This is a genomic window from Caballeronia sp. LZ024 (assembly GCF_031451455.1).
Classification (GTDB): domain Bacteria; phylum Pseudomonadota; class Gammaproteobacteria; order Burkholderiales; family Burkholderiaceae; genus Caballeronia; species Caballeronia telluris.
In genome coordinates, this window is the sequence record NZ_JARUXL010000001.1 from 1,217,923 (window position 1) to 1,308,726 (window position 90,804).

The 90,804-nt window shown below is 65.2% G+C and carries 98 protein-coding genes and 2 tRNA genes; 59 read left to right on the forward strand and 41 right to left on the reverse strand.

The genetic code is table 11. The features are described 5' to 3' along the window. The 4 genes from QCE48_RS05450 to QCE48_RS05465 all read left to right on the forward strand — a co-directional run. Nucleotides 1-204, forward strand: a 204-nt coding sequence (locus tag QCE48_RS05450; protein WP_309794091.1) for a hypothetical protein, incomplete at its 5' end; no start/stop codon positions are given. Between the two features lie 145 nt (nucleotides 205-349). Beyond that, nucleotides 350-1,246, forward strand: a complete 897-nt coding sequence (gene imuA / locus QCE48_RS05455; RefSeq protein ID WP_309788123.1) for a translesion DNA synthesis-associated protein ImuA — start codon at nucleotides 350-352, stop codon at nucleotides 1,244-1,246. Next, complete coding sequence (locus QCE48_RS05460) at nucleotides 1,243-2,697, forward strand: DNA polymerase Y family protein (RefSeq protein ID WP_309788124.1); 1,455 nt, start codon at nucleotides 1,243-1,245, stop codon at nucleotides 2,695-2,697. Before imuA ends, QCE48_RS05460 begins: the two co-directional genes overlap by 4 nt. 8 nt (nucleotides 2,698-2,705) lie before the next feature. After that, nucleotides 2,706-6,137: an error-prone DNA polymerase gene (locus tag QCE48_RS05465; RefSeq protein WP_309788125.1), complete on the forward strand. Its 3,432-nt coding sequence runs from the start codon at nucleotides 2,706-2,708 to the stop codon at nucleotides 6,135-6,137. Here the strand turns inward: QCE48_RS05465 and QCE48_RS05470 are convergent. Continuing rightward, nucleotides 6,131-7,066 carry an SDR family oxidoreductase gene (locus QCE48_RS05470; protein ID WP_309788126.1) on the reverse strand — a complete coding sequence of 312 codons (936 nt, stop codon included), beginning with the start codon at nucleotides 7,064-7,066 and terminating at the stop codon, nucleotides 6,131-6,133. The genes QCE48_RS05465 and QCE48_RS05470 overlap by 7 nt on opposite strands. Beyond that, entirely contained in the window at nucleotides 7,066-7,272 is a 207-nt protein-coding gene (locus QCE48_RS05475; RefSeq protein WP_309788127.1) for a cation transporter, read from the reverse strand. Before QCE48_RS05475 ends, QCE48_RS05470 begins: the two co-directional genes overlap by 1 nt. A 92-nt stretch (nucleotides 7,273-7,364) precedes the next feature. On the opposite strand from QCE48_RS05475, the gene cueR reads away from it, so the two are divergent. Then, nucleotides 7,365-7,751 (forward strand): Cu(I)-responsive transcriptional regulator, encoded by a 387-nt coding sequence (gene cueR, locus QCE48_RS05480; protein WP_309788128.1) that lies wholly within the window; start codon nucleotides 7,365-7,367, stop codon nucleotides 7,749-7,751. A 254-nt stretch (nucleotides 7,752-8,005) separates the two neighbouring features. Then, entirely contained in the window at nucleotides 8,006-8,152 is a 147-nt protein-coding gene (locus QCE48_RS05485) for a DUF3563 family protein (RefSeq protein WP_309788129.1), read from the forward strand. A gap of 119 nt (nucleotides 8,153-8,271) precedes the next feature. Here QCE48_RS05485 and QCE48_RS05490 read toward each other — a convergent pair whose 3' ends face one another. Beyond that, nucleotides 8,272-8,661 carry a DUF305 domain-containing protein gene (locus QCE48_RS05490; RefSeq protein ID WP_404983355.1) on the reverse strand — a complete coding sequence of 130 codons (390 nt, stop codon included), beginning with the start codon at nucleotides 8,659-8,661 and terminating at the stop codon, nucleotides 8,272-8,274. A gap of 91 nt (nucleotides 8,662-8,752) precedes the next feature. On the opposite strand from QCE48_RS05490, the gene QCE48_RS05495 reads away from it, so the two are divergent. After that, the gene (locus tag QCE48_RS05495; RefSeq protein WP_309788130.1) at nucleotides 8,753-9,103 is read left to right on the forward strand and encodes a hypothetical protein; all 351 of its coding nucleotides are present in this window, start codon (nucleotides 8,753-8,755) and stop codon (nucleotides 9,101-9,103) included. A gap of 15 nt (nucleotides 9,104-9,118) precedes the next feature. Here the strand turns inward: QCE48_RS05495 and QCE48_RS05500 are convergent, their stop codons facing one another. Next, nucleotides 9,119-9,964 (reverse strand): 23S rRNA (adenine(2030)-N(6))-methyltransferase RlmJ, encoded by an 846-nt coding sequence (locus QCE48_RS05500; RefSeq protein WP_309788131.1) that lies wholly within the window; start codon nucleotides 9,962-9,964, stop codon nucleotides 9,119-9,121. Between the two features lie 285 nt (nucleotides 9,965-10,249). Here QCE48_RS05500 and QCE48_RS05505 point away from each other — a divergent pair, with 285 nt between their 5' ends. Both QCE48_RS05505 and QCE48_RS05510 read left to right on the forward strand, forming a co-directional pair. Then, nucleotides 10,250-11,044 carry a 3-hydroxybutyrate dehydrogenase gene (locus QCE48_RS05505; RefSeq protein ID WP_309788132.1) on the forward strand — a complete coding sequence of 265 codons (795 nt, stop codon included), beginning with the start codon at nucleotides 10,250-10,252 and terminating at the stop codon, nucleotides 11,042-11,044. 14 nt (nucleotides 11,045-11,058) lie between these two features. Then, nucleotides 11,059-12,288, forward strand: coding sequence for a patatin-like phospholipase family protein (locus QCE48_RS05510; RefSeq protein WP_309788134.1), 1,230 nt, complete (start codon nucleotides 11,059-11,061; stop codon nucleotides 12,286-12,288). Nucleotides 12,289-12,365: 77 nt separating this feature from the next. On the opposite strand, the gene QCE48_RS05515 is transcribed toward QCE48_RS05510, so the two are convergent. Beyond that, nucleotides 12,366-13,565, reverse strand: a complete 1,200-nt coding sequence (locus QCE48_RS05515; protein ID WP_309788135.1) for an amino acid aminotransferase — start codon at nucleotides 13,563-13,565, stop codon at nucleotides 12,366-12,368. A gap of 432 nt (nucleotides 13,566-13,997) precedes the next feature. On the opposite strand from QCE48_RS05515, the gene uvrB reads away from it, so the two are divergent. The 6 genes from uvrB (at nucleotide 13,998) to QCE48_RS05545 (ending at nucleotide 20,074) form a co-directional block, all read left to right on the forward strand. Continuing rightward, nucleotides 13,998-16,088 (forward strand): excinuclease ABC subunit UvrB, encoded by a 2,091-nt coding sequence (gene uvrB / locus QCE48_RS05520; protein ID WP_309788137.1) that lies wholly within the window; start codon nucleotides 13,998-14,000, stop codon nucleotides 16,086-16,088. A 285-nt stretch (nucleotides 16,089-16,373) separates the two neighbouring features. Beyond that, nucleotides 16,374-16,922 carry an iron transporter gene (locus tag QCE48_RS05525; RefSeq protein WP_309788139.1) on the forward strand — a complete coding sequence of 183 codons (549 nt, stop codon included), beginning with the start codon at nucleotides 16,374-16,376 and terminating at the stop codon, nucleotides 16,920-16,922. Nucleotides 16,923-16,982: 60 nt separating this feature from the next. Next, on the forward strand, nucleotides 16,983-17,315 hold the full coding sequence (locus tag QCE48_RS05530; protein WP_309788140.1) for a cupredoxin domain-containing protein: 333 nt from the start codon (nucleotides 16,983-16,985) through the stop codon (nucleotides 17,313-17,315). Between the two features lie 68 nt (nucleotides 17,316-17,383). After that, nucleotides 17,384-18,229 carry an FTR1 family protein gene (locus QCE48_RS05535; RefSeq protein ID WP_309788141.1) on the forward strand — a complete coding sequence of 282 codons (846 nt, stop codon included), beginning with the start codon at nucleotides 17,384-17,386 and terminating at the stop codon, nucleotides 18,227-18,229. Beyond that, nucleotides 18,226-19,632, forward strand: coding sequence for a 4Fe-4S binding protein (locus QCE48_RS05540; RefSeq protein ID WP_309788142.1), 1,407 nt, complete (start codon nucleotides 18,226-18,228; stop codon nucleotides 19,630-19,632). The genes QCE48_RS05535 and QCE48_RS05540 overlap by 4 nt, the downstream gene beginning before the upstream one ends. Nucleotides 19,633-19,660: 28 nt before the next feature. Continuing rightward, a complete protein-coding gene (locus tag QCE48_RS05545) occupies nucleotides 19,661-20,074 on the forward strand; it encodes a heme-binding protein (protein ID WP_116567293.1) in 414 nt (137 codons plus the stop codon). 274 nt (nucleotides 20,075-20,348) lie between these two features. Here the strand turns inward: QCE48_RS05545 and hemP are convergent, their stop codons facing one another. From hemP to QCE48_RS05565, 4 genes are all read right to left on the reverse strand, one after another. After that, nucleotides 20,349-20,597 (reverse strand): hemin uptake protein HemP, encoded by a 249-nt coding sequence (hemP, locus tag QCE48_RS05550; protein WP_309788143.1) that lies wholly within the window; start codon nucleotides 20,595-20,597, stop codon nucleotides 20,349-20,351. A 133-nt stretch (nucleotides 20,598-20,730) separates the two neighbouring features. Further along, a complete protein-coding gene (locus tag QCE48_RS05555) occupies nucleotides 20,731-21,225 on the reverse strand; it encodes an SRPBCC family protein (protein WP_309788144.1) in 495 nt (164 codons plus the stop codon). A gap of 42 nt (nucleotides 21,226-21,267) precedes the next feature. Next, nucleotides 21,268-21,666, reverse strand: a complete 399-nt coding sequence (locus QCE48_RS05560) for an OsmC family protein (RefSeq protein WP_309788146.1) — start codon at nucleotides 21,664-21,666, stop codon at nucleotides 21,268-21,270. A gap of 143 nt (nucleotides 21,667-21,809) precedes the next feature. Next, a complete protein-coding gene (locus tag QCE48_RS05565; RefSeq protein ID WP_309788148.1) occupies nucleotides 21,810-22,682 on the reverse strand; it encodes a pirin family protein in 873 nt (290 codons plus the stop codon). A gap of 120 nt (nucleotides 22,683-22,802) precedes the next feature. On the opposite strand from QCE48_RS05565, the gene QCE48_RS05570 reads away from it, so the two are divergent. Beyond that, nucleotides 22,803-23,765, forward strand: coding sequence for a LysR family transcriptional regulator (locus QCE48_RS05570; protein ID WP_309788149.1), 963 nt, complete (start codon nucleotides 22,803-22,805; stop codon nucleotides 23,763-23,765). A gap of 347 nt (nucleotides 23,766-24,112) precedes the next feature. On the opposite strand, the gene QCE48_RS05575 is transcribed toward QCE48_RS05570, so the two are convergent. The 9 genes from QCE48_RS05575 to QCE48_RS05615 all read right to left on the reverse strand — a co-directional run bounded on the left by QCE48_RS05575 (nucleotide 24,113) and on the right by QCE48_RS05615 (nucleotide 31,493). Next, a complete protein-coding gene (locus QCE48_RS05575; RefSeq protein ID WP_309788151.1) occupies nucleotides 24,113-24,535 on the reverse strand; it encodes a biopolymer transporter ExbD in 423 nt (140 codons plus the stop codon). A 13-nt stretch (nucleotides 24,536-24,548) separates the two neighbouring features. Next, nucleotides 24,549-25,298 carry a MotA/TolQ/ExbB proton channel family protein gene (locus QCE48_RS05580; protein WP_309788152.1) on the reverse strand — a complete coding sequence of 250 codons (750 nt, stop codon included), beginning with the start codon at nucleotides 25,296-25,298 and terminating at the stop codon, nucleotides 24,549-24,551. 30 nt (nucleotides 25,299-25,328) lie between these two features. Next, nucleotides 25,329-26,072 (reverse strand): energy transducer TonB, encoded by a 744-nt coding sequence (locus QCE48_RS05585; RefSeq protein WP_409014615.1) that lies wholly within the window; start codon nucleotides 26,070-26,072, stop codon nucleotides 25,329-25,331. 249 nt (nucleotides 26,073-26,321) lie between these two features. Then, entirely contained in the window at nucleotides 26,322-26,558 is a 237-nt protein-coding gene (locus QCE48_RS05590) for a bacterioferritin-associated ferredoxin (protein WP_087632948.1), read from the reverse strand. Between the two features lie 164 nt (nucleotides 26,559-26,722). Further along, the gene (murI, locus tag QCE48_RS05595; protein WP_404983293.1) at nucleotides 26,723-27,607 is read right to left on the reverse strand and encodes a glutamate racemase; all 885 of its coding nucleotides are present in this window, start codon (nucleotides 27,605-27,607) and stop codon (nucleotides 26,723-26,725) included. Between the two features lie 12 nt (nucleotides 27,608-27,619). Then, on the reverse strand, nucleotides 27,620-28,096 hold the full coding sequence (gene bfr, locus QCE48_RS05600; protein WP_309788156.1) for a bacterioferritin: 477 nt from the start codon (nucleotides 28,094-28,096) through the stop codon (nucleotides 27,620-27,622). Nucleotides 28,097-28,298: 202 nt separating this feature from the next. Continuing rightward, nucleotides 28,299-29,834 carry a fumarate hydratase gene (locus QCE48_RS05605; RefSeq protein ID WP_309788157.1) on the reverse strand — a complete coding sequence of 512 codons (1,536 nt, stop codon included), beginning with the start codon at nucleotides 29,832-29,834 and terminating at the stop codon, nucleotides 28,299-28,301. Between the two features lie 59 nt (nucleotides 29,835-29,893). Continuing rightward, nucleotides 29,894-30,472, reverse strand: a complete 579-nt coding sequence (locus QCE48_RS05610; protein WP_309788158.1) for a TIGR00645 family protein — start codon at nucleotides 30,470-30,472, stop codon at nucleotides 29,894-29,896. Nucleotides 30,473-30,587: 115 nt separating this feature from the next. Then, on the reverse strand, nucleotides 30,588-31,493 hold the full coding sequence (locus QCE48_RS05615; protein WP_309788159.1) for a DMT family transporter: 906 nt from the start codon (nucleotides 31,491-31,493) through the stop codon (nucleotides 30,588-30,590). A gap of 359 nt (nucleotides 31,494-31,852) precedes the next feature. Here QCE48_RS05615 and acs point away from each other — a divergent pair, with 359 nt between their 5' ends. The 5 genes from acs to QCE48_RS05640 all read left to right on the forward strand — a co-directional run bounded on the left by acs (nucleotide 31,853) and on the right by QCE48_RS05640 (nucleotide 36,768). Continuing rightward, nucleotides 31,853-33,835, forward strand: a complete 1,983-nt coding sequence (gene acs, locus QCE48_RS05620; RefSeq protein ID WP_309788161.1) for an acetate--CoA ligase — start codon at nucleotides 31,853-31,855, stop codon at nucleotides 33,833-33,835. A 108-nt stretch (nucleotides 33,836-33,943) separates the two neighbouring features. Next, nucleotides 33,944-34,270, forward strand: a complete 327-nt coding sequence (locus tag QCE48_RS05625; RefSeq protein ID WP_309788162.1) for a DUF4212 domain-containing protein — start codon at nucleotides 33,944-33,946, stop codon at nucleotides 34,268-34,270. After that, entirely contained in the window at nucleotides 34,267-36,303 is a 2,037-nt protein-coding gene (locus tag QCE48_RS05630) for a sodium:solute symporter family protein (protein ID WP_309788163.1), read from the forward strand. The genes QCE48_RS05625 and QCE48_RS05630 overlap by 4 nt, the downstream gene beginning before the upstream one ends. Before the next feature lie 48 nt (nucleotides 36,304-36,351). Continuing rightward, nucleotides 36,352-36,441, forward strand: a tRNA-Ser gene (locus tag QCE48_RS05635). 186 nt (nucleotides 36,442-36,627) lie between these two features. After that, the gene (locus QCE48_RS05640; RefSeq protein ID WP_309788164.1) at nucleotides 36,628-36,768 is read left to right on the forward strand and encodes a hypothetical protein; all 141 of its coding nucleotides are present in this window, start codon (nucleotides 36,628-36,630) and stop codon (nucleotides 36,766-36,768) included. 169 nt (nucleotides 36,769-36,937) lie between these two features. Here QCE48_RS05640 and QCE48_RS05645 read toward each other — a convergent pair whose 3' ends face one another. Then, a complete protein-coding gene (locus tag QCE48_RS05645; RefSeq protein WP_309788165.1) occupies nucleotides 36,938-37,126 on the reverse strand; it encodes a hypothetical protein in 189 nt (62 codons plus the stop codon). 182 nt (nucleotides 37,127-37,308) lie between these two features. Here QCE48_RS05645 and QCE48_RS05650 point away from each other — a divergent pair, with 182 nt between their 5' ends. After that, nucleotides 37,309-37,554 carry a hypothetical protein gene (locus QCE48_RS05650; RefSeq protein ID WP_309788166.1) on the forward strand — a complete coding sequence of 82 codons (246 nt, stop codon included), beginning with the start codon at nucleotides 37,309-37,311 and terminating at the stop codon, nucleotides 37,552-37,554. Nucleotides 37,555-37,623: 69 nt separating this feature from the next. Here QCE48_RS05650 and QCE48_RS05655 read toward each other — a convergent pair whose 3' ends face one another. Beyond that, nucleotides 37,624-38,118 (reverse strand): PRC-barrel domain-containing protein, encoded by a 495-nt coding sequence (locus tag QCE48_RS05655; RefSeq protein ID WP_309788167.1) that lies wholly within the window; start codon nucleotides 38,116-38,118, stop codon nucleotides 37,624-37,626. Between the two features lie 350 nt (nucleotides 38,119-38,468). Here QCE48_RS05655 and napE point away from each other — a divergent pair, with 350 nt between their 5' ends. From napE to QCE48_RS05730, 15 genes are all read left to right on the forward strand, one after another. After that, nucleotides 38,469-38,627 (forward strand): periplasmic nitrate reductase, NapE protein, encoded by a 159-nt coding sequence (gene napE / locus QCE48_RS05660; protein ID WP_309788367.1) that lies wholly within the window; start codon nucleotides 38,469-38,471, stop codon nucleotides 38,625-38,627. Nucleotides 38,628-38,651: 24 nt separating this feature from the next. Then, entirely contained in the window at nucleotides 38,652-39,092 is a 441-nt protein-coding gene (locus tag QCE48_RS05665) for a chaperone NapD (protein WP_309794093.1), read from the forward strand. Continuing rightward, a complete protein-coding gene (gene napA / locus QCE48_RS05670) occupies nucleotides 39,064-41,565 on the forward strand; it encodes a periplasmic nitrate reductase subunit alpha (protein ID WP_309788169.1) in 2,502 nt (833 codons plus the stop codon). The genes QCE48_RS05665 and napA overlap by 29 nt, the downstream gene beginning before the upstream one ends. Nucleotides 41,566-41,574: 9 nt before the next feature. Further along, nucleotides 41,575-42,069: a nitrate reductase cytochrome c-type subunit gene (locus QCE48_RS05675; RefSeq protein WP_309788170.1), complete on the forward strand. Its 495-nt coding sequence runs from the start codon at nucleotides 41,575-41,577 to the stop codon at nucleotides 42,067-42,069. A gap of 9 nt (nucleotides 42,070-42,078) precedes the next feature. After that, nucleotides 42,079-42,693, forward strand: a complete 615-nt coding sequence (locus QCE48_RS05680; protein WP_309788171.1) for a NapC/NirT family cytochrome c — start codon at nucleotides 42,079-42,081, stop codon at nucleotides 42,691-42,693. A 3-nt stretch (nucleotides 42,694-42,696) separates the two neighbouring features. Beyond that, entirely contained in the window at nucleotides 42,697-43,392 is a 696-nt protein-coding gene (ccmA, locus tag QCE48_RS05685) for a cytochrome c biogenesis heme-transporting ATPase CcmA (RefSeq protein WP_309788172.1), read from the forward strand. Then, nucleotides 43,380-44,048 (forward strand): heme exporter protein CcmB, encoded by a 669-nt coding sequence (ccmB, locus tag QCE48_RS05690; RefSeq protein WP_309788173.1) that lies wholly within the window; start codon nucleotides 43,380-43,382, stop codon nucleotides 44,046-44,048. The genes ccmA and ccmB overlap by 13 nt, the downstream gene beginning before the upstream one ends. Nucleotides 44,049-44,072: 24 nt before the next feature. Next, nucleotides 44,073-44,834: a heme ABC transporter permease CcmC gene (gene ccmC / locus QCE48_RS05695; protein WP_309788174.1), complete on the forward strand. Its 762-nt coding sequence runs from the start codon at nucleotides 44,073-44,075 to the stop codon at nucleotides 44,832-44,834. Further along, nucleotides 44,831-45,016: a heme exporter protein CcmD gene (locus QCE48_RS05700; protein WP_309788175.1), complete on the forward strand. Its 186-nt coding sequence runs from the start codon at nucleotides 44,831-44,833 to the stop codon at nucleotides 45,014-45,016. The genes ccmC and QCE48_RS05700 overlap by 4 nt, the downstream gene beginning before the upstream one ends. Then, nucleotides 45,013-45,498 carry a cytochrome c maturation protein CcmE gene (ccmE, locus tag QCE48_RS05705; RefSeq protein WP_309788176.1) on the forward strand — a complete coding sequence of 162 codons (486 nt, stop codon included), beginning with the start codon at nucleotides 45,013-45,015 and terminating at the stop codon, nucleotides 45,496-45,498. Before QCE48_RS05700 ends, ccmE begins: the two co-directional genes overlap by 4 nt. After that, the gene (locus QCE48_RS05710) at nucleotides 45,495-47,534 is read left to right on the forward strand and encodes a heme lyase CcmF/NrfE family subunit (RefSeq protein WP_309788177.1); all 2,040 of its coding nucleotides are present in this window, start codon (nucleotides 45,495-45,497) and stop codon (nucleotides 47,532-47,534) included. The genes ccmE and QCE48_RS05710 overlap by 4 nt, the downstream gene beginning before the upstream one ends. After that, complete coding sequence (locus tag QCE48_RS05715) at nucleotides 47,531-48,070, forward strand: DsbE family thiol:disulfide interchange protein (protein ID WP_309788178.1); 540 nt, start codon at nucleotides 47,531-47,533, stop codon at nucleotides 48,068-48,070. Before QCE48_RS05710 ends, QCE48_RS05715 begins: the two co-directional genes overlap by 4 nt. Next, complete coding sequence (locus QCE48_RS05720; RefSeq protein ID WP_309788179.1) at nucleotides 48,063-48,527, forward strand: cytochrome c-type biogenesis protein; 465 nt, start codon at nucleotides 48,063-48,065, stop codon at nucleotides 48,525-48,527. Before QCE48_RS05715 ends, QCE48_RS05720 begins: the two co-directional genes overlap by 8 nt. Further along, nucleotides 48,524-49,399, forward strand: a complete 876-nt coding sequence (gene ccmI, locus QCE48_RS05725; RefSeq protein WP_309788180.1) for a c-type cytochrome biogenesis protein CcmI — start codon at nucleotides 48,524-48,526, stop codon at nucleotides 49,397-49,399. The genes QCE48_RS05720 and ccmI overlap by 4 nt, the downstream gene beginning before the upstream one ends. A gap of 68 nt (nucleotides 49,400-49,467) precedes the next feature. After that, complete coding sequence (locus QCE48_RS05730) at nucleotides 49,468-50,130, forward strand: ribonuclease HI family protein (protein ID WP_309788181.1); 663 nt, start codon at nucleotides 49,468-49,470, stop codon at nucleotides 50,128-50,130. Between the two features lie 8 nt (nucleotides 50,131-50,138). On the opposite strand, the gene QCE48_RS05735 is transcribed toward QCE48_RS05730, so the two are convergent. Both QCE48_RS05735 and QCE48_RS05740 read right to left on the reverse strand, forming a co-directional pair. Beyond that, nucleotides 50,139-50,885, reverse strand: coding sequence for an SDR family oxidoreductase (locus QCE48_RS05735; RefSeq protein WP_309788182.1), 747 nt, complete (start codon nucleotides 50,883-50,885; stop codon nucleotides 50,139-50,141). A gap of 55 nt (nucleotides 50,886-50,940) precedes the next feature. Continuing rightward, nucleotides 50,941-52,173: an aminotransferase class V-fold PLP-dependent enzyme gene (locus QCE48_RS05740; RefSeq protein ID WP_309788183.1), complete on the reverse strand. Its 1,233-nt coding sequence runs from the start codon at nucleotides 52,171-52,173 to the stop codon at nucleotides 50,941-50,943. A gap of 316 nt (nucleotides 52,174-52,489) precedes the next feature. On the opposite strand from QCE48_RS05740, the gene QCE48_RS05745 reads away from it, so the two are divergent. From QCE48_RS05745 to QCE48_RS05755, 3 genes are all read left to right on the forward strand, one after another. Beyond that, the gene (locus QCE48_RS05745; protein WP_309788184.1) at nucleotides 52,490-53,599 is read left to right on the forward strand and encodes a porin; all 1,110 of its coding nucleotides are present in this window, start codon (nucleotides 52,490-52,492) and stop codon (nucleotides 53,597-53,599) included. An 85-nt stretch (nucleotides 53,600-53,684) separates the two neighbouring features. After that, nucleotides 53,685-54,320, forward strand: coding sequence for a LysE family translocator (locus tag QCE48_RS05750; protein ID WP_309788185.1), 636 nt, complete (start codon nucleotides 53,685-53,687; stop codon nucleotides 54,318-54,320). 115 nt (nucleotides 54,321-54,435) lie between these two features. Further along, nucleotides 54,436-54,512 (forward strand) — tRNA-Met (locus QCE48_RS05755). Between the two features lie 360 nt (nucleotides 54,513-54,872). On the opposite strand, the gene rpsU is transcribed toward QCE48_RS05755, so the two are convergent. The 4 genes from rpsU to QCE48_RS05775 all read right to left on the reverse strand — a co-directional run bounded on the left by rpsU (nucleotide 54,873) and on the right by QCE48_RS05775 (nucleotide 56,890). Continuing rightward, nucleotides 54,873-55,085: a 30S ribosomal protein S21 gene (gene rpsU / locus QCE48_RS05760; RefSeq protein WP_006999077.1), complete on the reverse strand. Its 213-nt coding sequence runs from the start codon at nucleotides 55,083-55,085 to the stop codon at nucleotides 54,873-54,875. Between the two features lie 174 nt (nucleotides 55,086-55,259). After that, nucleotides 55,260-55,577, reverse strand: a complete 318-nt coding sequence (locus QCE48_RS05765) for a 2Fe-2S iron-sulfur cluster-binding protein (protein WP_309788186.1) — start codon at nucleotides 55,575-55,577, stop codon at nucleotides 55,260-55,262. Between the two features lie 25 nt (nucleotides 55,578-55,602). Then, entirely contained in the window at nucleotides 55,603-56,199 is a 597-nt protein-coding gene (locus tag QCE48_RS05770; RefSeq protein WP_309788187.1) for a YigZ family protein, read from the reverse strand. 109 nt (nucleotides 56,200-56,308) lie between these two features. Further along, nucleotides 56,309-56,890: an N-acetyltransferase family protein gene (locus QCE48_RS05775; RefSeq protein WP_309788188.1), complete on the reverse strand. Its 582-nt coding sequence runs from the start codon at nucleotides 56,888-56,890 to the stop codon at nucleotides 56,309-56,311. Between the two features lie 365 nt (nucleotides 56,891-57,255). Between QCE48_RS05775 and QCE48_RS05780 the strand changes: the two genes are divergently transcribed. From QCE48_RS05780 to QCE48_RS05840, 13 genes are all read left to right on the forward strand, one after another. Next, nucleotides 57,256-58,857, forward strand: coding sequence for an EAL domain-containing protein (locus QCE48_RS05780; protein WP_309788189.1), 1,602 nt, complete (start codon nucleotides 57,256-57,258; stop codon nucleotides 58,855-58,857). Nucleotides 58,858-58,938: 81 nt separating this feature from the next. Next, a complete protein-coding gene (locus tag QCE48_RS05785; protein ID WP_309788190.1) occupies nucleotides 58,939-59,355 on the forward strand; it encodes a hypothetical protein in 417 nt (138 codons plus the stop codon). A gap of 270 nt (nucleotides 59,356-59,625) precedes the next feature. Next, complete coding sequence (locus QCE48_RS05790) at nucleotides 59,626-60,315, forward strand: histidine ABC transporter permease HisQ (protein WP_309788191.1); 690 nt, start codon at nucleotides 59,626-59,628, stop codon at nucleotides 60,313-60,315. Nucleotides 60,316-60,330: 15 nt separating this feature from the next. Further along, nucleotides 60,331-61,044, forward strand: a complete 714-nt coding sequence (locus tag QCE48_RS05795) for an ABC transporter permease (RefSeq protein ID WP_309788192.1) — start codon at nucleotides 60,331-60,333, stop codon at nucleotides 61,042-61,044. A 62-nt stretch (nucleotides 61,045-61,106) separates the two neighbouring features. Continuing rightward, nucleotides 61,107-61,898: an ABC transporter ATP-binding protein gene (locus tag QCE48_RS05800; protein ID WP_309788193.1), complete on the forward strand. Its 792-nt coding sequence runs from the start codon at nucleotides 61,107-61,109 to the stop codon at nucleotides 61,896-61,898. Nucleotides 61,899-61,970: 72 nt separating this feature from the next. Continuing rightward, a complete protein-coding gene (locus QCE48_RS05805; RefSeq protein ID WP_309788368.1) occupies nucleotides 61,971-62,933 on the forward strand; it encodes a GlxA family transcriptional regulator in 963 nt (320 codons plus the stop codon). Nucleotides 62,934-63,119: 186 nt separating this feature from the next. Then, nucleotides 63,120-64,349: an aspartate aminotransferase family protein gene (locus tag QCE48_RS05810; protein WP_309788194.1), complete on the forward strand. Its 1,230-nt coding sequence runs from the start codon at nucleotides 63,120-63,122 to the stop codon at nucleotides 64,347-64,349. A 28-nt stretch (nucleotides 64,350-64,377) separates the two neighbouring features. Beyond that, nucleotides 64,378-65,427, forward strand: coding sequence for an arginine/ornithine succinyltransferase subunit alpha (aruF, locus tag QCE48_RS05815; protein ID WP_309788195.1), 1,050 nt, complete (start codon nucleotides 64,378-64,380; stop codon nucleotides 65,425-65,427). After that, entirely contained in the window at nucleotides 65,424-66,461 is a 1,038-nt protein-coding gene (gene astA, locus QCE48_RS05820) for an arginine N-succinyltransferase (RefSeq protein WP_309788196.1), read from the forward strand. Before aruF ends, astA begins: the two co-directional genes overlap by 4 nt. Before the next feature lie 18 nt (nucleotides 66,462-66,479). After that, nucleotides 66,480-67,955, forward strand: coding sequence for a succinylglutamate-semialdehyde dehydrogenase (astD, locus tag QCE48_RS05825; RefSeq protein WP_309788197.1), 1,476 nt, complete (start codon nucleotides 66,480-66,482; stop codon nucleotides 67,953-67,955). Nucleotides 67,956-67,973: 18 nt separating this feature from the next. Then, on the forward strand, nucleotides 67,974-69,314 hold the full coding sequence (astB, locus tag QCE48_RS05830) for an N-succinylarginine dihydrolase (protein WP_309788369.1): 1,341 nt from the start codon (nucleotides 67,974-67,976) through the stop codon (nucleotides 69,312-69,314). Continuing rightward, the gene (gene astE, locus QCE48_RS05835) at nucleotides 69,298-70,326 is read left to right on the forward strand and encodes a succinylglutamate desuccinylase (protein WP_309788198.1); all 1,029 of its coding nucleotides are present in this window, start codon (nucleotides 69,298-69,300) and stop codon (nucleotides 70,324-70,326) included. Before astB ends, astE begins: the two co-directional genes overlap by 17 nt. Nucleotides 70,327-70,620: 294 nt before the next feature. After that, nucleotides 70,621-71,415, forward strand: coding sequence for an ABC transporter substrate-binding protein (locus QCE48_RS05840; protein WP_404983358.1), 795 nt, complete (start codon nucleotides 70,621-70,623; stop codon nucleotides 71,413-71,415). 61 nt (nucleotides 71,416-71,476) lie between these two features. Here the strand turns inward: QCE48_RS05840 and QCE48_RS05845 are convergent, their stop codons facing one another. The 6 genes from QCE48_RS05845 to QCE48_RS05870 form a co-directional block, all read right to left on the reverse strand. Next, nucleotides 71,477-71,869, reverse strand: coding sequence for a type II toxin-antitoxin system death-on-curing family toxin (locus QCE48_RS05845; RefSeq protein WP_309788200.1), 393 nt, complete (start codon nucleotides 71,867-71,869; stop codon nucleotides 71,477-71,479). After that, complete coding sequence (locus QCE48_RS05850) at nucleotides 71,869-72,051, reverse strand: hypothetical protein (protein WP_309788201.1); 183 nt, start codon at nucleotides 72,049-72,051, stop codon at nucleotides 71,869-71,871. The genes QCE48_RS05845 and QCE48_RS05850 overlap by 1 nt, the downstream gene beginning before the upstream one ends. A gap of 70 nt (nucleotides 72,052-72,121) precedes the next feature. Next, nucleotides 72,122-72,985: an HlyD family secretion protein gene (locus tag QCE48_RS05855; RefSeq protein ID WP_309788202.1), complete on the reverse strand. Its 864-nt coding sequence runs from the start codon at nucleotides 72,983-72,985 to the stop codon at nucleotides 72,122-72,124. A 36-nt stretch (nucleotides 72,986-73,021) separates the two neighbouring features. Further along, nucleotides 73,022-73,222, reverse strand: a complete 201-nt coding sequence (locus tag QCE48_RS05860) for a DUF1656 domain-containing protein (protein ID WP_062639663.1) — start codon at nucleotides 73,220-73,222, stop codon at nucleotides 73,022-73,024. Beyond that, a complete protein-coding gene (locus tag QCE48_RS05865; RefSeq protein ID WP_309788203.1) occupies nucleotides 73,212-75,413 on the reverse strand; it encodes an FUSC family protein in 2,202 nt (733 codons plus the stop codon). The genes QCE48_RS05860 and QCE48_RS05865 overlap by 11 nt, the downstream gene beginning before the upstream one ends. Before the next feature lie 9 nt (nucleotides 75,414-75,422). Next, nucleotides 75,423-76,955 carry an efflux transporter outer membrane subunit gene (locus QCE48_RS05870; protein ID WP_309788204.1) on the reverse strand — a complete coding sequence of 511 codons (1,533 nt, stop codon included), beginning with the start codon at nucleotides 76,953-76,955 and terminating at the stop codon, nucleotides 75,423-75,425. A gap of 163 nt (nucleotides 76,956-77,118) precedes the next feature. Here QCE48_RS05870 and QCE48_RS05875 point away from each other — a divergent pair, with 163 nt between their 5' ends. After that, nucleotides 77,119-78,057 (forward strand): LysR family transcriptional regulator, encoded by a 939-nt coding sequence (locus QCE48_RS05875; protein ID WP_309788205.1) that lies wholly within the window; start codon nucleotides 77,119-77,121, stop codon nucleotides 78,055-78,057. Between the two features lie 136 nt (nucleotides 78,058-78,193). Continuing rightward, nucleotides 78,194-78,358, forward strand: coding sequence for a hypothetical protein (locus tag QCE48_RS05880; protein ID WP_309788206.1), 165 nt, complete (start codon nucleotides 78,194-78,196; stop codon nucleotides 78,356-78,358). 12 nt (nucleotides 78,359-78,370) lie between these two features. Here the strand turns inward: QCE48_RS05880 and QCE48_RS05885 are convergent, their stop codons facing one another. The 5 genes from QCE48_RS05885 to wrbA all read right to left on the reverse strand — a co-directional run bounded on the left by QCE48_RS05885 (nucleotide 78,371) and on the right by wrbA (nucleotide 82,613). Next, nucleotides 78,371-79,105, reverse strand: coding sequence for an SOS response-associated peptidase (locus tag QCE48_RS05885; RefSeq protein ID WP_309788207.1), 735 nt, complete (start codon nucleotides 79,103-79,105; stop codon nucleotides 78,371-78,373). A gap of 70 nt (nucleotides 79,106-79,175) precedes the next feature. After that, nucleotides 79,176-79,979 carry a metallophosphoesterase gene (locus tag QCE48_RS05890; RefSeq protein WP_309788208.1) on the reverse strand — a complete coding sequence of 268 codons (804 nt, stop codon included), beginning with the start codon at nucleotides 79,977-79,979 and terminating at the stop codon, nucleotides 79,176-79,178. A 23-nt stretch (nucleotides 79,980-80,002) separates the two neighbouring features. Further along, a complete protein-coding gene (locus QCE48_RS05895; protein ID WP_309788209.1) occupies nucleotides 80,003-81,463 on the reverse strand; it encodes an FAD-binding oxidoreductase in 1,461 nt (486 codons plus the stop codon). Between the two features lie 102 nt (nucleotides 81,464-81,565). After that, complete coding sequence (locus tag QCE48_RS05900) at nucleotides 81,566-81,970, reverse strand: DUF2069 domain-containing protein (protein ID WP_309788210.1); 405 nt, start codon at nucleotides 81,968-81,970, stop codon at nucleotides 81,566-81,568. A 22-nt stretch (nucleotides 81,971-81,992) separates the two neighbouring features. Further along, entirely contained in the window at nucleotides 81,993-82,613 is a 621-nt protein-coding gene (gene wrbA / locus QCE48_RS05905) for an NAD(P)H:quinone oxidoreductase (RefSeq protein ID WP_309788211.1), read from the reverse strand. A 133-nt stretch (nucleotides 82,614-82,746) separates the two neighbouring features. Here wrbA and QCE48_RS05910 point away from each other — a divergent pair, with 133 nt between their 5' ends. Continuing rightward, complete coding sequence (locus tag QCE48_RS05910; RefSeq protein ID WP_404983305.1) at nucleotides 82,747-84,087, forward strand: YihY family inner membrane protein; 1,341 nt, start codon at nucleotides 82,747-82,749, stop codon at nucleotides 84,085-84,087. A gap of 29 nt (nucleotides 84,088-84,116) precedes the next feature. Here QCE48_RS05910 and QCE48_RS05915 read toward each other — a convergent pair whose 3' ends face one another. The 3 genes from QCE48_RS05915 to QCE48_RS05925 form a co-directional block, all read right to left on the reverse strand. Then, nucleotides 84,117-84,437: an Mpo1-like protein gene (locus tag QCE48_RS05915; protein ID WP_116567414.1), complete on the reverse strand. Its 321-nt coding sequence runs from the start codon at nucleotides 84,435-84,437 to the stop codon at nucleotides 84,117-84,119. A gap of 120 nt (nucleotides 84,438-84,557) precedes the next feature. Then, complete coding sequence (locus QCE48_RS05920) at nucleotides 84,558-85,391, reverse strand: alpha/beta hydrolase (RefSeq protein WP_309788213.1); 834 nt, start codon at nucleotides 85,389-85,391, stop codon at nucleotides 84,558-84,560. Continuing rightward, on the reverse strand, nucleotides 85,388-86,707 hold the full coding sequence (locus tag QCE48_RS05925) for an O-acetylhomoserine aminocarboxypropyltransferase (protein ID WP_309788370.1): 1,320 nt from the start codon (nucleotides 86,705-86,707) through the stop codon (nucleotides 85,388-85,390). The genes QCE48_RS05920 and QCE48_RS05925 overlap by 4 nt, the downstream gene beginning before the upstream one ends. 210 nt (nucleotides 86,708-86,917) lie before the next feature. Between QCE48_RS05925 and QCE48_RS05930 the strand changes: the two genes are divergently transcribed. From QCE48_RS05930 to aroC, 3 genes are all read left to right on the forward strand, one after another. Further along, nucleotides 86,918-87,370 (forward strand): CBS domain-containing protein, encoded by a 453-nt coding sequence (locus tag QCE48_RS05930; RefSeq protein WP_087633002.1) that lies wholly within the window; start codon nucleotides 86,918-86,920, stop codon nucleotides 87,368-87,370. Nucleotides 87,371-87,497: 127 nt separating this feature from the next. Continuing rightward, on the forward strand, nucleotides 87,498-89,438 hold the full coding sequence (locus tag QCE48_RS05935; protein ID WP_309788214.1) for an MFS transporter: 1,941 nt from the start codon (nucleotides 87,498-87,500) through the stop codon (nucleotides 89,436-89,438). Nucleotides 89,439-89,511: 73 nt separating this feature from the next. After that, nucleotides 89,512-90,612: a chorismate synthase gene (gene aroC, locus QCE48_RS05940; protein WP_309788215.1), complete on the forward strand. Its 1,101-nt coding sequence runs from the start codon at nucleotides 89,512-89,514 to the stop codon at nucleotides 90,610-90,612. A gap of 71 nt (nucleotides 90,613-90,683) precedes the next feature. Here the strand turns inward: aroC and QCE48_RS31830 are convergent. Next, a partial coding sequence (locus QCE48_RS31830) for a 4Fe-4S dicluster domain-containing protein (RefSeq protein ID WP_293046220.1) occupies nucleotides 90,684-90,804 on the reverse strand: 121 nt, incomplete at its 5' end.

Here is a 90,804-nt window from a genome sequence, read left to right on the forward strand (position 1 = left end):
GTGCGGATCTCCCGTGTGAAAGTAGGTAATCGTCAGGCTCCTCATGCAGCAACAAAAAACCCCACCCCAAAAAGGTGGGGTTTTTTGCTTCCGGGTACGATACTCGATACTCAAAAAACTAATCAAAAAGAGCATATTTCCGAGTGTTTCCAAAATTATTTAAATAATCAATCGTCATCGATTTCCATTAACTGGCAACCATAACTGCCCAGTCAGCTTACTCCCGTCCCGCCTCACCTTCCACCCTTACCTTCGCCTTCAAAGTACTGTATAAATATACAGTAAACGAGAGGTCACACGCAGCTCGCACTCTGAGCAGGCCCCTTCATTCGTATCGCAGCGGGGACTCATGGGCGCAGCAATTTCACTTTTCGAACTCGGGGTGTCGTCGAGGTTGCAGCGTCAGCTATGGCGCGGCAATCAGTTCAGCGACGCAGATTTCGGCGTCGTCTCGAGCGGCCATCGGAAGCTTGATCGCATATTGCCCGGTGCAGGCTGGATGGCCGGCGTGCTCACCGAAGTGCTCGTCGAGGACAGCGGTGTCGGCGAGATGCGTCTGCTCGCGCGCACGCTTCGCGAGTTGACGACGATCAAAAGCCGGTCCGTGGTTTTCGTGGCGCCGCCGTGGAAGCCTTTTCTGACCGCTTTTCGCGCGTGGGGCATTGCGACGGAAAAACTCTTCTGGGTCAAGGCGCCCGACGACCAGGCGCTCTGGGCGGCAGAGCAATCGTTGAAGCAGAAGGGCATCGGCGCGGTGTTGATCTGGCTGCCGAAAGTGCGTCCGGAAGCCGTGCGGCGTCTGCAAGTGGCGGCGCAGGAATCGCAGGCGCTGGCGTTCCTGTTTCGCCCGATCGAAGCAGCGTCGCAATCTTCGGCCGCACCGCTGCGCATGATCTGCCGGCCCGTGCTCCCCGACGATGCTCAGACGATGAATCGCCGGGAGTGGATGCAGCAGGTCATGTTGGAGATCGACATCATCAAGCGGCGTGGTCCGTTGCTGGAAAAGCCGCTTCGTCTGCCATTGCCGCTGCAGATGCCGGCGCTGCCCGAGCACGTCCGCCGCTCGCGCCTAGGCAAACCAGGCAAGTCGGGCCAGAAAGCACGAGAGGTCAATCATGTTGTGGATAGCGGTGACTTTGCCGCTTTTATCGCTCGAAGCAGTCAAGCCGCCATCGATGGCGACACCGGAACCGATCTCGAATTCGTTTGGGACGACGACCTCGTCGGCCCCGTCGATCGAAGATGAAGGCGCGCCGTGCTTCGCGCTCTCGGATCACGCGCTCGCATGCGTTCGCGCTCGCGCCGCGGCTGACCTTGCTCGCCGTTGACGTTCGGCTCGAAACGCAGGCGTTGGAAGCTGTTGCGCTGGCGTTGCTGGCTTTTACGCCCAAGGTCGTGTTGGCGCAGGCGAACACGGTGTTGCTGGAAGTCGGCGCGAGCGTGCGTCTTTTCGGCGGCATGAAAGCGCTGCTGTCGAAGGTGACGTCGACCGTGAAGGGCTGCGGTTTTACGTCGCGGATGGGCTGCGCGCCCACCGCGTGGGGCGCGTGGTTGCTTGCGCATGCACGCACGCGCCGGGTGCTGCGGCGCACGCGCATCGTCAAAGAGACGACCCTCGTGCGCATTCTCGATGTCCTGCCGGTGTCGCTGCTGCCGGCGGCGATGACGCACGGCAATCTGTTCGAGCAGATCGGCTGCAATACGCTCGGGGATTTGCGTCGGCTGCCGCGCGCGGGGGTGGCGCGACGCTTCGGCGGCGACGTTCTGCAACTGGTCGCGCAGGCTTACGGTGAGGCGCCCGATCCGCGCGAGGCGTTTTGCGCGCCGGCGTCGTTCGAGGCGCGGCTCGAATTACAGGCGCGCGTCGAGAGTGCGGAGGCGTTGCTGTTCGCCGCGCGCCGGCTGGTGCTGCAGCTTGCGGGCTGGCTGAGCGCGCATCACGCGGCTGTCAGCGAGTTCACGCTGTATCTCGCGCACGAGCTGGCCGCGCGCCATGCACCGAAAACGTCGACGCTGAAAGTCGCGTGGGCCGTGCCAACGCGCGACGCCGACCACGTTCTCTGGCTCCTGCGCGAGAAACTGAACCAGACGGCGCTCGCGGCACCGGTCATCGAAATGAAGCTGCTTGCGGATAAAGTCAGCGAGCACGCGCCGCCGTCGGAGACGCTTTTTCCGATGCCGAATGCCGATAGCGAATCGATGGCGCAATTGCTCGAACGGCTGAGCGCGCGGCTCGGCGCGGAGAACGTGCTGCAACTCGTCGCGCGCGACGATCATCGGCCGGAGGCGGCGATGGCCGTAGAGATCTACCAGCCGGCGCGGGGGGCGAAGACCAAACGCAGGAAGAAGACAGCCGCGCAACCGGCCGCCCAGGACAAAGCCGCCGATACCGATTCCCCGGCCGAAACATCCGAAGAGGAACAGCCGCTCAGCCTGCCGGATCGTGCGATGTCGTCGCAACCGAGGCCCTCGTGGATTCTCGAAGCGCCGCTCAAGCTGATGTTGCGCAACGAGCGGCCGTTTTACCGGCGGCCGCTGAAGGTGATCAGCCGGACCGAGCGGATCGAAGCCGGCTGGTGGGACGGCAACGGCGTCCAGCGCGATTACTACATCGCCTCCGACGATCGCGGCCGCATGTTCTGGCTGTATCGCGAGCGCTTGTCGGGCGACTGGTTTTTGCACGGTTTCTTTGGGTGACGGGAAAAATGAACTTCGGAAAATCCGCGTTCTCGCGTGCCATGAAGACGTCTGCGTTCTTGCCCGACTATGCCGAGTTGCATTGCCTCAGCAACTTTTCGTTTCTGCGCGGCGCCTCGCATCCGCAGGAACTGGCCGAGGCGGCGCTGGAGAACGGTTACACCGCGCTCGCGATCACCGACGAATGCTCGCTCGCCGGCGCCGTGCGCGCGCACGGCGCGATCAAGGAGTTGGAAGCGCAGGCGAAAGCGGCCGCCGATGCCGCCTCGAAAGCCGGCCAGCCGATGCCGGAAATACGGATGCTGAAGCTCGTCATCGGCAGCGAGCTGAATCTCACCGATGCCGACGGCGTGCCGTTCTGCACGCTGATCGCGCTTGCGACCAATCGCGCGGGTTACGGCAATCTGTCGGAGCTGATTTCGCTCGGACGTTCGCGTGAACGCAAAGGGAGCTATCGGCTGACGCCCGAAGATTTCACGAATCCGGCGGCATCGTCGGAAGATGCGACGGATCTGCGCGGCGACGTCGCGCATCTGAAGCATTTGCCCGATTGCCTGCTGCTCCTCGTTCCGCAACGCTCGGCGACGCTTTCGCAGACGCTCGACTGCGCGCACTGGCTTGCGGGTTTCGCCGCCGGCCGTGCGTGGCTCGCGCTGGAGCTTTGGCAGGACGGCAGCGACGATGAACGCCTCGCTTCGTCGCGGCTGATTTCGCAGGAGAGCGGTCTGCCGCTCGTCGCAGCGGGGGGCGCCCTGATGCACGCGCGCTCGCGCAAGCCCTTGCAGGACACGCTGACCGCGATTCGTCTGAACCGTCCGCTTGCGGAATGCGGCTACGCGCTCGAAGCGAACGCGGAGCGGCATTTGCGCACGCGTTTGCGGATCGGCGCGCTGTATCCGCCGGAAGCGATCGCGGAAACATTGAAGATCGCGGCGCGCTGCACTTTCGAGCTCGACGAACTGCAATACGAATATCCGGAAGAACTCGTGCCGGCGGGCGAAACGCCGGCGAGCTATCTCCGCAAGCGGGTCATGGCGGGCGCGCTCGAACGCTGGCCGGACGGACTCGACGCGCGCACGATCGCGCAAATTGACAAGGAACTGACGCTCGTCGCGGAACTGAAGTACGAGAAATACTTCCTGACGGTCTACGACATCGTCGCGTTCGCGCGCAGCCAGAAAATTCTCTGTCAGGGACGCGGCTCGGCGGCCAATTCGATCATCTGCTATTGCCTGCACATCACCGAAATCGATCCGGTGCGCATGGACATGCTGGTCGAGCGCTTCATCTCGCGCGCGCGCAACGAGCCGCCGGACATCGACGTCGATTTCGAGCATCAGCGTCGCGAAGAAGTCATTCAGTACATTTATCGCAAGTACGGGCGGCATCGCGCGTCGCTCGCGGCGTCGCTCATCACGTATCACACGCGAAGCGCGCTGAAGGATGTCGGCCGTGCGCTCGGATTGGATGCGTCGCTGATCGAGCGGATCGGCAAGTCGCAGCAGTGGTGGGATGGGCCGGCGGCCGTCGCCGGCTATCTGGCGGAGGCCGGCTTCAGCGAGGACTCGCACATCACGCAGCATCTGATTCGCCTGACGCGCGAGTTGCGCGGCTTTCCGCGGCATTTGTCGCAGCATGTCGGCGGCTTCGTGATCGCGCGCGACAAATTGTCGCGGCTCGTGCCGATCGAGAACGCGGCGATGAAGGACCGCTGCGTGATCCAGTGGGACAAGGACGACATCGACGCGCTCAAGCTCCTGAAAGTCGACGTGCTCGCGCTCGGCATGCTGTCGGCGGTGCGGCGCGCGCTCGAATTCGTCGCGTTGAGGCGCGGTTTGCCGGATTTTCCGGTACAGCGCATTCCTCACGAGGACAAGGCGGTCTACGAAATGTGCTGTCACGCCGACACGATCGGCGTGTTCCAGATCGAATCGCGCGCGCAGCAGGGGATGCTGCCGCGTCTCAAGCCGCAGAAGTATTACGACCTCGTGATCGAGGTCGCGATCGTGCGGCCCGGGCCCATTCAAGGCGGGATGGTGCATCCTTATCTGCGCAGAAAGCAGGGACTGGAGGCGGCGGATTATCCGAAGGAGGAATTGCGGCCGGTGCTCGAACGTACGCTCGGCGTGCCGATCTTTCAGGAACAGGTGATGAAGCTCGCGATGGTCGCGGCGGGTTACACGGCCGAGGAAGCGGATAAATTGCGGCGCGCGATGGCGGCCTGGCGTCGCGGCGGTCATCTCGAAAAATATCAGGCCGATCTGATGACGAAGATGCTGGCGCGCGGTTACGAGCGGGAATTCGCGGAGCGCGTCTGCAAGCAGATCGAGGGTTTCGGCGAGTACGGGTTTCCCGAGAGCCACTCGGCGAGCTTTGCGCTCCTCGTGTATGTCAGCGCGTGGATCAAACGCTACGAGCCGGCGGCTTTTCTGGCGGGCCTTCTGAACAGTCAGCCGCTCGGGTTCTACTCGCCGTCGCAACTCGTGCAGGACGCGAAGCGGCACGGCGTGCGCGTGTTCGCGCCCGATGTTTCGCTGAGCGACTGGGAATCGGTGCTCGAAAAGCCGGAAGGGCGCGGCGAGCGGGTCGTGTTCGACGTCGACATGGCGGTGCGCCGTCAGCAGTTCTATAGCACGCCGATGCCGAAGCAAGTCCTCAGGAAGACCGTGCGGCGCGCGGCGCGACGGCTGGCGGCGAGGATCGGCGAGCCGTCGAAGGCGTATGGGGCCCGCGGGCCGGGCGTGCGGATCGGCCTGCAGCTTCTCAAGGGTTTTCCGCAGGCCGCGGCCGGGCGCATCATGGCCGCGCGCCGCGTCGCGCCGTTTACCGATGTCGACGATCTCGCGCGCCGCGCCGCGCTTTCGCGCCGCGAACTCGACGCGCTCGCGGCAGGCAACGCGCTCGCGAGCATCGCGGGGCATCGGCGGCAGGCGTGGTGGGCGGTCACGGCGCAGCAACAGGTGCCGGAACTGCTGCGCGACGCGCCGATGGCCGAAGCGCCGCTCGCGTTGCCCCAGGCGCCGGAGGGCCGCGAGATCGTCGACGATTACGCGAGTCTCGGCCTCACGCTGAATCGCCATCCGCTCGCGCTCTTGCGGCCGCGCCTCGCGCAGATGCGCTTTAAGACCGCCGCCGAACTCGCGCACTATCGCAACGGGCGCGCGGCGCGGGCCTGCGGCATCGTCACGGTGCGGCAGAGACCGGGCACGGCGAACGGCACGATTTTCGTGTCGATCGAGGACGAGACCGGCGCGATCAACGTGATCGTGTGGCCCGGACTCGTCGAGAAAGCGCGCAAGGTGTTGCTCGGCGCGTCACTGCTGGCGGTGTACGGCGTCTGGCAATGTGAGGGCGAAGTGCGGCATCTGGTGGCGCAGCGACTCGAAGACCACAGCCCGTTGCTCGGGCGCCTCGCCACTTCGAGCCGCGATTTTCACTGAGTTTCAGTGAACCGCGCACGCGGATAGTTCGCGAGCACCTGCGCGATCGCCGTATCGAACGGCGTGCGGCGGCCGATGCCGAGCGCCTCGAGCACGCCGGAATCCAGATGGCAGTCGCGCGGACGCGGCGTCGAGTCGGTGGGCGTGCGCTGCGCGACGAGCCTCGCGTCGACCTTCAACACGCGCGCGATGCGCTCGGCGATGTCGAACTTCGTCATCGGCTCGTCGCCGGACCATTGCGTGATGCCGCCAATTGTCTCGCCGCGTGCGTGGCGCTCGATCATCTGGCGGACCACGACGGCCACGTCCGGCGTGAAGGTCGGATAGCGCGTCGCCCACGCGTCCATCGTGGCGGGCGCGGCGCCGCTCGCCGCCGATTCGACGATGGCCGGCGTCAGGCTCGTGACCGCCGATTCGTTCCAGTCGAGCACCGGACCGTAAAGCAGCGGCAGCCGCAGCACGCAGGCTTTCGCGCCGGACTCGATGAGCGCGCGTTCGCCTTCGAGCTTGCTGCGACCGTAGGCGTTGAGCGGCGATGGCGGATCGTCGGGGAAATAGGGCGGCTGCGTGCCGTCGAAGACGTAGTCGGTCGAAATCGACAGCACCCACGCGCCGCGTTCGTGCGCGGCGCGGGCGATCGAGCGCAGCGCATCCACGTTGAGCGCGCGGGCGCGCGCGGGGTCGTTCTCGCACACGTCGGGCCGCCGCTCGGCCGCCGCCACGACGATCGCGTCGGGCGCTTCGCGGGCGATGAAACCGGCGATCGCGGCGTCGTCGCGAATATCGAGTTTCACGATCTGCGGCCCGACGCGGCTCCTCGCCGTGCGCACGACCTGCCAGCCGGCGACATCCGCGAGTTCGTTCGCGACCGCCCGTCCGAGCAGGCCCGAGGCGCCGATCAGCGCGACTTTGAGACGCGGCCCCGTCATCACGCGCCGGCGGACGAAACCACGGTGTAACCCGCTTCGTCGATGGCTTCCTTGAGCGTGTCGGCCGATCGGCTCGACTCGACGGCCACCTTGCCGCGCTCGAGATCGACGCGCACCTGCGCGGACGGATCGATTTCCTGGATGGCGCGCGTGACGGCGCCGACGCAATGCTGGCAGCTCATGCCCTGAACTTCGAACTCAGTCATCTTCGGTCCTTTCAAAATCAACGATTGTTCTCATCGTATACCTTCCTATGGTTGGAAGGTGTAGAGTCGAAGCTGATTTTTGGGAGTAGACGATGAACATTGGCGAAGCAGCGCGCGCATCCGGCGTGACGGCGAAGATGATCAGGTACTACGAGAGCGTGGGTTTACTGGCGCCGGTCGGCCGCACGGCGTCGGGTTATCGCGTCTACAGCGCGCAGGAGGTGCATGCGTTGCGTTTCGTTCGGCAGGCGCGGCGGCTCGGGTTTCTCGTCGAAGACATCCGCAAGCTGCTCGCGCTCTGGCAGGATCGCTCGCGCGCCAGCGCCGAAGTGAAAGCGATCGCGCTGGAACACGTCGCCGAACTTGACCGGCGAATCGCCGAACTAACGGAGATGCGCGACACGCTGTCACATCTTGCGCGCCATTGCCACGGCGACGACCGTCCTGATTGTCCAATCCTCGAGCGCCTTTCGCAGTAAGTGAGCGCGCGTGCACCAAAAAAGAGCATTTTTCGCCTGAGGCTGACTTTTAGGTCGCTCGAATCAGGAAAATTCGAGGAAAAACAGCTACTTGTCTTACGTCGGTGCATGCACCATTCCGAAACGGAATGCACGTTATTCATGCATTTCACTAACGCATGCGGTGCAGATTCGCTATAATTCGGGTTAACCCTTTACAGGGAAATCCCTGACCCGAACTGCCGGGGATTCAACCGCAATCCTTGGAGAACATCATGTTTGCTTATTTGCTCGAAAAAATCAGCGTCTGGTTTGAAACCGCAGAACGCCGCCGTCGCGAAGAATACCTGGCTCAATCGTCGGATATCGTGCAACTGGAAAAGCGCATTCGCTCGCTCGAAACCAACGGCTACACGCTGTAAGTTCTCTGCGCCGAACCCCGGCTGAGTATTGAAAAGCCCCGCATCGCGGGGCTTTTGTCATTTCTGGGCGGCACGCTCGCGCATCGGCGCCGACTGCAAAGCGTCGGTTCCAGCCGATGTCACTTCGCTTGTGGATGCGCGGCGAGCCACTGCTTCATAAACGCGATTTCCTTTTCCTGCGCCGCGATAACTTCCTTCGCCAACTGGCGAAGCTTCGCGTCCTTTCCGTATTTCAGTTCGACCTTCGCCATCTCGACCGCGCCCTCGTGATGCGGAATCATGTGAGCGACGAAATCGCGATCGGCGTCGCCGGTGTACTGGATGTTCGACATGCCGGACATCATCGACTGATCCGCAGTCCGGAATGCTGCCGTGGAAGGCGCGTCATTGCCCGAACCGGACATCCCGGACATCGCGTCGTGCGAAGGGGCGGCCGTTTGCGCGGACGCGGTGGACATCGTCGCGCATGCAATCGTCAAGGCTGTAAGCAGCTTTAGTTGTGATTTCATCGCATCTCCTTGGGTGTAGGAGCCGCTAGCGTAAAGCTTGCCACCACGGTAAGGTAAAGCGTTTTCGTCCAACGAATCGGTGGCCCGCGACATGAACCTCATACTTGCCAGCAAACGGTACGCGCGGCGCTTCGCTGTGAGCGGGGCTGCATTGGCGTGGGTCGCCGGCATCGTGCAGCCGGCGCTCGCCAAGCCGGGCGGCGAGCCACTCGTTCTCGATACACAAACGGGCATCCACAGCGGCGTGCCGGGCACCGTGCTTCAGACCGGCCCGCTCAACGCGCCGGGCATGGTCCAGGCGCGGCCCATGGCGAACCTTCCGGAACTGGCGCCGCAGGAGCAGGCGCCGATCATCGTATCGCCGTATGTCACCTATCCCGGATCGCAGACCACGGACCAGTCCGCTCAGCCGCCGCGTTTTTATCGGCCGACGCCGCACTGAACGCACGGCCGCGGTTCAGTCGCCGCGATGTTCCAGCTTGAACGCGGCTTTCCCGTCCTGCCCAAGCGTCTTCACGAGATACGGCAGTGCGTCCTTCAGCGCGCCCGCGAGCGTGTAGGGTGGATTGAAAATGAACATGCCGCTGCCAAAGAGACCGAAGCCGTCCGCGGGATGCGTGCTCACCGTCAGCGAGACGTGCAACCAGTTCTTCGGCTGCAGGCGTTTCAACTGATCGGGGAAGCGCTGTGATTCGAGGCGCGTGACCTGCGGATACCACACTGCATACGTGCCCGTTGCGAATCGCTTCAGGCTTTCCTCGATGCAGTTGAGCGTGCGCGCGTAGTCGCGCTTGTCTTCGTAAGACGGGTCGACCAGGACGAGTCCACGGCGCGGCGGCGGAGGAAGCAGCGCCTTGATGCCGTCGAAGCCGTCGCCTTCGTAGATCATCGCGCGCCGGCCGGCGTCGCGGAAATTGTGGCGCAAGACATCGATTTCGGTGGTGTGCAGCTCGAAAAGGCGCATGCGGTCCTGCTCGCGCAACATGCGCCACGCGAGATACGGCGAGCCCGGATAGAACTGCAGTGTGCCGTCCGGATTCAGGGCCCGGATTTCGTCGACGTAATCCGCGAGCATCGGCGGCAAGTCCGTCCGGCTCCAGAGCCTCGCGATGCCCGTTTCGAACTCGGCGGTTTTCGTCGCGTAACCCTCGGTCAGCGAATAGACGCCGGCGCCGGCGTGCGTGTCGATGTACCAGTACGACTTGTCCTTCTGGCCCAGATGACGCAGCAACTGAACGACGACCGAGTGTTTCAGCACGTCGGCGTGATTGCCTGCATGAAAGGCGTGGCGATAGCTGAGCATGGCGAGTGAACCGAAAGACAGAGATGGAGCGGGCGCGGCGCGCGGCAGGGCGGTCATTGTAGCGGAAGGCTTCCATTCGTCCTGCGTCGGGAAGCCGGCGTTCCAAGGCCGGTGCTACAGCGCGTAACGGGCTTCATGCACAATAGCCTCATCGAACGGCGCGCGGTAGTCGGCCGAATGGCCTAGGAGGTTTTGAGCAAAACCGGGGCCTTCGCCTACGCCATTCGGCCAGCTTGTCGCACCGCGTGTCGCGTGTTGTCATTCGTCATCCACGAGGAGGTTCGCATGTCACTGAACACGAAGCTGGACGGAAAGGTCGCGGTCGTCACGGGCGCGGCGAGCGGCATCGGCAAGCAGATTGCGCTGACGCTGGCCGATGCGGGCGCGGCGCTCGCCATCGCGGACCTGAATCAGGGCGGTGCGGACGCCGTCGCCGAGGAAATCCGCGCCAAGGGCGGCCGCGCGATCGGCGTCGCGATGGATGTCACGAGCGAAGAAGCCGTGAACGAAGGCATCGACCGCGTTGCGGCAGAGCTGGGTTCTGTCGACATCCTCGTTTCGAACGCGGGCATCCAGATCGTCAATCCGATCGAGAACTACGCGTTCTCGGACTGGAAGAAGATGCAGGCGATCCACGTCGACGGTGCGTTTCTCACGACCAAGGCGGCGCTCAAGTACATGTACAAGGACGATCGCGGCGGCGTGGTGATCTACATGGGTTCGGTGCATTCGCACGAGGCGTCGCCGCTCAAGTCGGCCTACGTGACGGCCAAGCACGGTCTGCTCGGGCTCGCGCGTGTGCTTGCGAAAGAAGGCGCGAAGCACAACGTGCGCTCGCATGTGGTGTGTCCGGGCTTCGTGCGCACGCCGCTCGTCGACAAGCAGATTCCCGAGCAGGCGAAGGAACTCGGCATCAGCGAGGAAGAGGTCGTCAAGCGCGTGATGCTCGGCGGAACGGTCGACGGCGTGTTCACCACCGTCGAGGACGTCGCGCAAACCGTGCTTTTCCTGTCGGCTTTCCCGACCGCGGCGCTCACCGGTCAGTCGTTCGTCGTGAGCCACGGCTGGTTCATGCAGTGACCGGAGCGCATGGGATGGCAGTGAATGAACCGGTTCTGAGTCCACGTGACGCGGGGCGAAGCAGTATCGAAGAAGCGTCGGCCTCGCATCGCAACCGCATCGACCTTCCGCCCTACGAAACCATCGCGTTGATGTTGCAGGGCGGAGGCGCGCTCGGCGCCTACCAGGCGGGCGTGTATCAGGGTCTCGACGAAGCGGGCATCCGCCCGAACTGGCTGGCGGGCATTTCGATCGGCGCGCTCAACACGGCGATCATCGCCGGCAATGCGCCGCAGGACCGCGTGCCGCGCCTGCTCGAATTCTGGGAGACGATCTGCCAGCCCGCGTTCGGACTGCCGCTGCCGGGCTTCGTCGAGCACTGGTTCTTCAATGCCAACGACGAAATCCGCAAGGCGTTCACGGCGATGCAGGCGGTCGGCGCGCTCGTGGAAGGGCAGAAGGGTTTTTTCGTGCCGCGCATGCCGCCGCCGTCGCCGCTCGCGGCAGGCGTGCCGCAGACGGCCAGCTATTACGACACGGCCCCGCTCAAGGCGACGCTCGAACGGTTGTGCGACTTCGAGCGCATCAATTCGGGCGAGATGCGGGTGTCGGTCGGCGCGGTGAATGTCGCGACCGGCAACTTCGCCTATTTCGACAACACCCGCATCAGGCTGCGCGCCGAGCATTTCATGGCGTCGGGCGCGTTGCCGCCGGGCTTCGCCGCCGTGGAAATCGACGGCGAATACTTCTGGGACGGCGGACTCATGTCGAACACGCCGCTCTATGAGATCGCGATGGCGACGCCGCGCCGCGACACGCTCGCGTTCCAGGTCGACTTGTGGAGTGCGCGCGGGCCGGTGCCGGACAGCATCGTCGACGTGATGGGGCGCGTAAAGGACGTCCAGTTTTCGAGCCGAACGCGCATGGTCACCGACATGATGCAGCGCTCGCAGCGCTACCGGAACGTGCTGCGCCACGTGCTGGATCAGGTCCCGGAGCAGCAACGCCAGAGCGACGAGTGGTGCAAGCTTGCCGAAGAACTCGCGTGCTCGAAGCGCTACAACGTGATCCACCTCATCTACCGCCACAAGGAATACGAGGGGCACTACAAGGACTATCAGTTCGGACTTTCGACGATGCGCGAGCACTGGGCAAGCGGCCTCGACGACATTCGCGGATCGCTTGCACATCGAGACTGGCTCGACATGCCGAATGGCGAATCGCGTTTCGTGACGCACGATATCCATCGCGACGGCGGGCGCTGACCGCCGAATCGCGCCGCGCCGGACAAAAAAATGGCGCCCGCGGGCGCCATTTTCACGAAGCGACGACGAACGTCGCTTTACTTCAGCACGTGCGCGATGGCGCCGGCCACGACATCGAGGTTGCGCGTATTGAGCGCGGCCACGCAGATGCGGCCGGTGCCGACGGCGTAGATGCCGAACTCTTCACGCAGACGGTCGACTTGCGGCGCGGTCAGGCCCGAATAGGAGAACATGCCGCGCTGACGGCTCACGAAGCTGAAATCGCGATCGACGCCGCTCGCCTTCAGGCGTTCGACGAGGCCGTTGCGCATCGCGCGGATGCGATCGCGCATTTCGCCGAGTTCTTGTTCCCACGTCGCGCGCAGTTCCGGCGACGCGAGCACGGCCGCGACGACGGCGCCGCCGTGCGTCGGCGGGTTCGAGTAATTCGTGCGGATCACGCGCTTCAGTTGCGACAGCACGCGCACCGATTCTTCCTTGGCCGTCGTGATGATCGAGAGCGCGCCGACGCGTTCGCCATAGAGCGAGAACGACTTCGAGAACGACGACGACACGAACACGTTCAGGCCCGCGCCCGCGAAAAGGCGAACCGCTTCTGCATCCGCTTCGATGCCGTCGCCGAAGCCCTGATAGGCGATGTCGAGGAACGGCACGAGGCCGCGCGCCTTGACCACGTCGACGATCTGGCGCCACTGCTCCGGGCTCAGATCGACGCCGGTCGGGTTGTGGCAGCACGCGTGCAGCACGACGATCGTGCCCGCCGGATAGCCGTTGAGCGCCGAGAGCATGCCTTCGAAGTTCACGCCGTGGCTCGCGGCGTCGTAGTACGGGTAGTTCACGACTTCGAACCCGGCGCCTTCGAAGAGCGCGCGGTGGTTTTCCCAGCTCGGATCGCTGATCGCGACCATCGCGCCCGGATTCACACGCTTCAGGAAGTCCGCGCCGATCTTCAGCGCGCCCGTGCCGCCCAGCGCCTGCGCCGTGACGACCTGGCCGGCCGCGATCAGCGGCGAATCGTTGCCGAGCAGGAGTTTCTGCACGGCGGCGTCATAGGCGGCGATTCCGTCGATCGGCAGATAGCCGCGCGGCAGCGCAGCGTCGACACGGGCTTTTTCCGCGTCGCGCACCGCGCGCAGGAGCGGAATCTTGCCTTCTTCGTTTGTGTACACGCCGACGCCCAGGTTGACCTTGGTCGTGCGCGTGTCGGCGTTGAAAGCTTCGTTGAGGCCCAGAATCGGGTCGCGGGGAGCGAGTTCGACGGCAGAGAAAAGAGACATGATTTATCGGCAGTAGTGAGAAGGCGTGCTGCAAAGGACCTGCGGGGAGGGCGAAGGCGGCCGGCGGCGGAATTCAACGGCGCCGCGCGAGTCACAGCCCGAGAAAGCGAAAGCGTGCCGTGGCAGGCTCAATTCGACATTGTAGCGAATCGCTAACGCGATTTCGGCGGCGGCAACGCGCTGAATGGGACGATTTCTGCCTTTTTGCGTCGTGATTTGCGTGGAAATCGGGCCCTGATCGGTGGCGCGAATGTTTTGCGCGAGTCTTCTTCGAGGGCTTGGCATTCGGCAGATCGACCTCATCTCAAAAACTTGTTTCCCGAAAGATTCGGGTGCACGGGCACGCGCCGCGCACGCCGAACCGCCGTCCACGACCGCCCGCGCGAACCGCTAGAATAGGTGTTTGCTCTCGGCGAAGGCTACGTTTTCCTCATGTCCGATACCCTCATCGAAGCTTCCGAAGCCCTCGACGAATCGAAATTCGTCACGTTCGACGGCTCCCCGTTTCAGCTCTACCAGCCCTATGCGCCCGCCGGCGACCAGCCCGAGGCGATCAAGACGCTCGTCGAAGGCATCGAGGATGGGCTCTCGTTCCAGACGCTGCTCGGCGTGACCGGCTCCGGCAAGACCTTCACGATGGCGAACGTCATCGCGCGCATGGGCCGGCCGGCCATCGTTTTCGCGCCGAACAAGACGCTCGCCGCGCAGTTGTACGCGGAGTTCCGCGAGTTCTTCCCGCGCAATGCCGTCGAGTATTTCGTCTCGTACTACGACTATTACCAGCCCGAAGCGTATGTGCCGCAGCGCGACCTGTTCATCGAAAAGGACTCGTCGATCAACGAGCACATCGAGCAGATGCGGCTTTCCGCCACCAAGAGCCTGCTCGAACGGCGCGACGTGGTGATCGTCGCGACTGTGTCGGCGATCTACGGTATTGGGAATCCGTCGGAATATCACAAGATGATTCTGACGCTGCGCACCGGCGACAAGCTCGGTCAGCGCGACATCATCGCGCGGCTGATCGCGATGCAATACAACCGCAACGAAGCCGATTTCCAGCGCGGCTCGTTTCGCGTGCGCGGCGACACGATCGACATCTTTCCGGCGGAGCACGCGGAAATGGCGGTGCGCGTCGAGCTTTTCGACGACGAAATCGAGTCGATGCAGCTCTTCGATCCGCTCACCGGCCGCGTGCGCCAAAAAATTCCGCGTTTCACCGTCTATCCGTCGTCGCATTACGTGACGCCGCGCGACACCGTGATGCGGGCAATCGAAACGATCAAGTCCGAACTGCGCGAGCGGCTCGAGTTTTTCCATAAGGACGGCAAGCTCGTCGAGGCACAGCGGCTCGAACAGCGCACGCGCTTCGATCTGGAAATGCTGCAGGAACTCGGCTTCTGCAAGGGCATCGAGAATTACTCGCGGCATTTCTCGGGCGCGGCGCCCGGCGAGCCGCCGCCGACGCTCGTCGACTATCTGCCGCCCGACGCGCTCATGCTGCTCGACGAGTCGCACGTGCTGATCGGCCAGCTGAACGGCATGTACAACGGCGATCGCGCGCGCAAGGAAAATCTCGTCGATTACGGCTTCCGGATGCCGTCCGCGCTCGACAACCGGCCGCTCAAGTTCAACGAGTTCGAGCGCAAGATGCGTCAGGCCATCTTCGTGTCGGCGACGCCCGCTGACTACGAACAGCGCACGTCCGGCCAGGTCGCCGAGCAACTGGTGCGGCCGACCGGTCTCGTCGATCCGGAAATCGAAGTGCGTCCGGCGCGCTCGCAGGTCGACGACGTGCTCTCCGAGATCAACGCGCGCGTGAACGCGGGCGAGCGCGTGCTCGTCACGGTGCTGACCAAGCGCATGGCCGAGCAACTGACCGAGTTTCTCGCCGATCACGGCGTGAAGGTGCGCTATCTGCACAGCGACATCGATACGGTGGAGCGCGTCGAGATCATCCGCGACCTGCGGCTCGGCAGCTTCGATGTATTGGTCGGCATCAACTTGCTGCGCGAAGGGCTGGATATTCCGGAGGTGTCGCTGGTCGCGATTCTCGACGCCGACAAGGAAGGATTTTTGCGCGCCGAGCGCTCGCTGATCCAGACCATTGGCCGGGCGGCGCGCAACGTGAACGGCAAGGCGATTCTCTACGCCGACAACATGACCGATTCGATGAAGCGCGCGATCGGCGAAACCGAGCGGCGGCGCGTGAAACAGATCGCGCACAACGAGAAGATGGGCATCGTGCCGCGCGGGGTGACGAAGCGCATCAAGGACATCATCGACGGCGTCTACAACGTCGACGACGCACGCGCCGAACTGAAGGAAGCGCAGACGCGCGCGAAGTTCGAAGACATGTCCGAGAAACAGCTCGCGAAGGAAATCAAGCGCCTCGAAAAGCAGATGATGGATCACGCCAAGAATCTGGAATTCGAGAAGGCAGCGCAGACGCGCGACCAATTGTCGCTTTTGCGGCAGCGCGTGTTTGGCGCAAACGTCGGCGATCACGTACCCGGCATCAACTGACGACGCTGTGGTATGAAAAAAAAGCGGCGAATCCCAAGGACTCGCCGCTTTTTTCACACTTGTCAAAATCCCGCCGCCGGAAACCCCCGCCGCAACAGGGCTGTAAGCCGGATCAAATTGTTGCGTCGATCGAACGGTGCTAAACTTCGCAAATATTGAGAATGGTTCCTATTAACCTTCCGTGCTCATTCTCATTGTCATTCTGGCGGCCGAGTTCCGAGTCGGTTGACGATCAACCAAGGCGCGCGGCGCGTGTCATTCATCGATAAGAAAAGGGAGTAACTCATGGTGGGTTCAACTTTGATGCGCGGCACGTTCGCCGCCTTGGCCCTTGCCGCTGCGACGTCCGCGATGGCTGCCGAGTATCCGATCGGCAAGCAGCACATCGAAGGCGGCATGGAGACGGGCGCGGTTTATCTGCAACCGATCACGATGGCGCCGGAAGGCATGATGCGCAAGGCATCGGATTCGGATATCCACCTCGAAGCCGACATCCACGCGGTCAAGAACAATCCGACCGGTTTCGCTGAGGGCGACTGGATGCCGTATCTGCAAGTCTCGTATGAACTCACGAAGGTCGGTTCGACGGAATCGGTCAAGGGCGACATGATGGCGATGGTCGCGAGCGACGGCCCGCACTACGGCGACAACGTGAAGCTCTTCGGACCGGGCAAGTACCACCTGAAGCTGCATATCTCGCCGCCGACGCAGACGGGCCACATGGCATTCGGCCGTCACGTCGACAAGGAAACGGGCGTGGGCCCGTGGTTCAAGCCGTTCACGATCGAATACGATTTCCCGTTCGCCGGCATCGGCAAGAAGGGCGGGTACTGAGCGCGGTTTGAGGTGCGCCTTGCTCGATGCGAGGCGCGTCCATTTCAAGAAGAAGGCTGCATGAAAGTGAAAATCCAGATGGCCGCGCTCGCGCTGTCGGCGCTCGTTGCCGGCATCGCCCACGCGGAAGATCTGCCGACGTTCAAGCTCGAGATGAACGACGGCACGCTGATCCCGGCACGCATCGAAGTGCCGGCGGGCAAGCGCATCAAGATTGAAGTGCACAACATCGGCAAGGGGGCCGCGGAGTTCGAGAGCATCCAGTTGCGCAAGGAAAAAGTGCTGGCGCCGGGCGCCGACTCTTTTGTCGTGATCGCGCCGCTCACCCCGGGCGAGTACAAGTTTTTCGACGATTTTCATCAGTCCGCACAGGGCGTGATCGTCGCGAAGTAGTGGTCGGCGCACGGCGGCGCGTAGTGCTTCGCGCCGCGTGCGAAGCAGAATTGGCTGGGAGGTTTTGAATGGGTCAGGTTCTTTTCATCGTCTGGCGCGAGAGCGTCGAGGCTCTGCTCGTCGTCGGCATCCTGTATGCCTGGCTCAAGAACGGCGATCATCATGCGCGGCGCGGCATGCCGTATCTGTGGGCCGGCGTCGCGATCGGCCTCGTTGCCGCGGTCGCGCTCGGCGCGGCGCTCGTCGGCTTCACGGAAGTGCTGTCGGGCAACGCGCAGGACTATTTCCAGACCGCGATGGTGCTCATCGCTTGCGTGCTGATCGTGCAAATGGTGCTGTGGATGAAGCGTCACGGCCGCACGCTCAAGCGCGACATGGAAGCGTCGCTGCAAAAGTCCACGCAGGACGGTCACTGGTGGGGCATCGCGGTGCTGGTCGCGCTCGCGATCGCGCGCGAAGGCAGCGAGACGGCCGTGTTCCTCTACGGCGTGGGCTTTGGGCAGTCGGGACACGTCGCGCCGTCGCAATATCTGGCGGTCGTGATCGGCCTTGGCCTCGCGTTTCTCACGTTCTATGTCTTGCAACTCGGCGGCAAGTATTTCTCGTGGCGGATCTTCTTTCGCGTCACCGAAATCATGTTGTTGTTCCTCGCCGCGGGGCTGTTCGAAACCGGCGTCGACAAGCTGATCGACATGGAAGTCCTCCCGGTCGTGATCAACCAGGTGTGGGACACGTCGCGCATTCTCGACGATTCCAGCACGTTCGGCTCGCTCGTCGCGACGCTGACCGGCTACCGCGCCCATCCGGCCGGGATGAACCTGATCGCCTATGCGGTGTACTGGCTCGTGATCTACCTCCTGCTGCGTCGCTCGAATACGCGCATGGCGCAAAAGGCTGCGGGCCGTCCAGCATGAACAGTGTCCTTGAACGGCCGGGCCGGCTGCGCCAAGCCGGACAATGGATGCAACGGCACGGCAGCGCGATCCGCGGGATTCAGTGGGTCGTGGTTGCCGTGTACGCTTTCCTGATCCTCGTGCCGGCCGTGATGCCGCTGCCCGACGGCGCCGCGCATCTCTGGAGCAACCTGACGCTCGCCGCGCAGTTCGTGTTCTGGGGCATCTGGTGGCCGTTCGTGCTGCTGTCGATGGTGATGCTCGGGCGCGTGTGGTGCGGCGTCCTGTGTCCGGAAGGCGCGCTCTCGGAATATGCGAGCCGCTTCGGACGCGGCTGGGCGATCCCGCGCTGGATGCGCTGGGGCGGCTGGCCGTTCGTGGCGTTCGGCCTCACGACGATTTACGGCCAGATGGTGAGCGTCTATCAGTACCCGAAGGCCGTGCTGCTGGTGCTCGGCGGGTCGACCGTCGGGGCGATGATCGTCGGCGTGCTGTATGGGCGCGAGAAACGCGTCTGGTGCAAGTACCTGTGCCCCGTGAACGGGGTCTTTTCGCTGCTGGCGCGCCTCGCGCCGTTCCACTACAAGGTCGACGAAGACGCCTGGCGCCGCTCGTACAAAGAGGGCGAGCACGGTCATCGCGTGATTCCGATCAACTGCGCGCCGCTCGTGCCCTTGCGCAACATGAAAGGCGCCTCCGACTGTCACATGTGCGGCCGATGCAGCGGCCACCGCGACGCCATCGCGCTGACGTGGCGTTCGCCGTCGGAGGAAGTGGTCCATCTCGGCGACAAGCAGGCGAACGCCTGGGACACGGCGCTGATTCTCTACGGCCTGCTCGGCATCGCGATCGGCGCTTTCCACTGGACGGTCAGCACGTGGTTCGTCGATGTGAAGCAAATATTCGCGACCTGGCTGATCGATCACGACATTCTCTGGCCGCTCGACACCAACGCGCCGTGGTATCTCTTCACGCATTATCCGGAACAGAACGACGTCTTTTCGTGGCTCGACGGCGGCATGGTGATCGGCTATATCGTCGCGACGGGGCTCGTGTACGGCACGGTGCTGCTCGCGCTCGTCGCGCTCGCGACGCGCATGCTCGGCCGCTTCGACTGGACGCGCCTGCATCACCTGACGCAGGCGCTGATTCCGGTCGCGGGATGCGGCGTGTTCCTCGGTTTGTCGGCGACGACGGTGGCGCTCCTGCGCGCCGAACACGTGCCGCTCTGGTGGGTGACCGATCTGCGGCTCGGCCTGCTCGGCGTGGCGAACCTGTGGAGCGCGTGGCTTGCGTGGCGCGTGACTAGCCGGTATGCGGCATCCCGTATTGTTTCGCGCGTGGGGGCGATGGTATGGTTCGTGGCTACGCTGGCCGTCGCGGACAGCGCGTGGTACCTGATGTTCTGGGGCTTTACCCGCTAGCCATTCTTGACCAACCTGTGAGCCGATTGTGAGAACCAAACCCGTACTGACCGACGACGACATCAAGGCCATCGCCGCCGCAGCCGAAGCCCATGCGCACGAGCACCACTGGAACGTGACGGTCGCGATCGTCGATGACGGCGGACATCTGCTGTATCTGCACCGCCTCGAAGGCGCGGGCGCGAGCACGTCGGAAATGGCGGCGGGCAAGGCGCGCACGGCGGTGCTGGGCCGCCGCGAAACGAAGGTCTACGAAGACATGATCAAGCAGGGCCGCACCGCGTTCCTGAGCGCACCGATGACCGCGATGCTCGAAGGCGGCGTGCCGATCATGGTCGGCACGGACATCGTCGGCGCGGTCGGCGTGTCGGGCGTGAAGTCGGACCAGGATGCGGCGATTGCGCGCGCGGGCATCGCGGCGCTGAAGATCGAAAACGTCTGAGCGCGGCGAACCCATCGCGTCAAAACAAACGGCGCGCTTTCCGCGAAGGAAAGCGCGCCGTTTTCATTCATCTGGCCGCTGTGCTTCGGTAGAGCACGGCGCACCCGCGGGAACCAAAAAAAGCGGCTTCGCTGGCTATCGACGACTGGCTGGTGTTTGCACGAAGGGGTCTAATTTCTCGCGTGCAAGTCGTCCTCGCTGGCTAATGCCAAACACCTCTTGGAGAGGTGGTCCCCACAATACCCGGTACTGCAATTCTGTCGTTCGTGCGGCGTTACTTCGTCAGGATGAGCTTGCCGAGACGCGTCGCGCGCAACTGGTAAGTCTCGCCGTTGTGCACGATGCTGATGTGGCTATGGCCCTGCAACAGCGCATCGCTTCGCAACGAGCGCTCGCCGCCCTGATCCGGCGATGCCGATACATGCACCGTCGTCACAGCCGCCTGTTTCGGTCGCGTGATGGCGGCATCGCGCACCACCGGGCGACGCAGCCGAAGCGTGGAAGAGCGCAGGGTGTCGGTCATGTCGGTGTGCTCGTTCGTTGATTCGATGGAGTCATCGTAAATGATAACCATTCCTATTTACAACAACGATTTTTTCATCGAATCCGATTTCCGATAGTCGAAGCCGCGGCGCAATGCGCGGCGGCCCGGAAACTCAGTGGAGCGGGCCTTCTTCGCTGCGGCCGTGCGCGTACTGGCGGATGAGCCGAACCGTGTCGATGTCGGCTTCGCGATACGCGGATTTCACGATCTCCTGCGTCTGGTGGGCGTCGGCGCTGGCGGTGGCGTCGTCGGCGACGGGCAGCGTCGTGCTGTAGGTGAAACGCAGGAAGAGCTGGAGGTCGTCGGGCTGCTCGATCGCCATCGTCAGCGAGCCGCCGACGTAGTCCGCCGTCGGCAGAATGTCGTAGCGCACGCTCGCGCCCGCGTTCAGCGTCACGCGGTCGCGCACGATGGCCTGCCCGTAGTGCAGTTCGCGCTCCATCACGTCGCCCTCGCGCGACAGGATCGTGCAGCTGTCGAGGCCGATCACGAAGAGTTGCGGCTGTTCCGCGCGCAGCACGAGGCCTTCCCACAACTGTTCGGGCGTCAGCGAGTCGACGAACGGATTGAGCGGGTCGTTGATCTGGATCAGGTGTTCGAAATTCAAGACGACGGGTTCCTTCTCGGATTCATGGCGGGCAAAAGCGGTTCAGGCCGGAACGATGCCGGTATCGATGCGGATCGCGCCGCTCAGGATCTTGTGCACGGGACACGCATTCGCGATTTGCAAAAGGCGTTCGCGCTGTTCGTCGCTGAGCGCGCCGGTCAGCACGATCTTGCGGTCGATCACGCTGCCTTCGGCCGTGCTCGCGAGCGAGAGCGTGACGCGCACGGCGTCGAGCGGCCAGTCCTTGCGCTTGGCGTACATCTTGAGCGTGATCGAGGTGCAGGCGCCGAGGCTCGAAAGCAGGAGCGACGCGGGCGCCGGGCCGGTGTCGCGGCCGCCGAGCGTCTCGGGTTCGTCGGCGATCCACTTGTGCATGCCGTCGTCGAGTTGGACCTGATAGTCGGTCGGGCCGATGGTGGCGATCACGGACGGTTCAGCCATGCAGTGCTCCTCTCGTAGGTGTTCAGGCGACGCATCGTCCACGAAAAAGCGGCGCGGCGCGAACGGTTATTGTGACGCAATGTCGCCGTTCGTGCCGCGCCGCGTGACTCGTGCATTGCGATTGTTACAGCGCGTGGACGCAATCAGTGCGTGATCGCGCCAATGCGTCCCGCCTGATAGTCGATCACTGCCTGACGGATTTCGTCCTCCGTGTTCATCACGAACGGACCGTAGCGCACCACGGGCTCCTTCAGCGGCACGCCGCCGATCAGCAGCACGTCGAGCGGCTCGTCGCCAGCGGCGAGCGTCACGCTCTCGCCGTCGCCGTTGAAGAGCACCATCTGCTGCGCGCGCACCGGCGTCCGGTCGGCGCCGTAGAAGCCCGCGCCGGCGAGCGGATAGGTGAACACGCGGAAATCGCGCGGCACCGCCGTCTCGACCGATGCACCCGGCTGCAGCGAAAAGTGCTGGTACAGGATCGGCGTGCGCGTTTCGATCGCGGCCTTCACGCCGAGCGCCTCGCCTGCGATCACCTTCACGCGTACTCGGCCGTCCTCGCTCACGGCGACCGGGATTTTCCCCGACGCGATCTCCTGATAATGCGGCGCGATCATCTTGTCGCGGCGCGGCAGGTTCACCCAGAGTTGCAGACCGTGCACGCGGCCGCCGGTACGCGTGAACTCGGGATCCGGCATTTCGCTGTGCACGACGCCCGCGCCCGCCGTCATCCACTGGACGTCGCCTTCGCGCAGCGTGCCGGAGTGGCCCGCCGAATCCTTGTGGCCGAACTGGCCTTCGAGCACGTAAGTGACCGTCTCGAAGCCGCGGTGCGGGTGATCCGGCGCGCCTTTCGCCTCGCCGGGCGCGTAGTCGACCGGTCCCATTTCGTCCAGCAGCAGGAACGGATCGAAATCCATCAGAAGGCGCGTCGGAAACGGGCGATGCACGACAAAACCGCCGCCTTCGACGGTTCGAAGGGCGGGAACGGTGCGTTCGATAGTACGGGTAGTGCTCATGGGACCTCGCGTCGCTATCAGGGGAATAGCGCTAAATTTGGAACACAGAGCTATTATATGAGCCCGATTCGCGCGAAAAAGCCGTCTAAACGCAATGGATTGTCCCGCCAGTGAAACGATATGAAAGCCGACACGCACGACCTGAATGATTTGATGTACTTCTCGCACGTCGTCGAGAACGGCGGCTTTTCCGCGGCCGAGCGCGTGCTCGGCATTTCGAAGTCGCGGCTGTCGCGGCGGGTGTCGGAACTAGAGGCGTCGCTCGGCGTGCGGCTTTTGCAGCGCTCGACGCGCAAGCTCGCGCTCACCGAAGCCGGCCAGCTCTTCTACCAGCACTGTCAGGCGATGCTCGCCGAGGCGCAGGCGGCCGTGAACGTCGTGCAGAGCCTGCGCGATTCGCCGCGCGGCACGGTGCGCGTGAGTGTGCCGGTGACGATCGCGCAGACGTTCCTGTCGGCCGTGATGCCGGAGTTCCTGCATCGCTATCCCGAAGTGCGCGTCGTGCTGCGCGTGACGAACCGCGTCGTCGATCTGTTCGAGGATGCCGTCGATGTCGCCCTGCGCGTGCGTTCCGAGCCGCCCGCGAATTCGAACGTGGTCGCGCGGCCGCTGTGGCGCACGGAACAGATGCTGGTGGCGGCGCCGTCGCTGCTCAAGCCCAATGCGCCGCCGCTCACGCCGTCCGAGCTCGCCCAGTTCGACACCCTCGACACGCCGTCGAGCGATGGCCGTCACGTCTATCGCCTGATCGCGCCCGACGGCACGCGCCACGAGTTCGAGCACGAGCCGCGCCTCGTGACCGCCGATCTGTCGATGATTCGCGAAGCCGTGCTGCGCGGCGTCGGCATCGCGGCGCTGCCGGAGATGATGTACGGCGCGCCGCTGCGCTCGGGCCAGCTTTCGCCGGTGATGCCGGGCTGGACGTTTCCGTCGCCGCAACTGTATGCGGTGTTTTTGTCGCGGCAGGGCATGGTGCCGGCGATCCGGGCCTTCGTTGATTTTCTGGTCGAGTCGATCGACGACGGACGGCGCTTCCCTGGAGAATGTCCTGTCGAGTCAGCGCCCGCGCGCGAAACAGTGTGACTATTCTTCGCGCGACGCATCGTTTCTCGCATTGAAGCGCGTGCTTGCGATGGACAGATTCAATCGACCGAGGGTTGTACGCGAAAATGCGCGGCGTTATATTGAAATCCCTTCGCTAAGGAGCTTCTTATGCGAAAACTGACGGCTACTCTTATAGTTAGCCTGATAGGGTTGATCGCGCTGTCCGTGTCGACCACGGCTGCCGCATGTGGCGATTCTTCGAACTCAAGTTATTCGAGCCCGAAGTGACTGCCCGCCCGAATGCGCTGAGTGCGCACAAAAAAAGGCCTTCATCCGACGATGAAGGCCTTTTACTTTGCGGCGTCTGAATCGATCAGTGCGCCTGCTTATTTCCCCGCTTTAGGCTCCGTCACGAAGCCGATCTTCGACAAACCGCCCGCCTGAGCGGCCGACATCACATCGGCGACGCGCTCATACGGCACCTTGCGGTCCGCGCGCAGATGCAGTTCCGGCTGCGGCGATTGCTTCGACGCCTGCGCGATGCGCGCGGCGAGCGCGGTGTCGTCGACCTTCTGGTCGTCCCAGAGGATCGTGCCGTCGGCTTCGACCGCGAGATTCACGTGCGCGGGCTTCGTGTCCTGCGGCTGGCTGCTCGCGTGCGGCAGGTCGATCTTCACGGCGTGATTCATCGCCGGAATGGTCACGAGAAAAATGATCAGGAGAACCAGCATCACGTCGACGAGCGGCGTCATGTTGATCTCGCTCATCATGCCGTCGTCTTCGTCGCCGGCGAAAGGGCTCATTGCCATCGGAAACCTCGCTTTAGCTGGCGCGCGTGGCGAGACGCAGGCTGTCGGCGGCGCCCGCGCCAGCGGGGCGCTTGGTCGACGAGAGCTTGGTGCCCGTCACGAAGAACGCATGCAGGCCGTGCGCGAAGCGGTTGAGCTTGGTCACGATCGACTTGTTCGCACGCGTGAGCGCGTTATAGCCGAGTACCGCCGGAATCGCGACGAAGAGGCCGAACGCCGTCATGATGAGCGATTCGCCGACCGGGCCCGCCACCTGGTCGATCGACGTCTGGCCGGTCGCGCCGATCGTGAGCAGCGCGTGATAGATGCCCCAGACCGTGCCGAACAGGCCGACGAACGGCGCCGTGCTGCCGATCGAAGCGAGGACGGCGAGGCCCGACTGCATGCGGCCGACGCCTTCGTCCATCGTGTCCTTCAGACAGCGCGTGACCCAGTCGGAGACGTCCATGCGGTCGTGCAGATGCGGCTGCGTCTGGTGATGATGGTCGGCGGCTTCCTGGCCGGAGAGGGCGAGGGCGAGAAAGGGATTGTCGGCGGGACTCGATGAATGGCTGCCGAGCTTCTTGATGCCGTCGGCGAAATCGTCAGAGTGCCAGAACGCGCGCTCGGCGTTCTTGGTCAGGCGCTTCAGGCGCAGAACGTTCCACGCCTTCACGACGATCACCGTCCACGAAAGCACCGACATGATCACGAGCGCGAGCGCGATGCCGCGTGTCACGAAATCGCCTTGCGCCCACACGTGCGCAATTCCGTAGTTTTCCATTGCAGTTCCTGTTGTATCTGAGAAATTTGATCAGTCGGTCAGACTGAAGACGAAAGGCACGGAAGTGACGGCGCGGATCGCCTCGCCGTTTTCTTTGTAGGGTTTGCAGGCGCTCGCTCGCACGGCGTCGAGGGCGGCTTCGTCGAGACGCGACGAACCGCTCGTCTTCTTCAGCGCGATGTTTTCGAGCTTACCAGACACGCCGAGGACGAATCCGACCACCGCAGTGCCGGTCTCGCCGCGGCGCTTTGCCATCGTCGGATACTCCGGCTGGACGATGTTGCACGACAGGTGCGAAATGTCCTTCGGGGCGGAAAGCGCCATCGTCGGGCGCCCGACGGCGGGTGCGGCCGCCTCGGGCTGGGCGGGAGCCGGCGGGGCGGGCGGCGCCGGGGGCGTCGGGTCGGGCGTGGGAGCGGCGATCGGCGATGGCGCGTCGCTTTGCGGCATCGGCTTCGGTGCCGGCTGCGGACGCGGCTGGACCTTGGGCTTGACGATCGGCTTCGGCGGAACGGGTTTGGGCGGTGGAGGCGTCGGCGTGGATTCGACCGCGACGGGCGCGGCGACGGGCGCCGGCTCGGCGCTGATCAGTTCCGCGGTGATCGCACGGACTTCGACCGGACGGGGCTTCGGCTCGTTGCGCATCGTCGTGACGACCGCGACGAGCGCCACATGAAGTGCAACGACGGCGGCGGCCGCCACCATCACGCGGCGATCGATGCCGCTGGTCGGCTCCGGCGTCGGGCCGGCGGGTGTCATTGTCGGGGACTGCATGGGATCAGATGGGGGCCGCGAAGAGTGAATCCACCGGGCCTGTGCAGCACTTCAGGCTAAACAACGTCATGTTCGGAAAATCAGCAGAGAGATAAAGAGAGTGGTCACGAAGCCGATCAGCAATTCCATCATTTCTCCCGGAGAAGACGTGGCGCGGCTGGCTGGTGCGACTGGCTTGCGGCGGTGAGATCGATGCAGCATCCGGCAAAGCGCGCAATGGCTTTTCCGGCGCCACACGGGTGTGAAGCGTCAGGCGGCCTTGCGTTCGTAAAACGTCAGCGGAACGGCATGGTGCTCGTGCCCCACGCCGCAGCGCGACGCGCAGACGCCGCTTTGCAGCATCACGTCCCGCACCGATTCCTCGCACTTCCCGCAGCATAGCGCGACGCCGAGCTCGAATTGCAGTTCGTCGAACGAATCGACGCCACCGGCGATGGCCGTGCGGATCTTGCGGTCGGATACGGACTTGCACACACAGACGATCATGATCAGTCGCGATAGCTAGGGTTAATGCGAACTATTATCATTCAGTATCAGCGTGTTTGCAAGCGCGTGTCTGTGTTTAATGTAACAAAACAAGGAAGTAGGAAGGGTTTTCCAGAGCGACCGGTGCGACCGGGCTGACGAGGCGTCCGGTATTCAGGGACGCATCACGCCGCGTCGGACCGGAGCGGCTGGGTGCGGCGCGACGGGATGACGACGTGCTGAACGCGCGTGTCGATGCCAAGGAGTGTCGCTGCGAGCTGGCGCTGCGATTCGCCATCGGCGGTGGAATAAAAGAGCGGGAGCGGGGCCGATGCCGACGGGGCGGCGCGCAGGCCGTGGAGGTCGAGCTGCCGTTCGAGCTGGCGCGCAATGGCGACGCTCGTATCGACGATGTGCAGGCGATCGCCCGCGATCGAGCGGATCGCTTCGTGGAGGAAAGGGTAGTGCGTGCAGCCCAGCACGAGCGTGTCGGCGCCGGCGTCGAGCATCGGCTGGAGATAGCCTGCGAGCAGCGCCATCAGTTCGGGCGAGCGGGTGTCGCAGCGCTCGACGGACTGCACGAGACCATGTCCCGGCTGGCAGATGAAGCGGCAATCGGCCGCGTAACGGTCGAGCAGCGCCTGAAAACGCAGGCTGCGCAAGGTGACGGCGGTCGCGAGCACCCCGACGACGCGCGTCTTCGACAATGACGCTGCCGGTTTGACACCGGGTTCCACGCCGATCAGCGGAATGGATAGCCGCTCGCGCACGAAAGCGATCGACTGCGCGGTCGCCGTATTGCACGCGACGACCAGCGCCTTGGCCCCGCGGGCGGCGAGCCATTGGCCGATCGCCATCGTGCGGTCGACGATGAAATCGTCGTCGCGCTCGCCATACGGCGCATGGAGCGAGTCGGCGACGTAGACGAGCGGCTCGTGCGGGAGCGCCGTGCGCACCGCGCGCAGCACGGACAGCCCGCCGAGCCCGGAATCGAAAACGCCGACGGGCGCGCTCGTCACGGGGACGGCGCGCTCGAAGGGTGAGTTGGTTTGCAAAACGGACAACGACACGATGCGCGAGACTTATTCGCCTTCGCCCATCATAGTTTGCTGGTAATTCTGAATACCGACCTTGTCGATCAGATCGAGTTGCGTTTCGAGCCAGTCGATGTGCTCTTCGGTATCGTCGAGAATCCTCACGAAAATTTCACGCGAGACGAAATCGCGCACCGACTCGCAATAAACGATTGCTTCCTTGCACGTGCTTTGCGAAATCTGTTCGAGCTTCAGGTCGCATTCGAGAATCTCTTTGGTCTCTTCGCCGATCAAAAGCTTGTGCAGATCCTGCAGATTCGGCAGGCCGTCGAGCATGAATACACGCTGGATCAGCCAGTCGGCGTGCTTCATTTCGCCGATCGATTCGTCGTATTCGTGCTTGTTCAGGCGCTCCAGGCCCCAATGCTTGTACATCCGGGCGTGCAGGAAATATTGATTGATCGCAGTCAGTTCGTTCTTCAACTGCGAGTTCAGGTATTCGATGACTTTCGGGTCGCCTTGCATGATTGTTCCTTGTTCGGGGCGTACTGCTTCTCGGAATCTTTGAACGATAAACCTTGCAGAGAAAATTGCCAAGGTTAGATAAAAATCTTTTGTTTCAGATGAAAATGAGAACGAATCTCTTTATGGCAATGACACTGCTGAATAAAAAACCGGGCGGCCACGCCCGGTTTTCATAGGCGGGTAATTATTCAGCGGTCCCGCATCAGGCCGTCGCGACGGGAATCTTGCCGATCTTCGCCTGCCATTCGGCCGGCCCCGTCTTGTGCACCGACGTGCCCGACGAATCGACCGCCACCGTCACCGGCATGTCCTGCACGTCGAATTCGTAGATCGCTTCCATGCCGAGGTCCTCGAAGGCGACGACTTTCGCGCCGCGGATCGCCTTCGACACCAGATACGCCGCGCCGCCGACCGCCATCAGGTAGGCCGCGTTGTGCTTCTTGATCGCCTCGATCGCGACCGGGCCGCGCTCGGCCTTGCCGATCATCGAGATGAGGCCGGTCTGGGAAAGCATCAGTTCGGTGAACTTGTCCATGCGCGTCGCGGTGGTCGGGCCCGCCGGGCCGACGACTTCGTCGCGTACCGGATCGACCGGGCCGACGTAATAGATCACACGATTCTTGAAATCGACCGGCAGTTTTTCACCCTTCGCCAGCATGTCCGCGATGCGCTTGTGCGCGGCGTCGCGACCCGTGAGCATCTTGCCGGAGAGCAGGAGCGTCTGGCCCGGCTTCCACGCGGCGACCTGCTCCGGCGTCAGCGTGTTCAGGTCGACGCGCTGGCTCGTTTCCGTGTTCGGCTCCCAGTTCACCTTCGGCCACGCGTCGAGCGACGGCGCTTCGAGCTTCGCGACGCCCGAACCGTCGAGCGTGAAGTGCGCGTGGCGCGTCGCCGCGCAGTTCGGGATGATCGCGACCGGCTTCGATGCCGCGTGCGTCGGCGCCGCCATGATCTTGACGTCGAGAACGGTGGCAAGGCCGCCGAGACCCTGCGCGCCGATGCCGAGCGCATTGACCTTCTCGTGCAGCTCGATACGCAGCTCCTCGATCCAGTCCTTCGGGCCGCGCGCGATGATGTCCTGGATGTCGATCGGGTCCATGAGCGACTCCTTCGCCATCACCATCGCCTTCTCGGCCGTGCCGCCGATGCCGATGCCGAGCATGCCCGGCGGGCACCAGCCCGCGCCCATCGTCGGCACGGTCTTGAGAATCCAGTCGACGATCGAATCCGACGGATTCAGCATCGCGAATTTCGACTTGTTCTCCGAGCCGCCGCCCTTCGCCGCGACCTGCACGTCGACCTTGTCGCCGGGCACGATCTCGTAGTGGATCACGGCCGGCGTGTTGTCCTTCGTGTTCTTGCGTTCGCCTTCGGGCGGGCTCACGATCGACGCGCGCAGCACGTTGTCCGGGTTCAGGTAACCGCGGCGCACGCCTTCGTTGATCATCTCGGTGACGCCCATCGTGGCACTGCCGTTTTCACTTGCCCAGCGCACGTCCATGCCGACCTTCACGAAGACCGTGACGATGCCGGTGTCCTGGCAGATCGGCCGTTTGCCTTCCGCGCACATGCGGCTGTTGGTCAGGATCTGCGCGATCGCGTCCTTCGCGGCCGGGCTTTCCTCCAGCTCGTAGGCGCGGCCGAGCGCCTGGATGTAGTCGAGCGGATGGTAGTAGCTGATGTACTGGAGCGAATCGGCGATGCTCTGGATCAGGTCTTCCTGTTTGATGACGGTCATGGCTTGGGCTCTTGGGGACGGGATTGGACTCTCGCGCTCTGCGGCGCTCGGCGATGCGCTCAGTCAGTCGCGCGGGCGGGCGCGACCGACTCGTTATGGAAATGCTGCGGATGTGTATGCGTGGTCAGGCGGTCGACCCACGCCATGATGAGCGCGGACAGCAGGAACGCGAGGTGAATGAGCACCTGCCACATCACGGCGCTTTGCGAGTGCTGATCCGGATCGATGAAGGTTTTCAGCAGATGGATCGACGAGATGCTGATGAGCGCCATCGAAAGCTTCACCTTCAGCACGCCCGCGTTGACGTGATCGAGCCATTCGGGCTCGTCCGGATGGCCTTCCACGCCGAGCCGCGAGACAAAGGTCTCATAGCCGCCGACGATCACCATGATGAGCAGGTTCGAGATCATCACCACGTCGATCAGGCCGAGCACGACCAGCATGATGTTGGTTTCGTCGAGCGTGAAGGCGTGCGAGACGAGGTGCCACACTTCCTTCAGAAACAGCACGACGTAGACGCCCTGCGCGACGATCAGGCCGAGATAAAGCGGCACTTGCAGCCAGCGGCTCATGAAGATGAGCCTCGGGAGCGGGCCCATCGGGCGGGGCGAGCCGGGAACGTGCTTGGGAGCGGACATGGGCTTCAGGTTGGACGAATGCCGGATTGGGGAACCCGCAATTGTAGCGTGTCGATCGTAAGGTTCGCCGAAGGCGCCCGGCGCGAGGTGAGGGCGCGAGCCGAAGGCGGCGCGCTCAGGAGGCCATCGGCGGAACCTGGCGTGGGCGGATGCTCGCGAGCGCGATGCCCGCGACCACGCACGCGAGCGCGATGCCATGCGCTATCGTCGGCCGCTCGCCGAGGAACACGATGCCGTACACCGCAGCCGCGATCGGCAGGACGGCCGAGAACACGCCGGCGAGGCTGCCGTCGACGTGGCGGATGCCCTTCATCCACAGCCAGAACGAGAAAATGCTCGCCGAGAGCCCGTACCACAGCACGAGCGTCCAGGTTCCCGCGCCGACGCTCGCGTAGTCGAAGGAGAGGAGCGCCGGGAGACCCAGCGGCAGCATCAGCAGGAGCCCGAAGCCATGCGTGTACGCGCAGATGTCGATGGCGGGCAGTGTCTCCGTGAGGCGGCGCGAGAGGATTACGTAGAAGGATTCGCAGCACACGGCGCCGAGCACCATGAGGTTGCCGGCGAGCGAACTCTCCCTGGCCGTGCCTGCGAGCGCGCCATGCGCACTCTGCGCGACGTTGATGACGACGACGCCCGCGATCGCCAGCGCGATCGACACGAGCGCGCGGCCGTTCGGCCGCTCCTTGAGAAAGAGCCACGCGAAGAGCGCGACGACCGCCGGGATCGTGCTCGTGATGACGCCCGCCGCGACCGCGCTGGTGCGCTGCACGCCGTTGAGCATGAGCAGCGTGAACATGAACGTGCCGAAGAGCGCCTGCAGGAACAGGTTGATCCATTCGCCGCGCGCGACGCGCCTCATCTTCGACGGCCGCAGGAGCGGCCACAGCACCGCGATGGCGATCACGAAGCGCAGGAGGGCGAACAGCGTGACGGGAACGAACGCGACAATCGACTTGCCGACACCGACATTGCTGCCGACGAGCAGCATGGCTGCGATAAGGTACAAGGCGTATCGATTCAAGCTGGAATCCGGACGGCGAGTTCAGTTACGATTGTAGGGACGCATGCAGGCCGGGCGCTTTACGGCCGCGTGGATCGAAATCCAGGCGCGCATTGTAGAAGCCGCGCGACCCTCTCGTATACCCCGTGTCGATTGGCGGCGGCGCGTAAGAAGCGGGTAAGGCGGGAGGCTTATCGTGGAGATAAAGGCCGGACATACAGGTCGACGAACGAACGTGCTGCACCGCGGCAACGAACGCTCGTCGAAGCAGGAGACACAGTCAGCTGCGAGGCGCGAATGCGCGTCCCGCGTCAAACGGAACATGCGGCCCGTGCCCACGCGCGCCGACGATTTTAGATTCACCATCAAAGGGGTTGTCGATGTCTGCGATTGAATCCGTACTCCAGGAACGCCGCATTTTCCCGCCTTCCGACAAGGCTTCGGCCCATGCCGCGATTTCCGGCATGGACGCCTACAAGGCCTTGGCCGACGAAGCCGAGCGCGACTACGAAGGCTTCTGGGCGCGCATCGCGCGCGAAACGCTCGCGTGGCACAAGCCGTTCACGAAGGTGCTCGACGAATCGAACGCGCCGTTCTACACCTGGTTCGAGGACGGCGAACTCAACGCGTCGTACAACTGCATCGACCGTCACGTCGAAGCGGGCAACGGCGCGAAGAACGCGATCATCTTCGAAGCGGACGACGGCACCGTCACCAACGTCACGTATCAGGACCTGCTCTCGCGCGTCTCGCGTTTCGCGAACGCGCTGAAGAAGCAGGGCGTGAAGAAGGGCGACCGCGTCGTGATCTATCTGCCGATGTCGGTGGAAGGCGTCGTCGCGATGCAGGCCTGCGCGCGCATCGGCGCGACGCATTCGGTCGTGTTCGGCGGGTTCTCGTCGAAGTCGCTGAACGAGCGGCTCGTCGACGTGGGCGCGGTCGCGCTCATCACCGCCGACGAACAGATGCGCGGCGGCAAGGCGTTGCCGCTCAAGAACATCGCCGACGAAGCGCTCGCGGCCGGCGGCTGCGAGGCGGTGAAGAACGTGATCGTCTATCGCAGGACCGGCGGCAAGGTCGCGTGGACCGAAGGCCGCGACCAATGGATGCACGAACTCGTCGAGAACGAATCCGACCAGTGCGAGCCGGAATGGGTGAGCGCCGAGCATCCGCTCTTCATCCTCTACACGTCGGGCTCGACGGGCAAGCCGAAGGGCGTGCAGCACAGCACCGGCGGCATCCTGCTGTGGGCCGCGCAGACCACGAAGTGGACGTTCGACATGAAGCCGGACGACATCTTCTGGTGTACTGCCGATATCGGCTGGATCACGGGACACAGCTACATCACCTACGGGCCGCCCGCGATCGGCGCGACCCAGGTCATGTTCGAGGGCGTGCCGACCTATCCGAACGCGGGCCGCTTCTGGGAGATGATCGGCAAGCACAAGGTCACGATCTTCTACACGGCGCCCACCGCGATCCGCTCGCTCATCAAGGTCTCGGAAGCCGATGCGAAGGTGCATCCGAAGAGCTACGACCTGTCGACGCTGCGCATCCTCGGCACGGTTGGCGAGCCGATCAATCCGGAAGCGTGGATGTGGTATCACGAGAACGTCGGCGGCGGGAAGTGCCCGATCGTCGATACGTGGTGGCAGACCGAGACCGGCGGGCACATGATCACGCCGCTGCCGGGCGCGACGCCGCTGGTGCCGGGTTCGTGCACGCTGCCGTTGCCGGGCATCATGGCGGCGATCGTCGACGAAACCGGCCAGGACGTGCCGAACGGGCAGGGCGGCATCCTGGTCGTCAAGCGTCCCTGGCCGTCGATGCTGCGCAACGTGTGGGGCGACCCGAAGCGCTATCAGACGAGCTACTTCCCCGAAGAACTCGGCGGCAAGCTGTATCTCGCCGGCGACGGCGCCGTGCGCGACAAGGACACCGGCTACTTCACGATCATGGGCCGTATCGACGACGTGCTAAACGTCTCCGGTCACCGGCTCGGCACGATGGAGATCGAGTCGGCGCTGGTCGCGAATCCGCTTGTCGCGGAAGCGGCGGTCGTCGGCCGTCCGGACGACACGACGGGCGAAGCCGTCGTCGCGTTCGTGGTGCTCAAGCGTGAGCGCCCCGAGGGCGAGGAGGGCACGAAGATCGCGAACGAACTGCGCGCGTGGGTCGCGAAGGAGATCGGTCCGATCGCGAAGCCGAAGGACATCCGCTTCGGCGAGAACCTGCCGAAGACGCGTTCGGGCAAGATCATGCGGCGCCTGTTGCGCTCGCTCGCGAAGGGCGAGGCGATCACGCAGGACGTCTCGACGCTCGAAAATCCCGCGATTCTCGACCAGCTCGGCGAAGCGAAATGAACGTTCGCGGTTGAGCCTTCGTGCAAAACGGCTGCCCTCGGGCAGCCGTTTTGCATTGCAGCGGTCGATCCTGATTGCCCGCGCGGCGCGGTTTTGGTAAACAGTCGCATGCCCGTCGAGACCCCTTCCCAACGCACGCCCGAAGCGCCGCCCGTATCGGCGGCAATGGCGCGCGCGCATCGCGCTTACTGGCGCTTCAACGTCGCGCTGATCGCCGTGCTGATGGCGCTCGGCTTCGTCGTGTCGTTCGGCTTGCCGCTCGTGGCGTCGCGGCTCGAGGACGTGCGCATCGCGGGCTTCCCGCTGCCGTTCTACTTCGGCGCGCAGGGCGCGATCCTCGTGTATGTCGCGCTGATCGTCGTCTATATCGTGCTGATGCAGTTCGCCGATGCGCGCCTTTTGCGAGCCTCGCGCGCGGCCGGCGGGCAGACATGAAGCTGACCAACCGCCTGATCGTCTACTACGCGCTCTATACGGTCGGCTTTTTCTTCTTCATCTTCGTGATGGAGCGCATCGAGCGCGTGACCGGCCCCGGCATGTGGATTGGCTACGTGTTCCTGTTCGTGCCGATCGCGGTCTATGCGGTGATCGGCCTTCTGTCGCGCACGTCCGATCTCGTCGAATACTACGTCGCGGGGCGGCGCGTGCCGTCCGCGTTCAACGGCATGGCGACGGCGGCCGACTGGCTGTCGGCGGCATCGTTCATCGGGCTGGCCGGTTCGATCTACGCGAGCGGCTACGACGGCCTCGCCTACGTGATGGGCTGGACGAGCGGCTACTGCCTCGTCGCGTTCCTGCTCGCGCCCTACGTGCGCAAGCTCGCGCGCTACACGATCCCCGATTTCCTCGGCACGCGCTTTTCCAGCAACCTCGTGCGCGGACTCGCCGCGTTCGCCGCGATCCTCTGTTCGTTCGTCTATCTCGTCGCGCAGATCCAGGGCATCGGGCTGATTGCGTCGCGCTTTATCGGCATTGACTTCGCGATCGGCATCTTCTGCGGGCTCGCGGGCATTCTCGTGTGCTCGTTTCTCGGCGGCATGCGCGCCGTTACGTGGACGCAGGTCGCGCAGTACATCATCCTGATCAGCGCGATGCTGATCCCGGTCTCGATGATCGCGCATCGCGAAGGGCTTGGCTGGCTGCCGCAACTGAACTACGGACGCGTGATGGAGCGCGTCGAATCGCTCGAACGGATGGTCGCAGACTCGCCCGAGGAAGCGCGGGTGCGCGACGACTACCGGCGTCAGGCCGCGCAGATCCAGTCACGCATCGACACGCTGCCGCAGTCGTATCGCAGCGAGTACGGGCGGCTCGTGTACGCGATCGCGGAACTGCGGCGGCATAACGGGCCGCTGCGCGAGATCAGCGCGCGCGAGCGCGAACTCGAAGCGTTCCCAAAAGATCCCGCCGATGCGCTCGCCAAATGGTCGCGCGAGCGCGATGCGCTGCTCGAACGCGTGGCCGCGCCCGTGCCGATGGCGCAGGCGTTTCCGGTCGCATCAGCGGGGGCTGCCGAGGAGGAGAGCCGGCGCGTGCATCAGCGTAACTTTCTGTCGCTGCTCTTGTGCCTGTCGCTCGGCACGGCGAGCCTGCCGCACATCCTCACGCGCTACAACACGACGACCTCGGTGGCGTCGGCGCGGCGCTCGGTCGGCTGGACGCTCTTCTTCGTCGCGCTCTTCTACCTGACGGTGCCCGTGCTCGCGGTGCTGATCAAGCACGAGATTTTGTCGGGGCTCGTCGGCCACCGGTTCGTCGATCTGCCGCAATGGGTCATGCAATGGCGCAAGGTCGAGCCGTACCTGATCCGCATCACCGACATCAACGGCGACGGCATCGTGCGCTGGGCCGGCATCCAGATGCAGCCGGACATGGTGGTGCTGGCGGCGCCCGAAATTGCCGGGCTGCCGTATGTGATCTCGGGGCTGATCGCGGCGGGCGCGCTGGCGGCGGCGCTTTCGACGGCGGACGGTCTGTTGCTCACGATCGCGAACGCGCTCTCGCACGACGTGTACTACTGCATGGTCGACCGGAGCGCGACGAGCCAGCGGCGCGTGACGATTTCGAAGATTCTGCTGCTTGGCGTGGCGCTGTTCGCGTCCTATGTGGCGTCGCTGAATACGGGAAATATCCTGTTTCTGGTGGGGGCGGCGTTTTCGCTGGCGGCGTCGAGTCTCTTTCCTGTACTTGTGCTCGGCGTCTTCTGGAAGCGCACGACCCGGCGCGGCGCGGTGGCGGGGATGATGGCGGGGCTCGTCGTGTGCGTTTATTACATCGTCTCGACGTATCCGTTCTTCACGCAGATGACCGGTTTCGCGGGGGCGCGATGGTTCGGCATCGAGCCGATCAGTTCAGGCGTGTTTGGTGTGCCGGCGGGATTCGTCGTGGCGATCGCGGTGAGTCTCTTCGACCGCGACAAGCCCGATGCGTATACGCGCGCGCTCGTGGACTATATCCGTCACCCGTAGGCAGGGGCTGGCAGGGCCGGCGGAGTTTGCTATACTCTGCGTCTTGCCGGAGAGATGGATGAGCGGTTTAAGTCGCACGCCTGGAAAGCGTGTATAGGGTAAAACCTATCCGGGGTTCGAATCCCCGTCTCTCCGCCAGAGTCAGTCATAAAGCCCTGTAACTTGAATGAGTTACAGGGCTTTTGTTTTTTCGGGTTATCAAAAAAACCAGAAAAAATCGCCCACTACGCGGGCATGTCGAAGCCGACGGATTCGTTTGAGCGCTGGAGCTATACAGCAAGGGACGAGGCGCGCGCCGAATAGAGGCAACGCGACTACATCGCCATGCTCGACTTTCTGGATATCCGAGCGTCGGATATCGACGTGAACCGTATGGTGGACGAAGCGACGAATATGGAAATGGCGCTTGCACAGACGCCGCCAGGTTTGATTCAACTCGACCTTGCATCAAAATGTTGGCCTTAATATCCGGCTGACGTGTAAGGAAGCCGTGGTTGTCGATTTGCGTCCTACACGCGCGAAGTCTAGCTTTTTCGAAACCAAATTCCGCCGATAGCCGCCCTCGAAAGGCGGGCGTCTATTACCTCAACTCGCCAGCCCACGCTTCCATCATCAGGCGGCGTCGCCGCGCCCGTCACTCCACCTTCCCCGCGTAGTCCCCACCAAACTGCGCGATATAAGTACTCAGTCCACGGCCCGCGACCGCAAGGCGCTTCATTTCTTCGACATGCTCCCGTCCGGGCACGCGATGATCGTAGAGATACGTCGAGCCATTCGCGAATCGCACGCGAATGCCGTCGCGCAAAACTTCAAAGGCTCGCACGCCTGAGTTCCCCGCGAGATTCCCGTAAGCCTTCATCAGCGGCTTTCCTCCTGTCGGCAGAACCCAGTCGAACGATCGTACGCGCATAAAAAAGCGAGTTCGCGCGAATCCCGTATACTTCGGGGCTCAAATTTATCTTCGATCCGGCTAAAGTTCGCGCGGATCGTGCCGAAATAGCATTCATGGAACACGACCACGATCCCTTCTTCGAATCCGACGACCCGCATTTTCAGCGCGCCCGAGCGTTGAGCATGAGTATCGGTGCGATCCGCAAGGCGCAAGGCAAGCCCAGCCCGAACGACTTTGCGGTCGGTACGGTCGAATGGCACGTCGCCGTAGAGGACTTCGCCAACGACGTGCTGGCCGCCCTCATGGACGACATGGATTTCGCCAGCCTGCAATTCGGCCACGCCGATACGAGCAAGTAAGCCGCTCGCGTAGCACACCGGGCCGTCGGCCGCCGACCGTAGAACGCCCGGCGGACGACCCGCACCTCCTCAAAGTTTCACGCCGCCTGCTTCGGGCGCATCGACGCCCGCCGGCGGTATCGCTCCCGTGTCGCGCACATCCGACGACCAGTACGGCTCGCGCCCGTAATGCTGATGTACGGTGCTCGCCCATTGCTTCTCCGCCATCAGAGGCCACGCGTCCTTGTCGAATCCCGGCGAATTGCGGACCTGCTCCGAGGTCGCGGCGAGCCGGAAACACTTCTTGTCGGTATCGAGCGTGAGGGCGCTCCACGGAATCGCGAGCAGCTTGTCGCCGATACCGAGAAAGCCGCCGCTCGACATCACCGCATAGGCAATGCGCCCTTGCCGCACGTCGAGCATGATTTCCTTGATCGAGCCGACGTCGTCGCCATCGCTGCTCATGACCGTGTTGCCGTCGATCGTGCTGGCCGCCATGACGTCGGGGCCGGGGCCATCGGCCGTTGCGGCGCCCTTGCCGACGATCGTGGCACCGCCCGATGTAGAAGAGGTTGGGATGCTCATGTTAGCTCCTGAAATGTCGGCGGCTCGTCTGGCCGTCTGCATCGAATTCAGCAATGAGTGTTCCCATCGCGCACGGCGGCGCCGATCGTCGCGCGTCATTTTCCAGCCTTCGAATAATCAGAGGCGTTTATTGAGGAAAGCGGAAACCGTTGCACGAATTGCAATAGGTCGAGCTCGCGAAGCGTTTAATGGATTCAGGCCGCGTAGTAATGCAGGCGCACATTCTGATAAATAATCGTTGTAAATATAAAGAACATTTTGTCCTTGACGAATGCCGGCCTGGCGACAACAATAAATCGGAATCCCCCGCACTATATCCGCCGGATCGCCCGAATCGACGGCCACGCGCCATGACAGACGCAGAAAACAACCTTCGCAAAACGGAAGAACTGCGCAGCTTCGTCTTTCTGACGGCGGTCATGGTTCCTGTTTCGACCGTTATCTTCATTGCTACGTATGGCTTTGCGGTCTGGTTCTATCAACTGCTGATCGGCGGCCCGCCTCACTGATTATTACTAAATCCGCATGGGCGGTTGGCGTCGTTGCGCACTCATGCGGTCGGAACAAGGAACTGCGAAATGCCCGTCTGCGCATTTGAAACGATTGCCGATGCCAATTCAAACGGCGAAACAAGCTCCGGTGCAAATGCGGAAAGCACGGCAAGAGATTCGAAAGCGGAAATGGCGGAGGCGCACATTGCAGGAATTGTCGTCCACGCGAATCGCACGCATCTCGAATCGATTCGCGAATCGATATCGGTCATTCCGGGCGCGGTGATTCATGCAATCAGCCCGGCGGGAAAACTGGTCGTCACGCTGGAGGCGAACCGCTCCGCCGATATCGTCGGACAACTCGAGGCCATTCACGCGCTGCCGGGCGTCCATTCGGCGGCGCTGATCTACCAGCATCACGAAGACGTCGAATCGCTCGACGAGGAGATTGGCGATGAAACTGACCCGGCGGGCGTTCATTAGGCAGACCGCCGCGGCGACGGCGGCGTCGGCCGCCGGCGTGACGCTGCCGGTCCTGGCGGCCGGAGCGGACCGTGCAGCGCAGGTCGTCGGCGGGGATCTCACGTGGTCGAAGGCGCCATGCCGCTTTTGCGGGACGGGCTGCGGCGTGAGCGTCGGCGTGAAGGCGGGCAAGGTGGTCGCGACACAAGGCGATCCGCAGGCGGAAGTCAATCGCGGGCTCAACTGCGTCAAGGGCTATTTTCTGTCGAAGGTCATGTACGGCGAGGACCGCCTCACGACGCCGCTGCTGCGCATCAAGGACGGCAAGTACGACAAGGACGGCGAATTCACGCCCGTGTCCTGGGACCGCGCGTTCGACGAAATGGCCGGGCAGTTCAAGCGCGTGCTGAAGGCGAAAGGCCCGACCGCCGTCGGCATGTTCGGCTCGGGCCAGTGGACGGTCTTCGAAGGGTACGCCGCCGTCAAGCTGATGAAGGCGGGGTTCCGCAGCAACAACATCGACCCGAACGCGCGCCACTGCATGGCGTCCGCCGTGACGGGCTTCATGCGCAGCTTCGGCATGGACGAGCCGATGGGCTGCTACGACGACATCGAGGCCGCCGATGCCTTCGTGCTGTGGGGCTCGAACATGGCGGAGATGCACCCGATCCTTTGGACGCGCGTGACCGACCGCAAGCTCAGTGTGCCGCAGACGAAGGTCGCGGTGCTCTCGACGTTCGAGCACCGCAGCTTCGATCTCGCCGACCAGCAACTCGTCTTCACGCCGCAGTCGGACCTCGCGATCATGAATTACATCGCGAACTACATCATCAAGACGAATCGCGTGAATCGCGACTTCGTGACGAAGCACACCGTCTTCAAGGAAGGCAACACCGACATCGGCTACGGGCTGCGTCCGGATCATCCGCTGCAGAAGGCGGCGAAGAACGCGAACGACGCGACCGGTTCGAAGCCGATGGACTACGACGCGTTCGTGAAGTTCGTCTCGAAGTACGACGCCACCTACGTGACGAAACTCTCGGGCATCCCGAAGGTGAAGCTCGACCAGCTCGCCGAGCTTTACGCCGACCCGAAAATCAAGGTCGTCTCGTTCTGGACGATGGGATTCAACCAGCATACGCGCGGCACGTGGGCCAACAACATGGTCTACAACCTCCATCTCCTGACGGGCAAGATCTCGACGCCCGGCAACAGTCCGTTTTCGCTGACGGGGCAGCCGTCCGCGTGCGGTACGGCGCGCGAAGTCGGCACGTTCTCGCACCGGCTGCCGGCGGACATGGTCGTGACCAACCCCGAGCATCGCAAGCACGCCGAGGAAATCTGGAAGATCCCGGCAGGCACCATTCCGGAGAAGCCGGGCTTTCACGCGGTCGTGCAGAACCGCATGCTCAAGGACGGCAAGCTCAACGCGTACTGGGTGATGGTCAACAACAACATGCAGGCGGCCGCCAACCTGATGCAGGAGACGCTGCCGGGCTATCGCAACGCAGACAACTTCATCGTCGTGTCGGAGGTCTATCCGACGGCCACGGCGGTGGCCGCCGACCTGATCCTGCCCTCGGCGATGTGGGTCGAGAAGGAGGGCGCCTACGGCAACGCGGAGCGGCGCACGCAGTTCTGGCATCAGCTCGTGCCGCCGCCGGAGGGCGCGCGTTCTGACTTGTGGCAGCTCGTCGAGTTCTCGAAGCGCTTCAAGGTCGAGGAGGTGTGGCCCGCGGACCTGATCGCGAAAGAGCCGGGCGTCAAAGGCAAGACGCTCTACGACGTGCTGTACCGCAACGGCAACGTCGACAAGTTCCCCGCCTCGCAGATCGACGCCGCCTATCGCAACGACGAAGCGAAGGCGTTCGGGTTCTACATCCAGAAAGGGCTCTTCGAGGAATACGCGTCGTTCGGACGCGGCCACGGCCACGACCTCGCGCCGTTCGACGACTATCACCGCGCGCGCGGCCTGCGCTGGCCGGTCGTGAACGGCAAGGAAACGCGCTGGCGCTACAAGGAAGGCGCCGATCCCTACGTCAAGGCGGGCACCGGCTGGCAGTTCTACGGCAATCCGGACGGGCGCGCCGTGATCTGGGCGCTGCCCTACGAGCCGCCGCCCGAAGTGCCCGACAAGGAATACCCGTTCTGGCTCTCGACCGGGCGCGTGCTCGAACACTGGCATTCCGGATCGATGACGCGACGCGTGCCCGAGCTGTATCGCGCGTTTCCGAACGCCGTGTGCTTCATGCATCCCGACGACGCGAAGGCGCTGGGTTTGCGGCGCGGCGTCGAGGTGAAGGTGATGTCGCGGCGCGGCTATATCCTCACGCGCGTGGAGACGCGCGGACGCGACAAGCCGCCGCGCGGGCTCGTCTTCGTGCCGTGGTTCGACTCGAGCCAGTTGATCAACAAGGTGACGCTGGATGCGACCGATCCGATTTCCTTCCAGACCGACTACAAGAAGTGCGCGGTCAGGATCGTGAAGGTATAGGGGGCTGCCATGCGACTGTGGATCGCACTCGTCGCCGTGTGTTCGCTGCTCGCGCCGCCGGGGCCGCAGGCCCAGCCGACGGTGCCCGCGGAGCCGTTTCACGACGGACTGCGCGGCACGACGCCGCTCGACGAGGAGGCAAAACCTCCGCTCATCTATCCCACCGAGAACAGGGACGTGATCCGTGGCCGCGCTTACGCACAGCAGCCGCCGACGATCCCTCACAAGATCGACGGCTACCAGGTCGACAAGAACGCGAACCGTTGCCTGTCGTGCCATGCGCGCAGCCGCGCGGCGGAAAGCGGAGCGGTGCCCATCGGCGTTACTCATTATTCCGACCGCGCCGGCGCGACCCTGGGCACGCTCGCACCGCGGCGGTATTTCTGCACGCAGTGCCACGTTCCGCAAGCCGATACGCAGCCGCTCGTCAGCAACACGTTCACGGACATCGAAGATATCCGCGTGGCCCCGGGACCGAAGGCGAGCCCGGCGCGCGGAAACTAGGGGCGTTCAATGCTCGACCTGGTGAAACGCTACTGGCGCACGATCAACCGGCCGAGCGCCTACTACAGCCTCGGCTTTCTCACGCTGGGCGGCTTCATCGCGGGCGTGGTGTTCTGGGGCGCGTTCAACACCGCGCTCGAATTCAGCAGCACCGAAGCGTTCTGCACCGGCTGCCATGAGATGCGCGAGAACACGTTCGCCGAACTAAAGTCGACGATCCATTTTTCGAACCGCAGCGGCGTGCGCGCGAAGTGCTCGGACTGTCACGTCCCGCACAACTGGACCGACAAGATGGCGAGAAAAATGCAGGCGTCCAAGGAAGTGTGGGCGAAGGTATTCGGCGCCATCGACACGCGCGAGAAGTTTCTCGACAAGCGGCTCGAACTTGCCGAGCACGAGTGGTCGCGCCTGAAAGCGAACGATTCGCTCGAATGCCGCAATTGCCACTCGTTCGAATCGATGGACTTCACGCGTCAGAGCCCGCGCGCGCAGAACGCGCACCAGACGTTCCTCGGCACCGGCGAGAAGACGTGCATCGACTGTCACAAGGGCATCGCGCATCAGTTGCCCGACATGACGCAGGCGATGCGCGACCAGGAAGCGCACGGCGCCAAGGGGAAATGACCGATGCGAACGATGCGCTCGGCCGGGGAAACCGAAGTCAGCGGGGCGCCGATGCTGTGCGTCTCGGATCTCGCGTTCTGTCGCGGCGGCGAGATGGTGTTCGACGCAGTCGACTTGACGGCCGACGCCGGACAGGTGCTGCAAATCCACGGGCCGAACGGCAGCGGCAAGACCACGCTGTTGCGCGTGCTGGCCGGTCTTCTGCGTCCGTTTCACGGCACGATCCGCTGGCAAGGCGCCGACACGAGAAAGGACGCGCTGGCGTGGCGCCGCGCGCTCGCGTATGTCGGGCATGCGAATGCGGTGAGCCGGGACCTGACCGTCGTCGAGAACCTGCGCTTCGCGGCGCGGCTCGGCGCGGCCATTTCGTGCGATACGTCGCATACGCATTCCGAACATCGCGCGCTCGGGCGCGTCGGGCTCGCGGCGTGCGCGAACCGGCTCGCGGGGGCGCTGTCGCAGGGGCAGCAGCGGCGCATCGCCATCGCGCGGCTCCTGCTCGAACCCAAGCCGCTGTGGCTGCTCGACGAACCCGCCGCCGCGCTCGATGCCGAGTCGTCGCAGCTCATCGCGGCGTGTATCGGGGAACATGTCGAGCGCGGCGGCATCGTCGTGATGACGACGCACCTGCCGCTCGATACCGCGCCCTCGGCGACGCGTGAGTTCTCCTTCGAGCGGAGCGACTCATGCCTCGCCTGATCGCATGCGTCGCGCGCCGCGAATGGGCGCTCACCTGGCGGCGCCGCGCCGACGCACTCGGCGCTTTGCTGTTCTTCGTCATCGCGACGAGTCTCTTTCCGATCGCGGTGGGCGCCGACGTGCGCCTGCTGCACGCGATCGCGCCGGGCGTGCTGTGGGTCACAGCGCTCTTCTCGACGATGCTCGCCGCACCGCGCCTCTTCGCGCAGGATTTCGACGACGGCTCGCTCGACCTGATGCTGCTCGCGCCGCAGCCGCTCATCGCGATGGTGTTCGCGAAGATCGCGGTGCACTGGCTGACGAGCGGCTTCGCGCTCGTGCTGCTCACGCCGGTCATCGCGCTTCAGTACGATCTGCCGGCGCGCGCGGTGCTGCTCCTCACGGCGTCGCTCTTCGTCGGCACGCCGGTGCTTTGCCTGATCGGCGCGATCGGGGCGGCGCTGACCGTCGGCGTGCGCGGCGGCGGCGTGCTGCTCGCGGTGCTGGTGTTGCCGCTCGACATCCCCGTGCTGATCTTCGGCGTCGGCGCAGCCGATGCGGTGCGCGGCGCGGCGTGGAGCGCGGCCAACTTTTCGCTGCTCGGCGCCGGGCTGATCGCCGCGCTCGTGTTCTGTCCCGTCGCGAGCGCCGCCGCGCTGCGCGATGCCGCGCAATGATTCCCTAGCGAACCTTCTTCGATCATGAGCACGTCGAGCGCCACCAACCGTACCCCGATCCACTGGTTCCGCTATGCGTCGCCGAAGATGTTCGATGCGCTCGCGCGCCGGCTGATTCCGCTCTTCGGCTGCGCGGCGCTTGCGTTGCTGGCGGCGGGGCTTTACATCGCGTTCGCGGTCGCGCCGACGGATGCCGTGCAGGGCGAGGTCTACCGCATCATGTTCATCCACGTGCCGGCGGCGTGGATGTCGATGCTGATCTACGTCGTGATGGCGGGCTACGCGGCGCTCGGCCTGGTGCTCAACGCGCGGCTCGCCGCGATGATGGCGCGCGCGCTCGCGCCGACCGGCGCGCTCTTCACCTTCGTCGCGCTCGCGAGCGGCGCGCTGTGGGGCCGGCCGACCTGGGGCGCGTGGTGGGTCTGGGACGCGCGGCTCACGTCGGAACTGATCCTGCTCTTTCTTTATCTCGGCTTTCTCGCCCTTCACGCCGCCATCGACGACGCCCCCCGCGCCGATCGCGCCTGTGCCGTGCTGGCGCTCGCTGGCGTCGTCAATATTCCGGTGATCTATTTTTCGGTGCAATGGTGGTACACGCTGCATCAGGGCGCGTCGCTCGGATTCGGCAGCGGGGTGGCGATGGCGCCTTCGATGCTCGGCGGTATCGTCGCGATGACGCTCTCGCTCTGGAGTTACGCGATCGCCGTCGTGCTCGCGCGCATGCGCGTCATCGTACGCGTGCGTGAGGGCGCTGTGCCGGGCCATGCGGAGGGGCGCCTGCGATGAATCCTTCGGCTTTTGTCTGGGCCGCGTTCGGCGGCGCGTTCCTGGTGTTCGCGATCGAGGCGCTGCTGGTGTGGCGCGGGAGCGCGAGGACCCTGCGCGAGCGCGAGGCCATCGCGCGGGTTCGCGAGCCGGTGACGCTGCGGCTCGTCTCGCGCAGCCCGCGCAGCGGGCGGGAGCCATGAAGCCGCGCACGCGGCGCTTCTTGTGGGTCGCGCTCGGCGTGGCGGCGCTCGGCGTGGCGACGACGCTCGTGCTCAACGCATTTCGCGCCAACGTGATGTTTTTCGCGAGCCCAACGCAAGTCGCCGAGGAACGCCTCGCCGCGGGGGCGCGACTGCGCATCGGCGGACTGGTCGGGCAAGGCTCGCTCGCGCGCGACGCAGCCGATCGCGAAGGGCTCACGGTGCGTTTCATCGTCACCGATACGGCGCACGACATTCGCGTGACCTATCGCGGCGTGCTGCCCGATCTCTTTCGCGAGGGCAAGGGCGTGGTCGCGGAGGGCACCCTGATGGCGGACGGCACGTTCGTCGCCGACCAGGTGCTGGCGAAGCACGACGAGAACTATCTGCCGCCGCCCGTTGCCGGTTCGCCCGAGCGCGCGAGCCGGACGCGTCCTGCCTTGCGCGTCTCGGACCACCCGTCGACGGATACGGCGCGATGATCCCCGAAGCCGGCCACTTCGCGCTGATCGTCGCGCTCGTGCTCGCGGTGACGAACGGCGTGCTGCCGCTCGCGGGCGCCGCGCGCGGCATCGACGGCTGGATGCGCATGGCGTGGCCCGTCGCGCGCGCGCAGTTCGTGTTCGTCGCGATTGCGTTCGGCTGCCTGGCGGCATCGTTCGCCGGCAACGATTTTTCGGTCCTCTACGTCGCCGGCAATTCGAATTCGATGCTGCCGCTCGTCTATCGCGTGACGGCGGTGTGGGGCGGACACGAAGGCTCGATCCTGCTGTGGACCCTGCTACTCACGCTCTGGATGGCGGCCGTGACGGTCTTCAGCAAATCGCTGCCGATCGCGATGATCGCGCGCGTGCTTGCCGTGATGAGCTGGGTCGCGGCCGGGTTCCTCCTCTTCATGCTGTTCACGTCGAATCCGTTCGCGCGGCTGCTGCCGCCAGCGATGGACGGCCGCGATCTCAATCCGCTCCTGCAGGACCCCGGCATGGTGTCGCATCCGCCGATCCTGTACATGGGGTATGTCGGCTTCACGGTCGCGTTCGCGTTCGCCATCGCGGCGCTGCTTTCGGGGGAGCTGAACGCCGCGTGGGCGCGCTGGTCGCGCCCGTGGACGCTCGCCGCCTGGCTCTTTCTCACGCTCGGCATCATGCTCGGCAGCGGCTGGGCGTACTACGAACTCGGCTGGGGCGGCTGGTGGTTCTGGGACCCGGTGGAGAACGCGTCGTTCATGCCGTGGCTCGCGGGCACGGCGCTGATCCACTCGCTCGCGGTCACCGAGAAGCGCGGCGCGTTTCGAAGCTGGACCGTGCTGCTCGCGATCTGCACGTTCTCGCTGTGTCTGCTCGGGACCTTCCTCGTGCGCTCGGGCGTGATCACGTCGGTGCATTCGTTCGCCGCCGACCCGGCGCGCGGCGTTTTCATCCTCGTGTTCCTCTGCGCGGTGGCGGGCGGCGCGCTCTTGCTCTTTGCGTGGCGCGCGCCGAAGGTCGGCCTCGGCGGCGGCTTCGACGTGATTTCGCGCGAGTCGCTGCTGCTGTCGAACAACGTGCTCCTGATGGTGGCCGCTGCCTCCGTGCTGCTCGGCACGCTTTATCCGCTCGGCCTCGATGTGCTCGGACTCGGCAGGATTTCGGTCGGGGCGCCGTACTTCGATGCGATCTTCGTGCCGATCATGACACCCGCCGTGTTCCTGATGGGGATCGGACCCGTCGCGCGATGGAAAAGCGCACGCGCGCCCGAACTGGCCGTGCGTCTGCGCTGGGCGTTCGCCGCGAGCGTCGCCAGTGCGGCGGCCGTGCTCGTGCTGCAGGGAATCGGCGGCGGCGTCAAGCCGCTCGTCGCGCTGGGCGTGCTGCTCGCGGCGTGGACCATCAGCGCGACGGTGGTGGCGCTCGTCGAACGCATCGCGCAGCAGAGCGGGCCGCTCGCCGAGCGCTTTTCGCGTCTGCCGCGCGGGTTCTGCGGGATGCTGATCGCGCACCTCGGGGTCGGCGTGTTCATCGTCGGCGTGACGTTCGTGAAAGGCTTCGAAACGGAGCGCGACGTCAGACTCCAGCGAGGCGAATCGGTGACCGAGGGCGGCTACACATTCCGCTTCGACGGCACGCGCGCGCGCGACGGTCCCAACTATCGCGCGATGCAGGCGAGCATCTCGGTGACGCGCGACGGCAAGCCCGTTGCGCTGCTCCATCCGGAGAAGCGCTTCTTCGTCGTGCAGGAAACGCCGATGACCGAAGCCGCCATCGACCGCGGCGTGTTCCGCGACCTCTATGTCGCGCTCGGCGAAGAGGTGAGCGCCGCGCCGGACACGCGAGCAGGCCGCGAGGCGTGGACGATGCGCATCCACATCAAGCCGTTCGTGAACTGGATCTGGGGCGGCTGTCTGCTGATCGCGCTCGGCGGCGCGCTGGCGGCGAGCGACCGGCGCTACCGGTCGGTGGCGCGCGCAAGGCGAGACGCCACGGCGCCGATCCCGAGCGAAAGTCATGGCGCGGCGCCCGGACCGGAGACCGGCCGATGAAGCGCTTTCTCGTGCCGCTTGCCGTCTTTGTCGTGCTCGGCGCGCTGCTCGCGGCGGGGCTGTCGCACGATCCGCGGCGGTTGCCGTCCGCGTTGATCGGCAGGCCCGCGCCCGCGTTCGATCTGCCGCAGTTGCAGGCGGCCGGGCAGCGCATTTCGCCTGCCGATCTGCGCGGTCAAGTGTGGCTCCTGAACGTCTGGGCTTCGTGGTGCGAGTCGTGCCGCGACGAGCACGCGCTGCTCGTGGAAATCGCGCGCCGCAAGCTCGCGCCGATCTACGGCCTCAACTACAAGGACGAGCCGCAGGCGGCGCTCGACTGGATCGCGCGCGCGGGCAATCCGTACGTCGCGTCGATCGTCGACAGGCTGGGGCAAGTGGGCATCGAATATGGCGTCTACGGCGTGCCGGAAACCTTCGTGATCGACAAGGCGGGCGTGATCCGCTACCGGCACGCGGGGCCGCTCAGCGCGAAGGCGCTGGAAGCGGACGTGCTGCCGCTCGTGCGACGGTTGCAGCGGGAGCCCGGCGATGACTAGCGGTCTCGCGCGCGCCATGTGGTTCGCGATGGCGCTCGCGATGACGACGCACGCGCACGCCGCGCCCGACGCGGCCGAGGCCGCGCGCATCCGCGAAATCGAGCAGAGCCTGCGCTGTCTCGTGTGCCAGAACGAAACGCTCGCCGATTCCACCGCCGATCTCGCCGCCGATCTGCGCGCGAAAGTCGTCGAGCAGGTCGAAGGCGGCGCGACCGATCAGCAAGTGCGCGACTACATGACCCAACGTTACGGCGATTTCGTGCTGTACTCGCCACCCTGGCGGCCACGGACCTGGCTGCTGTGGCTCGGGCCGTTCCTGCTGCTCGGCGTCGGCGTGGCGGCGCTCTCGCGTATCGTCACGCGCCGCCGCACGATGAACGCGCGCACGCTCTCGGACGACGAACGCCGGCGCGTCGGCGCGCTCCTTGCACGCCGCCCAGGGGAGCCCGGATCGTGACGGAATTCTGGACGGTCGCGGCAGCCATGCTCGTCGGCGCGTTGCTGTGCGTGACGTGGCCGCTCTTGCGCGGCGCGGGCCGGCCGGACGGCCCCGACAGCCGCGCGCTGCTCGTCGCGCTGTATCGCGATGAACTCGAACGCGCCGAGTCGGACCGGCGTACCGGCGCGCTGTCGAAGGACGCCTACGAGTCGACCCGGCGCGAGATCGAAACACGTCTCTTCGACGATGTCGATTCGGCGCGGCCGACGGGCGCCGTTCAGGCGTCGCAGGGGTTCGCCGCGCGCGCCGCGATGGCGGGGCTCATGGTCGCGCTGCTGCCGTCGGCGGTGCTCGCCCTCTACCTGAAACTCGGCGAACCGCGCGCGCTCGCACTCGACGCCGCGTCCGGCGGGCAGCACGAGATGGCGTCGGGCACCCTGGACGTGATGGTGTCGCGTCTCGCCCTGCGTCTGCGCGATCGGTCCGGCACCGCCGACGACTGGGCGATGCTCGCGCGCTCGTACTTCGTGCTCGATCGCGCGAACGATGCCGCCGCGGCCTACGCGCGTGCCGTCGCGCTCGCGCCGCGGGATGCGCAACTGCGTGCGGACTACGCCGACGCCCTCGCGAGCGTGCGGGGCTCGGGGCTCGCGGGTTCGTCGCTCGAGCAGGTCGACGCCGCGCTCTCGCTCGACGCGACCAATCCGAAAGCGCTCGCGCTCGCGGGATCGGCGGCGCTGGATCGACGCGACTACGCCGCCGCGCTCGACTACTGGCAGCGGCTCGCCAACGCGCTGGAGCCGGGCACTGCCGCGCAGACGCAGGCGCGCCGCAATATCGACGAAGCGCGCGCGCTGCTCGCAGGCAAGACGCCCGCTGCCTCTCGCTGATCGCGTCGCCGGGCGGTTTTTGCTAAGCTCGCCGTCCATTCCTCCATGCGCGCGGCCTGCGCGTCGCCATGTTCGATTTCGAAGAGCTGCTGTCCATCGCGTATAAAAAGGAGCGCGCGCAAAGCCGCCGCTTGTCGAAGGGCGCGTCGATTTCCGCGCGCGATGCGCTCGTCAGGACGCTCGAAAAAGCGGCCGGCGGGCAGTCGCTCGGCGAACTCGTGCACGCGCGGCGGCTTGCCAATGCCCGCGCGCACGAAGCCGCCCAGGCGCGCGAAGCGTCGCGCGCGAACCCGCCGCGGCTGCGCGCGCATCATCGCGAACATCCTCACGAACATGGCGCCTGGCTCGCCTGGTTCGACGGCTCGGCGATGCCGAACCCGGGGCGCATCGCAATCGGCGCGGTGTTGAGGAGTCCGCACGGCGAGACGCTCGAAATCAGCGCGGCGGCGGGTCAGGGCGACAGCAGCAAGGCCGAATATCTCGCGCTGATTTCGGTCCTCGAAGCCGCGCTCGACCGGCGCGCGGAGAAGCTCGTGATCTATGGCGACAGCCGCGTCGTGATCGACGACGTGAAGGGCATCGCGGGCGCGGCCGTGCTCGCGCCGCACGCGGCGCTCGCGCGGCGGCTGATCGGGGAACTCGGCGAGGTCCATCTGCACTGGATTCCGCGCGTCAGGAACTCGATCGCCGACGCGCTCTCACGCCGGCCATTCCTGCCCGACGCCGCCTGAGCCGAAAGTCATGGGAGATCGCGAACGTCCACGACCGGCGTCTCGCCGAAGGCGTCGCTCAACGCGTAATCGACCAGTTTTTGCGCCGACTGCGCGGGGCTCGCGAGCAGGCCGTCGCGTTTGAGCGAGTCGAATTTGTCGCGCAAGGGGAAGCGTTCGAGCCCGGTCGCGCGAATCTCGCCCTGCATGTCCGTGTCGACGACGCCCGGCGCGACGCTCGCGATCCGCAGCGCGCGGCTCGCGTCGAGCGCGACGGCGCGCGCGTGGTGATCGAGCGCGGCCTTCGTCGCGCAGTAGATGCTCCAGCCGGGATACGCATTGCGCGCCGCGCCGCTCGATACATGCACGATGCGACGCTCTTGCGCGGCGCTGCCCGCGACGGCCAGCGCCGCGGCGAACATGAGCGGCGTCGCGACATTCAGGCTGACAGCGCGCGCGATGGAACCGGCGTCCTGCTGTTCGAGCGCACCGACCGGCTGCAGCATGCCGGCGTTGTTGACGAGCAGCAGCGTGCCGGCGCCGGCCGAAAAGCGTTGCAGCGCGTCGGTCGCGAGCCACCGTTCCGCGCCCGCGAGATCCGCGAGATCGAGTTCGACTTCTTCGAGTTTGCCGGGAAACCGCGCGGCGAGGGCAGCGTTGCGCCGCCGCGCGAGCGCGAGCACGGCAATGCCGCGCAAGAGCAGTGTTTCGGCGATGGCTTCGCCGAGCCCGCGCGAATGACCGGTGACGATCGCTTTGGTGAGGAGGTCGGACATGTCGGAAGTCACAGTGATGGGAATCACGTGATCTTACCGATCATGCCCGCAACGTTCACGCCGCCGCGAGCGACCGTTCGAGCGCCGCGACGCCGGCCGGTAGATCGACGTGGACGCCGAGATCGTGCATCGTGCGCCCGAGCGCGTGGACCGTGCGAAAGAGGTGATGCTCGCGGCATTGCTCGCCCATCTGCCCGATGCGCACGATCGGCGCGCCGAACGACCCGGCGATCTCGACATGATGATGCCGCGAGATGTGCGCGCAGACATCGGCGCCGGACAGGCCCTCGGGCAAGCGGATGCCGACGACCGAGTTCAGCCGGCTTTCGTGCGCCACATAAAGCTTGAGCGACATCGCCTCGATGCCGGCCTGCAGCGCGTTCGAGCACTTCAGATGTCGCGCGAAACGCCGCTCGAGCGTCTCCGCGCAGACGAGCCGCAACGCCTCGTGCAGCGCGAGCACGCCGGACACGGGCGCGGTGTAGTGATACGACGCGTTGTGCCAGAAGTTCTCGGCGAGCGACGCGTCGAGGCACCAGTGCGCGGGCGCGGTGGGGCGCGACTTGATGCGCTGCCAGGCGGGCTCGGAGAAGGCGAGCAGCGAGACGCCCGGAATCGACGACAGCCCCTTCTGTCCACCGGTGATGACCGCGTCGATACCCCATTCGTCCATGGGCAGCGGCATCGTGGAGAGCGTGCAGACCGCATCGACGACGACGAGCGCGCCCGCTTCGCGCGCGGCCGCCGCAATCGACGCGAGATTGCGGTTCCATACCGTATTCGACGTTTCGCCCTGCACGATCGTCACGATCTCGGGCCGAAAGCGCGCGATGGCTTCGGCGACTTCGCCCGCCTCGGCGGCACGACCGTTCGGAATCGCAAGCATTTCGACGTCGGCGCCGACGCGCCGCGCCATTTCCGCCATCCGCTCGCTGAAAAAGCCGTTGCACACGCAGAGCACGCGCGTGCCCGTCCACGCGAGGTTGGTCACGGCCATTTCCATCGCGGCCGATCCCGGGCCCGCGACGCCCATCACCCATTTCGACTCCGTCTGGAACACGTAGCGGGCCATCGCCTTCACCTGACCGATGACGGTCGCCATCGTCGAGCCGAGGTGATTGATCACGACGCCGTTCGCTTTCGCGACCGCATCGGGAATCGGCACGGGACCCGCGCCCATCATGAGGAGCGGCTCTTCGGGAAGGATGGAGGAGAGCGGCACGACCGCCGGGCAGTCGATTTTCTTCGAATCGTGCGGCAGGTCGAGCGAAACGGAATCGTTTTTCATGGTTCTGGACAGTTAAGCAGGGGAAACGGCCGATCGAGTGATTATTCCGTGCGAAAGCGTAGCGGGGAATGAACAGTCAGGGGATTTTTGGGCGGAAATTGTGTTTTCGGGCGCACGTTTGATCAGGCGCCCTTCGCGAACGACTGACGCGCGCACGCAACATCGCAGCGGCATTTCCTGCCCAAACGTCACGTTTTCGGCGATATCGACACCTTTTGGAAAGCGGATGTTCATTTGCAAAATGAAAATCACTATCATTCGTGCAAGCTGTGATTCAGGAGTCGGTAGTAAATTCGACTAACGATTGGAGAAGAGCATGCGCATTCGACCCAAGATCCGTCATCGCCATGTCATCTGCGGCGCCGCGCTCGCGCTTGTCGGCAGCGGCGCATCGGCACAAAGCGCCGTCACGCTGTACGGCGAACTCGACGCCGGCTTCGCCTACGTGAACAACGTCGCGGACAATGCGCAGTATCGCCTCACGTCCGGCCTGATCGACGGCAGCTACTGGGGCCTGCAGGGCTCCGAAGACCTCGGCGGCGGCGCCAAGGCGATCTTCCGCCTGGAGCGCGGCTATTCGGTCGCGACGGGCGAAGGCTTCAACGATCATCCGTTCTACGTCGGCCTCGGCACCGAGACGCTCGGCACGCTGACCCTCGGCCATCAGTACGATTCGATCCACGACTATTTCGCGCCTTTCACGCTGACGGGCGGTACGGGCGGCACGGCCTTCGCGCACATCTTCGACAACGACAACGCCAACAATTCCTTCCTCGCCGCCAATTCGGTGAAGTACACGAGCGAAACCTACGGCGGCTTCAGCTTCGGCGGCATGTACGCGTTCTCGAACGCGGCAGGGCAGTTCGCGAACAATCGTGCTTATAGCGTCGGCGCGAATTACTCGGCGGGACCGTTCAACGCGGGCGCGGCGTATCTGCACAACAATGGCCGCGGCAACACGACGACGGGCGCCTACGATTCGCTGACCTTGCCCGGCGCCGACGGCACGGTCATCGCCGCAAACGTTCAACGGCAGAACACGTTCGGCGTCGGCGCGAGCTATGCGATCGGCGACTTCACGGTGGCGGGCGCGTTCTCCCGCTCGATCAACTCCGGCGTGACCAACGCCGATACGGGCGAAGCCGCCGGCTCGATCGCGTTGAGCAACTACGAAATCAACGGCATTTACCAGTTGACGCCGGCGCTCGCGCTTGCGGGCAATTACGTCTACACGAACGGCGGCGGCGCGCATTGGCATCAGGGCGCGATCCAGGCGGATTATTCGCTCTCGAAGCGCACCGACGTGTATCTGGAGTCGCTGTATCAGCGGGCGTCGTCGGGTGCGCCGGCGGTGATCAATACCAACGATCCGGCGAGCGGCCGCAATCAGCTGATGATCGCGACGGGCATCAGGCATCGCTTCTGAGCGCCTGGCTCTGACTGCTTTCGGCCTGCATCGGGCACGAATCTGCTAGCGTGACGGTTTTCGTCCACACCGGAAGGTGACAGGAATGTCGCTGCAGACTTTCTGGCTTTTTGTGCCCGCGTGCTTCGCGATCAACATGGCCTTCGGGCCGAACAACGTCCTGTCGCTGTCGAACGGCGCGCGCGACGGCGTGCGCCTCTCCGTGCTCGCTGCGTTCGGGCGGCTCCTCGCGTTCGCGATCATGATCGCCGTTGCCGGACTCGGGCTGGGCGCGCTGCTGATGGCGTCGCAGACGCTCTTCACGCTGATCAAATTTGCCGGCGCCGCCTATCTCGTCTGGATCGGCGTGAAGCTGATCCGCTCGGGGCCTGCGCTGATCGCCGAACGTCGCGACGACGCGCCGCGCGCTCCCGCACGGCTCGGCAAGCTCGCGAAGCAGGAGTTTCTGGTCGCGGCGGGCAATCCGAAGGCGATTCTGGTGTTCACGGCGTTCTTTCCGCAATTCGTCGACCGCGCCGCCTATGCGACGAGCTTCGCCGTGCTCGGTGCGATTTTTCTCGTGCTCGAACTGGTGGCGATCGCGATCTACGCGGCGCTCGGCGCGCGTCTCGGCTCGGTCGCGAACGGCGCGCGCGGCTTCAAGTGGTTCAATCGCGTGAGCGGCTCGCTGATGATCGGCTTCGGCGTCATGCTGGCGTTCGTGCGGCGTCCCGTTAGCTGAATCGAACTGCATTGGCGATGGAGCTTGCGACGCGGCGCGAAAGGGCGCATCCGGGAAAACGCGAAGTTTCGATTGCGTCGGCGGCTGCTTTCCAGCTATAATCGAATGCTTCAGACGCGGGGTGGAGCAGTCTGGCAGCTCGTCGGGCTCATAACCCGAAGGTCGTAGGTTCAAATCCTACCCCCGCAACCAGGATTCAAAGCAAAAAGCCCGGCTCGCCGGGCTTTTTGCTTTTCTGCGTTGGAAAAGGCATTCGGCGAGGCACCTAATGCGCGGTCAGTCGCGATAAAACAATAGCCATAAACCAAAAATCAAAAACCCAAGGCCACAAACACGAAAAGCCTGCATGACTATCGAGTCATGCAGGCTTTTTTTATTCAGCATCCGTCCGGCGCCTGGACGCGCTCAGGTCCAGACAGGTCGACATCGTCGCCCGCAGCGGGGCGCCAGCCAGAATTTGGCGCACATCGCTCGACTTGCCCGGCGCCGAAGAATCACGCAAACAAACAGGCAAACGAGCAGGCAGCCAAGCCGGCGATCACCCGCCTCACATCAATAAAACTTCTTCGGCAACTGGGCGCGACGAATTTGCTTGCGCAGACGAGCGACAGCAGCAGCTTTCTTGCGCTTGCGCTCGGTGGTCGGCTTTTCATAAGCCATGCGCGATTTGAGTTCTTGAATCAGGCCCGTGCGTTCGACGGTACGACGAAAACGACGCATGGCGACGTCGAAAGGCTCGTTCTCTTTCAACAGTACTTTAGTCATTGAGTTCTCGGTTGATCTGGCCCTGCCAGAAATTAGGGCAAAGCGCAATTGTACACTTTTTGAGAGCCGAACTGAACCGTCATCGTCGGAAGGTGGCACGGACGGGTCCGGGATTGCAATCGTATGTCGTTGAATGGAGACGACAAATCCTGAATTACCCGCGCCCGCGCCGCGCTAGAACCCGCGCGAGGACAAGCGACGCGGCTCGGCGCACTGCGTCGTCGCCGCGGGTTGCTCGATCGTGACGTCCGTTTCGGCCAGCGCGACGCACGGCAGGACCCAGCCCTCGCGCTTTTCCTCGGCGGCGAGGCCGGGCCATTCGATCCGGTAGCGCACGTCGCCCGCCACGAGCCGGCACATGCACGCGCGGCACGTTCCGTTTCGGCACGAACTCGGCAGGCGGATGCCGGCGCGCGCGGCGGCTTCCATCAGCGATGCGCCATCCTCGACGACGACCTCGCGCCCGAGCGGCTCGATGCGCAGCGTCTTCATGCGTTCACGCAGACGTGGGCGCGCGTCACGGCGTGTCGGGCGCGATTGCCGCTCGGCCGTGCGTGAGATCGCGCAATTCGGCGGTCGCCGCCTCGCGCGACGCGCTCGGCATCCGGATGACGAGCCGCACGCTCATGGCGTACGCGTGCTCGGCCAGCTCGCAGTCGTGCTGCTCGATCCAGCGGCGCACGCGGGCTTCGTCGGCGTAATCGACTTCCACCGTGAGCAAGCCGCGCTCGATCCGCTCGATGCGCTCGGCCTTCAGCATCGCGGTCGCGATGGCGTCGGTGTAGGCGCGCACGAGCCCGCCCGCACCGAGCTTGATGCCGCCGTAGTAGCGCACGACCGTCGCGAGCACGCCGTCGACTTCGTGATGGCGCAGCACTTCCAGGATTGGCCGGCCGGCAGTGCCGGAGGGCTCGCCGTCGTCCGACATGCCCGACTGGCCGCCCGCGAGCAGCGCCCAGCAGACGTGCGTCGCGCCCGGATGCTCGGCGCGCAGCGCGTCGAGTTCGCGCATCGCGGACTCGCGATTCGGGACGGGAAGCGCGCGCGCAATGAAGCGGCTCTTGCGGATGTCGAGTTCGGCGGCGACGGCGGCGGCGAGGGTATAAGTGGGCAAATGCGGGAAGCGTCGAAAAGGTGAATCAGTAGCCGTTGTGACGGTGTCGGCGGCGCGCGCGATCAGAGCGCCATGGTAACGGCTTCTCGCGCGGGCCCGTCCACGCGCGTCATCCGCGAGCGGACGCGGCCCGCGTTCGCGCATCGCGCTCGCCGAGCGAGCGTTGCATCAGCACCGTGTCGACCCATTGGCCGTGCTTGAACCCGACCTGCCGCAGCACGCCGACGTGCTCGAACCCGAGCCGCGCGTGCAACGCGATCGACCCCGCGTTGCCGCTGTTGCCGATCACCGCGATCACCTGCCGCCACGGCCCCGCCTCGCAACGCGCGATCAGCTCGGACAGGAGCGCCATGCCGATGCCGCGCCCGTTCATGCCGTCGGCGATATAGACCGAATCCTCGATCGTGTGCCGGTACGCCGAGCGTGACCGGTACGCCGTCGCATACGCGTAGCCGAGCACCGCGCCGTCGGCGACGGCCACGAGATACGGCAGGCCCGCCGCGACCACCGCCGCATGGCGCGCGCGCATTTCATCGGCGCCGGGCGCGACTTCCTCGAAAGTCGCGAGCGCATTCTCGACGTAGTGCGCGTAGATGCGCGCGATGGCATCGAAGTCGGCCAGCGTCGCATCGCGCACGACGGGCGATCGCGGCGGGTTCGGGGTGTCTGGGTTCGTGGCGTTGGCTTGCATCGCGGAATCGGCGGGCGGGCTGTGGGTCGGAAGATTTTCGCATGGCCGGGTGCTCACCGGCGACGCCCCAAAAAGCGTGGTCCGGCCGTGCGGCAGACCACCAAAGCGACGAGTTTTACGTTAAAGAAACCATTGAGTCGCGCGGGCGCCGCCCTCTACACTAGGTCGTTTGGCACGTGCTTGCGCACGGGACGACGACGGCGCGACCGAGCGCGCCCATTCCGTGAGCCCATCACCGAACACATCAGCGAAGCAAGTACCGATCGGCCGGCCGGGCGGCCGCTAAGCGTTAGCTATCTGAATGGCATGTCGCGCCGCGACGATTTTTGTTGCAACGTTTCGCGGCGAGAGGGCGATAAGACGCAATGAAAAAACTTCGACGCTCGAGCCTGGCGGTGTTTCTCGCCGCCGTCGTGCTGGTTGCCGCGCTTCTCCCGGCCGCACTCGGCTTGCTGTTCGCCCAGCGCAGCCTGCGGGCGGAGGAGGCCGGGCAGCTCAACCGCATGGCCGACGCCGCGCTCGTGCGGGCCGAAGACGTGACGCGCCATCTGTCGAGCGCGCTCGGCGAGATCGGGCGAGTCTCCGACGAGCCGTGCACCGCCTCCTATCTGCAGGCGTTGCGCCGCATCGTCACGGCGCACCGCGCGGTGCGCGACGCCGGCGCGATCGATCACGCCGGCCGCTGGCAATGTTCGTCGCTGCTCGGCGCGGTCGCGCTGGGCGCGCTCGGCGGCCGCTCGCTGCCGCCGCCCGACTGGCGCGGCAGCGATGGCGTGATCGCGTGGTTCCGGCTGCTGCACATGCCGGGCGGCGAGCAGTCGTTCGTGCTCGGCCGCAACGGCTATTACGTCGCCGCCGATCCGGCCGCGTATGTCGACGGCGTGAAGACGCAACTGAACGACGGCCCGGCGCCCGCGAGCGGTCTCGGCGTGATCAACACGGAAGCGAGCCGCGTCATCGCGACGACACCGAGCGCCGATTCGTCGCTTCTGCTCGCGCTGTATCGCAAGCCGGTGCAGCCCGGTTATTTCGACGCGCCCTACGTCGTGCGCCGCTCGGGGACGATGCCGATCGCGGTCGTCGTCAGCGCACCGCGCGAGGCGCTGCCCGAACGGCTGCGCAGCCTGCCGTGGGGGTGGCTCCTCGGCGGCGTGGCGGCGGGCGTCGCGCTCGCGGGCTGGGCGGCGTTCTTCATCGTGCGCCACATGTCGCCGCGTGGGCAGCTGAGCGACGCGGTGCGGCGCCATCAGTTCATCGTCGCGTACCAGCCGATCGTCGATCTCGCGACGCGCCGCTGTGTCGGCGCCGAGGCGCTCGTGCGCTGGAAGCACCACGACCGCATCGTGCGGCCCGATCATTTCATTCCGCTCGCCGAGCATCGCGGCCTGATCCAGGCGATCACCGACCAGGTGCTCGACACCGTGCTGCTCGAGCTCGGCGAGTTCCTGAAGCGTTACCCCGAGTACTACGTGTCGATCAACCTGAGCGCGGGCGACCTCACGACGCCGCGTTTTCTCGACGTCCTGCGCGCGGCGCTCGCGCGGCAGAAAGTGCGGCCCGAGCAGATTCGCATCGAGGCGACCGAGCGCGGCTTTCTCGACGCCGAGGCCGCGAAGGAAGTGATCGGCGCGTTTCGCGACGCCGGCCATCCGGTCTATATCGACGACTTCGGCACCGGCTATTCGAGCCTTTCGCATCTGCAAAACTTCCACGTCGACGCGTTGAAGATCGACAAGTCGTTCGTCGATACGATCGGGCAGGACGCGGCGTCGAGCAGCGTGGCGTCGCACATCATCGACATGGCGGCGACGCTCCACGTCCAGGTGATCGCGGAGGGCATCGAGCGCGAGGAGCAGGCGAGCTACCTGCACGCGCGCGGCGCACAATTCGGCCAGGGCTGGCTCTTTTCGCCGCCGCTCACGGCGGCCGAGTTCATCCGCTATGTCGGCAAGATGCGCAAGGGCTGACGCGGCACGACGCGCTTGGTTTTCTGCATCGAAGCCCCATCTACTGCGCTTCCCGTCATGCAATCAACCGAGAGCACCGCCATGAACGACCAAGCCGCGACGACCTTCCTCAACGACGTGCGCCATCCGCTGCTCGCGCTGCACCGGAGCATGCTCGCCGAATTGCGCGCGCGGCACGAAGCCGAGTTCGGGCCGGTGTCGCCGGGGGAATTCCTGCAGATCGTGATCAACGGCTCGGCGTATCGCTGGCTCTCGCCGCTCTCGACGCTGATCGCCGCCCTCGACGATGTCCTCGACGACGAAAAAGCGCAGGCGCAGGATCGCATCGACATCGCGAGCTCGGTCGTCGCGATGTTCTCGGCCAAAACGCGCGACGCCGCGTTCGCCGATCAGTACCTGCCGCTTTTGCAATCGAGCCCGGAGATCGCGCTCGCGAACGGGCAGGTCGCGCGACTCGTGCGATCAATCGCGCCGCAAACGCCCGCCACCGACGACTGACGGTCTATCGAAAAAGCGACCGAAAACCTGCGAATTTCGCGCACGGCGCGCGTGCGGGTTTTCCGGGTCGCCGCAGCGGCCATGCCTTGTCCGAAGCGCCATTGCGCGCCGGCAAGACGGGCTGCGCGTCATGCTGCGATGCAATAAACCTGTCCCGTCGCATTTGAGCAATTGATTTTCGCTTGCGAGTATCGGCGCCGATCGCTGGATTCTCACGGATTTGCCGTGAGATTCAGACGATGCCGAATCGAAAATCAGACGGAGACGCAAGTGTTCCTATACGGCTATGGCCCGCTGCTGCTCGCGGGCGCCAGACAGACCATCGCGCTCGCGGTGCTTTCCCTCGCGGTATCGGTCGTGCTCGGGTTGCTGGGCGCGTCGGCGAAACTGTCGCGTTACGGTGTCTTGCGCGCGCTCGCCACGGGCTATACGACGCTCATCCGTTCGGTCCCCGATCTCGTACTGATGCTGCTGCTCTTCTACAGCATCCAGATCGCGGTGAACAACCTGACCGACGCCTTCGGCCTCGACCAGTTCGACATCGATCCCTTCACGGCGGGCGTGCTCACGCTCGGCTTCATCTACGGCGCCTATTTCACCGAGACCTTTCGCGGCGCGTTTCTCGCCGTGCCGCGCGGACAGCTGGAAGCCGGCAGCGCGTACGGCATGAGCGGCATGCGCGTGTTCGGCCGCATCCTGTTTCCGCAGATGATGCGCGTCGCGCTGCCGGGCATCGGTAATAACTGGCAGGTGCTGGTCAAGGCGACGGCGCTCGTGTCGATCATCGGTCTCGCCGATATCGTCAAGGCCGCGCAGGACGCGGGCAAGAGCACGTTCAACATGTTCTTCTTCATCCTGGTCGCGGCGGCCGCCTATCTCGCAATCACGACCGCCTCGAACGTCGTGCTGATGCTGCTCGAACGCCGCTATTCGACGGGCGTTCGCCACGCCGACCTTTAATCCGGAGCACCGGCCATGATCCAGATCTTCGCCGAATACTGGCGTCCGTTTCTCTATTCCGACGGCCTGCGCGCGTCCGGCCTCGCCATCACGCTGTGGCTTCTCGCGGCGTCGATCGCGCTCGGCTTTGTCGCGGCGGTGCCGCTCGCGTGCGCGCGGGTGTCGAAGAACCGCTGGCTTTCCACGCCGGTGCGCCTTTACACGTATGTCTTTCGCGGCACGCCGCTCTACGTGCAACTGCTCTTGCTCTATACCGGCATGTACAGTCTCGAATTCGTGCGCACGCAATCGCTCCTGGAGGCGTTCTTTCGCAGCGGCTTCAACTGCGCGATCCTCGCCTTCGCGCTCAATACCTGCGCCTACACGACCGAAATCTTCGCGGGCGCGATCCGCGCGATTCCCCACGGCGAAGTCGAAGCGGCCCGCGCCTATGGCATGGGCACGTTCACGATGTACCGGCGCGTGATCCTGCCCTCCGCGCTGCGCCGCGCCTTGCCTCTCTACAGCAACGAGGTCATCCTGATGCTGCACGCCACGACCGTCGCGTTCACCGCAACCGTGCCGGACATCCTGAAGGTCGCGCGCGATGCTAATTCGGCAACGTATCAGTCGTTCGAATCGTTCGGGATCGCCGCGCTGATGTATCTCGCGATCTCGTTTGCGCTCGTGGCCGCGTTCCGGAAGGCGGAGAAGCGCTGGCTCGGGTATCTCGGCGCCGGCCGCCGCTGAGCCAGTGCGCTTCAGCGGCTAGAATCGCATTGCATTTATTAGTCATCACCCGGGAGAACGAGTTGGAGCCAACCGCCAAGGACACCGCGACGAAGCTCGTGGCAGAGGACATTCACAAGCGCTACGGCGACAACGAAGTGCTCAAGGGCGTCTCGCTCGCGGCGCGCGCGGGCGACGTGATCAGCATCATCGGCGCGAGCGGCTCGGGCAAGAGCACGTTCCTGCGCTGCATCAATTTCCTGGAGCGGCCGAACGCCGGGCAGATCATCGTCGACGGCGAGGCCGTGCGCACGAAGCCCGATCGCGCGGGCAATCTCGACGTCGCCGATCACAAGCAGTTGCAGCGCGTGCGCACCAAGCTCGCGATGGTGTTCCAGCACTTCAACCTGTGGTCGCACATGACGGCGATCGAGAACGTGATGGAAGCGCCGATGCACGTGCTCGGCCTGCCGAAGAAGGAAGCCGAGGACCGCGCGCGCACGTATCTGGAGAAGGTCGGCCTCGCGCCGCGCATGGAGAAGCAGTATCCGTCGCATCTGTCGGGCGGGCAGCAGCAGCGCGTCGCGATCGCCCGCGCGCTCGCGATGCATCCCGACGTGATGCTCTTCGACGAACCCACGTCCGCGCTCGATCCGGAACTCGTCGGCGAAGTGCTGAAGGTGATGCAAAAGCTCGCGGAAGAAGGGCGCACGATGATCGTCGTGACGCATGAGATGGGGTTTGCGCGCAACGTGTCGAATCACGTGATGTTTCTGCATCAGGGGCGCACCGAGGAAGAGGGCGCGCCGGCCGAGGTGCTGAGTACGCCGAAGAGCGAACGGCTCAGGCAGTTCCTGTCCGGCAGTCTGAAGTAACCGGTGAGCGTCAGTCCCGCCACGGTGTCGAGACCGCTCACGGTCGCGATCGTCGCGTTGCCGCCGTGTTCGATGAGCGCCATCGGCCCGATCGTCGACAGCCTGACGCTCGCCAACGAAATCGACGGCCATCGTCTTTACGACTGGCGCGTCTGTTCCTGGGACGGCCGCCCGGTGCCGCTTTCGGGCGGCGCGCAGCTTCCCGCCGATGCCGCTTTCGGCGACGCCATCCAGTGCGACTGGCTGATCGTCGTGTCCGAGCGTTACCAGCAGTTCGCCGACTACCGGCTGTTTCTCGCGAGCCTCGCGCGCGTGGCGACGCGCACGCCGCTCGTCACTGGCATCCATCATGGCGTGTGGTGGCTCGCGATGGCGGGGCAACTGAGCGCGTATCGCGTCGCGGTGAACTGGGAGACCTACCAGCAGTTCGCCGAGCAGTTCGAGCGCACGATCGTCACGCAGCAGATCTTCGAGATCGACCGCGACCGCGCGACCTGTGCGGGCGGGCAGTCCACCGTCGACTTCATGCTCGCGATGGTCGCGCGCGATCATGGCCGCGATCTGGCGGAGCGCATTGCGGATTCGCTGGGCGTGGGCGTGCTGCGCGCAGGCGAGGAGCGGCAGCGGATTCCGTTCGTGACCGCGCCCGGCGAGCGTCATCCGCGGCTGAACGATGCGTTGCAACTGATGGAAGCGAATATCGAAGATCCGCTTGCGACCGATGAGATCGCCGGGCTCGTGGGGATTTCGCGGCGGCAGCTGGAGCGGCTCTTCCGGCAGTATCTCGGTTCGATGCCGTCGAAGTATTACCTCAACCTGCGGCTTTCCAAGGCGCGCACGCAGTTGCAGCGCACGAGCAAGTCGGTCGTGCAGATCAGCCTCGCGTGCGGGTTTGCGTCGGCGGCGCACTTTTCCAATGCGTACCGCGACCGGTTCGGGGTGACGCCTCGCGAGGAGCGGCGCAACTGGATCGAGAAGCACCGCACGGAAGGCGCGGTCGAGCCGCGCGGTGGGGCCATGATCGAGGGTCGGTGAGGGGCTGTCCACGGTTGATGCGCTTTTGTGGAACGGCGCAGAAACATCGAATGGCGTCGAACCCCAGCCAAGCTCCGGCGCTCCAATAGAACCATGTCGCGTACACGCAAGACGGCGCCGCGGCGATTACCTAATATGGTTGATAACGCCGCGGCACGCAGCAAACACCGACCAAGGAGTGGACTCATGACCGACATCAACGTAACGCGGGGCACCTTCGACGAAGTGATGGTCCCCGTATTCGCACCGGCGAATTTCGTGCCCGATCGCGCACGCGGCTCGCACATCTGGGACACGGAAGGCCGCGACTACATCGACTTCGCTGGCGGCATCGCGGTCACGGCGCTCGGTCACGCGCATCCCGAACTGCTGAAAGTGCTCCACGACCAGGGCGACAAGCTCTGGCACATCGGCAACGGCTACACCAACGAACCCGTCCTGCGCCTCGCCAAACGCCTGACCGAGGCGACCTTCGCCGACCGCGCCTTCTTCGCGAATTCCGGCGCCGAAGCGAACGAAGCCGCGCTCAAGCTCGCGCGCCGCTACGCCATCGACAAGTTCGGCCCCGGGAAGATCGAGATCATCTCGTTCACGCAGTCGTTCCACGGCCGCACGTTCTTTACCGTCAGCGTCGGCGGCCAGCCGAAATACGCGGAAGGCTTCGGCCCGCAGCCGGCCGGCATCCGTCACCTGCCGTACAACAACCTGCCGGCAGCGCTCGATGCGATCGGCGCGAACACCTGCGCGGTCATCGTCGAGCCGATCCAGGGCGAGGGCGGCGTGCTACCCGCCGATCCCGCGTTCCTCGAAGGCCTGCGCGAAGCGTGCGACAAGCACGGCGCGCTCTTGATCTTCGACGAAGTGCAGACAGGCGTCGGCCGCACGGGCTCGCTCTACGCGTACATGCAGTACGGCGTCACGCCCGACATTCTCACCACGGCAAAGGCGCTCGGCAACGGCTTCCCGATCGGCGCGATGCTGACGACCGATGAAATCGCCGCGCACTTCAAGGTCGGCGTTCACGGCACGACCTACGGCGGCAATCCGCTCGGCGCGTCGATCGCGGAGAAGGTGGTCGAGCTGATCAGCGACCCGACACTGCTCGCAGGCGTCGGCGAGCGCAGCGAGGCGATCAAGGCGCATCTTGCGCGCATCAACGAGCGTTTTGGTCTCTTCAAGGAGATTCGCGGCAAGGGGCTTTTGATCGGCGCGGAACTCGCCGACGCCTACAAGGACCGCGCGAAGGACGTGCTCAACGCGGCCGCGGCGAACGGTGTGATCATGCTGATCGCGGGACCGAACGTGCTGCGCTTCGCGCCGTCGCTCGTGATGCCGATGGCCGATCTCGACGAAGGCTTTGCGCGCATCGAAAAGGCGATCGCCGAAGTGGTCGGCGAAGCCGTTGCGGCGCGCTGATTCCGAACCCTCGACACTGGAACCGATGATGCTATTCGTCCGACCGGCAAGACTCTCCGATCTCGACGCGCTCGAACGGATGGCGCGCGCGGCGCATCCCGTGCTGCATTCGCTGCCCCGTGACCGGCAGGCGCTCGAAACGCGTGTCGCGCTTTCCGAGGATTCGTTTCGCGCCGAAGTCGATTTTCCGGGCGAGGAGTTCTATCTCTTCGTGCTGGAAGATTCGGAGACGGGTGCGCTCTTCGGCACGTCGAGCATCGTGGCGTCGGCGGGTTATTCGGAGCCGTTCTACGCGTTTCGCAACGACGCGCTGATTCACGCGTCGCGCGAACTGAAGGTGAACCGCAAGATCCACGCGCTCACAATGTCGCACGAGCTTACCGGCAAGAGCCGGCTGACCGGCTTCTACATCGACCCGGCCCTGCGCGACGAGGCCGGCAACGACGCCGCCGCGCATCTGCTCTCGCGCGCCCGCATGCAGTACATCGCGGCGAACCGCAAGCGCTTCTCGGACGAAGTGTTCTCGCTGATGCTCGGCGTGACCGACGACGCGGGCGTGTCGCCGTTCTGGGAGGCGGTCGGGCGCAAGTTCTTCGGGCGCGACTTCGAGCAGGTCGAGCTGGAGTCGGGCGGACGCAGCCGCACGTTCATCGCGGAAGTGATGCCGAGCTATCCGCTCTACGTGCCGCTTCTGCCCGCCGAAGCGCAGCGCGTGCTCGGCGAGCCGGACGAGGAAGCGCTCCTCGCCTACGACATCCATCTGGAGGAAGGCTTCGAGCCGGATCGTTTCGTCGATATCTTCGACGCCGGTCCGGTCCTGACGATTGCGGTGGAACGCAGCGCCTCGGTCACGACCAACGAGCTGCGCACGGTGTACGACGGCGCGGCGCCTGCCGGCACGCCGTATCTCGTGGCGGCGGGCGGCGCGCATTCGTTTCGCTGCGCGCTCGCCGCGCTGCCGCCGACGCGCGCGGACGGCGCCACGCTCACCGCGCCGATGCGCGAGACGCTCGGCGTGACGGAAAAGGACACGGTGCGTTGCGTGCCCTTGCATCTGGCCTCGGGAGAACTGCAATGATCGTCGTGCGCTCTGTGCAGCCCGGGGACGTCGATGCGCTCGTCGCGCTCGCCCGCGAGACGGGCCCCGGACTCACCACCTTCAAGCCGGACCGCGACGCGCTCGCCGCGCGCGTCGACCGCGCGCGCCGCACGCTGGCGGGCGCGGCCGAGCCATACGAAGCCGGCTACTTGTTCGCGATGGAAGATACCGCGACGGGCGATATCGCCGGCGTGTGCGGCATCGAAACGGAAGTCGGCCTCGAGCAGCCGTTCTACAACTACCGCGTGTCGACGGTCGTGCATGCGAGCCGTGATCTCGGCGTGTGGACGAAGATGTCGCTGCTCAACATCTCGCACGACCTGACCGGTTACGCCGAAGTGTGTTCGCTGTTCTTGAGCCCGCGCTATCGCACGGCGGGCGTGGGCGGCTTGTTGTCGCGCTCGCGCTTCATGTTCATCGCGCAGTTCCGCGAACGCTTTCCGCAGCGCTTGTGCGCGGAATTGCGCGGCCATTTCGACGACAGCATGGAGTCGCCGTTCTGGAACGCGGTCGGCTCGCACTTTTATCAGATCGGCTTCAATGAAGCCGACTATCTCAGCTCGCACGGCAAGAAGTCTTTCCTCGCCGAACTGATGCCGCGCTATCCGGTGTATCTCGACCTCTTGCCGGAAGCGGCCCAGCAGGTGGTCGGCGTGACGCATCGCGACACCGCGCCCGCGCGCAAGATGCTCGAAGCGGAAGGGTTGCGCTACGAGAATCACGTGGACATCTTCGATGCCGGCCCGGTGCTCGAATGCCACATCACCGATTTGCGCACGGTGCGAGAGAGTGTGCTCGCGCAGGTGCGCATCGGCGAGCGACACGACCAGGGCGACGCGCGCAGCCTCGTATCGAACACATCGCTGGACGATTTTCGCGTCGGCGCGACCTCCGGCGTGCCGGAAGAGGGCGCGTTCCTGTTGACGGCTGACGAAGCCGCCGCGTTGCGCGTGAAGGAAGGCGACACCGTGCGCGTGCTCGCGTCGCCACCGCGCGCGAAGACCGCCGCCTGACGCTATCAAGGACTTACGATGACACTCTCGAATCAGCTTTATATCGACGGCGCATGGATCGAAGGGAAGGGCGCGCCGTTCGCGTCGCGCAATCCGGCGACCGACGAACTCGCGTGGGAAGGCCGTAGCGCCGACGCAGCCGATGTCGATCGCGCCGTCAGCGCCGCGCGGCGCGCGTTCGCTTCGTGGTCGGCGTTGCCGTTCGAGGAGCGCGTCGGCGTCGCGAAGCGTTTCGCGACGCTCCTCAACGACAACAAGGAAGACCTCGCGCGCACGATCGGCCGCGAGACCGGCAAGCCGCTCTGGGAAGCACGCACCGAAGTCGCATCGATGGCCGCGAAGGTCGATATTTCCGTGCAGGCCTATCACGAACGCACCGGCGAGAAGCGCGCGCCGATGGCCGATGGCGTCGCGGTGTTGCGTCACCGGCCGCATGGCGTCGTCGCGGTGTTCGGGCCGTACAACTTTCCCGGGCACTTGCCGAACGGCCACATCGTGCCGGCGCTGATCGCGGGCAATGCCGTGGTGTTCAAGCCCTCGGAACTCGCGCCGGGCGTGGCCTCGGCGACCGTCGCGCTGTGGGCGCAGGCGGGGCTTCCGGCGGGCGTGCTGAACCTCGTTCAAGGCGAAAAGGACACGGGCGTCGCGCTCGCGAATCACCGGCAGATCGACGGGCTTTTCTTCACCGGCAGCTCGGACACCGGCACGCTCTTGCACCGGCAGTTCGGCGGGCGGCCGGAGATCGTCCTCGCGCTGGAGATGGGCGGCAACAATCCGCTCGTCGTCGCGCCGGTCGAAGACATCGACGCCGCCGTGCATCACACGATCCAGTCGGCGTTTTTGTCGGCGGGGCAGCGCTGCACGTGCGCGCGACGCCTCTTCGTCCCCGACGATGCATTCGGCGAGCGCTTCATGGCGCGCTTCACTGAAGTGACATCGAAGATCCGCTACGGCGCCTTCGATGCCGATCCGCAGCCGTTCATGGGCGCGGTCGTCTCGGCGCGCGCCGCGGCAAAGCTCGTCGCGGCGCAGGCGCAACTGATCGAGATGGGCGCGAAGCCGGTGCTTGAAATGACGCAGCGCGACGCGCGGCTCGGCCTCGTGTCGCCGACGATCCTCGACGTGACGAGTGCGCAAAACGTGCCCGACGAAGAACACTTCGGCCCGATGGTTCAGGTCACGCGCTACAAGACTTTCGACGAAGCGATCGAGCGCGCGAACGACACGGCCTTCGGCCTGTCCGCGGGTCTCCTCGCCGACGACGAATCCGCCTGGACGCACTTCCAGCGCACGATCCGCGCGGGCATCGTCAACTGGAACCGGCCGACCAACGGCGCGTCGTCGGCGGCGCCGTTCGGCGGCGTCGGACGCTCGGGCAACCAGCGGCCGAGCGCGTACTACGCGGCCGACTACTGCTCGTATCCGATGGCGTCGGTCGAAAGCGCGCAGTTGCAGATGCCCGCGAGCGTGTCGCCCGGACTCGAATTCAAATAATCGCGCGAAGGACTCATGATGCAAGCATTCGAAGCGAACTTCGACGGGCTCGTCGGCCCGACGCACAACTACGCGGGGCTGTCGTTCGGCAATGTCGCGTCGCGCAACAACGAGAAGTCGGTGGCGAACCCGAAGGCCGCGGCGAAGCAGGGCTTGCGCAAGATGAAGCAGCTCGCGGACCTCGGTTTTCATCAGGGCGTTTTGCCGCCGCTCGAACGGCCGTCGCTGAAACTCCTGCGCGAACTCGGCTTTACCGGCAGCGACGAAGCGATGATCGAGCGCGCCGCGCGCGAAGCGCCCGAGTTGCTCGCGGCGGCGAGTTCGGCTTCCGCGATGTGGACGGCGAACGCGGCGACGGTCAGTCCCTCCGCGGATACGGCCGACGAGCGCGTTCACTTCACGCCGGCCAATCTCGCGAGCAAGCTGCATCGCGCGATCGAGCATGGCGAGACGCGTCGCTCGCTCGCCGCGATCTTCGCCGACGAGTCGCGCTTCCGGATTCATCACGCGCTGCCCGGCACGCCCGCGCTCGGCGACGAGGGCGCTGCGAACCACACGCGCTTTTGCAGCGAGTACGGCGCGCGGGGCGTCGAGTTCTTCGTGTACGGACGCAGCGAGTACAGTCAGGGACCGCAGCCGCAGCGCTTTCCGGCGCGCCAGACGCTGGAGGCGAGCCGCGCGGTCGCGCGCCTGCACGGTCTCTCCGAACGGACGACGGTGTTCGCCCAGCAGCTTCCCGACGTGATCGACGCGGGCGTGTTCCACAACGACGTGATCGCGGTCGGCAACCGCACGACGCTCTTTTGCCATCAGCGCGCGTTCCTCGATCAGCCGGAGGTCTACCGCGAACTGCGCGCGAAGCTCGACGCGCAGGGTGCCGGCTTCACGGCGATCGAAGTGCCCGAGGACGAAGTGAGCGTCGCGGACGCGGTGTCGTCGTATCTCTTCAACAGCCAGTTGCTGACGCGCCCGGACGGGCGGCAGGTGCTCGTCGTGCCGCAGGAGTGCCGCGAGAACGCGCGCGTCGCGAAGTACCTCGATTCGCTCGCAACCCGCTCGACGCCGATCGACGATGTGCTCGTCTTCGATCTGCGCGAGAGCATGAAAAATGGCGGCGGTCCGGCGTGTCTGCGCTTGCGGGTGGTGCTGAACGACGCCGAGCGCGCGGCCGTGAACCCGGGCGTGTGGATGAACGACACGCTGTTCACGCGCCTCGATGCCTGGATCGACGCGCATTATCGCGACCAGCTTGCACCGGCCGATCTCGCCGATCCGAAGCTGCTCGGCGAGTCGCGCACGGCGCTCGACGAACTCACGACGATCCTCGGACTGGGTGCGATCTATGACTTCCAGCGCTGAAGGCGCGATGCTCGCCGACCTGCTGTCGTTCGTGCTGGCCGGCAAGCGGCCGGCGTTGTCGGAAGGCACGGCGCCTTCGGGCGCGCGCTGGAGCTGGCTTGGCGACGGCGTCGTGAGCCTCGAACCACGGGGCGAGGCGACGCACAGCGTGATCGCGTCGGCGGGCATACACGGCGACGAAACCGCGCCGATCGAAATGCTCTCGACGCTGGTCGCCGACATCGCGAGCGGCGCCGTTGCGCTCAAGGCGCGCATGCTCGTGATCCTCGGCAACATCGCGGCGATGCGCGCGGCGGACCGCTATCTCGACGACGACCTCAACCGGCTCTTCAACGGCCGCCATCTCGCGTTGCCCACGAGCCGCGAAGCGCCGCGCGCGGCGCAACTCGAAGACGCCGCGCTCGGCTTCTTCGCCGCCGCGCCGCAGACCGCGCATCCGAAGTGGCACATCGACATGCACACGGCGATCCGCGCGTCGGTCTTCGAGCAGTTCGCGCTCTTGCCGCACACGGGCGCGCCGCTATCGCGCGCGATGTTCGACTGGCTGCGCGATGCGCATCTCGAAGCGGTGCTGCTGCATCGCGAGAAGTCGAACACGTTCACGCATTTCACCGCCGAGCGCGCGGGCGCGCTGTCGTGCACGCTCGAACTCGGCAAGGTGCGGCCGTTCGGGCAGAACGATCTCGCGCGCTTCGCCGCCTCGGACCGCGCGTTGCGGCGGCTGATCGCGGGAGAAGTTGCCGTCGATGCGGCGAGGCCGCTGCGCGTGTTCACCGTCGTCGGGCAGATCGACAAGCTAAGCGATGCATTCCAGCTCGATGTCGCGAGCGACGTGCCGAATTTCACGCCGTTTCCCGCCGGGACTGAACTCGCGCGCGACGGCGAGTATCGCTATCGCGTGACGCACGATGAAGAGCGCATCGTGTTTCCCAATCCGAAGGTGAAGCCGGGGCTGCGCGCCGGGCTGATGGTCGTCGACACGACCGACGAAACGCTTCTATCGCTCGCCTGAAGGCGTGTCGCTCACGCTGTATCGCTTGCGCGTGGGCGACATTCGCTTGCCAGTTTTTTCGCCTTTTCCGAACGACTCGACTCGCGCTGCTTCGCCGCATGGCAAGCTGGCGCGCGTATCGGGCGCGTTACAATCGCGGCCCGCCGGTCTGTTGCGATGCGTCGTCGCAATGGGGCGTGTTTGAAACGGCCTTTTTGCGAGGCGATGCTGCGCAGGCCGGCATCGAGCCAGATACGCCGCACGGAACGAACGAAAGAGTCGAAGCACCCTTTGGAGGACACCGAATTGAACACCCTGTATTCGCTGAATCGCAAGGTCGCGGCTTTCGCGATCGCGGCCACCGCTGCAGTGACCACCCTCGGCGCGCATGCCGCCGACATGAAGGAAATCCGCTTTGGCGTCGAGGCGTCGTATGCGCCGTTCGAATCGAAGTCGCCGGCTGGCGAACTGATCGGCTTCGATATCGACGTGGGCAACGCCGTCTGCGCGAAGCTGAAAGTGAAGTGCGTGTGGGTCGAAAATTCGTTCGACGGGCTGATTCCCGCGCTGCAGGCGCGCAAGTTCGACGGCATCAATTCGGACATGACGATCACCGACAAGCGCCGCGTGGCGATCGATTTCACCGACCCGATCTATACGATCCCGAACCAGCTGGTCGCGAGGAAGGGCAGCAACATTCAGCCGACTGCGCAGAGCCTGAAGGGCCGGCATGTCGGCGTGCTGCAGGGCTCGATCCAGGAGACTTACGCGAAGGCGAAGTGGGCGCCGGCGGGCGTCGACGTGCAGTCGTATCAGGCGCAGGACCAGATTTACGCCGATCTGGCTTCGGGTCGGCTCGACGCCGCGTTCCAGGACGCCGAGGCGGCGTCGAAGGGCTTTCTGAAGATGCCGCAGGGTGCGGGCTTCGCGTTCGCGGGCCCGGCGGTCTCGGATGAAAAGCTGCTCGGCGCGGGCGTCGGCTTGGGCGTGCGCAAGAACGATCGCGCGCTGAAGGATGCGCTCAACCGGGCGCTGAAGGAACTGAAGGACGACGGCACGATCGACAAGCTCGCCGCGAAGTACTTCGATGTGAAGGTCGTGTTGAAGTAGAGCGGGGAGCTTCGTGAAAAGCCGTCCGGTTCGAACGCGGACGGCTCGTTGTTTGACGCCGCTACACGGCCATGAATACAGCGGCGAGGTAGTCAGCGAGGTCGTCGCGCTCGATGCTTCCTTCTGCTACGGACACCATGACGTCCACCAGTTCGTTTTCCAGTTCCGGCGTCGAAGTCAGGTCGTAGTTTTCCAGTTCGAGATAGGTCAATGCGCAGACAAGCGCGGTCCGCTTGTTGCCGTCGTTGAATACATGGCCTCGCGCGATGGCAACGGCGTACATGGCGGCAATGCCGAAGACGTCGTTAAGGCCGGCGTAATGCGCATGATTTTCCACTCTCGCCAGCACCGCCTCGACGCCACCAGGGCCCGCGTGCGCGAATCCCGGGAGCCCTCCCTCGCGAGCGAGAATCTCGTCGTGGACTGCTCTCACGTAATCCGCGTCGAGTAGCATCAGCGCTTCGCAAGTTCCTTGATCGCGACGTTGTGCGTGCTGATCACCTTGCGCACCGCCTTCATGACGCGTTCCCTCGCCTCTGTCGTCGACATATCGACGGTGTTGTCCGAACTCGGCGCGATCATCTTGCGCGGCGGCAGCGTGCCAGCCGCGAATCTGCCGATGCTTTTACGTTCCATCAGGCGCTCCATCCATTCCAGGTCGAAAACTCATTCTACCTGCCGGAGCATCGCGCACAGCGGGCAAACCTCAACCCGACGCCCCGATCACCACCGTACACGTCGTCCCCGCCGACAGCGCCACGCCCGCCGGCACGTCGTCGATGTGAATGCGCACCGGCACGCGCTGCGCGAGCCGCACCCAGTTGAAGGTCGGGTTCACGTCCGCGAGCAGTTCGCGGCTCTCGGGATTGTCGCGGTCGTAGATGCCGCGCGAGATGCTTTGCACGTGGCCCTTCAGCACGCCGCCGCTCATGAGCCGCATCTGCGCCTGATCGCCGATGCGCACGCGCGGCAGCTTCGTTTCCTCGAAGTAGCCATAAACCCAGAACGAATGACTGTCGACGATGGCGAGCTTCGCCGTCCCCGCCGTCGCATAGTCGCCACGATAGACGTTCAGATTGGTCACATAGCCGTCGACCGGCGAAACCACCTTCGTGCGTTCGAGATTGAGTTGCGCGGCATCGAGCGCGGCCTGCGCCTGCTGCAACTGCGCCTCGGCGGTCGAGGCCGCCTGTGTCGCGTTCTCGCGCTGCTCGCGCGACACGACGAGGCTATCCATGTCCGCGCGGCGGGCGGCGTCGGCACGGCGCATGCGTAGCTCGGCCTGGCGCGCGGCGACGTTCGCCTGCGCCTGCTGCACGGCGATCCGGTAATGCGATGGATCGATTTCCATCAGCAGTTCGCCCTTCTTCACGAACTGGTTGTCGGCGACGGGCATCGTCACCACCGCGCCCGACACGTCCGGCGCGACGTTGATCACGTTCGCGCGCACGCGGCCGTCGCGCGTCCACGGCTCGTCCATGTAATGGACCCACAGCGCGCGTCCTATCAGGATGGCGGCGGCGAATATGATCGCCGTCAGAATGAAACCCACGATTTTTCGAATGATCATGATGCGACTCGTTGTAGCTTGGATGAACGGATGCGCCTAGCCGTAGACGGCGAGGCCGATGAGCCCGCAGACGCACACGAGCAGGCTCGCGCGAAAGAGCGACGGGTGCCACACGACGCGATAAAGGCCCGTCAGCGCGAGGCCGCGGTCGATCAGCCAGGTGAGGAACGCGCCCGCGACGAACAGCAGCAGGATGGTCGGCACATAGGCTTCGAGGATCGCGATGCTACGCGGCATGGTGGGCTCCCTGGTTCGGCGGCGCGGTGCGTGGATCGTTTTTTTCGACGTTGAACGGATCGAGCGGCGACTGCGGATCGAGCAGCGCGGTGCGGATGAAATGCAGGTGGCTCAGGATGCGCTGCAAGCGGTGACGCTCGTCGCGCGGCGGACGCTCGGCGTCGAGCTGATCCTGCAACTGCCCGATGGCACGCGAGGTCGATGCCAGCGCGGCACGGAAACGCTTCGCATCGGGTTTGTCGAAGAGACGCGTGACGGCGTCGAGCGTCGTCGCGATGGAGCGGCGCCACGGCGCGTCGCTGATCTCGCTGCCGGGCGCGGCGAGTTCCTCGCGCAGGTCGATCACCGCATGTCCGACTTCGAGCACCGAAAAGAGCCATTGCAAGGCGTCGCGCTGCACTTCGGGACGATTCGCCGCGAGCGCGCTGATCTGCGAAAACAGGTCGCGCGTGCGGCTTTCGAAGCGCGTCGCGAGCCGCGAACCGAGGGTCGACAGACGCGCGCGGCAGCCCGCCACGACTTCGCGCCGCAAGTCGGCGACGAGCAGACGCGAAAGCCAAGGCGCGTCGGTCGGCAGGAGCACGGCGAAGGCGATCGCGGAAACGAGCATCGACAGCACGAGCGCGATGGCGTCGTTGATGAAGCCGGTTGGATCGTAGTGCGTGAGGTTGTCGGGACCGGCGAGAAAGCAGAAGAAGATGCAATAGCCGACACCGACGCCCATCAGGTTGCGGCGCGTACTGAGCCAGCTGCCGAGCATCAGGAACGGCACGAGCGCCGCCGACAGCAGCAGGAAGCCGTCCATGCGCGGATACAGCCCGAACACGACGATCATCCCGGCGAGCATCGCGAGCAGCGTGCCGCTCGCCATCTGGAACGCCATCAGCGTGGGCCTCGGCGACGACGACGCGAGCGCGCACACCGCCGCCGCGTTCAGGACCATCGTGCCGCCGCTCGGCCACGCGGTCGCGATCCAGAACGCGCCGAGCGCGAGCATCACGATCGCCGTGCGCACGCCGGCGACGCTCGCGGCGAGCAGGTTGGTGCGCGGCACGTAACGCGCGATCCAGTGCTCGCGCTCGTGCGTCGGCACGGCGAGCGACGCGTAGGTCTCTGCATACGCGAGCAGGTCGTCGACGAAGCGGTAGAGCAGCTCCGACGCGGTGTCGAATTCGAGCAGCGCGAAGTCGGGCCGCGTGGCGAGTTCCGTGCGCGTCGCGCGGATGCGCTTCGGCAACGCCGCCTTGAAGTCCGCGAGTTGCGCGGCGGCGTGCGCGGCATCTGCGGCGTTCATCACCGGTTCGCCCGACTTGTTCAGGCGCGGCGCGACTTCATGAAAATACGGTTCGAGCGCGGCGACGGTGATCATCGAGCCATTCGCGCGCAGCCGGTTCATCAGCTGATGCAGCGCGTGAAAACGCGTCGATGCGCTCATGAACTCGCTGTTCAGCCGCGCGAGCCGGCCGCTTTTCAGGCGCGTTTCGGGATGCTCGAACACGGCGACGCTGCGCGCGGCCTCGAAGCCGACGATATCCGCGACGAACGCCGCGTGGGTCGCCTCGATCTGCGGACGCTCCATTCGGCCCGACAGCGCGCGACACACATAGTCGACGAAACCGCTGAAACGGCGGCGCACCGTGGTCTTGATCTGCTCGCCGGCATGCTGCGGCAAGACGAGCGCGCTCACCGCGCCCGCGCACAGGATGCCGAGCGACACCTCGGAGACGCGCGTAAGCGCCGTGAGGAACGCGCCGTCGGGGTGCTGCGCGGCCGGAATGCCGATCAGCGCCGCCGTGTACCCCGCGAGCACGAAGCCATACGAGCGGAAGTTGCGGTTGCGCGCGGCGCCGGCCGTGCACAGGCCGACCCAGAGCGACGTCGCCGTGATGAAGAGCACCGGCTGCTGCGAGAAGAGGCTGATGAGCACGAGCATCACGACGAGCCCGACCATCGTTCCGCAAAACCGGTAGAAACTTTTCGCGAGCACCATGCCGCTTTGCGGCTGCATCACGACGAAGACGGTCGTCATCGCGGTGCGCGGTTGCGGCATGTCGAGGCGCATCGCGATCCAGAGCGTCAGCAACGCGGCGAGCACCGCCTTGAAGATGTAGATCCAGGCGAGTCCCTCGGTCTGCGCCCAGTGCAGGAGCGCGGCGCGAAGCGAGGTGTCGGGGAGCGGGGTGGCGGACATCGGCGGGCCTTATTTCGCGCTGGCGGTCTTCGACGCCGCCACGCCGCGCAGCGGGCCGACATGCTTCGACGGCGCGAGCGTGCTGTCGTCGGGACCGTTCGACGGATCGTCGAGGCCGCCGCCGAGCCCCGCCTGCAGCGACGCGTAGGCCGCGAGCCGCTCCGCGCGCACGCGCGCCTCGCCGTCCTGCGCGCGCAAGAGTTGCGTCTGCGCGATCAGCACGTTGAGATAGTCGGTGAGCCCGCGCCGATAGCCCTCGTTCGCGAGCCGATAGTTCTTGCTCGCCGCCGCGACCGAGCGTCCCGACGCTTCCAGTTGCGAATCGAGCGAGCGCATGCGCACGACCTGATCGGCGATTTCCCTGAGCGCGCCGACGAGCGTGCCGTTGTAGTGCTCGACCGCCTGATCGTATTGCGCCGATGCCGCGCCGAGCTGCGAGCGCAGCCGCCCGCCTTCGAAGATCGGCAGCGTGAGCGCCGGACCCGCACTGAAACCGGTTCCGGTGCCGCCGAGGAAAGTGAGCAAGGCGCCGCCCGCAGCCATCTGGCTCACCGACGCGAGCAGGTCCACGTTCGGATAGAACTCGGCCTTCGCGACGTCGATGCCACGCGCCTCTGCGGCCACCATCCAGCGCGCGGCGACGACGTCCGGCCGGTGTCCGACGAGTTCCGCCGGCAGCGCGGACGGCAATCCGAGCGGCTGCCCGAGCGCGAGCACCGGCCGCGCGAGCGACGCGCCCGCGCCCGGTCCTTCGCCCGCGAGCGCGGCGAGCCGGTTGCGGGCGAGTTCGATCGCTTCGTTCTGAATGTCGATCTGACGCTCGTATTCGGGCAGGGGCGTCTCGGCCTGGGTGACTTCGAGCTGCGTGCCGAGACCGCCCGCGAGGCGCCGGCGCGCGAGATCGACAATCTTTCGCTGCTGTTCGAGCGTCTGCTGCGCGATGTCGAAGAGCGCGTAGCTCTGCGACATGCCGATGTACGCGCGCACCACGTTTGCTTCGAGTTCGAGCTGCGCGGCGCGCGCGTCGGCGGCGCGCACATGCGCGGCGTCGAGCGCGCGTTCGGTGGCGTTCTCGTTGCGGCCCCACAGGTCGAGGTCGTAGGAGAGCGAGAGGGCGGCGGTGTTGTTCCAGGTGGTCGTGTCGTTGAAGGTGCCTGGGCCGTAGTAGCCGTTTTCCGGCCAGCCCTTGCGTGTAAGCGACAGCGAGCCGTCGACGTGCGGCGCGAGCGCCGAGCGCGCGACGCCCGCCATCGCGCGCGCTTCACGCACGCGGGCGGCCGCCATCGCGAGCGTCGGGTTGCCCGCGTTCGCGCGTTCGACCCAGTCGTTCAACTGCGGATCGGCGTAGGCGCGCCACCACTGCTCCGACGGCCAGGCCGCCTCGCCATCGGCGGCGCGGATGGCGGCACCGGTGTCGAGTGTCGAGGCGCGATGGAGAGTGGATTCGGGCGCGACGTTTCCCGTGCTGGCGCAACCGGCTATTGTTGAGATAACTGTAAGAGCGGCGATGGCGATCGCTCGTCTTGATACCGGCGCGGACACGATTGGCTCCCTTTCCTTAATTAGACATGAGACATTTATTATATTTTTGCGCTAATTACCGAATAACCCGTAAGAATGCAAAGCATCCTTACGATGGTTGAGATAATCGCTATTGCCGATCGTGTAATAATCGACAGCCAGACATCGGACGACGGAAGCTAGTATGGATACGCTACAAAACATGCGCGTTTTCGTTCGCGTCGTGGAGGCAGGAAGTTTCACGGCGGCGGCGCAGCATTTGAATACGACCACGGCGTATGCCTCGCGGGCCGTCTCGGATCTGGAAGCGCACCTGCGCACGCGGCTTTTGAACCGCACCACGCGGCGCATCGCGCTCACCGAGGCGGGCGAGCGCTATTTGCAGCGCTGCGAGCAGATCCTCGCCTACGTCGATCAGGCCGAAGCCGAAGCCAGCGATGCTCATGCGCGGCCGTCCGGCAAGCTGAAGGTGCATTCGATGACAGGCTTCGGCCAGCACTACGTCGTGCCGATGATTTCGCGCTATCAGGCGCGCTATCCGTCGGTGCAGGTCGAGCTCACGCTCGCGCAGCGCATGCCCGATCTGCTCGACGAGGGATTCGACGTCTCCGTCGTGCTCGCGTCCGAGTTGCCCGATTCGGGACTCGTGTCGCAGCGGCTCGGCTCGGCGTTCAGCATCGCGTGCGCGTCGCCGGCCTATATCGAGAAGCACGGCACCCCGCACGTGCTCTCCGATCTGGTGCGCCACACCTGCCTGCAGCTCGTCACGCCCGTGCTTCCCACCGACAAATGGATCTTCGAAGGCCCGAACGGTCAGGAAACGGTGAGCCTCGGGCCGTCGACGTTCACGGTGAATGTCGCCGACGCGATGGCGGTGGCGATCCGCGAGGGCATGGGGCTCGGCGTGCTGCCGACGTCCTCGGCGCTGCCGCTTTTGCGGGCGGGGACCATCGTGCGCGTGCTGCCGCAGTACACGATGCAGGAACTGAACGTCTGCGCGCTCTATCCGTCGCGACAGTACCTGGACGCGAAAATCCGCACGTGGGTCGATTTCCTGCGCGACGAACTGCCGGCGACGCTTGCCGCGGATGCCGAATCGCTGAAGGAATTTGTCGTCGCGTGACGGCGCAGGTCTCAAGTTCGGTTGTCATTGCGCCGTAACAACAATAGTGTGCGGCGCAACACTTGCTTACTTTTATTTCGGCCGCATCTTGTTACTTTCGACGCATGTCCACTCGCTCACGACCGGGGAAAGCCTGATGAATACGCCACTCATGTCCGCTCTCGCGATGCTGCTCGCGCTGATCGCCGTGCCCGCCACGCGTGAGCTGTTGCGCGCCTATCGTGACGATGCCGCGAAAAAGCGTCTCGTGCCGATCAGGATCGAGTCGCGCAGCGACGGGCGCCGTCCACGCGACTACTGAGCGCCCGCAAGGTCATTCGCCGCTTTCGAGCGGCGCGAGCGGTTCGATCAAGCGCGGTTCGTCGTTGATCGCGCGATTCACGTCGCCCGACACGCGGTGCCATACGAATTCCGACGCGGCCACGCCGCCGTTCTTGCCGAGCGCGTCGAGTTCGGCGGGCGGCAGCGCGGGGTCGAGCCAGCGCCGCGCGGCGTGCGGTTCGAACACGAGCGGCCGGCGATCGTGCACATCGACGAGTCCCTCGTCCGCCGTGGCCGTCACGATCACGAAGCCGGCGCCGGGCACGAGCGCGTCGTCTTCCGTCTGGATGCTCGTCAACGCGGCGAGGAACATCGGTTCGTCGTCGGCGCGGCGGATGAAGTAGGGCTGCTTCGGCGGCTTCGCGCTGGCTCGCGCGCCGGGCGCTGGCTCGTCCGCCAGCTCGGTCTTCCACTCGAACCAGCCGTCCGCTGGAATCAGGATTCGCGCCTTTCTCCACAACGCCCGGAAATACGCGCTCGTCGATGCGGTTTCGACGCGCGCGTTAATCGTCTGCGGGAGCTTCTTCTGGATCGCCCAGGCCGGGCAATAGCCCCAGTGCACGGCGCGGATCGTTTCGTCGGGATAGATCGCGAGCGGATGCGTGCCGGGCGAGAGGTTGTAGCCGGGCCGCCGGTCGGCGGCATCGACGAGCACGAACGGATTTCTCAGATGCAGGCGCTGCGCATAGTGCATCGGTAGTCGGTACTGGCTGATTCGGCCGCACATGGCGCTCCTCCGCTAGGTCCAACGGTTGTGCCGCTGATTGCTCAATGTCGCCGCTGCTCGTTGCCGCCGCTCAAATCTCGACGATCTTGTCCCACGCGAAATGCGGGTTTTCGAGCTGGCGCGTGCGCCGGTCGATATAGCCGCGCGGATTGCAGACGACGCGCGTGCCCCCGACCGTATAGTCGAACGCCGTGTGCGTGTGCCCGTGAATCCATAGCGCGACAGGCGCGCGCAGGAGCGAGGGCAGGTCGTTGACGAAGCCCGCCGACACCACGTCCTCCGCGTATTTCTCCGCGAGACTTTGCCGCAACGGCGCATGATGCGTGACGACGATCGTCTGGCCGTCGAACGGTTTCGCAAGTTCGCTTTCGAGCCAGGCGCGCGCGTGTTCGTGCAGCGCGAGCGAATCGCTCGTCGCAAACGAACGCGGTTCGCCGTCGGGCTCGGGCCACGCGATCTGGATCACGCCGCGATAGTCGAGCATCACGCGCGCGCATGCTTCCTGCGCTTTTTCGAGCTGGGAAGCTTCCGCACCGAACAGCGCGAAGTCGGTCCAGAGCGTCGTGCCGAGCACGCGCCATTTGCCGTAGCGGTCGACGAGCGTCGCGTTGTTCAGGTAATGCACGTTGTCCACGCTTTGGGCGGCATCCTGCATCGCGACTTCGAGCGCGCCGAACTCGCCGTCGTAATACTCGTGGTTGCCCGGCACATAGACGATGGGCACGCGCGAATCGAAGTTCTCCGCCGCCCAGCGCACGCCTTCCGCGTGATTGTGGATGTCGCCGGCGAGCACGACGAGATCCGCCTCGGCATACGGAATCGCGACGGGTTCGTCGGCTTCGAGATGCAGGTCGGACAAAACGCGAATCTTCACGACGGCTTCTCCTCGATACAAATTCAGTCGCGGGCCGGTACGACCTTGCCCGGATTCATCAGGTTCTCCGGATCGAGCGCGGCTTTGATCGTCTGCATCAGCCGCACTTCGACGGGCGACTTGTAGCGCATCGCCTCGTTCACTTTCAGTTGCCCGAGGCCATGTTCCGCGCTGATGCTGCCGCGGTGCGCGTGGACCTGCTCGTAGACGAGCGCATTGATGCGCTTCTGATACCCGGCGAGAAACGCCTTCGGATCGACGCCTTCGGGCGCCTGCACGTTGTAGTGCAGATTGCCGTCGCCGAGATGGCCGAACGTGACCATGCGCGCGCCGGGCGCGGTTTCGGCGATCAGCGCATCGGTTTCCTCGATGAAGCGGCCGATGCTCGAAATCGGCACCGAAATGTCCTGCTTGATGTTGAGGCCTTCTTCGGCCTGCGCGAGCGGAATGTGCTCGCGCAGGTCCCAGAACGCCCGCGATTGCGCGAGATTTTCCGCGACGACCGCATCCTCCACGATGCCGGCCTCGATCGCTTCTTCCATCAGCCGTTCGAAGAGCGTGCGCGCGTGCGCTTCGCTTTCGCTGTCGGAAAGTTCGAGCAGGACGGTCTGCGCGTGCGGCTCGCCGAACGGATAGCGCATCTGCCCGAAATGCCGGCCGACGAGCCGCAGCGAGAAGTCCGACATCAGCTCGAAGCCGGTCAAAAGCGCGCCCGCGTGACGCTGCGCCATCGCGAGGAAGTCGAGCGCGGCGTGCGGCGAAGCGAGCCCGGCGAGCGCCGTCACTTGCGCGACAGGCGCCGGATGCAGCTTCATGACCGCCGCGGTGATGATGCCGAGCGTGCCTTCCGCGCCGATGTAGAGATCGCGCAGATCGTAGCCGGTATTGTCCTTGCGCAGCGCGCGCAGGCCGTCCCAGATCTCGCCTTGCGGAGTCACGACTTCGAGGCCGAGGCACAGCTCGCGCGTATTGCCGTAGCGCAGGACGCCCGTGCCGCCCGCGTTGGTCGAGAGATTTCCGCCGATCGTGCAACTGCCTTCCGCCGCGAGGGAAAGCGCGAAGAGGCGCTGTGCGGCCGCGGCGTGCGCCTGGATCTCGGCGAGCACGACGCCCGCTTCGACTGTGATCGTGTTGTTGTGCGGATCGACGCCGCGGATGCGGTTCAGGCGCTTCAGGCTCACGACCGCCTGCAGGCCGCTCGCATCGGGCGTCGCGCCGCCGGCGAGGCCCGTGTTGCCGCCCTGCGGCACGGTCGCGACGCGGTATTCGCGCGCGAGCCGCACGACGGCGGCGACCTGCTCCGTGTCGGCGGGCAGCAGCACGGCGCATGCATCGCCCGTGTAGCGGCCGCGCCAGTCGGTGAGGAAGGGCGCGGTATCGTGCGGATCGGTCAGCACGTGGGCGGCGCCGAGCACGTCGGCGCAGGCGGCGACGAACGCGCAACGGGAAGGGCGGGCGTTAGAAGTCGGGGCGGAAGCGGTCATGACCTTGGAAATCGGAAAGCGTAGTCGACAGTATCGCGCAGGATGCACCACGGCGATGCCTGGCCGGATGGCATAGTCCCGGCATGGCGGGGGCAAGTCGTGCTACAAAGCGTCCTTGCCGAGACGTTTTGCGGCGCGGGCCGCACGCTTGTAAGGCGCGACGTAGCCGAGCGCGCAGCCGAAAAACACGAGCGCGAGCAGCGCTTCGATCCAGCCGAGCCGCGCGGACAGGCCGCCGTCCGTCATGCCGCGCACGGTGCCCTCCGCGAGATAGAGCAGCACCAGCATCGACGCCCATTGCAGCGTGTAAAGGTCGCGCCGCCAGGTGCCGGGAAGCGCGAAGACGAGCGGCAGCGCCTTCAGCGCGAGCGCCGAGCCGCCGGGACGCAGCGGCGCGAGCCACAGTTCCCACGCGAACGAGAGCGCGATGAGCGCGACGAGGCTGGCGAACGCGCCCGTCGCGAAGACAGGACGCGCGCTCGCCGGGCGGGCGGCGGGCTGGCTCATGAGCGCTCTACGCGGGGCGCGTTCATGCGGCGGCCGCTCCGCGCGCGAGATTAAGCGCCGTGCGCGCGAGCCGCGCGCCGAGCGCGACGGCGAGCGCTTTCTCGTCGGCGGAGATCGCGCCGTCCGCGGTGCCGTCGGCGTTCGGGCGCGCGTGATGCGACGCGCCGTATGGCGTGCCGCCGCCTTGCGTCGTCGTGAGGCGCGATTCGGTGTACGGAATGCCGACGATCATCATTCCGTGGTGCAGGAGCGGCAGCATCATCGAGAGCAGGGTGCTTTCCTGGCCGCCGTGCAGGCTTCCCGTCGACGTGAAGACGCTCGCAGGTTTGCCCGCGAGCGCGCCGGAAAGCCACTGCGGCGTCGTGCCGTCGAGAAAGTATTTGAGCGATGCCGCCATGTTGCCGAAGCGTGTCGGCGACCCGAGCGCGACCCCCGCGCATTCTTCGAGGTCGCGCAGCTCGGCGTAGGGCGGGCCGTCGGTGGGAATATCGGGCGCGGTCGACTCGCAGACGCTCGATACCGGCGGCACCGTGCGCACGCGCGCCTGCATGCCGGGAACGCTGTCGATGCCCTGCGCGATGGCGAGCGCCAGTTCGCGCGTCGCACCGTGCCGGCTGTAATAAAGCACAAGGATGTCGTTCATAAGGCTCTTTTAGTGAACGGGTATTATAGAGATGCGTTCACGATCGTGGTTTCCGGCGCGATTCTGCTGGTTTTCCGCGCTTTTTGCGACTGCCGACGACACCGTGGTGCTTAGGGCCGGAGCAAGCGCAGAAATGCCAGCTCGGCTCGACAGAGGAGAAGGATTTTTGCAGAAGCTTTCCGTCGATCTCGCCAGTGTCAAACGGCTCGCGGGCTTCGTCGCCAGGCGCACCGGCGAGGACCGCGTGGCGCAGGTAGCCGGCAGTCTCACGTTCACGAGCGTGCTGTCGATCGTGCCGCTCGCGACCGTCGCGTTCGCGCTGTTCACGGCGTTTCCCATCTTCGGCTCGTTCCAGGAGTCGCTGCAGGATTTTCTGGCGGTGCATTTGATGCCGAACCAGATCAACACGCAAATCTTCAAATATCTGAACCAGTTCGCGTCGAAGGCGAAGGGGCTGACGACGGTCGGCATGATCATCCTGTTCGTCACCTCGGTCATGACGATGATGACCGTCGAGTCCGCGTTCAACGTGATCTGGCGCGTGCGCAAGGCGCGGCCGTTCGCGCAGCGCGTGCTCGTCTACTGGGCGATCATCACGCTCGGGCCGATCATGTTCGGCTGCAGTCTCTCGATCTCGTCCTATCTCTTCGCGCAATCGGTGGCGTTCGCGGGCTCGCATCACCTGATGCCGCCGATCGTCGAATGGGCGCTGACGGGTGTCTCGCTGCCCGTGACCGTGCTCGCGTTCACGATGCTCTACGTCTACATGCCGAACTGCAAGGTCGAATGGCGCGACGCCGTGATCGGCGGACTGATCGCGGCGGTCGCGTTCGAACTCGGCAAGCGCGGATTCGGCTACTACGTGCGGCGCATTCCGACCTATACGGCCGTCTATGGCGCGTTCGCGGCGCTGCCGGTGTTTCTGCTCTGGGTCTATCTCTGCTGGATGATCGCGCTGATCGGCGCGATGGTGACCTCCGCGTTGCCGGCGATCCGCATCGGCCAGTTTCACCGGCGCGAGTTTCCCGGCAGCGATTTGCTCGATTCGCTCGAATTGCTGGCGCGGCTCGTCGAGGCGCGCGAAGAGGGCAAACCCGGCCAGACGGCGCTGGAACTCGCGCGGATGCTGCGTTGCGATATGGACACATCCACGCGTTTGCTCAACAAGGTGGAAGCGCAGGGCTGGGTCGGGCGGCTCGAAGACACGCGCATGCCGCGCTACGTGCTGATCGCCAATCCGAACCAGATCACCGTGACGATGCTGTTCGACCTGTTCGTGATCGACCGCGAGGAACTCGAGTACCAGTTGCGGCTCGATGCCACGCAAGTGGATTGCGCAGTGCTGACGGGCGCGCTCGAGAACGAAAAGCTTGACGTCACGCTCGGCTCGCTGATCGCGGCGCGCTCGTCGGCGCTCACCGACGAGCGGTTGCGCGACGCCGCCCGCCCGGCGATGCCGCACCAGCACGCGTAAGCGTCCTGGTTCGAATTGCGCGCGACGCCTCAGAGCGAGATTTTCCCCGTACAGATGTCCTTGAACATCACCCAGTCGCCCATTAGGCTGTAGAGCGGGTGACGAAACGTGGCCGGACGGTTCTTTTCGAAGAAGAAATGGCCGACCCACGCAAAACCGTAGCCGCAGACGACCGCCGCCGGCAGCCACAGCCAGTCGCCGGTTGCGACCGCCATCGCAATGCAGCCGATCACGCCAAGCGAGCCGATGAAGTGAAGTCTGCGCGACACGAGATTGCGATGCTCTTCCAGATAGTACGGATAGAACTCGGCGAAATTCGCAAAGTGGTCGCTGTGTGCCGTGTGCGCCATGGCTGCCTCCGTTCGATCGACGCACGGGACTCGCCCGTGCCCTGACAGCCCATTGTGCGGCGAAAAGCGCGCGTCGTGCAACCTGGCCGTTCGGCCGATGGCGCGGCGCTTTCGCAGCGCTTATGCTGGCTTGATCGCTGGCTTGATCGCGAAGTCGAAGAGGGCGTCGAGCGTGGCGTCGGGTTGCTCGCTCATCAGCGCGTGGCCGGCGTCGAGCGTGAGCGTTTCGACGGCCACGCCCGCCTGCGACATCGCTTTCACGAGCGCGCTCGCCGCTTTCGGCGGCGTCATCACGTCGCGCCGCCCCGAGAGGACGAGCACCGGGCAACGCACCGCAGCCGCGCGTTCGAGGCCGTCGGCGTAGGCGTTGCAGGCGCTGAAGTCGGTGTAGAAGAGCTGGCCTTCACCGCGCGCGGAGACGCGCTCCATCAGGCGCTGATTCACGCCGTGCAGCCAGAAGCCGGGCGCGGGGCTCGACGGCTTGGCGGCGATCGTTGAATGCGACCACTGGTTGACCATGTCGATGGCCTGCGGCTCATGTTCGCGGGCGGCGTCGAGCAAGGCGTCGGAGACGGTCATCGGCACGGCGGTCGCGACGAGTGCGAGCTTCGCGACGCGCGTCGGATGCCGGGCGGCGGCATCGAGCGCGATCAGCGAGCCCATGCTGTGGCCGATCAGCACGGCTTTTTCCACCTTCGCCGCGTCGAGCACGTCGATCAGCCAGTCGGCTAGCGACGCGACGTCGGCGAGCGCCGGCCCGGCGCTGCGGCCATGTCCGGGCAGGTCGAGCGCGAGCACGCCGAAGCCGTGATGCACGAAGTAGCGCGTCTGCAGCGCCCACACGCTGTGGTCGTGCTCCGCGCCGTGGATGAAGACGGCAGCCGGGCGGCTCGCGTCGAATGCCTTGCCGCCGGTGTAGGCGTAGGCCGGCCGGCCTTTGACGTCGAGGATCATGCACGGCTCCCGGGCGCCGGCGCCGTCGAACCCGCCTTCTGCGATGCCTTCAGGCCGCGCTTCAGGTCGTCGATCAGGTCGTCGGGATCTTCCAGGCCGATCGACAGGCGAATGCGCCCCGGACCGATGCCCGCTGCGGTGAGCGCGGCGGCGTCCATGCGGAAATGCGTCGTGGAGGCGGGATGGATGACGAGCGAGCGCGCATCGCCGACGTTCGCCAGGTGCGAAAAAAGCGTGAGCGACTCGATGAAGCGCCGCGCAGCGGCCACGTCGCCGCGCAGGTCGAAGCTGAACACGGCACCCGCGCCGCGCGGCAAAAGACGCTGCGCGAGCGCGTGGTCGCGGTGCGTCGGCAGTTCGGGATACGCGACGCCCTCCACGGCCGGATGCGCGAGCAGAAACTCGACCACGCGGCGCGTATTCGCGACGTGCCGGTCCATGCGCAGCGGCAGCGTTTCGATGCCTTGCAGCAGTTGCCACGCCGCCTGCGGATGCAGGCAGGCGCCGAAGTCGCGCAAGCCTTCGCGGCGCGCGCGCAGCAGGAACGGCGCGACCGTGCTTTCCTCGGCGAAGACCATACCGTGAAAGCCGTCGTAGGGCTCGGTGAATTCGGGGAAGCGCTCGGTGGCGGTGAAGTCGAACGTGCCGCCGTCGACCAGCACGCCGCCGATCGTCGTGCCGTGGCCGCCGAGGAACTTGGTCGCAGAATGGTAGACGAGGTCCGCGCCGTGCTCGAAGGGCCGCAGCAAGTAGGGCGTCGTGAAAGTCGAATCGACCAGGAGCGGCACCTGGTTCGCGTGCGCGATTTCCGCGACGCCCGCGATGTCGAGCACGTCGAGCCCGGGATTGCCGAGCGTCTCGCCGAAGAAAAGCCGTGTGTTCGGGCGCGCGGCGGCGCGCCACGCGTCGAGATCGTGCGGCGGCACGAAGGTGGTCTCGATGCCGAAGCGCGCGAGCGTGTAGTGCAGCAGGTTGTGCGAGCCGCCGTAGAGCGCGCTCGATGCCACGATGTGGGAGCCGGCGCCCATCAGCGTCGCGACCGCCAGATGGAGCGCCGCCTGGCCGCTCGCCGTGCCGATCGCGCCGGCGCCGCCTTCGAGCGCGGCGACGCGCTCCTCGAACACCGCGACCGTCGGGTTCGAGATGCGCGAGTACACGTGCCCCGAGCGTTCCATGTTGAAGAGCGCGGCGGCGTGGTCGGTGTCGCGGAAAGAGAACGACGTCGTCTGGTAGATCGGCGTGGCGCGCGCGCCGGTCGTCGGGTCGGGCGCGGCGCCCGCGTGCAGCACGAGCGTGTCGAAGCGGTTGGCGGGCATCGCGAGCGGCCGCACGCTACCCGCGTGTGGCGAAAATCCAGGGGGCAATCATCGTAACATCGGGCCCGCTTCGGCGGACCTAGGGCGCGAACCTAGTCCGCTCGCACGAAAACCTTGTCCGACAAGCCAGCCGGGCCGTCCGCGCTTTCCTTTTCACAGCCTTTCCGATAGCATCGATCCACGATCAGGCATTTCGGAAGGAGACCCATCATGCGAGTCAGCGACATTCTGAAGGTCAAGGGCAATGTGCTCTTCACGGTGACGCCCGAGACACCGCTGCACGACGCAATCAACACGATGGCGTCGCACGACATCGGCTCGCTCGTCGTCATGGAGTACGGCGATCTCGTCGGCATGCTGACGTTCCGCGAAATCATCCTGACGCTGAAGGAAAACGGCGGCAGCGTCGGCACGACCACCATCCGCAAGGTCATGGACGATCATCCGCTTACCTGCACGCCGGAAACGGACGTCAACGAGGTGCGCCGCATGATGCTCGAACATCACGTGCGCTATCTGCCCGTGATGGAAAACCGCGCGCTGATGGGCGTGATCTCGTTCTACGACGTCGCGCGCGCGGTCGTCGAGGAGCAGGGTTTCGAGAATCGCATGCTCAAGGCCTATATCCGCGACTGGCCGGAGCAGCAGGAAGAGGCGCGCTGAGCAGCTTCCGATCTGCTCGCGCCGCACGGCACTGCCAATCCGCGAAGAGCGCGCCTCGGCCGGCGCGCTTTTTTTCGCCTGATGAATTCCGCGTTTCCCTCCTTCAAGCGCTCCATTCCCATAAGCCATGAGTGACCGCCCGATTCGCGACGCTCGCCGCGCGTCCCGCCGCGCCGACGCATCAGGCGAAAGCCAGTTTCGACTGCTGCGCGAGCGCCGCTTCGCCCCGTTCTTCTGGACGCAGTTTCTCGGCGCGATGAACGACAACGTGTTCAAGGTCGGCTTCACGTCGCTCGTCACGTTCCAGGCCGCGCGCTTTTCCGGCGTCGATCCGAAGACGGCCGCGTTCCTGATCTCCGCGATCTTCATCGTCCCGTTCGTGCTGTTTTCCGCGACTTCCGGCCAGATCGCCGACAAATACGACAAGGCGACGCTCACACGTCTCGTTAAAAGCTTCGAGATCGCGGTGATGCTGGTCGGCAGCGGGGGGTTCCTGCTGCACAACGCCATGCTGCTTTACCTCTGCACGTTTCTGATGGGCGTCCATTCGACCGTCTTCGGACCCGTCAAATATGCGTATCTGCCGCAGCATCTGAAATCGTCTGAACTCGTGGGCGGTAACGGGCTCGTCGAGATGGGAACATTCGTCGCCATTCTGATCGGAACGATCATCGGCGGCGCGGCGGCCGGGCTGACCGAGCACGGCGCGATGCTGCTCGCTACCGCATGCCTGGCGTTCGCGCTGATCGGACGGGCGGTGTCGGGTTTCGTGCCGAAGTCCGAAGCGCCGCAGCCCGAACTGCGCATCAACTGGAATCCGTTTTCGGAAACCTGGCGCAATCTCGCGCTCGCAAAGCAGAACCGCACCGTGTTCCTGAGCCTGCTCGGCATCTCGTGGCTGTGGTTCGTCGGCGCGACCTTTCTGACGTCGTTCTTCAACTTCGCGAAGGACGTGCTGTCCGCGAACCCCGACGTCGTCACGATCCTGCTCGCGACGTTTTCCATCGGCATCGGCATGGGCTCGCTGCTGTGCGAAAAGCTCTCGAAGCGGCGCGTCGAGATCGGCCTCGTGCCGCTCGGTTCGATCGGCATCAGCGTATTCGCAATCGACCTCTTCTTCGCGAGCCATCGCATCGCGCCGGCGGGTCATCTGCTCGGCGTCGGCGAGTTTCTCGCGATCGCCTCGCACTGGCGCATTCTCGCGGACCTGTTCCTGCTCGCGATGTTCGGCGGCTTCTACAGCGTGCCGCTCTACGCGCTGATCCAGAGCCGCAGCCAGCCGACGCACCGCGCGCGCATCATCGCCGCGAACAACATTCTCAATTCGTTCTTCATGATCGTTTCGGCGTTGCTGGCGCTCGCGCTCACGTCGATGGGCGTCGGCATTCCGGGGCTCTTTCTGACGACGGCGCTCCTGAACATCGTCGTCGCCGCGTATATCTATTCGCTCGTGCCGGAATTTCTGCTGCGCTTCGTCGCGTGGGTGCTGGTGCACACGTTCTACCGCATTCGTCTCGTCGACGCCGAGCGCATTCCCGAACAGGGCGCCGCCGTGCTCGTCTGCAATCACGTCAGTTTCGTCGATGCGATCGTCATCATGTCGGAAAGCCCGCGTCCGATCCGCTTCGTGATGGATCACCGCATCTTCAGGTCGCCGTTCGTCGGCTGGCTGTTTCGCCACGTGAAGGCGATTCCGATCGCGCCGGCGCACGAGGATGCCGAGCTGCTCGCGCGCGCCTACGACGCGTGCGGCCGCGCGCTCGCGGAGGGCGAGCTCGTCTGCATCTTTCCGGAAGGCAAGCTCACGCGCACGGGCGAACTCAACCCGTTCAGGCACGGCATTTCGGAGATTCTGAGAAGACATGCGGCGCCGGTCGTGCCGATCGCGCTGCGCGGATTGTGGGGCAGCGTGTTCTCGCGACACGAGGATTCGCGCTGGCCGCGTCCGGTCCAGCGTGGCGTGATGAGCCGGCTGACGCTCGCGGTCGGCGAGCCGATCGATCCCGCCGATGCCACGCCCGAGCATCTGCAGCAGGTGGTCGGTGCCTTGCGCGGCGCCCGCAGGTAGGGCGCCGCGGCGCCTCATCGAGATGCGGCTGGCATAATGTGAGCTTCCCGTTTCACTTCTCAGGGCGACGCACATGTCCGGCAATACGTTAGGCACGCTTTTCACCGTCACGAATTTCGGCGAGTCGCATGGACCCGCGATCGGCTGCGTGATCGACGGCTGCCCGCCCGGCATGGCGCTGACCGAAGCCGACATCCAGATCGAACTCGACCGGCGCCGTCCCGGCACGTCGCGCCACGTCACGCAGCGCCAGGAACCGGACCAGGTCGAGATTCTCTCGGGCGTGTTCGAGGGCAAGACGACCGGCACGCCCATCGCGCTCCTGATCCGCAACACCGACCAGCGCAGCAAGGACTACGGCAATATCGTCGAGACGTTCCGCCCCGGTCACGCCGACTACACCTACTGGCAGAAATACGGCATCCGCGACTATCGCGGCGGCGGCCGTTCGTCCGCGCGCCTGACCGCGCCGACGGTGGCCGCGGGCGCGGTCGCGAAGAAGTGGCTGCGCGAGCGCTTCGGCATCGAGACGCGCGGCTACATGAGCGCGATCGGCGAGATCGAGGTGCCGTTCGTGTCGTGGGACTGCGTGCGCGAGAATCCGTTTTTCGCGCCGAACGCGGAAATCGTCCCGCGTCTTGAGGAATACATGGACGCGCTGCGCAAGGACGGCGATTCGATCGGCGCGCGCATCGAAGTGGTCGCGACCGGCGTCCCGGTGGGCCTCGGCGAGCCGCTCTACGACCGCCTCGACGCCGATATCGCGAAGGCGATGATGGGCATCAACGCGGTGAAGGGCGTCGAGATTGGCGCGGGCTTCGCGAGCGTCGCGCAGCGCGGTTCCGTGCACGGCGACGAAATGTCGCCCGACGGGTTCGCCGCGAACAACGCGGGCGGCATCCTCGGCGGGATTTCGAGCGGTCAGGACATCACGGTGTCGATCGCGATCAAGCCGACGTCGAGCATCCGCACGCCGCGCCACTCGATCGACAAAGCGGGCAATCCGGCCGTCGTCGAGACGTTCGGGCGCCATGATCCGTGTGTGGGCATTCGCGCGACGCCGATCGCCGAGGCGCTGCTCGCGCTCGTGCTGATCGACCATGCGCTGCGGCACCGCGCGCAATGCGGCGATGTCGCCACCGAGACGCCGAAGATCGCGCCGCGCGCTTCCTGAAGTCAGCGAGCGTCACGCAAAGAAGAAGGGCGCCGGTTTTGAAGCCGGCGCCCTTTTTTCATGCGTGGACGTCACATGTTCGGATAGTTCGGCCCGCCGCCGCCTTCGGGCGTGACCCAGACGATGTTCTGCGTCGGGTCCTTGATGTCGCAGGTCTTGCAGTGCACGCAGTTCTGCGCGTTGATCTGCAGG

Bases quoted from the DNA above. Each gene is read 5' to 3' on its own strand.
- imuA (WP_309788123.1), top strand. From the start codon at position 350: ATGGGCGCAGCAATTTCACTTTTCGAACTCGGGGTGTCGTCGAGGTTG.
- QCE48_RS05460 (WP_309788124.1), top strand. From the start codon at position 1,243: ATGAAGGCGCGCCGTGCTTCGCGCTCTCGGATCACGCGCTCGCATGCG.
- QCE48_RS05465 (WP_309788125.1), top strand. From the start codon at position 2,706: ATGAACTTCGGAAAATCCGCGTTCTCGCGTGCCATGAAGACGTCTGCG.
- QCE48_RS05470 (WP_309788126.1), bottom strand. From the start codon at position 7,066: ATGACGGGGCCGCGTCTCAAAGTCGCGCTGATCGGCGCCTCGGGCCTG.
- QCE48_RS05475 (WP_309788127.1), bottom strand. From the start codon at position 7,272: ATGACTGAGTTCGAAGTTCAGGGCATGAGCTGCCAGCATTGCGTCGGC.
- cueR (WP_309788128.1), top strand. From the start codon at position 7,365: ATGAACATTGGCGAAGCAGCGCGCGCATCCGGCGTGACGGCGAAGATG.
- QCE48_RS05485 (WP_309788129.1), top strand. From the start codon at position 8,006: ATGTTTGCTTATTTGCTCGAAAAAATCAGCGTCTGGTTTGAAACCGCA.
- QCE48_RS05490 (WP_404983355.1), bottom strand. From the start codon at position 8,661: ATGAAATCACAACTAAAGCTGCTTACAGCCTTGACGATTGCATGCGCG.
- QCE48_RS05495 (WP_309788130.1), top strand. From the start codon at position 8,753: ATGAACCTCATACTTGCCAGCAAACGGTACGCGCGGCGCTTCGCTGTG.
- QCE48_RS05500 (WP_309788131.1), bottom strand. From the start codon at position 9,964: ATGCTCAGCTATCGCCACGCCTTTCATGCAGGCAATCACGCCGACGTG.
- QCE48_RS05505 (WP_309788132.1), top strand. From the start codon at position 10,250: ATGTCACTGAACACGAAGCTGGACGGAAAGGTCGCGGTCGTCACGGGC.
- QCE48_RS05510 (WP_309788134.1), top strand. From the start codon at position 11,059: ATGGCAGTGAATGAACCGGTTCTGAGTCCACGTGACGCGGGGCGAAGC.
- QCE48_RS05515 (WP_309788135.1), bottom strand. From the start codon at position 13,565: ATGTCTCTTTTCTCTGCCGTCGAACTCGCTCCCCGCGACCCGATTCTG.
- uvrB (WP_309788137.1), top strand. From the start codon at position 13,998: ATGTCCGATACCCTCATCGAAGCTTCCGAAGCCCTCGACGAATCGAAA.
- QCE48_RS05525 (WP_309788139.1), top strand. From the start codon at position 16,374: ATGGTGGGTTCAACTTTGATGCGCGGCACGTTCGCCGCCTTGGCCCTT.
- QCE48_RS05530 (WP_309788140.1), top strand. From the start codon at position 16,983: ATGAAAGTGAAAATCCAGATGGCCGCGCTCGCGCTGTCGGCGCTCGTT.
- QCE48_RS05535 (WP_309788141.1), top strand. From the start codon at position 17,384: ATGGGTCAGGTTCTTTTCATCGTCTGGCGCGAGAGCGTCGAGGCTCTG.
- QCE48_RS05540 (WP_309788142.1), top strand. From the start codon at position 18,226: ATGAACAGTGTCCTTGAACGGCCGGGCCGGCTGCGCCAAGCCGGACAA.
- hemP (WP_309788143.1), bottom strand. From the start codon at position 20,597: ATGACCGACACCCTGCGCTCTTCCACGCTTCGGCTGCGTCGCCCGGTG.
- QCE48_RS05560 (WP_309788146.1), bottom strand. From the start codon at position 21,666: ATGGCTGAACCGTCCGTGATCGCCACCATCGGCCCGACCGACTATCAG.
- QCE48_RS05565 (WP_309788148.1), bottom strand. From the start codon at position 22,682: ATGAGCACTACCCGTACTATCGAACGCACCGTTCCCGCCCTTCGAACC.
- QCE48_RS05570 (WP_309788149.1), top strand. From the start codon at position 22,803: ATGAAAGCCGACACGCACGACCTGAATGATTTGATGTACTTCTCGCAC.
- QCE48_RS05575 (WP_309788151.1), bottom strand. From the start codon at position 24,535: ATGGCAATGAGCCCTTTCGCCGGCGACGAAGACGACGGCATGATGAGC.
- QCE48_RS05580 (WP_309788152.1), bottom strand. From the start codon at position 25,298: ATGGAAAACTACGGAATTGCGCACGTGTGGGCGCAAGGCGATTTCGTG.
- QCE48_RS05585 (WP_409014615.1), bottom strand. From the start codon at position 26,072: ATGCAGTCCCCGACAATGACACCCGCCGGCCCGACGCCGGAGCCGACC.
- QCE48_RS05590 (WP_087632948.1), bottom strand. From the start codon at position 26,558: ATGATCGTCTGTGTGTGCAAGTCCGTATCCGACCGCAAGATCCGCACG.
- bfr (WP_309788156.1), bottom strand. From the start codon at position 28,096: ATGCAAGGCGACCCGAAAGTCATCGAATACCTGAACTCGCAGTTGAAG.
- QCE48_RS05605 (WP_309788157.1), bottom strand. From the start codon at position 29,834: ATGACCGTCATCAAACAGGAAGACCTGATCCAGAGCATCGCCGATTCG.
- QCE48_RS05610 (WP_309788158.1), bottom strand. From the start codon at position 30,472: ATGTCCGCTCCCAAGCACGTTCCCGGCTCGCCCCGCCCGATGGGCCCG.
- acs (WP_309788161.1), top strand. From the start codon at position 31,853: ATGTCTGCGATTGAATCCGTACTCCAGGAACGCCGCATTTTCCCGCCT.
- QCE48_RS05625 (WP_309788162.1), top strand. From the start codon at position 33,944: ATGCCCGTCGAGACCCCTTCCCAACGCACGCCCGAAGCGCCGCCCGTA.
- QCE48_RS05630 (WP_309788163.1), top strand. From the start codon at position 34,267: ATGAAGCTGACCAACCGCCTGATCGTCTACTACGCGCTCTATACGGTC.
- QCE48_RS05640 (WP_309788164.1), top strand. From the start codon at position 36,628: ATGCTCGACTTTCTGGATATCCGAGCGTCGGATATCGACGTGAACCGT.
- QCE48_RS05650 (WP_309788166.1), top strand. From the start codon at position 37,309: ATGGAACACGACCACGATCCCTTCTTCGAATCCGACGACCCGCATTTT.
- QCE48_RS05655 (WP_309788167.1), bottom strand. From the start codon at position 38,118: ATGAGCATCCCAACCTCTTCTACATCGGGCGGTGCCACGATCGTCGGC.
- napE (WP_309788367.1), top strand. From the start codon at position 38,469: ATGACAGACGCAGAAAACAACCTTCGCAAAACGGAAGAACTGCGCAGC.
- napA (WP_309788169.1), top strand. From the start codon at position 39,064: ATGAAACTGACCCGGCGGGCGTTCATTAGGCAGACCGCCGCGGCGACG.
- QCE48_RS05675 (WP_309788170.1), top strand. From the start codon at position 41,575: ATGCGACTGTGGATCGCACTCGTCGCCGTGTGTTCGCTGCTCGCGCCG.
- QCE48_RS05680 (WP_309788171.1), top strand. From the start codon at position 42,079: ATGCTCGACCTGGTGAAACGCTACTGGCGCACGATCAACCGGCCGAGC.
- ccmA (WP_309788172.1), top strand. From the start codon at position 42,697: ATGCGAACGATGCGCTCGGCCGGGGAAACCGAAGTCAGCGGGGCGCCG.
- ccmB (WP_309788173.1), top strand. From the start codon at position 43,380: ATGCCTCGCCTGATCGCATGCGTCGCGCGCCGCGAATGGGCGCTCACC.
- ccmC (WP_309788174.1), top strand. From the start codon at position 44,073: ATGAGCACGTCGAGCGCCACCAACCGTACCCCGATCCACTGGTTCCGC.
- QCE48_RS05700 (WP_309788175.1), top strand. From the start codon at position 44,831: ATGAATCCTTCGGCTTTTGTCTGGGCCGCGTTCGGCGGCGCGTTCCTG.
- ccmE (WP_309788176.1), top strand. From the start codon at position 45,013: ATGAAGCCGCGCACGCGGCGCTTCTTGTGGGTCGCGCTCGGCGTGGCG.
- QCE48_RS05710 (WP_309788177.1), top strand. From the start codon at position 45,495: ATGATCCCCGAAGCCGGCCACTTCGCGCTGATCGTCGCGCTCGTGCTC.
- QCE48_RS05715 (WP_309788178.1), top strand. From the start codon at position 47,531: ATGAAGCGCTTTCTCGTGCCGCTTGCCGTCTTTGTCGTGCTCGGCGCG.
- QCE48_RS05720 (WP_309788179.1), top strand. From the start codon at position 48,063: ATGACTAGCGGTCTCGCGCGCGCCATGTGGTTCGCGATGGCGCTCGCG.
- QCE48_RS05730 (WP_309788181.1), top strand. From the start codon at position 49,468: ATGTTCGATTTCGAAGAGCTGCTGTCCATCGCGTATAAAAAGGAGCGC.
- QCE48_RS05735 (WP_309788182.1), bottom strand. From the start codon at position 50,885: ATGTCCGACCTCCTCACCAAAGCGATCGTCACCGGTCATTCGCGCGGG.
- QCE48_RS05740 (WP_309788183.1), bottom strand. From the start codon at position 52,173: ATGAAAAACGATTCCGTTTCGCTCGACCTGCCGCACGATTCGAAGAAA.
- QCE48_RS05745 (WP_309788184.1), top strand. From the start codon at position 52,490: ATGCGCATTCGACCCAAGATCCGTCATCGCCATGTCATCTGCGGCGCC.
- QCE48_RS05750 (WP_309788185.1), top strand. From the start codon at position 53,685: ATGTCGCTGCAGACTTTCTGGCTTTTTGTGCCCGCGTGCTTCGCGATC.
- rpsU (WP_006999077.1), bottom strand. From the start codon at position 55,085: ATGACTAAAGTACTGTTGAAAGAGAACGAGCCTTTCGACGTCGCCATG.
- QCE48_RS05765 (WP_309788186.1), bottom strand. From the start codon at position 55,577: ATGAAGACGCTGCGCATCGAGCCGCTCGGGCGCGAGGTCGTCGTCGAG.
- QCE48_RS05775 (WP_309788188.1), bottom strand. From the start codon at position 56,890: ATGCAAGCCAACGCCACGAACCCAGACACCCCGAACCCGCCGCGATCG.
- QCE48_RS05780 (WP_309788189.1), top strand. From the start codon at position 57,256: ATGAAAAAACTTCGACGCTCGAGCCTGGCGGTGTTTCTCGCCGCCGTC.
- QCE48_RS05785 (WP_309788190.1), top strand. From the start codon at position 58,939: ATGAACGACCAAGCCGCGACGACCTTCCTCAACGACGTGCGCCATCCG.
- QCE48_RS05795 (WP_309788192.1), top strand. From the start codon at position 60,331: ATGATCCAGATCTTCGCCGAATACTGGCGTCCGTTTCTCTATTCCGAC.
- QCE48_RS05805 (WP_309788368.1), top strand. From the start codon at position 61,971: ATGAGCGCCATCGGCCCGATCGTCGACAGCCTGACGCTCGCCAACGAA.
- QCE48_RS05810 (WP_309788194.1), top strand. From the start codon at position 63,120: ATGACCGACATCAACGTAACGCGGGGCACCTTCGACGAAGTGATGGTC.
- aruF (WP_309788195.1), top strand. From the start codon at position 64,378: ATGCTATTCGTCCGACCGGCAAGACTCTCCGATCTCGACGCGCTCGAA.
- astA (WP_309788196.1), top strand. From the start codon at position 65,424: ATGATCGTCGTGCGCTCTGTGCAGCCCGGGGACGTCGATGCGCTCGTC.
- astD (WP_309788197.1), top strand. From the start codon at position 66,480: ATGACACTCTCGAATCAGCTTTATATCGACGGCGCATGGATCGAAGGG.
- astB (WP_309788369.1), top strand. From the start codon at position 67,974: ATGCAAGCATTCGAAGCGAACTTCGACGGGCTCGTCGGCCCGACGCAC.
- astE (WP_309788198.1), top strand. From the start codon at position 69,298: ATGACTTCCAGCGCTGAAGGCGCGATGCTCGCCGACCTGCTGTCGTTC.
- QCE48_RS05845 (WP_309788200.1), bottom strand. From the start codon at position 71,869: ATGCTACTCGACGCGGATTACGTGAGAGCAGTCCACGACGAGATTCTC.
- QCE48_RS05850 (WP_309788201.1), bottom strand. From the start codon at position 72,051: ATGGAACGTAAAAGCATCGGCAGATTCGCGGCTGGCACGCTGCCGCCG.
- QCE48_RS05855 (WP_309788202.1), bottom strand. From the start codon at position 72,985: ATGATCATTCGAAAAATCGTGGGTTTCATTCTGACGGCGATCATATTC.
- QCE48_RS05860 (WP_062639663.1), bottom strand. From the start codon at position 73,222: ATGCCGCGTAGCATCGCGATCCTCGAAGCCTATGTGCCGACCATCCTG.
- QCE48_RS05865 (WP_309788203.1), bottom strand. From the start codon at position 75,413: ATGTCCGCCACCCCGCTCCCCGACACCTCGCTTCGCGCCGCGCTCCTG.
- QCE48_RS05875 (WP_309788205.1), top strand. From the start codon at position 77,119: ATGGATACGCTACAAAACATGCGCGTTTTCGTTCGCGTCGTGGAGGCA.
- QCE48_RS05880 (WP_309788206.1), top strand. From the start codon at position 78,194: ATGAATACGCCACTCATGTCCGCTCTCGCGATGCTGCTCGCGCTGATC.
- QCE48_RS05885 (WP_309788207.1), bottom strand. From the start codon at position 79,105: ATGTGCGGCCGAATCAGCCAGTACCGACTACCGATGCACTATGCGCAG.
- QCE48_RS05895 (WP_309788209.1), bottom strand. From the start codon at position 81,463: ATGACCGCTTCCGCCCCGACTTCTAACGCCCGCCCTTCCCGTTGCGCG.
- QCE48_RS05900 (WP_309788210.1), bottom strand. From the start codon at position 81,970: ATGAGCCAGCCCGCCGCCCGCCCGGCGAGCGCGCGTCCTGTCTTCGCG.
- wrbA (WP_309788211.1), bottom strand. From the start codon at position 82,613: ATGAACGACATCCTTGTGCTTTATTACAGCCGGCACGGTGCGACGCGC.
- QCE48_RS05910 (WP_404983305.1), top strand. From the start codon at position 82,747: ATGCCAGCTCGGCTCGACAGAGGAGAAGGATTTTTGCAGAAGCTTTCC.
- QCE48_RS05915 (WP_116567414.1), bottom strand. From the start codon at position 84,437: ATGGCGCACACGGCACACAGCGACCACTTTGCGAATTTCGCCGAGTTC.
- QCE48_RS05920 (WP_309788213.1), bottom strand. From the start codon at position 85,391: ATGATCCTCGACGTCAAAGGCCGGCCGGCCTACGCCTACACCGGCGGC.
- QCE48_RS05925 (WP_309788370.1), bottom strand. From the start codon at position 86,707: ATGCCCGCCAACCGCTTCGACACGCTCGTGCTGCACGCGGGCGCCGCG.
- QCE48_RS05930 (WP_087633002.1), top strand. From the start codon at position 86,918: ATGCGAGTCAGCGACATTCTGAAGGTCAAGGGCAATGTGCTCTTCACG.
- QCE48_RS05935 (WP_309788214.1), top strand. From the start codon at position 87,498: ATGAGTGACCGCCCGATTCGCGACGCTCGCCGCGCGTCCCGCCGCGCC.
- aroC (WP_309788215.1), top strand. From the start codon at position 89,512: ATGTCCGGCAATACGTTAGGCACGCTTTTCACCGTCACGAATTTCGGC.